This window comes from Chromatiales bacterium (assembly GCA_024234935.1).
In the GTDB taxonomy this organism is placed as follows: Bacteria; Pseudomonadota; Gammaproteobacteria; order Steroidobacterales.
In genome coordinates this window covers 1-97,500 of the sequence record JACKNI010000005.1, presented here as the reverse complement: position 1 = coordinate 97,500, position 97,500 = coordinate 1, and the positions used below count along the sequence as shown (strand labels likewise).

The 97,500-nt window shown below is 62.8% G+C and carries 88 protein-coding genes and 1 riboswitch (1 of these 89 only partly in view); of the genes, 50 read left to right on the top strand and 38 right to left on the bottom strand.

The genetic code is table 11. The features are described 5' to 3' along the window. Together H6979_11205 and ppk1 are read left to right on the top strand one after the other, a co-directional pair. On the top strand, positions 1-935 hold the 3' portion of the coding sequence (locus H6979_11205; GenBank protein ID MCP5140417.1) for a M23 family metallopeptidase. It extends 94 nt beyond the left edge of the window; 935 of the gene's 1,029 nt are visible here — the last part of the coding sequence; the start codon falls outside the window, past its left edge; it ends in the stop codon at positions 933-935. A gap of 120 nt (positions 936-1,055) precedes the next feature. Then, positions 1,056-3,134 carry a polyphosphate kinase 1 gene (ppk1, locus tag H6979_11200; GenBank protein MCP5140416.1) on the top strand — a complete coding sequence of 693 codons (2,079 nt, stop codon included), beginning with the start codon at positions 1,056-1,058 and terminating at the stop codon, positions 3,132-3,134. A 4-nt stretch (positions 3,135-3,138) separates the two neighbouring features. On the opposite strand, the gene H6979_11195 is transcribed toward ppk1, so the two are convergent. Next, a complete protein-coding gene (locus H6979_11195; protein ID MCP5140415.1) occupies positions 3,139-4,644 on the bottom strand; it encodes a Ppx/GppA family phosphatase in 1,506 nt (501 codons plus the stop codon). Further along, complete coding sequence (locus H6979_11190) at positions 4,637-5,176, bottom strand: RNA pyrophosphohydrolase (protein MCP5140414.1); 540 nt, start codon at positions 5,174-5,176, stop codon at positions 4,637-4,639. The genes H6979_11195 and H6979_11190 overlap by 8 nt, the downstream gene beginning before the upstream one ends. Positions 5,177-5,299: 123 nt before the next feature. Here H6979_11190 and H6979_11185 point away from each other — a divergent pair, with 123 nt between their 5' ends. After that, on the top strand, positions 5,300-6,283 hold the full coding sequence (locus H6979_11185; protein ID MCP5140413.1) for an iron ABC transporter permease: 984 nt from the start codon (positions 5,300-5,302) through the stop codon (positions 6,281-6,283). An 18-nt stretch (positions 6,284-6,301) separates the two neighbouring features. Here the strand turns inward: H6979_11185 and H6979_11180 are convergent, their stop codons facing one another. Further along, positions 6,302-7,390 (bottom strand): prephenate dehydrogenase/arogenate dehydrogenase family protein, encoded by a 1,089-nt coding sequence (locus H6979_11180; GenBank protein MCP5140412.1) that lies wholly within the window; start codon positions 7,388-7,390, stop codon positions 6,302-6,304. Between the two features lie 635 nt (positions 7,391-8,025). On the opposite strand from H6979_11180, the gene H6979_11175 reads away from it, so the two are divergent. From H6979_11175 to ubiB, 7 genes are all read left to right on the top strand, one after another. Next, a complete protein-coding gene (locus H6979_11175; GenBank protein MCP5140411.1) occupies positions 8,026-8,787 on the top strand; it encodes an ABC transporter ATP-binding protein in 762 nt (253 codons plus the stop codon). 44 nt (positions 8,788-8,831) lie between these two features. Then, a riboswitch (cobalamin riboswitch) is annotated at positions 8,832-9,079 on the top strand. 181 nt (positions 9,080-9,260) lie between these two features. Beyond that, positions 9,261-11,198, top strand: a complete 1,938-nt coding sequence (locus tag H6979_11170) for a TonB-dependent receptor (protein MCP5140410.1) — start codon at positions 9,261-9,263, stop codon at positions 11,196-11,198. A gap of 54 nt (positions 11,199-11,252) precedes the next feature. Further along, positions 11,253-11,804: a cob(I)yrinic acid a,c-diamide adenosyltransferase gene (locus H6979_11165; GenBank protein ID MCP5140409.1), complete on the top strand. Its 552-nt coding sequence runs from the start codon at positions 11,253-11,255 to the stop codon at positions 11,802-11,804. A gap of 24 nt (positions 11,805-11,828) precedes the next feature. Beyond that, positions 11,829-12,620 carry an RNA methyltransferase gene (locus tag H6979_11160; GenBank protein MCP5140408.1) on the top strand — a complete coding sequence of 264 codons (792 nt, stop codon included), beginning with the start codon at positions 11,829-11,831 and terminating at the stop codon, positions 12,618-12,620. A 32-nt stretch (positions 12,621-12,652) separates the two neighbouring features. Further along, on the top strand, positions 12,653-13,390 hold the full coding sequence (gene ubiE, locus H6979_11155) for a bifunctional demethylmenaquinone methyltransferase/2-methoxy-6-polyprenyl-1,4-benzoquinol methylase UbiE (GenBank protein ID MCP5140407.1): 738 nt from the start codon (positions 12,653-12,655) through the stop codon (positions 13,388-13,390). Between the two features lie 19 nt (positions 13,391-13,409). Continuing rightward, on the top strand, positions 13,410-14,033 hold the full coding sequence (locus tag H6979_11150) for an SCP2 sterol-binding domain-containing protein (protein ID MCP5140406.1): 624 nt from the start codon (positions 13,410-13,412) through the stop codon (positions 14,031-14,033). Next, positions 14,030-15,664 carry a ubiquinone biosynthesis regulatory protein kinase UbiB gene (ubiB, locus tag H6979_11145; GenBank protein MCP5140405.1) on the top strand — a complete coding sequence of 545 codons (1,635 nt, stop codon included), beginning with the start codon at positions 14,030-14,032 and terminating at the stop codon, positions 15,662-15,664. Before H6979_11150 ends, ubiB begins: the two co-directional genes overlap by 4 nt. A gap of 36 nt (positions 15,665-15,700) precedes the next feature. On the opposite strand, the gene H6979_11140 is transcribed toward ubiB, so the two are convergent. The 8 genes from H6979_11140 to H6979_11105 form a co-directional block, all read right to left on the bottom strand. Beyond that, positions 15,701-16,492 carry a tryptophan synthase subunit alpha gene (locus H6979_11140; GenBank protein MCP5140404.1) on the bottom strand — a complete coding sequence of 264 codons (792 nt, stop codon included), beginning with the start codon at positions 16,490-16,492 and terminating at the stop codon, positions 15,701-15,703. Then, entirely contained in the window at positions 16,485-17,759 is a 1,275-nt protein-coding gene (trpB, locus tag H6979_11135; protein MCP5140403.1) for a tryptophan synthase subunit beta, read from the bottom strand. The genes H6979_11140 and trpB overlap by 8 nt, the downstream gene beginning before the upstream one ends. Then, entirely contained in the window at positions 17,743-18,369 is a 627-nt protein-coding gene (locus H6979_11130; protein MCP5140402.1) for a phosphoribosylanthranilate isomerase, read from the bottom strand. Before H6979_11130 ends, trpB begins: the two co-directional genes overlap by 17 nt. Next, positions 18,366-19,229, bottom strand: a complete 864-nt coding sequence (locus H6979_11125; protein MCP5140401.1) for an indole-3-glycerol-phosphate synthase — start codon at positions 19,227-19,229, stop codon at positions 18,366-18,368. Before H6979_11125 ends, H6979_11130 begins: the two co-directional genes overlap by 4 nt. A gap of 8 nt (positions 19,230-19,237) precedes the next feature. After that, positions 19,238-20,272: an anthranilate phosphoribosyltransferase gene (gene trpD / locus H6979_11120; protein MCP5140400.1), complete on the bottom strand. Its 1,035-nt coding sequence runs from the start codon at positions 20,270-20,272 to the stop codon at positions 19,238-19,240. Beyond that, positions 20,269-20,856, bottom strand: coding sequence for an aminodeoxychorismate/anthranilate synthase component II (locus H6979_11115; protein ID MCP5140399.1), 588 nt, complete (start codon positions 20,854-20,856; stop codon positions 20,269-20,271). The genes trpD and H6979_11115 overlap by 4 nt, the downstream gene beginning before the upstream one ends. A 5-nt stretch (positions 20,857-20,861) precedes the next feature. Beyond that, positions 20,862-22,253, bottom strand: coding sequence for an anthranilate synthase component I family protein (locus H6979_11110; GenBank protein ID MCP5140398.1), 1,392 nt, complete (start codon positions 22,251-22,253; stop codon positions 20,862-20,864). A 216-nt stretch (positions 22,254-22,469) separates the two neighbouring features. After that, positions 22,470-24,248: an SLC13 family permease gene (locus tag H6979_11105; protein MCP5140397.1), complete on the bottom strand. Its 1,779-nt coding sequence runs from the start codon at positions 24,246-24,248 to the stop codon at positions 22,470-22,472. 158 nt (positions 24,249-24,406) lie between these two features. Between H6979_11105 and H6979_11100 the strand changes: the two genes are divergently transcribed. The 3 genes from H6979_11100 (at position 24,407) to H6979_11090 (ending at position 28,970) form a co-directional block, all read left to right on the top strand. Continuing rightward, positions 24,407-27,226: a phosphoenolpyruvate carboxylase gene (locus H6979_11100; protein MCP5140396.1), complete on the top strand. Its 2,820-nt coding sequence runs from the start codon at positions 24,407-24,409 to the stop codon at positions 27,224-27,226. Positions 27,227-27,273: 47 nt separating this feature from the next. Then, positions 27,274-28,206 (top strand): D-2-hydroxyacid dehydrogenase, encoded by a 933-nt coding sequence (locus H6979_11095; GenBank protein MCP5140395.1) that lies wholly within the window; start codon positions 27,274-27,276, stop codon positions 28,204-28,206. A 62-nt stretch (positions 28,207-28,268) separates the two neighbouring features. Then, the gene (locus H6979_11090) at positions 28,269-28,970 is read left to right on the top strand and encodes a hypothetical protein (GenBank protein MCP5140394.1); all 702 of its coding nucleotides are present in this window, start codon (positions 28,269-28,271) and stop codon (positions 28,968-28,970) included. Here the strand turns inward: H6979_11090 and htpX are convergent. Beyond that, positions 28,965-29,843: a protease HtpX gene (gene htpX, locus H6979_11085; GenBank protein ID MCP5140393.1), complete on the bottom strand. Its 879-nt coding sequence runs from the start codon at positions 29,841-29,843 to the stop codon at positions 28,965-28,967. The two genes, H6979_11090 and htpX, sit on opposite strands and share 6 nt — an antisense overlap. Before the next feature lie 119 nt (positions 29,844-29,962). On the opposite strand from htpX, the gene lpxL reads away from it, so the two are divergent. Beyond that, complete coding sequence (lpxL, locus tag H6979_11080) at positions 29,963-30,898, top strand: LpxL/LpxP family Kdo(2)-lipid IV(A) lauroyl/palmitoleoyl acyltransferase (GenBank protein MCP5140392.1); 936 nt, start codon at positions 29,963-29,965, stop codon at positions 30,896-30,898. Here lpxL and H6979_11075 read toward each other — a convergent pair. Beyond that, positions 30,889-31,626: a 3-deoxy-D-manno-octulosonic acid kinase gene (locus H6979_11075; protein ID MCP5140391.1), complete on the bottom strand. Its 738-nt coding sequence runs from the start codon at positions 31,624-31,626 to the stop codon at positions 30,889-30,891. The genes lpxL and H6979_11075 overlap by 10 nt on opposite strands. A gap of 5 nt (positions 31,627-31,631) precedes the next feature. Here H6979_11075 and H6979_11070 point away from each other — a divergent pair, with 5 nt between their 5' ends. After that, a complete protein-coding gene (locus H6979_11070) occupies positions 31,632-32,741 on the top strand; it encodes a glycosyltransferase family 9 protein (protein ID MCP5140390.1) in 1,110 nt (369 codons plus the stop codon). A 48-nt stretch (positions 32,742-32,789) separates the two neighbouring features. On the opposite strand, the gene H6979_11065 is transcribed toward H6979_11070, so the two are convergent. The 7 genes from H6979_11065 to H6979_11035 all read right to left on the bottom strand — a co-directional run bounded on the left by H6979_11065 (position 32,790) and on the right by H6979_11035 (position 43,235). Beyond that, positions 32,790-33,752 carry a polyhydroxybutyrate depolymerase gene (locus H6979_11065; GenBank protein MCP5140389.1) on the bottom strand — a complete coding sequence of 321 codons (963 nt, stop codon included), beginning with the start codon at positions 33,750-33,752 and terminating at the stop codon, positions 32,790-32,792. A 19-nt stretch (positions 33,753-33,771) separates the two neighbouring features. Beyond that, complete coding sequence (locus tag H6979_11060) at positions 33,772-36,129, bottom strand: TonB-dependent receptor (GenBank protein MCP5140388.1); 2,358 nt, start codon at positions 36,127-36,129, stop codon at positions 33,772-33,774. A gap of 62 nt (positions 36,130-36,191) precedes the next feature. Further along, on the bottom strand, positions 36,192-37,388 hold the full coding sequence (locus H6979_11055; protein ID MCP5140387.1) for a hydrolase: 1,197 nt from the start codon (positions 37,386-37,388) through the stop codon (positions 36,192-36,194). A gap of 47 nt (positions 37,389-37,435) precedes the next feature. Then, entirely contained in the window at positions 37,436-38,608 is a 1,173-nt protein-coding gene (locus tag H6979_11050; GenBank protein MCP5140386.1) for an MFS transporter, read from the bottom strand. A 9-nt stretch (positions 38,609-38,617) separates the two neighbouring features. Next, positions 38,618-39,427 (bottom strand): SDR family oxidoreductase, encoded by an 810-nt coding sequence (locus tag H6979_11045; GenBank protein MCP5140385.1) that lies wholly within the window; start codon positions 39,425-39,427, stop codon positions 38,618-38,620. A 9-nt stretch (positions 39,428-39,436) separates the two neighbouring features. Beyond that, the gene (locus H6979_11040) at positions 39,437-41,248 is read right to left on the bottom strand and encodes a VCBS repeat-containing protein (protein ID MCP5140384.1); all 1,812 of its coding nucleotides are present in this window, start codon (positions 41,246-41,248) and stop codon (positions 39,437-39,439) included. Between the two features lie 64 nt (positions 41,249-41,312). Beyond that, a complete protein-coding gene (locus H6979_11035) occupies positions 41,313-43,235 on the bottom strand; it encodes a TonB-dependent receptor (GenBank protein ID MCP5140383.1) in 1,923 nt (640 codons plus the stop codon). A 94-nt stretch (positions 43,236-43,329) separates the two neighbouring features. Between H6979_11035 and H6979_11030 the strand changes: the two genes are divergently transcribed. Together H6979_11030 and H6979_11025 are read left to right on the top strand one after the other, a co-directional pair. After that, positions 43,330-44,040, top strand: a complete 711-nt coding sequence (locus H6979_11030) for a hypothetical protein (GenBank protein MCP5140382.1) — start codon at positions 43,330-43,332, stop codon at positions 44,038-44,040. Beyond that, positions 44,037-45,341 (top strand): DUF418 domain-containing protein, encoded by a 1,305-nt coding sequence (locus tag H6979_11025; GenBank protein ID MCP5140381.1) that lies wholly within the window; start codon positions 44,037-44,039, stop codon positions 45,339-45,341. Before H6979_11030 ends, H6979_11025 begins: the two co-directional genes overlap by 4 nt. A gap of 30 nt (positions 45,342-45,371) precedes the next feature. Here the strand turns inward: H6979_11025 and H6979_11020 are convergent, their stop codons facing one another. Next, positions 45,372-45,797, bottom strand: a complete 426-nt coding sequence (locus H6979_11020; protein ID MCP5140380.1) for a nuclear transport factor 2 family protein — start codon at positions 45,795-45,797, stop codon at positions 45,372-45,374. A 265-nt stretch (positions 45,798-46,062) separates the two neighbouring features. On the opposite strand from H6979_11020, the gene H6979_11015 reads away from it, so the two are divergent. Then, a complete protein-coding gene (locus H6979_11015; protein ID MCP5140379.1) occupies positions 46,063-47,127 on the top strand; it encodes a mechanosensitive ion channel family protein in 1,065 nt (354 codons plus the stop codon). Positions 47,128-47,141: 14 nt separating this feature from the next. Here the strand turns inward: H6979_11015 and ggpS are convergent, their stop codons facing one another. Together ggpS and H6979_11005 are read right to left on the bottom strand one after the other, a co-directional pair. Continuing rightward, positions 47,142-49,373, bottom strand: coding sequence for a glucosylglycerol-phosphate synthase (gene ggpS, locus H6979_11010; protein ID MCP5140378.1), 2,232 nt, complete (start codon positions 49,371-49,373; stop codon positions 47,142-47,144). A gap of 23 nt (positions 49,374-49,396) precedes the next feature. Further along, positions 49,397-50,554 (bottom strand): MFS transporter, encoded by a 1,158-nt coding sequence (locus H6979_11005; protein MCP5140377.1) that lies wholly within the window; start codon positions 50,552-50,554, stop codon positions 49,397-49,399. 263 nt (positions 50,555-50,817) lie between these two features. On the opposite strand from H6979_11005, the gene H6979_11000 reads away from it, so the two are divergent. From H6979_11000 to H6979_10990, 3 genes are all read left to right on the top strand, one after another. Further along, positions 50,818-51,993 carry a DUF642 domain-containing protein gene (locus H6979_11000; protein ID MCP5140376.1) on the top strand — a complete coding sequence of 392 codons (1,176 nt, stop codon included), beginning with the start codon at positions 50,818-50,820 and terminating at the stop codon, positions 51,991-51,993. A 66-nt stretch (positions 51,994-52,059) separates the two neighbouring features. Next, positions 52,060-53,046 carry a hypothetical protein gene (locus H6979_10995; protein MCP5140375.1) on the top strand — a complete coding sequence of 329 codons (987 nt, stop codon included), beginning with the start codon at positions 52,060-52,062 and terminating at the stop codon, positions 53,044-53,046. Further along, positions 53,030-53,794, top strand: a complete 765-nt coding sequence (locus tag H6979_10990) for a hypothetical protein (GenBank protein ID MCP5140374.1) — start codon at positions 53,030-53,032, stop codon at positions 53,792-53,794. Before H6979_10995 ends, H6979_10990 begins: the two co-directional genes overlap by 17 nt. Here the strand turns inward: H6979_10990 and rfaD are convergent. Genes rfaD through glnE form a run of 3 tightly spaced genes read right to left on the bottom strand, consistent with a single transcriptional unit; the run spans position 53,784 to position 57,894 of the window. After that, complete coding sequence (gene rfaD, locus H6979_10985; protein MCP5140373.1) at positions 53,784-54,737, bottom strand: ADP-glyceromanno-heptose 6-epimerase; 954 nt, start codon at positions 54,735-54,737, stop codon at positions 53,784-53,786. The two genes, H6979_10990 and rfaD, sit on opposite strands and share 11 nt — an antisense overlap. Before the next feature lie 8 nt (positions 54,738-54,745). Next, a complete protein-coding gene (locus H6979_10980) occupies positions 54,746-54,952 on the bottom strand; it encodes a zinc-finger domain-containing protein (GenBank protein ID MCP5140372.1) in 207 nt (68 codons plus the stop codon). Further along, the gene (glnE, locus tag H6979_10975; protein ID MCP5140371.1) at positions 54,949-57,894 is read right to left on the bottom strand and encodes a bifunctional [glutamate--ammonia ligase]-adenylyl-L-tyrosine phosphorylase/[glutamate--ammonia-ligase] adenylyltransferase; all 2,946 of its coding nucleotides are present in this window, start codon (positions 57,892-57,894) and stop codon (positions 54,949-54,951) included. The genes H6979_10980 and glnE overlap by 4 nt, the downstream gene beginning before the upstream one ends. 26 nt (positions 57,895-57,920) lie before the next feature. Between glnE and H6979_10970 the strand changes: the two genes are divergently transcribed. Beyond that, entirely contained in the window at positions 57,921-58,634 is a 714-nt protein-coding gene (locus H6979_10970; GenBank protein ID MCP5140370.1) for an alpha/beta fold hydrolase, read from the top strand. A gap of 42 nt (positions 58,635-58,676) precedes the next feature. Here the strand turns inward: H6979_10970 and tal are convergent, their stop codons facing one another. The 4 genes from tal to groES form a co-directional block, all read right to left on the bottom strand. Then, on the bottom strand, positions 58,677-59,633 hold the full coding sequence (gene tal / locus H6979_10965) for a transaldolase (protein MCP5140369.1): 957 nt from the start codon (positions 59,631-59,633) through the stop codon (positions 58,677-58,679). A 198-nt stretch (positions 59,634-59,831) separates the two neighbouring features. Beyond that, complete coding sequence (locus tag H6979_10960) at positions 59,832-61,055, bottom strand: PD40 domain-containing protein (GenBank protein ID MCP5140368.1); 1,224 nt, start codon at positions 61,053-61,055, stop codon at positions 59,832-59,834. 302 nt (positions 61,056-61,357) lie between these two features. Next, the gene (gene groL / locus H6979_10955; GenBank protein ID MCP5140367.1) at positions 61,358-62,998 is read right to left on the bottom strand and encodes a chaperonin GroEL; all 1,641 of its coding nucleotides are present in this window, start codon (positions 62,996-62,998) and stop codon (positions 61,358-61,360) included. Positions 62,999-63,034: 36 nt separating this feature from the next. Further along, positions 63,035-63,325 carry a co-chaperone GroES gene (groES, locus tag H6979_10950; GenBank protein ID MCP5140366.1) on the bottom strand — a complete coding sequence of 97 codons (291 nt, stop codon included), beginning with the start codon at positions 63,323-63,325 and terminating at the stop codon, positions 63,035-63,037. Between the two features lie 235 nt (positions 63,326-63,560). Here groES and dsbD point away from each other — a divergent pair, with 235 nt between their 5' ends. The 10 genes from dsbD (at position 63,561) to purD (ending at position 74,689) form a co-directional block, all read left to right on the top strand. Beyond that, entirely contained in the window at positions 63,561-65,867 is a 2,307-nt protein-coding gene (gene dsbD / locus H6979_10945; GenBank protein ID MCP5140365.1) for a protein-disulfide reductase DsbD, read from the top strand. A 3-nt stretch (positions 65,868-65,870) separates the two neighbouring features. Further along, positions 65,871-66,506: a TlpA family protein disulfide reductase gene (locus tag H6979_10940; GenBank protein ID MCP5140364.1), complete on the top strand. Its 636-nt coding sequence runs from the start codon at positions 65,871-65,873 to the stop codon at positions 66,504-66,506. An 81-nt stretch (positions 66,507-66,587) separates the two neighbouring features. After that, positions 66,588-67,040 (top strand): type II 3-dehydroquinate dehydratase, encoded by a 453-nt coding sequence (gene aroQ / locus H6979_10935; GenBank protein MCP5140363.1) that lies wholly within the window; start codon positions 66,588-66,590, stop codon positions 67,038-67,040. 10 nt (positions 67,041-67,050) lie between these two features. Continuing rightward, complete coding sequence (locus tag H6979_10930; GenBank protein MCP5140362.1) at positions 67,051-67,509, top strand: acetyl-CoA carboxylase biotin carboxyl carrier protein; 459 nt, start codon at positions 67,051-67,053, stop codon at positions 67,507-67,509. Positions 67,510-67,560: 51 nt separating this feature from the next. Continuing rightward, complete coding sequence (accC, locus tag H6979_10925) at positions 67,561-68,901, top strand: acetyl-CoA carboxylase biotin carboxylase subunit (protein MCP5140361.1); 1,341 nt, start codon at positions 67,561-67,563, stop codon at positions 68,899-68,901. Positions 68,902-68,919: 18 nt separating this feature from the next. After that, entirely contained in the window at positions 68,920-69,804 is an 885-nt protein-coding gene (prmA, locus tag H6979_10920) for a 50S ribosomal protein L11 methyltransferase (GenBank protein MCP5140360.1), read from the top strand. Positions 69,805-69,807: 3 nt separating this feature from the next. After that, complete coding sequence (locus H6979_10915) at positions 69,808-71,298, top strand: DUF3426 domain-containing protein (GenBank protein MCP5140359.1); 1,491 nt, start codon at positions 69,808-69,810, stop codon at positions 71,296-71,298. Positions 71,299-71,553: 255 nt separating this feature from the next. Next, on the top strand, positions 71,554-71,796 hold the full coding sequence (fis, locus tag H6979_10910; GenBank protein ID MCP5140358.1) for a DNA-binding transcriptional regulator Fis: 243 nt from the start codon (positions 71,554-71,556) through the stop codon (positions 71,794-71,796). A gap of 47 nt (positions 71,797-71,843) precedes the next feature. Further along, entirely contained in the window at positions 71,844-73,397 is a 1,554-nt protein-coding gene (gene purH / locus H6979_10905; protein MCP5140357.1) for a bifunctional phosphoribosylaminoimidazolecarboxamide formyltransferase/IMP cyclohydrolase, read from the top strand. Positions 73,398-73,399: 2 nt separating this feature from the next. Then, a complete protein-coding gene (purD, locus tag H6979_10900) occupies positions 73,400-74,689 on the top strand; it encodes a phosphoribosylamine--glycine ligase (GenBank protein ID MCP5140356.1) in 1,290 nt (429 codons plus the stop codon). 26 nt (positions 74,690-74,715) lie between these two features. On the opposite strand, the gene rho is transcribed toward purD, so the two are convergent. Together rho and trxA are read right to left on the bottom strand one after the other, a co-directional pair. Further along, on the bottom strand, positions 74,716-75,972 hold the full coding sequence (gene rho / locus H6979_10895) for a transcription termination factor Rho (protein MCP5140355.1): 1,257 nt from the start codon (positions 75,970-75,972) through the stop codon (positions 74,716-74,718). Positions 75,973-76,180: 208 nt separating this feature from the next. Beyond that, entirely contained in the window at positions 76,181-76,501 is a 321-nt protein-coding gene (trxA, locus tag H6979_10890) for a thioredoxin TrxA (GenBank protein ID MCP5140354.1), read from the bottom strand. A 449-nt stretch (positions 76,502-76,950) separates the two neighbouring features. Here trxA and H6979_10885 point away from each other — a divergent pair, with 449 nt between their 5' ends. The 4 genes from H6979_10885 (at position 76,951) to H6979_10870 (ending at position 80,121) form a co-directional block, all read left to right on the top strand. Next, positions 76,951-78,267 carry a DEAD/DEAH box helicase gene (locus tag H6979_10885; GenBank protein MCP5140353.1) on the top strand — a complete coding sequence of 439 codons (1,317 nt, stop codon included), beginning with the start codon at positions 76,951-76,953 and terminating at the stop codon, positions 78,265-78,267. 126 nt (positions 78,268-78,393) lie between these two features. Then, complete coding sequence (locus tag H6979_10880; GenBank protein ID MCP5140352.1) at positions 78,394-79,035, top strand: TetR/AcrR family transcriptional regulator; 642 nt, start codon at positions 78,394-78,396, stop codon at positions 79,033-79,035. A 1-nt stretch (position 79,036) separates the two neighbouring features. After that, positions 79,037-79,609, top strand: a complete 573-nt coding sequence (locus H6979_10875) for a hypothetical protein (protein ID MCP5140351.1) — start codon at positions 79,037-79,039, stop codon at positions 79,607-79,609. Further along, positions 79,606-80,121 (top strand): DoxX family protein, encoded by a 516-nt coding sequence (locus tag H6979_10870; GenBank protein MCP5140350.1) that lies wholly within the window; start codon positions 79,606-79,608, stop codon positions 80,119-80,121. The genes H6979_10875 and H6979_10870 overlap by 4 nt, the downstream gene beginning before the upstream one ends. A gap of 6 nt (positions 80,122-80,127) precedes the next feature. Here the strand turns inward: H6979_10870 and yrfG are convergent, their stop codons facing one another. Continuing rightward, a complete protein-coding gene (gene yrfG, locus H6979_10865; protein ID MCP5140349.1) occupies positions 80,128-80,775 on the bottom strand; it encodes a GMP/IMP nucleotidase in 648 nt (215 codons plus the stop codon). A 68-nt stretch (positions 80,776-80,843) separates the two neighbouring features. On the opposite strand from yrfG, the gene cysQ reads away from it, so the two are divergent. From cysQ to glk, 5 genes are all read left to right on the top strand, one after another. Beyond that, complete coding sequence (cysQ, locus tag H6979_10860; protein MCP5140348.1) at positions 80,844-81,650, top strand: 3'(2'),5'-bisphosphate nucleotidase CysQ; 807 nt, start codon at positions 80,844-80,846, stop codon at positions 81,648-81,650. Between the two features lie 30 nt (positions 81,651-81,680). Then, positions 81,681-81,902, top strand: coding sequence for a YdcH family protein (locus H6979_10855; GenBank protein ID MCP5140347.1), 222 nt, complete (start codon positions 81,681-81,683; stop codon positions 81,900-81,902). Positions 81,903-82,451: 549 nt separating this feature from the next. Further along, the gene (gene arsC, locus H6979_10850; protein MCP5140346.1) at positions 82,452-82,865 is read left to right on the top strand and encodes an arsenate reductase (glutaredoxin); all 414 of its coding nucleotides are present in this window, start codon (positions 82,452-82,454) and stop codon (positions 82,863-82,865) included. 50 nt (positions 82,866-82,915) lie between these two features. Next, entirely contained in the window at positions 82,916-83,956 is a 1,041-nt protein-coding gene (arsB, locus tag H6979_10845; GenBank protein MCP5140345.1) for an ACR3 family arsenite efflux transporter, read from the top strand. A gap of 27 nt (positions 83,957-83,983) precedes the next feature. Beyond that, the gene (gene glk / locus H6979_10840) at positions 83,984-84,937 is read left to right on the top strand and encodes a glucokinase (protein ID MCP5140344.1); all 954 of its coding nucleotides are present in this window, start codon (positions 83,984-83,986) and stop codon (positions 84,935-84,937) included. On the opposite strand, the gene H6979_10835 is transcribed toward glk, so the two are convergent. Then, entirely contained in the window at positions 84,934-85,326 is a 393-nt protein-coding gene (locus H6979_10835) for a methylated-DNA--[protein]-cysteine S-methyltransferase (protein ID MCP5140343.1), read from the bottom strand. The genes glk and H6979_10835 overlap by 4 nt on opposite strands. Positions 85,327-85,329: 3 nt before the next feature. Continuing rightward, positions 85,330-86,184 (bottom strand): shikimate dehydrogenase, encoded by an 855-nt coding sequence (aroE, locus tag H6979_10830; protein ID MCP5140342.1) that lies wholly within the window; start codon positions 86,182-86,184, stop codon positions 85,330-85,332. 100 nt (positions 86,185-86,284) lie between these two features. Here aroE and H6979_10825 point away from each other — a divergent pair, with 100 nt between their 5' ends. The 5 genes from H6979_10825 (at position 86,285) to H6979_10805 (ending at position 90,127) form a co-directional block, all read left to right on the top strand. Continuing rightward, entirely contained in the window at positions 86,285-86,578 is a 294-nt protein-coding gene (locus tag H6979_10825; GenBank protein MCP5140341.1) for a hypothetical protein, read from the top strand. A gap of 110 nt (positions 86,579-86,688) precedes the next feature. Then, positions 86,689-86,991 carry a hypothetical protein gene (locus H6979_10820; protein MCP5140340.1) on the top strand — a complete coding sequence of 101 codons (303 nt, stop codon included), beginning with the start codon at positions 86,689-86,691 and terminating at the stop codon, positions 86,989-86,991. 27 nt (positions 86,992-87,018) lie between these two features. Beyond that, positions 87,019-87,930 carry a DUF4437 domain-containing protein gene (locus H6979_10815; GenBank protein MCP5140339.1) on the top strand — a complete coding sequence of 304 codons (912 nt, stop codon included), beginning with the start codon at positions 87,019-87,021 and terminating at the stop codon, positions 87,928-87,930. Between the two features lie 12 nt (positions 87,931-87,942). Then, positions 87,943-89,079, top strand: coding sequence for a hypothetical protein (locus H6979_10810; protein ID MCP5140338.1), 1,137 nt, complete (start codon positions 87,943-87,945; stop codon positions 89,077-89,079). A 34-nt stretch (positions 89,080-89,113) separates the two neighbouring features. Continuing rightward, the gene (locus H6979_10805) at positions 89,114-90,127 is read left to right on the top strand and encodes an LLM class flavin-dependent oxidoreductase (GenBank protein ID MCP5140337.1); all 1,014 of its coding nucleotides are present in this window, start codon (positions 89,114-89,116) and stop codon (positions 90,125-90,127) included. Between the two features lie 297 nt (positions 90,128-90,424). Here H6979_10805 and H6979_10800 read toward each other — a convergent pair whose 3' ends face one another. Then, positions 90,425-91,534 (bottom strand): succinylglutamate desuccinylase/aspartoacylase family protein, encoded by a 1,110-nt coding sequence (locus H6979_10800; protein MCP5140336.1) that lies wholly within the window; start codon positions 91,532-91,534, stop codon positions 90,425-90,427. A gap of 35 nt (positions 91,535-91,569) precedes the next feature. On the opposite strand from H6979_10800, the gene H6979_10795 reads away from it, so the two are divergent. Genes H6979_10795 through H6979_10780 form a run of 4 tightly spaced genes read left to right on the top strand, consistent with a single transcriptional unit; the run spans position 91,570 to position 95,588 of the window. Continuing rightward, on the top strand, positions 91,570-93,342 hold the full coding sequence (locus H6979_10795; GenBank protein MCP5140335.1) for a GNAT family N-acetyltransferase: 1,773 nt from the start codon (positions 91,570-91,572) through the stop codon (positions 93,340-93,342). After that, positions 93,339-93,932 carry a DNA-3-methyladenine glycosylase I gene (locus tag H6979_10790; GenBank protein ID MCP5140334.1) on the top strand — a complete coding sequence of 198 codons (594 nt, stop codon included), beginning with the start codon at positions 93,339-93,341 and terminating at the stop codon, positions 93,930-93,932. The genes H6979_10795 and H6979_10790 overlap by 4 nt, the downstream gene beginning before the upstream one ends. Positions 93,933-93,949: 17 nt before the next feature. Next, a complete protein-coding gene (locus tag H6979_10785) occupies positions 93,950-95,170 on the top strand; it encodes an MFS transporter (protein ID MCP5140333.1) in 1,221 nt (406 codons plus the stop codon). A 1-nt stretch (position 95,171) separates the two neighbouring features. Continuing rightward, the gene (locus H6979_10780) at positions 95,172-95,588 is read left to right on the top strand and encodes a c-type cytochrome (GenBank protein MCP5140332.1); all 417 of its coding nucleotides are present in this window, start codon (positions 95,172-95,174) and stop codon (positions 95,586-95,588) included. Between the two features lie 20 nt (positions 95,589-95,608). Here the strand turns inward: H6979_10780 and H6979_10775 are convergent, their stop codons facing one another. Both H6979_10775 and H6979_10770 read right to left on the bottom strand, forming a co-directional pair. Further along, entirely contained in the window at positions 95,609-96,463 is an 855-nt protein-coding gene (locus H6979_10775; protein ID MCP5140331.1) for an HDOD domain-containing protein, read from the bottom strand. Positions 96,464-96,554: 91 nt separating this feature from the next. Continuing rightward, positions 96,555-97,436: an AEC family transporter gene (locus H6979_10770; protein MCP5140330.1), complete on the bottom strand. Its 882-nt coding sequence runs from the start codon at positions 97,434-97,436 to the stop codon at positions 96,555-96,557. Positions 97,437-97,500: the final 64 nt, after the last annotated feature.

Below are 97,500 nucleotides of genomic sequence, written 5' to 3'. Positions count from 1 at the left end.
GCATTGACCAGACCTTTATCGTCCAGCGAAATGACAATGCCGCCGATCCTGAAGGCACTGCCCCGGTGTTTCGCGCCGAAATTGTCAATTTGCCGCTCGAACGCCGCGTCGTTACCGCTGGCGGCCGTATCTCGACCTCGCTCTTTGAGGCGGCAGCGGATGCCGGCCTTTCCGAAAGGGCAATCATGAAGCTGGCCGATATTTTTGCCTGGGATATCGACTTTGTTCGCGACATCAATACCGGCGACGAATTCACTCTCGTTTATGAGGAACTCTGGCGCAACGGAAAGAAGCTCGGTGAAGGCGACATTCTGGCAGCAGAGTTTACCAACCGCGGTGGACGCTTTACCGCCATCCGCTTCGAAGAAGCCGATGGTCGTGCTGCCTACTACTCGACCGATGGCAGGCCAATGCGGAAGGCTTTTGTGCGTGTCCCCGTCGCTTTTACGCGGATCAGCTCCAAGTTCAATCCCAACCGTCGGCATCCGATCCTGAATACGATTCGCGCTCACCAGGGTGTCGATTACGCGGCACCGACCGGGACGCCTGTGCATGCCTCAGGCGATGGCAAAGTAATCTTCCGCGGCTGGAAAAGCGGTTACGGCAATACGCTGATCCTGCAACATGGTGGAAACATAACCACCCTGTATGCGCATCTGTCCCGTTTTGCCAAGACCAGCGCCTACGGTTCGAAAGTGCGTCAGGGTGAGGTAATCGCCTACGTCGGTGCGACCGGCCTCGCGACCGCAGCGCATCTCCATTACGAATACCGCAAGAACGGCGTTCACCTGAACCCGCAAACGGTGATCCTGCCGCCGGCCGAGCCGTTACGTGGCGCTGAACTGATGGCATTTCAGACGACAGCGCAGCCGCTGCTCGCCCGCATCTCGACCCGCCAGACCGCTCTCGCTGCAAACCGTACAGCCACGCGCTAAGCCCTGCGAGGGGCATCTTCTGCCTCGCATTCCCCGGCAGCTTATGACAAATGTGAGCTGTGCAGCACCGCGGATTTTCCGCCCTGCTATAGTTTTGGCCGGATCTGCGGGTTGCCTCTTTTGGACACGCCAAACCTAAAACTGCCCGAGTACTTCATCAATCGGGAGCTCAGCGCGCTTGAATTCAATCAGCGCGTCCTGCACCAGGTTAAAGACCCGGCGACTCCGCTACTGGAGCGACTGAAGTTTCTCTGCATCGTTTCGACAAATCTCGACGAGTTCTTCGAGATTCGCGTCAGCGGTCTGCGACAACGCAAGGAGCTCGGGCTTCCGCCCCAGGGGCCGGACATGCTCAGTGCCGGCCAGGTGCTGAACGACATCAGTCAACGCGCCCATCAGCTTGTCGATGAACAGTACCGTCTGCTGAACCGGGAATTGATCCCGGCGCTGGAAACTGCCGGTATCCGTTTTGTACGCCGGACGCGATGGCGACCGGCACACCGCGAATGGCTGCGCAGCTATTTTCATCGGGAGATCGAACCGGTACTCAGCCCCATCTCCCTTGATCCGGCGCGGCCATTTCCCAAGATTCTCAACAAGAGCCTGAACTTTTTTGTCGGACTGAAGGGTGTCCACGCCTTTGGCCGCCCCTGCCAGCGCGCGATCGTGCAGGCGCCGCGATCCCTGCCGCGTTTGATCCGGCTTGATCCGTCGCTGCCGGATACCGGCACAAATGACTTCGTGTTCCTGTCTTCGGTAATTCATGCCTTTGTCGACGAACTCTTTGCGGGAATGGAAGTCCAGGGCTGCCATCAGTTCCGCGTAACCCGCAACAGCGACCTTTATGTCGAAAGCGAGGAGGTCGAGGACCTCATGCAGGTGGTCGAGGGCCAGTTGATTGCCACCCGTTACGGCGAAGCAGTACGCCTGGAAGTGGCGCACAACTGCCCCAAGGAACATGTGGACTTTCTGCTGGAGATGTTTGAACTCGACGAGCAGGACCTCTATCGCGTGGATGGTCCAGTCAACCTGAACCGGCTGGTAGCGGTCTACGCGATTCCCGGTCGCGATGACCTGAGGCATCCACCTTTCACTCCCGGACTGCAGAAAGCAATGCTGGCCGCGGACGATATCTTCGCCGCGATCAGCAATGGCGACATCCTGTTGCATCACCCCTACGAGTCATTTTCACCGGTAATCGACTTTTTTGCCCGCGCCTCGGAAGACCCCGATGTACACGCGATAAAGCTGACCCTTTACCGGACCGGTGCAGATTCGCCGATCGTGAACGCGCTGGTCAGGGCTGCCCAGGCCGGCAAGGAAGTAACCGTCAGCATCGAACTGAGGGCCCGCTTCGATGAAGCAGCAAATATTCTGCTCGCAAACCGGCTGCAGGAAGCCGGTGCCCATGTGGTTTACGGTGTGGTTGGTTACAAGACCCACTGCAAACTGGCGCTCGTCGTGCGCCGGGAAAACGGCCGGCTGAAACGCTACGTGCACCTCGGTACCGGTAACTACCACACGGCAACGGCACGCCTATATACCGACTACAGTCTGCTCTCTGCGGACGAAGCGCTGGCCCACGACGTTCATCATGTTTTCCTGCAGCTGACCAGCCTGACGAAGACACCACCCCTGCAGCGGCTTTACCAGGCACCGTTCAATCTGCATGAGCGCATCCTCCACCACATCGATACGGAGGTCCGCAACGTAGAGGCCGGCGGTGCGGGTCATATCATCGCCAAACTGAATGCGCTCGTTGAGCCAGAGGTGATTCAGGCGCTGTACCGGGCTTCATCTGCCGGGGTCATGGTCGACCTGGTCGTGCGCGGCATCTGCTGCCTGCGACCTGGCATACCGGGCATTTCAGACAACATCAGGGTACGGTCAATCGTCGGGCGGTTTCTGGAACATGCGCGTGTCTATTATTTTCACGCCAATGGCGACGAGAATCTCTTCTGTGCGAGTGCAGACTGGATGGACCGCAATTTCTTCCGGCGCATCGAGGTGTGCTTCCCCATTTCAGACGAAAGGCTGAAAGCGCGCATTCTGGCGGACCTGGATGCCAGCCTGTCAGACAATTGCCAGGCATGGGAGCTGCGTGGCGATGGCAGTTATCAACGCGCGAGGCCTTCGCCGGACGCCGAATTGCTCTCGGTACAGAACGAGCTGCTGACGCGGCTTGCAGACAAAGCCTGAGACCTCAGCCGCGGCGCCGGATCGTCAATTTGCAGTCGGCCCCGGCAAGAAATTCCCGCTCGCGCTCAAGGTCGGCGAGCGTCAGTGGATTGTTTGCCAGCCACCCTGCCGGCAACTGCAGATCCATGGATCGCCCATGCACCCGCAGACGCAGATCAGGCAGGGCAGTATCTGTCCGGCTGCGATGAAACAGCGCGGCCAGGCGCAGCAGCAAGGCCAGACGGAGCGCCGGGCGCTGCCAGGCCGGCGGCAGTTCCTGGAAACTTTCGCGCTCAAATCTGCGCCGGTGAGCAAGGACCAGGCGAGCGAGCACCCGCTGCTCCTCGCGCGGGAACCCCGGCATATCCGCATTCTCCAGCACATAGGCGCCGTGCCGATGATAGTGCGCGTGAGCGATATCGAGCCCCAGCTCATGCAGCTGTGCCGCCCAGCCCAGCAGCTGCTCATGCTCGCCGGCAAGATCCCAGTCATCGCAGACCTGCTGAAACAACAGCGAAGCCGTTGCGGCCACACGGCCCGCCTGCAAAGGATCCGCGTGGTAGCGCGCTGCCATCGCGCGCACGGTACGTACCCGTGAATCCTCGTCTGTAAGGCGACCGATCAGGTCATAGAGGATTCCTTCCCGCAGCGCTCCTTCAGCCACACTCATGCGCGGCAGCGCCATGGCGCGCATCACCTCGACCAGAATCGCAACGCCAGCCGGAAAGACCTCCGCACGTTCGGCTGACAGCTCGGGCAGGCGGATTTTTGACACCTGCCCGAATGCGATCATCTCCTCGATCAGGTACTCCAGGCCTTCAACGGTGATTCCCTGCGGCGCACGATCGAGCGCAGTCAGTACCGCATGCGCACTGCGAATGCTGCCGGAAGTGCCCGCGATCTGCGCCGGCTCAAAGCGACGAAACATCAGGCGGACCGGCTCCAGCTCCAGCCGTACCTGGATCCTGGCCTTTGCAAAGCACTTGGCAGAGAGACGTCCGTCCGGGAAAGCAGTTCGCCCAAGACTGACGCACCCGATGGCGAGACTTTCCATCGCTACGGGCTCGAGTCCCCTGCCGACAACGAGCTCCGTACTGCCGCCGCCGATATCCACCACAAACTTCAGACCATCGACGCGCGGCAGATTGTGGCTTGCACCGAGGTAGATCAGCCTGGCTTCCTCGATGCCGGCGATTATTTCCACGGGATGGCCGAGCGCCCTGGCTGCGTGCTGCAGGAAGCGGCCTGTGCCGCGGGCGTGGCGCAGGGTGTTGGTACCAACAACCCGCACCTTGTCCGCCTTTACCGCACGCAACCGCTCACCGAAACGCCGCAGACAGGCCAGAGCCACACTCTGGCTGGCCGCACTCAGACGCTGCCGCTCGTCCAGACCACCGCCCAGACGGACCATTTCCCGCAACCGGTCGATTATCGTCAGCTGCCCATGGTCAAAGCGGGCAAGCAGCATATGAAAGCTGTTTGAACCGAGATCAACGGCGGCAAGAACCTCGGAACCGCCGGGATCAGTCATTTTCCGCACCGCCCCAGCCGGGCTCCCACCAGTCTGGCCGGGGCGGCAAACCGGCCGGGAATACGAGAGGTCCGAGCTCATTCAGCGCCTGTGCGTAAACCCGTCTCTTGAAGAAAATGACTTCTCGCACCGGGTCCCAGAAATTCGTCCATCTCCAGCGATCGAATTCGGGCGTAGCGGTGGTATCGAAACGGAGGCCCGTCTCGGTCCCCGTCAATCTCAGCAGGTACCAGCGCTGTTTCTGGCCGATACACAGGGGATGGACATTCCTGCGTATGAACTGCTCGGGCAGCCTGTAGCGCAACCAGTCGCGCGTACAACCGAGCACATCGACATCATGCGGGCGCAGACCGATTTCTTCGTGGAGCTCGCGGAACATCGCCTGCTCGGCAGATTCACCGGACTTGATTCCGCCTTGGGGAAATTGCCACGCGTTCTGTCCGACTCGCCCGCCGATCAAGAGCAAGCCGCGCTTGTCGCAGACAATGATGCCGACGTTCGACCGAAATCCTTCTCCGTCAATCAGATCCACCGGCACCACCTGCAGCTGTGGCACGATTCTTCCACATGAGCGGCGACAGTGTCACGGCAGGGATATCCGTTCAAGTTACACTGCGGGCACTGCAGATCTCTCAACGACCTTTGCCGGATCATCATGCTGAAATCGGCACGTTTGCTATTGCTGACCCTGGGCGTACTCAGCATCGGGTCGCTGCTGCTTGCCCTGCTGGTTGGTAGCAGCGCGGCCGGACCAGACACTGTGCTGAGCTGGTGGTCAGGAACCACGGATTCCGAAGCGCTCGAGGTCCTGCTCCGTCTGCGCCTGCCGCGGGCACTCGCCGCCTTTGGTACCGGGGCGGCTCTTGCGGTGGCGGGCGCGCTCATGCAGGTCCTGCTGCGCAACCCGCTCGCCGATCCCTACGTGCTCGGCACTTCCAGCGGCGCAGCTGTGACCGCGCTGGGCGCGATGCTGCTCGGGGCATCCGGCCTGACAGTAGACGCCGCCGCCTTCGCCGGTGCGCTAGGCAGTACCTTGCTGGTATTCGGTCTGGCCCGCGGCACCGGCGCGTGGAACGGTAACCGGCTTCTGTTGACCGGTATCGTCGTCGCTGCGGGCTGGAGTGCCGTAGTCAGCCTGATGCTGGCCATAAGCCCCGATACGAAACTTCGCGGCATCATCTTCTGGCTGATGGGTGATTTCGCATTCGTCGAACAGCCAGGCTCGATCCTGATCGTGGCAGCCATCGGTGTTGCCGGCGGACTGTTGCTGGCCAGAACCCTGGACGTACTTGGCACCGGCGACAGCCAGGCGGCCCTGCTGGGCCTGGAGGTCAAACGTACGCGTTCGATCGTTTACGCACTGAGTTCGTTGCTGACCGCAGTAGCCGTCACGACCGCCGGCGTGGTCGGCTTTGTGGGACTGATCGTGCCGCATTTCATACGTCTGGCAGGCGGCACCAGCCATCGCAGCGTGATCCCCGCCTCTGCCCTCGCCGGCGGTACGCTGCTGGTAGTTGCCGACACGCTGGCCCGTACCGTACTCGCGCCTCAGCAACTTCCGGTCGGTGCGATTACCGCAGCAGTCGGCGTACCGGCATTCCTGTTCCTGCTCCGGCGCGACACCAGGGATCGCCGCTGAAGCGGCACCGACGGCACCCTAACGCCGGCTGGCGAGATAGTTTCGGCCCTGCTCCATCAGTTTGACGAACGCGGCTTCATCGCGATTGCGGATGATCGCCGCGATCCGGCCGACAGCCGCCTGCAGCTCCTCGATGACTGCCAGGCCGTAGGGATTCCGGGACTGGATCGAAAAATAGAGCTGCGGGCTTTCCTCGGCGACCCGCCCGGCAACCTCGAGTTGTGCGTCAAAGGTCGTGCTGGAGATGTCGGCAAGCTTCGGTACCGTTTCGCCACTGTCGGCGAGCGCAGTAAAGAAGGCGATATTCAGCGCATGGGACAAGCCGAGGACATAAGCCATCAGCCGGTCGTGCTCATCGATATCCATGCGGATCCGGGCAGCCATCGTGGGGGCAAAGAGCCGGGTCGCCTCAGTGGTCGCTTCGGGACAGCCGGAATCCAGAAAAAGCACATGACGGCCCGACAGGAGTTCGGTATCCGGACCAAACATTGGATGAATCGATGTGACCCTGCTGCCGGAGGCAGCAAGCTCTTTCAGCCTTTCGATGAACGGAGATTTCAGCGAACCGATATCGAAGATCAGGCCACTGCGTTTGCGCACACCGAGTTCATGGAGGATATCGGCCATGCAGTCGATCGGCGCAGAGACGACGGTGATCGCAAAGCTGTCCGGCGTGTCTCGCCAGTCCGGCACATGCTTGAACCCGACGAGAGGGCCAGCCGGATCGGCCACCGTGACATCGAATCCCTGGGAGTGCAGAAACTCGGCAAACCACCGGCCCATCTTGCCACTGCCGCCGATCACCAGCACCGGCTTGCCCGAACCCTGGCCTTCGGCACGCACACGCGCCTGCTCCTGGTTGGTCAGCGATGACCGGATCAGCAGACTGAACAGCGCCTCGGCAAGCCCTGCCGGCACCCCGAGCCCGATGGCTGACAACCTGGCCTTGTCCAACACCTGCTTCTCGCGCGCGAAGTCCCGGGTAGGCCGGCCTGAGGCCCGCTTCCAGGCGCCGATCTCGCCAGAGAGTCGCTGACGCTCGGCTACCAGTTCGAGAATCTGCCGGTCAATCGCCGACAGCTGATCACGCAGTTGCTCAAGGTCCATCGCCTGAAATCCGGGCTCTTTATGAAGGCGCAGAGCCTAACGGGTTCACTGACCGGAGAACAGGCAGACTGGCCTGCGGGCGTTGGAATTCTTTACACCTAGGCCGGCTGACGGAGCCACTAACTCGGTCTTCCAGCCCTTATTGCGAGGCCATGTCGGCCGACTCCTTTGGCCCCGAGCAGGTCGCACCAGCAAGAGTCCAGTGCACACAGTGACTTGCAGGAATGTCTGGGTACCCGTCCTGCAGCAATTATGTCGGGTTGTTTTACAAGCTGGCGCTTATTGATCTGAAATCAGGCCATGAAGTTTTGCTATCTGGCTGAACAGCTAGCCCTTTTCGGGTTACGGCACAGGACTTGCTGATTTATCCCAGCATGGTTTCAGTGATGTACGCGGGGCTCGAGATCTTTAACCAGACATCAGAGCCAGAAGACGCAAACAAGAAGAAGAACAAAAAACAATTAGAAGTAAATGCGGCAAGAAAATCAGAATAATAAAGCCACCACAGACTGACGTGCACATTGAGGCCTGATTCGCGACAACAACAAAAACCCGTATAAGCCCCGCTTCACGCGGGGTTTTTTTTTGCGTCATAGTCCCGCCTTGCCCGGCTCACAGATAGCGGTAGTACCGGAATGCTCAAGTGCGAACAGCTCAGCATCGTCATCGGCGGACGGGCCCTCGTCCGTGAACTTTCACTGGAACTGGGTAAAGGTGAGCTGATCGGCATGCTCGGCCCGAACGGCGTCGGCAAAACGCTGAGCCTGCACACGCTGGCCGGGCTGCTGCCACCGGCGACCGGCACCGTCCTGCTGGACGGCGAGGAAATGAGCCGCCTGAACCGTCGCCAGGTTGCTCGCCGGCTCGGCTTGCTGCTGCAGGATGACACCGAAAGTTTCCCGGCTACCGTCAGCGATACCGTGTTGATGGGTCGTCACCCGCATCTCGGTCCGCTGGCCGGTGAGTCGGCGACCGACTGCGCCCTCGCGGAGCGCGCCATGGCAGCGATGGACCTCAGCGGTTTTTGCCACCGCAGCGTTGCAACGCTGTCTGGCGGAGAGCGCCGGCGCGTGGCTATCGCGCGGCTGCTGACCCAGGATCCGGCCGTGATGCTGCTGGACGAGCCGGTCAACCACCTGGACCCCCGTCACCAGGTAGCGGCCCTGAAATACTTCAGGGAGCGGGCAAATAATGGTGCGGGCATCCTCATGAGCCTGCATGACTCTGCCCTGGCGATGCGCCATACGGACCGCGCCTTACTGCTTTATGCCGATGGCAGCTGGAAGCTGGGCAGCACGCCTGCGGTACTCACGGCCGCCAATCTGGAACGCCTCTTCAATACCCCGTACCAGCAGTTCGACAGCGCAAACGGCGCCTCGGTCCTGTTGCCGGACTGAGACCCCGGCTTCCGCTGATTGACCACCGGCGCTGCGGCGCTTATCGTGCGCACGTTCCTGCCGGTGCCCGAAGGTTTTCCAACCCGAGGGTTCAACGGGAAGTGCGGTGAGTCTGTCTGGACGATACCAGCAGACAAAGCCGCCGCTGCCCCCGCAACGGTAAGCGCAGGATCAGGGCGCATCACATCAGCCACTGTGCGATTTCGCATGGGAAGGCGATGCTCCCCGGAGATTCTGATACGGAATTTCCCCCGCGCGAGCCCGTATACCGGCCGGCAGGTGTCATCGGATCGTCAGGTCTCGGAGGGAGACTGCGTGACGGTACGAGCCCTGTCGGCTGCGCTTTCCGAGCGCTCTGCCTTGGCCTGTCCGTACGATGTCAGCAGTGGCAAGTGCCGCCGGCTGGCCTGTTCCTTCTGCTCCCTGACGTACACAGCAATCGCGCTCGGGTGTGAGCGCGCGGGGAGCTTTTTGTGCGTATTGTCAGCTTCGTTTCGTGCCTGCTTGCCGCCATCGCGGCCACTGCCGCCGCCAAAGCGGCAGACCGCATACCTGAAACCATCGTTGTTACCGCATCCCGCATACCGGTGCCGCTGTCGACGGTCGGCAGTTCCATCACGGTCATCGATCGCGAGCAGATCGAGCATCGCGAGTCGGCATTTGCCATCGACATGCTGCGCGATGTACCAGGCGTTGCGATCAGCCAGTCCGGGAGCATCGGCTCGCAGACACAGATCCGCATGCGCGGGGCCGAAGCAAACCAGATACTCGTGCTCATCGATGGCATCGAAGCCAATGATCCTGCCGGCAACGCGGAGTTTGCCTTTGAAAACCTCGGCACCTGGGATGTCGACCGTATCGAGGTGGTCCGCGGCGCACAAAGCGGGCTCTGGGGCAGCGATGCGCTCGCCGGGGTCATCAACGTCATCACGCGTCAGCCGGATGAAGAGTTGTCCGTCAGCGGCTTTGGCGAAGGCGGCGCATTCAATACATGGTCTGCCGGCACACGCATCAGTGGTGCGGTGCTCGGCGCGCGTGCCGGACTGTCCTTCTCCGCGGTTGACTCAGACGGGTCCAACAGTTCGCGTACCGGCAGCGAGGACGATGGCTACCGGAACAGGACCGCAAGCCTGTCCGTGGACGGCAGCCCTGCCGGAAATCTCGATCTGGAGTTCAACGGGCGATATTCGGACATCCACAAGGAATACGACAGCATCGACTACCTGACGGGACTACCGCATGACACCCTCGATGAGACCGATATGTCACTCGGCTACTTCGGTGCCAAGGGAACGCTCAGGCTTCGGGACGATCGCTGGATTCAGTCCCTGCGCACCGGATGGACACACAGCGATACGGACAACTCGAACGAGTTCGGCGCCAACGGCTCGACCAGCGCTGACCGATATGCGCTGTACTACCAGTCCACGTACCACTTCACGCCAGCCAGCCACGATTCCGCAGGCAACGCCCTCACGGTTGCCGTGGACCATGAGCGCGAAGAATTCAGCCAGCGTGGCACACCAACCGGGTGGGGCGATCCCAACCAGGACCAGAGCGAGCGCAACACGGCGCTCATTGCCGAGACTCTCTTCAGTCCGCTGCCACGGGTCTCCGTATCGCTGAGCGTCCGCCATGACGACAACAGCAGCTTCAAGAACATCAATACCTACCGCGCCACCGCGGCGTGGGCGATCGAGACGACCGGCACCCGCCTGCGCGCAACGATCGGCGAAGGCCAGAAGGCGCCGACTTTCATCGAGCGTTACGGCTATTTTCCCGGCCAGTTCAGCGGCAACCCGGATCTCAAACCGGAGCACTCCACGGCCTGGGAACTCGGCGTCGACCAGGCCTTTGCCAGCATCGCGGCAAGCGTGGGCTTCACCTGGTTTCACGCCAACCTGAGGGACGAAATTTACGGTTACGCCTTCGATCCGGAGAGCTTTCAGACCACGGCAACCAACCTGCCCGGCACCAGCAAGCGCCGTGGTGTCGAGATCACGGGGACGGCGCAGCTGTCAGCGGGCCTGAAAGTCTCGGCCACCTACACCTACACGGATGCGACGGAACCGGACGCGGTTACCGGCGCAGACATACGCGAGATCCGCCGCCCCCGACACGCCGGCAGTCTCGGTGCGGACTGGAATTCGCCGGACGGGCGCGTGGAACTGGATGCCAGGCTGAGCTATACCGGAAGCCGCAACGACGACTACTGGCCGCCCTCTTTCATCAAGGAAGTCGTCGAGCTAGGCGCCTACAAACTGGTCAGCTTCGCCGCGACATATCGTCTGAACGACGCGACCCGTATCTACGCCCGTATCGACAACCTGTTCGACACGTCCTATGAGGACGTGTACGGCTACAACACACCGGGTATCGGTGCGTACGCGGGGCTGCGCTTCGAGTTCTGAGGCTGGGAGGTCGCAGCGCATCCGGTTACACTCGGTCGCGCCAGAGGAGGCGCCATGGGCAACCGGCTGACCAAAATCTATACGCGCACGGGCGATGACGGCACAACCGGACTTGGCACGGGTGAGCGGGTCCGCAAGGACTGTGCCCGCGTCGAGGCCTATGGCACGGTCGATGAACTCAATAGCTGCATCGGCATCGTGCTGGCAAGCCCGGATCTGCCGGCCTCGGTCAGCGACAGCCTGCAAGCCATACAGCACCGGCTGTTCGATCTGGGCGGCGAGCTCGCCGTACCGGGCCGCAACGTGATCCTCGCCGCAGATACCACCGACCTCGAAATCCTGCTGGACACGCTCAACGCGGATCTGCCGCCACTGAAAGATTTCATACTGCCTGGCGGGACAGCCGCCGCCGCCAACTGCCATCTGGCGCGCGCAGTCTGTCGCAGGGCCGAACGGCGACTCCTGAGCCTGCAACAGGCGGAAGCCATCAATGCGGAAGCGCTGCGCTACCTGAACCGGCTGTCCGACCTGCTCTTCGTCATGTCGCGCGTGCTGTGCCGGACCAGCGGCGGCACGGAAGTCATCTGGAAGGCGCGCGGCAAATAGGCCCGCGCATGTCCTGAAGCCGGAATGACGACGATCACCTCAGCGGATAACCCGCGTTTCCGCGAACTTTTCAAACTCCGGCAGTCCGGCCGCGAGCGGCGCAAGTCGGGCCTCGCCCTGCTGGAAGGCGTGCATCTGGTCGAGGCCTGCCACCAGCATCGCGGACCGCCGGAACAGCTGATCATCAACGAAGACCGGCGCGGCGATGCTGAGATCGCCGCGCTGCTCGCCGCCCTCGCACCCATCGAGACCGTGACCTTCAGCGCGAAGCTGTTTGCCAGGCTGTCCTCCGTCGATACCCCCACGGGCATCCTCGCCGTCATCAGGGCGCCGACACGCAGCACGCCCCCCGCACAGCCTGGCCCCTGCGTGATCCTCGAAGACATCCAGGATCCTGGCAATCTCGGCTCGATACTGCGCTCGACGGCTGCTGCCGGCCTGCGCGAGGTGTATCTGTCGCGCGCCTGTGCCGATGTCTGGTCGCAGCGCGTGCTCAGGGCCGGCATGGGTGCTCACTTCCTGCTCGATATACATGACGGGGTTGAGATCCGCGAGCTGGTCGGCAGGTTTCCGGGACGCATCGTCGCAACCCACCTGCACGCACGGCAGTCCCTTTACGATACTGACCTGACCGGCACGATCGGCCTGGTGTTCGGCAACGAGGGGGCCGGGCTGTCGCGGGCAGTGCTCGATGCGGCGAAGGAGATCGTCGCCATCCCCATGCCAGGTGCCACTGAATCGCTGAATATCGCCGCAGCCGCTGCCGTATGCCTGTTCGAGCGCGTCCGGCAGGGTACGATACGCACCCGGGAATAAGGCCACAGGGACCGGGCCAGGAAGCGCGGCGCATGGAACAGACTCACTTCGGCTTTGAGACGGTCGCTACCGCCGAGAAATCGGGACGTGTGCGGGCCGTGTTCGACTCCGTCGCGCCGAAGTACGACATCATGAATGACCTGATGTCAGGCGGCCTGCACCGCTTGTGGAAGCATTTCACGCTGTGCCGCACCGGACTGAGGCCCGGCGACCGGGCACTCGACGTTGCCGGCGGTACCGGCGACCTGTCGGCCGGCATGGCGAAACAGGTGGGTCCGACCGGGCTCGTCCTGCATACGGATATCAATCACGAGATGCTCGAGGCGGGACGACGGCGACTGGTAGACCGCGGTATCGTCGGGAACACCCGTTCGCTGCAGGCCAATGCGGAGTGCCTGCCCTTTCGCGACGGGACTTTTCATTGCGTCACGATCGGCTTCGGCCTGCGCAACTGCACCGACAAGCCGGCTGCGCTGCGCTCCATGGCGCGTGTTACCCGTCCGGGCGGACGAGTCATGGTGCTCGAGTTCTCCAAAGCGCTGAAGGCACTCGAGCCACTTTATGACCTCTATTCCTTCAGGATCCTGCCAAAGCTCGGCGAACTGGTCGCGAAGGATGCAGCGAGCTACCGTTATCTGGCTGAATCCATCCGCATGCACCCGGACCAGGAAACGCTGCGCGACATGATGCTGGAAGCCGGTCTCGAGGACGTGCGCTACCACAACCTCAGTGGCGGCATCGTCGCCCTGCATATCGGTCACCGTTACTGAATCCGGCGCAGGCAAGCACATGGACCGCTTCTCATCACTGGCTCTCCGGCCGCTCGAAGACCTGATCAACCACGGCATCGCAAAGGCGCCCGGGGCGCAGGCGGCAGCTGCAGCACTCGATGACAAGTCGCTCGATGTGCGCATCGATGGGACACCGGTCGCGCTGCGCATGGTGGTCGTGGGCGGGGTCGTTCAGCTAAGTCAGCTGGGCAGGGACGCCGAAGCCCCTGCCGCCAGTGCTGGTCTGTCGGGTCCGCCCATTACGATGCTGCGACTGATGAGCGGCGATCCGCAAACGCTGATCCGTGCCGGCGATATCAATATCTCGGGCTCGGCGGATGTGGCCGACCGCTTCCGCGAGCTGCTGCACCTGGCGAAGCCGGATATCGAGACCGAACTGGCGCGGATTTTCGGCCAGTCTGCGGCGCATCAGCTCGGCAGCTTCGCGCGCGGACTCGGCGATTTCAGCGCACGCGCCGGAGAGAAACTGGCGCAGCGCATGAGTGAATATCTCACCGTCGAGAAACGCAGCGTGCTGACACAGGCCGAACTGGAAAGCTTCCTGGAGGCCGTGGACACACTGGCCAACGATGTCGAGCGCGCCGCCGCACGGGTCGAACGACTGCGGAACAGCGAGGCATGACCCGCCTCCAGCTGCTGCGCCGTCTGGTGTCGATCCAGCGGGTACTGGTCAAATACGGCCTCGACGAACTGATCGGCAGCAGCCATCTGCTGCGCCCGGCGCGCCTGTTGTTCCGCCTTTCGCCTTCAGGCTGGCGCGGCCCGCAGCTGGATCAGCCGCGTGGCGTGCGTATCCGTCTCGCCATCGAAGAGCTCGGCCCGATTTTCGTGAAATTCGGCCAGTCGCTGTCGACACGGCAGGACTTGCTGCCGCCCGATATCGGCCGCGAACTGACCCGGCTTCAGGACGAGGTACCGCCATTTCCCGCCGAACAGGCACTGGCGGAGGTCGAGCGCAGCTTCGGACAGCCGGCCAGCCAGCTGTTCGCGAGCTTCGCCCATGACCCGCTCGCCGCGGCATCGATCGCCCAGGTCCACGCTGCACGCCTGCACAGCGGTGAGGATGTGGTAGTCAAGATCCTGCGCCCCAATGTGCACGAACTGGTGCGCCGTGATCTCGATGTGATGTATGCGCTCGCCAGGCTTGCAGAACGCTGGTGGCCCGAATCCCGGCGCTTGCGTCCGGTGGGCATCGTCGCCGAATACGAAAAAACCATCCTCAACGAGCTGGATTTGCTGCGTGAGGCCGCCAACGCAACCCAGCTGCGGCGCAACTGGCTCGGCTCACCGCTGATCTACGTCCCGCAGGTCTATTTCGACTATTGCCGCAAGTCAGTGATGGTCATGGAACGCATACACGGCATTCCGATCGATGACATGGATGCGTTGAAAGCAGCCGGCGTAAACATTCCGCGACTCGCCGCCAACGGCGTGGAGATCTTTTTCACGCAGGTATTTCGCGACAATTTTTTTCACGCCGACATGCATCCCGGAAATATTTTTGTGGACGCCACCAATCCGGAGTACCCGCGCTACGCCGCCGTGGACTTCGGCATCGTTGGCAGTCTGAGCGAACGCGACAGCCGCTATCTGGCCGGCAACTTCATGGCTTTTTTCGAACGCGACTACTACCGCGTCGCCAAGCTGCATGTGGATTCAGGCTGGGTACCCGCCGGCACCCGCGTCGATGAACTCGAAGCTGCTGTGCGCACCGTCTGCGAGCCGATCTTCAGCAAGCCGCTGAAGGACATTTCTTTTGGCCATGTGTTGCTGCAGCTGCTCAGCATCGCGCAGCGCTTCGACATGGTGGTGCAGACGCAGCTTATCCTGCTGCAGAAGACACTGGTCCAGGTGGAAGGGCTCGGGCGGGTGCTCTACCCCGATCTCGATATCTGGCAGACCGGCAAGCCGGTGCTCAAGGCCTGGATGCGCGACCAGACCGGGCCGCGGGCGACTTTGCGCCGGCTGCGGCGAGACTGGCCTGATCTGCGCTATGCGCTGGAGAAACTGCCGCTGGTGGCCCGCAAGCTCGTGGATGCGGAACTGGAGCGCGAGGTGACCGGACCGGCCAGCCAGGCCGAGAGCGAGATTGAGCCTGCCGTGGCCCTATCGCGTTATCTGGTCGGGGTTGGCGGCACGCTTGTCATCGCAGCAGTGCTCTGGCTGGGACTCGAAACGGAGCCCCGCTGGGTCGCCTGGGCTGGCGGAGCTGCTGGATTGTTAAGTCTTTGGTTTGGAAGGCCAAAAATATAAATACTGTCAATACAGTGTATATATTAGACCAGCCATTCAAGTGGTTTTTGGGCGCAGCGCGCGCAGGAAGGCCACCGGATCTCCCCCGCTCTCCAGTTGCTCGACCAGGGCTGAGCCGACAATCACCCCGTCGGCATGCGGAGCCAAGCCCCGGACTTGTTCCGCGCGCCGCACGCCGAAACCGGCACAGACCGGCAGGCTGCTCAAGCTTCTGACCTGATCCAGGTAGCTACCGACGCTCGCAGGCAGCTCCTTGCCACTGCCGGTAATCCCGGTGGTGGTGACGGCGTAGACAAAACCACGACTCGCCGCGCACAGCAGCTTGAGGCGTTCAGGAGGCGTGGCCGGCGTCACCAGCTGGATCAGCGCCAGCCCCCGGGCCTCCAGGGCCGCCCTGAAATCAGCACTTTCCTCGATCGGCAGGTCCGGGACGATGAAACCGCAAACGCCGGCCGGGACTGCCGCTGCGGCCAGCTGCTCATAACCGAAGCTCAGCAGCGGATTCAGGTAGCTCATCAGCACCAGCGGTGCGTCGAAGGGCGCGGCCTTTCGCAGTTCATCGAGTATCCAGCGCAGGCTGACGCCGGCAGCGATCGCCGCGTGGCTCGCTCGCTGGATGGTCACGCCATCGGCCATCGGATCGCTGAACGGCACACCTACTTCCACCACATCGGCTTCCTTTGCGATCGCGCGCAGCGTGGCGATGAACTGGTCCTTCTGCGGATAGCCCGCCGTGATGTACGGGACAAGCGCCGTGCGACCTGCCGCAGTCGAACAGCGGATTGCCGCGCTGATGCGCTCATGCGCCGGCAGGGGTTGCTCAGACATTGCCGGCCTCCGCGAGGATTTTCTTCGCACCACCGAAGACCTGCGACAGGGTCGGCATGTCCTTGTCGCCACGGCCCGACATGCCGATCAGGATCTTCTTGCCGGGATTGGCGTACGCCCAGCGTTTGCCGCCCGCCAGCGCATGCGACGATTCGATGGCCGGCAGAATGCCCTCGCTGGCACAGCACTCGCGCAAGGCATCGAGCGCCTCATCATCGGTCGCACTGGTGTAGGTCACGCGACCGATCGCCTGCAGCAGCGCGTGCTCCGGGCCAACACCCGGATAGTCGAGCCCGGCCGAGACCGAGTGCGTCTCCTGTACCTGACCATCCGGATCCTGCAACAGCAGCGAATAGGTGCCATGCAAGACGCCGGGACGGCCGGTGGCCAGCGTGGCTGCATTGTCGCCGAGCTTGTTGCTGCGCCCACCCGCCTCGACGCCGATCAATGCAACCGAAGCATCGCCGATCAGCGGATGGAACAAACCAATCGCGTTCGAGCCGCCCCCCACGCAGGCAAAAACGGCATCAGGCAAGCCACCGGTATGCTCGATGAACTGCGCACGCGCTTCGCGGCCGATCACGGCCTGCAGTTCGCGCACGAGCAGCGGATAGGGATGCGGGCCGAGCGCCGAGCCCAGCAGGTAATAACTGCCGGCCGGATCGGCAACCCAGTCGCGGAAGGCCTCGTCGATCGCCGCGCGCAAAGTCTGGTCACCGGTCTTCACCGGCACGACTTCGGCGCCGAACTGCACCATGCGTTCGACATTCGGCGCCTGGCGCAGCACATCGACCGCACCCATATAGACGATGCAGGGAATGCCGACCCGCGCACAGGCAGCGGCTGTCGCCACACCGTGCTGGCCCGCACCGGTCTCGGCAATCACACGCTTCGCACCGAGACGACGCGCAAGCAGCGCCTGGCCAAGCGCATTGTTGATCTTGTGCGCGCCGGTATGGGCCAGATCCTCGCGCTTGAAATACACCTCCGCGCCCCAGCGCTTGCTGAGCGTCGGCGCATGACTCAGCGCAGTCGGCCGGCCCACCCAGCTCTTGAGTTCGGCGACCAGCTCGTCCTGAAAAGCCGGGTCATGCAGGTAACGTTGCACGCCATCGGTGAGCCGCTCGAGCGCAGGCACCAGGGTTTCCGGCGCATATCGGCCGCCGAAGGGGCCGAAGCGGCCGCGCGCATCGGGCAACTCGCCCGCCACAAGACGCCGGAGCAGCTCTGCACGCTCTGCCGGTGCCATTTCAACGCTTGGCATCATTACTCTCCGCTTCCCGTACTGCCGCCATGAAGGCTGCGATGCGGCCTGGGTCTTTCACACCACGGCGCGATTCCACGCCACTGCTTACATCCACGCCATACGGTCGCACGGTGGCGATCGCGGCGCCTACGTTTTCCGGTGTCAGCCCACCGGCCAGCACCAGATGGCGGTCCACCCCCATGCCCGTGACCAGTTGCGCGGCGCGCCGCCAGTCGGCCCGCAAACCCTGTCCGCTTTCAGCTGCCTCGAAGAGCAGCTGCTCTTCGTGTCCCAATACCGTGACGTCCAGATCCGCCGTATCGCGAAATACCGGCAGACGGCTGATGCCCTCGGGAATATCGAGGCGCGAAAAATCGTCCGCATCGGTCTGCAACCAGTCAGGCGCGAACTCCTCGGCCACCTGCCGCCACTCGTCTTGCGTCGGGTGTCTCATCACCGCGACGCGAATGATCGCCGGCGACACATCCCGACACAGCTGCGCCGCACGCCTGGGCGTGACCTGACGCGGCGACTCGGCGAAGACGAAGCCGATCGCGTCAGCACCCGCCTGAATGGCCTCGCTGACCGCACGCGGCGTGGACAGACCGCAGATCTTGACGAAGACCCTCATCGCGCGCGCGCCTCGAAGGCCGAAGCCCGGCCGGCCCGCAACAGCTCCGCGACGAACGCCGCTGGATCCGGCGCACGCATCAGCGCAGTACCGACCAACGCGACGCCATAACCAAGTCCGGCGACGCGCGCTGCCTGGCTGGCCGATTCGACACCACTCTCCGCAACGCGCGGGATGTCGGCGGGCAAACGCGGCGCCAGTGCGGCAAAGCGTCCGAAGTCGACCTTGAGGCTGCGCAGGTCGCGGCAATTCACGCCGAGCAGCGAACGGCAGCGGTCATCGACGACTGCCGGGCCCGCCGCGCGGATGGCCGCCACGCTGCGATCGAGATCAGCGGCATCGAAGATTTCGACCAGCGCGAACAGGCCCAGGCGGTGCGTGTAGCGGAGCATGTCCTGCAGACGCGCGTCGTTCAGCATCGCCGCAATCAGCAGCACGCCGCTGGCACCGGCCGCGCGCGCTTCGAGGACCTGATAGGGCGAGACCAGAAAATCCTTGCGCATGGCCGGTACCGGCGCGGCTGCCGATGCCACCTCGTGCAGGTGTGCAAGCTCGCCGTCGAAGGCCTCCGGCTCGGTCAGCACAGACAGCGCCGCTGCACCACCCTGCGCGTAGTTTCGGGCCTGGTCGGTGATGCGCAGGGCGCGGCGGGCCAGCGCGCCCGCAGAAGGTGAGCGTCGCTTGAGCTCGGCGATGACATCGAAGCCCTGCGAGGAGAGTTTCAGTGGCGGTGGCGCCGGCAGCGTACGCACGCGCGCCTCAAGGATCAGCGCCGGGCAGCGTTCCATGGCGGTGACTGCGCGCAGCGTGCTGCTCACGGCCATGCGCCCGAGAAAAGATCTTCCTGCCCGCTTCTTCATGTGCGCCTTCATGCTGCGGGCGGCCGCCAGGCACGCAGCCGGGCCAGCAGGCTGGCGCCGGCGCCGCCGTCCAGCGCACGTTGCGCAGCTTCGATCCCGCGGCGCAGACCACGTGCACGACCAACCAGGTCCAGCACCAGGCCCGCGCCGAGCACCAGCGCATCACGATGCGGACCCCGATCTTTGCCGAGCAGTACGGCTTCGATCGCCCGGGCATTGGCAGCGGCATCGCCGCCAGCAAGATCGGCCGCCGTGCAGCGGGAAATACCATAGTGAGCCGGATCGCGACGGCCCCTGCGCACGAGACCGGGGCGCACATCGAAAACCACGAACGGCCCCACCGGCGTCGCTTCATCCCAACCGGGCTCGCCGTGCACGACCAGTGCGCGCCGGATTGGCATTCCGGACAAGGCATCAGCCAGCAGGCGGGCAGTCGGCAGGTCGCAGGCACCGATCAGGCCAAAGGGCGGTGCAGCCGGATTGCTGAGCGGCCCGAGCAAATTGAAGACTGTCCGTATACCCAGCGCGCGACGTACCGGCGCAATCGCTTTCATCGCCGGATGAAAGTTCGGCGCGAAAAGAAAGCTGAACTGCGCGGCATCAAACAGCGCCCGGGCATCAGCCGGTGTCTGCGGCAGACGGATACCCAGTGCTTCGAGTACGTCCGCGCTGCCGGACTGCGATGAAACCGAGCGGTTACCGTGCTTGACTATGGGCACTCCTGCTGCGGCCGCCACCAGCGCGGAGCCGGTAGACAGGTTCAGACTGCCCGAAGCATCACCGCCGGTACCGACCACATCCGCCGCAACAGCCGACCCGAGTTCAAAGCGACAAGCGAGTTCACGCATCGCCGTTGCCAGGCCACGCAGTTCGGTGGCCGTCTCGCCCTTCATTCGCAGCGCCACCAGCAAGGCAGCGGCCACTGCCGGCGGCAATTGCTCATCGGTGAGCGTGTGCATGAGCAACGCAGCCTCGGCTTCACCGAGATCCTGCCCGGCAAGCAGTTGCTCGAGAGTGGCGGTAACCGCCTGTACAGGACTCACGGCCGGCCAGCCGTCATGGCGAGAAAATTGCCGAGCAGCCGGTTGCCTTCGGGCGTCAGCACGCTTTCCGGATGGAACTGCACGCCTTCGACCGGAAGCTGCCGGTGCCGCACGCCCATGATCTCGCCACGTTCGCTGCGCGCGGTGATCTCCAGCACTGCCGGCATGGTCTGTTCCTCGGCAGCCAGCGAATGATAACGACCGGCCTGAAACGGGTTGCTCAGTCCGGCATAGACGCCGGCACCATCGTGCCCGATCATCGAGGTCTTGCCGTGCATGAGCCGTGGCGCGGAGATGATCCGCCCGCCGAAATGCTGCACCAGCGACTGATGGCCCAGGCACACGCCCAGTATCGGCACCCGCTGCTCGAAGGCTGCCAGCATCGCCAGAGATACGCCGGCGTCATCGGGCCGGCCGGGACCCGGGGAAATGCACAAGTGACTGGGCTTCAGCTCCAGCGCCTGCGCCACGCTGATCTCATCGTTGCGGTACACGAACACATCGGCACCGAGCACGAGAAAGGCCTGCACCAGGTTATAGGTGAAGGAATCATAGTTATCGACGAGCAACAGCCTCGGCTGCATGGTACTCACAGACCTTCCTCCGCCATCGTCAGCGCATCGCGCAGGATGGCGCTCTTGGCCAGCACCTCGTTGTACTCGCTTTCAGGAACGCTGTCGGCCACGATGCCGGCGCCGGCCTGATAGCTGTACGTATTGCCACGGAACACCAGGGTGCGTATCGCTATCGCCTGGTCCATGTCGCCGTTGCTCGCGAAATAGCCAACCGTTCCGGCGTAAATGCCACGGCGTACCGGCTCCAGCTCATCGATGAGTTCCATGGCCCGTACCTTCGGCGCACCGACCAGCGTGCCGGCCGGAAACGCGGCGGCGAAAAGGTCGAAAGCGTCGCGCCCTTTTGCAATCTCTCCCTGCACACCGCTGACGATATGCATCACGTGGCTGTAACGTTCGATGCTCCGATAAGGCTCCACGTGCACAGTGCCCGCCGCCGCTACCCGGCCCAGGTCATTGCGCGCGAGATCGACGAGCATCACATGCTCCGCGTTCTCCTTTTCGTCGGCGAGCAGGGACTGCTCGTGCGCAACATCCTGCTCCGGCGTCGCACCGCGCGGGCGCGTACCCGCGATCGGGCGCAGCGATGCATGCCCGCGACGCAATTTGACCAGCGCCTCGGGTGAAGAACCGGCTACCTGGATATCGCCCAGGTCGACGAAGAACATGTATGGCGAGGGATTCAGCAAGCGCAGTGCTCGATAGGCCTCGAAGGGCGAGATGCTGTGCGTGCCGGTGAACTGTACGGACAGCACCAGCTGATAGACATCACCCCGGGTAATCGATTCCTTGCTGGCCTCGACTGCCCGAATGAACTGCTCACGCGAGATGCTCTGCCCGGATGCACTCTGCTTGCCGGCAGCAGGTGCCACCGGCAGTGCGCCACGCAGCAGCCGGATGACCTCTGCACGCAACGCCAGCCGCTCAGCCTCACTGCCTGCATGGAGCAAGGCGATCCGGCGCGTCAGATGATCGAAAACCAGCAATGATTCCGCGGCGAGATAGGCGGCTTCCGGCCCCTGCGGATTGTCCGGATGCACCGGTCCATTGGGCAGACGCTCGAAATAACGCACGAGGTCATAGGCGCCGACGCCTACCAGGCCGCCGCTGAACGGCAGGTCGGGCAGTACCGGATTCAGCTGCGGCGTACGGGCCAGCGTGGCCCGCAGGGCATCCAGCAGTTCTTCGCGGCTGGCAGGCCGATGGAGACGCTCTGTTCCGGCGCGCAGCCCGTCGGTATCGAGCCGGAATTCAAGCGCAGCGCCGAAACCGAGAAAGGAATAACGCGCCAGATGCACGCCACCCTCGACGCTCTCCAGCAGGTAGCGCGGTTTGAGCGGCGCCAGCTTGAGCCAGGTCGATACCGGCGTATCCAGGTCGGCAGCGATATCAAATGGTGATTGCATGAAGCTTCTTCAGGTCGCAGAAAACAAAAAACCCACCCCGCTTCCGCGATGGTGGGTCACAGGCAGCTCGGGTTACAACGGGCTAGGCCATGCCCCTCCTCGCGGAGAGATGGACGTGACGCCACCACCAGCCCGGAATCTGATCAACCCTGCTCATGGGTGCGAGTATCCATGTGGGCTTTGGCAGCCGTCAAGGGCGGACGGCGGCTGTCGTCCCTACAGGCCATACCAGGCCGGCAGCAGGAAGCTGAAGGTCAGCCACATCAGGACCGTCAGCGGCACCCCCACCCGCACGAAATCGGCAAACTTGTAGCCACCGGCGCTCATGATCAGCAGATTACCCTGATAACCGATCGGCGTGGCATAACTCATGTTGGCGGCAAAAATGGCCGCCACCACGAAGGGCTCAGCCGGTGCGCCGAGTTGCCCGGCCATGCTCATGGCGATGGGCACACCAATGACAGCCACGGTATTGTTGGTCACGACATTGGTGGCCACGATCAGCAGCAGCATCAGTCCGCTCAGGATGACCGGCACCGACATTCCGCCGAAGCCGGCCACGAAGAGCCGGGCGATGTAATCGATGCCACCGGTCACGGTCAGCGCATCGCCCAGCGACAGGCTGGCAGTTACCAGCAGGATCAGCGGCATGCTGAGCGCAGGCCCGAGGTCGCGCCAGCGCAGGCAGCGGGTCACCAGCATCGCTGCCACACCGACCAGTGCCGACAGGGACATTGGCAGCAGGCCGCCGGCAGCAACCAGCACGACCATCAGCAGAATCACGAGCGCCCATGGCGCCCGGTCAGTATGTGGCAGGTCGATGGTGCCATCGAGCACGAGGATGGAGCCGCTGCGGCGCAGTTCGGTAATCGCATCACGCGCGCCTTGCACCAGCAGCACATCGCCGGCCTGCAGGCGGATATTGCTCAGGTCCTCGCTGAGGTCTGTGCCCGACATCGAACGATGTATGGCCAGCGGCACCAGGTTGTAGAGCTTGCTGAAATGCGCTGCGTTCAGCGTCCGGTTGTGCAGCGGAGAACTGCGCGAAATCACCGCCTCCGCCAGCTGCTGTCCTTCTTCGTCGAGCGGCACGCTGTCGCTCACCGCCCGGCCGATATCGCTGGCGTTGTACAGGGTGGCACCGAGCAGCCGCTCGTATTCCTTCAGGTTGTCTGCCGTATCTCTCACATACAGCCTGTCACCCGCCTGCAGCTGTACGGATGGCTGCTTGACCGGCAGCAGACCTTCGCCGCGGCTGATGCGGTCGATGCGCATGCGGTCTTCAGTGCGCTTGCGCGCCTCGGCGACAGTACGGCCCACCGCAAACCCGCCAGCATGGATATGCAGCACGGCGTTGAACAGCCGTGGCGAACTGTCAGACAACAGCGGCTTGCGCACCGGCAGCAGACGCGGGGCGATCAGCCACAGGTACAGAAGACCAACCATTCCACCGACAGCCGCCGGGACGAAGAAATCAAACATGCCGATCGACAAACCAGCTTTGTTCGCGATACCGACGGCGAGAATATTCGTGCCCGAACCGATGGTGGTCGTCATGCCACCGATCAGGACCGCCATGCCCATCGGCAGCAGCACATTCGACGGCGCCTTGCCTGCGCGGAGCGAACAGGCCACGAGTACCGGAATCAGCATGACGATTTGCGGGGTATCGTTGATGAAGCCACTGGTTGCCCAGGCGGTGAGCAGCGTGACGAAAAGGGCGAAACGCGGCCGCTGTATCCAGGTGCGCGCAAGTACGGTGACAACCGGCTGCATGGCGCCGGTGCGGTCGAGCCCCTGCCCCAGCACCATCAGCGCACAGACCGTGACCAGGCCCTCATGACCGAAGTTGGCAAAAATGTTCGCCGGTCTGAAATCGTGGTACGGAAAGACATAAAAGAGCAGGGCGAGCGTCAGCAGCACCCACAAGCTGGTCGCTTCGGCGCGGATATGCTCGCGCGAGAAGAGGTACAGGGCCGCACAGGTGAGGCCCATCACGACAAAGGCATGCAGATCCGGCAGAGTCGGCAAGGGCTGGTCCCCTGTTCTCGTATATACCGCCTGATTCGCGGCCAGATCGTATAGCACGGCGTATTGCGGACCGGCAATTCGGGCTGCGCATATGCGCCGCACGCCCGGGAATAAGTGCCTGCATGGCGCTTTCAGAGCCCGGTATCTGCGAAAATGCCGCAGTCGGACCGGCCAACAAGGGCGCCCAAGTGACCTCTGAAATACCGCAGCCAGCCGCGACCACTACCGAGAAGCGCGAGGATATCCTGTTCCTGGCCAAGGACGCGGGCCTGCGCCAGGACGTCCATGATCTGGGTGTGATTGTCGGCCAGCTGCTGGAGGAGCAGGGCGGCAGCGAGTTGCTGGCCCGCCTCGAACAGACGCGCCGGGCAGCAATCGATGCCCGCGAAGGCGATCCGGAAGCCGCGCAGCGGCTCGCCTCTCTGCTGGGCGCGCTGTCGGCAACCGAGGCAGAAACCTTCATCCGCGCCTTCTCAACCTACTTCCAGGCGGTCAACAGCGCCGAACTGGTACACCGGATACGGCGCCGACGCGCCTATCTCCGCGAAGGCAAGCACCGTCAGCCGGGTGGCTTCGAAGACACCCTCTTCGACCTGCGCGACATGGGCGTCACCCTCGCCGAGATCGGCGCCGTCCTGGCTGATCTGAAATTCGAGCCGGTACTCACCGCTCATCCAACCGAACCGACCCGTCGCACCATCCTGCGCCGGCAGAACGACATCGTGCGGCGGCTCATCGACATGCAGAATCCGTCGCTGTCACCGCGCGAGATCGCCGCTGATCTCGAAAACATCCGCAACGACATCACCGTCATCTGGCAAACCGACGAACATCCGCCAGGCGTGCGCACTGTCGCCGACGAGCTTGAACATGTGCTGTTTTTTCTCACCGAGACCATCTATCGGGTCATCCCGGTGCTCTATGAAAACATCGAGACGGCGCTGGAAACCGTCTGGGGCCCGGAAGCGCACGCGATAAAGCTGCCGGTGATGGTGCGGCTGGCTTCATGGATTGGCGGCGACATGGTCGGCCGCAACGAGATCACCGCCCGGACCATCCGCGAACTGATCGGCCGGCAGCGTTCGCTGGTACTCGACCTCTATCACCGCGAATGCCGGGAGCTGACCGAAAAGCTCAGCCAGAGCAGAACCCGCATCGGCGTATCTGCCGAAATCGAAGAACGTATTCACCTGTACTCGGGACACTTCCCGAACGCCCTGAGCATGACACCGGTACGCCACCGGGACATGCGCTACCGGGTCATGCTGCGCCTCATGATGGCGCGACTGCAGTCGACTTTTTCAGACGGACTTTTCCCCTACGACTCGTCTGAAGAACTTGCCGGCGACCTGCGCCTGATCATCGACAGCCTGACCCGACACGGCGGACAGCATGCCGGGCTGTTCGCAGTGCGTCGCCTGCTGCGGCGGGTGGAGTCCTTCGGATTTCATTTCATGACGCTGGATATCCGTCAGGAAGCCGGCGTCAACCGCAGAATCATCGGCCGCTGCCTCGACGAAGCGGGCTGGCTGGAACAGACCGCGGAATACCGGACGGAGCGGCTGCGCCAGGCGCTGGCTGAAAACGAGTCTCCGCTCGTTGAATTCGACAACGAAGGCAAGCGCGCCATCGGCGTCTTCCAGACCATCGCCTTCTGTCGGCGGCGCTTTGGCGAGAAGTCGATCGGCCCGTACATCGTCAGCATGGCAGAAGGCGTCGACGACGTGCTGTCGGTGCTGCTGCTGGCGCAATGGAGCGAGAGCCTGAGGCGCAGCGATACCATCGCCCTGGATATCGCACCGGCCTTCGAGACCATCAGCGGTCTGGGCAATGTCGCCACACTGATGAACCAGCTCTATGCGGAGCCCGGCTACCGCGAACATCTGGCCGCCCGCGGACGTCACCAGATCGTCATGCTCGGCGTATCCGACAGCAACGTGGATGCGGACCTCGTGTCAGCGCGCTGGGCCTTGCTCAAGGCGCAGCGGGAATTGCTGACAGCCGCCGAAGCCAAAGACATCGAACTCACCATGTTCCATGGCCGCGGCGGTGCGCTCGGTGCCGGCGGCGGCAAGGCGCATGCCGATATCCTGAGCGCACCACCGGGTACGGTGCAGGGCGGCGTGCGCGCCATCGAGCAGGGTGAACTGGTGGCCAACAAGTACGGGGTGCGCGCCATTGCACTGCGCACGCTGGACCAGGCGCTCGCGGCAGTCACGCGCAGCAAGCTGCGGCCAACCGAGCCGCGCGCCGGCGAGAAGCCGGAATGGGAATCCGTACTCGAGGTCATCGTTGCGGGAGCGCGAAGTCATTATCAGGCGCTGGTTCTGGACTCACCGGGATTTTCGGACTACTACCGGCTGGCAACACCGGCTGATGTCATCGAGCGCATGCGTCGCGGCAGCGGCCCTGAATCGGGTCTCTCGGACGGCCTGCTGGCTGCGGCCGGCACCGCACCCTGGGTTTTTGCCTGGACACAGAGTCGCAACATACTTCCCGGCTGGTACGGCTTCGGTTACGGGCTTGAGCGCGCACTGGAACAGTTTGGCGACGCGCCCCTGCATGAGATGCTCGCCGGCTGGTACTTCTTCCGCACTCTGGTATCGGATGTGGAAACCGCCCTGGCCAAGAGCGACCTCAGCATCGCGAGCCATTACTCCTCGCTCGGCGGCGAGCTCCATGAGCGCTTCTTTCCGCGCATCAAAAACGAATTCCTGCGCAGCGCCGCGAACGTGCTGCGCGTCAAGCAGCAGCAGGTCCTGCTGGAGAATGACAATACGCTGCGCCGCTCGATACGGCTGCGAAACCCCTACGTTGACCCCATGAGCCTGCTGCAAATCGATTTGCTGCGGCGCTGGCGACAGACCAATGATGATGTGCTCTTCAACGCACTGACGGCGAGCGTGAACGGCATCGCGCGGGGCCTGCAGGACTCCGGGTGAAAGCCGTCTTCCCGGATTTCGACTCCCTCGGCCCGACCGATCTGGACATGTCGGGGCTGCGAGCTGCGCTGCCGGAGATCAAACTGTATGCCAGCAGCAGGCCCGACGAAGTGGCCGGGAGGATTGCCGGCTGCGAAATCCTGATCGTCAACAAGGTCCATCTCGATCGCGAACTGCTGACCGCGAATCCCTCCCTGCGGCTGGTCTGCCTGGCTGCGACCGGCAGCGACAATATCGACCTGACCGCGGCCCGCGAACTTGGCATCACGGTATGCAACATCCGCAACTACTGCACCGGGTCGGTCGTACAGCATGTATTTGGCATGCTGCTCAGCCTGAATCTGCACCTCGACGAATACCGGCGGCTGTTGGCAACGGGAGCCTGGCAGAGCAGCCGGCACTTCTGTCTGCTCGACTATCCGTCCCGGGAACTGGCCGGGTTGAACTTCGGTATTGTCGGTTATGGGCAGCTTGGGCGCGCCGTGGCCCGCGTGGCACGGGCCTTCGGGATGCGCGTTCTGGTCAGCCACTCCCTGCGGCCGGGTGCGGATGCTCGCAGCCAGACAGCCGACGACCCCCCAACAGAGCGGATCGACTTGTTCAGGTTATTGGCGAGCAGCGATGTGCTTTCACTGCACTGTCCGCTGACGCCGGCCACCCGGCACCTGATCAACGCAGAGACACTGCAGTTGATGCGCGCAGACGCGGTGCTCATCAATACCGCCCGGGGCGCACTCGTCGACGAACTCGCGCTGCTGGCGGCACTGCGCGACGGCCGCCTGGGTGGTGCGGGTATCGATGTACTGCCGGAAGAGCCACCGGCAAGCGGAAATCCGCTGCTCGATGTCCGCTTGCCTAACCTGCTCGTTACACCGCACATCGCCTGGGCCGCGCGCGAAGCCAGGCAACGGGCGCTGGATGAAGTGGTGGCAAATATCCGTGCCTTCCTGTCTGGCGAAAGCCGCAACACGCTGGCCTGAATTGACGGGCTCCCGTCTGGCGATCAGGTAGGCTGCAACAAACCGCCACCAGGATGTCCGATATGCTGTCCGGCCTCTTTCTCTGCTATGCAGTCATTCACCTGATTATCTGGCTGTGGGGCTGGCGGCTCTGGTCGCAGACCGGTCGGCCGCGCGTGCTGCTCATCGTACTGATCGCCTCGACGCTGCTTTTTTACGATAACTTCCGCATCGGCATCGGGCGATTCATCGGCCAGGGCGACCTGCTCTACGCGCTGAGCGTGCCGGCCTTTGCCTGGCACTGGTCGATGCTGCCGCTGCTGATCATCGCGGCCGGTGCGCTGGCGCGGCTGGCAGGGCTCCGCTGGGCGCAAAGCCGGCTGGTGATGGGCGCTTTCTGTGTGGCGGCGGTGCTGCTCAGCGCGCTGGATATCCCGAGCATCTTCAGCATGCAGCTCTACCCGGCCTGTCTGGCCGATACGCTGCGCTATTCGACGCGCGTCAGTGCCGCCCAGCTCTGCGCCGGATCAGACCTGGTCATCAGCTCGGGGCCGGGACCGCTGGTGGCAATCCTCACCAACGTCGTGGTCCTCGCGGTCGGCATCGCGCTCTGGATACAACGCGGATGGCCGTGGCTGACCGTGGGCGCGGGCCTGATGTTCATCGCCGCAGGCGCCTTTGCCAGTTCGGAATGGTCGCTGCCGATCGCCAACTTCGGCGAGATCTGCTTCACCTTCGGCTACATCATCAGCTGCGCGCACTTCGCGCGGAAAAATCGCCTATAGCGCAGCCGACTTCAGCGCGGCGATCCGTACCGGCAACGGCGGATGGGTCATGAACAGCGCACCGAAACGGGCCGCGCCACCGGAGATGCCAAAGGCCTGCATGCCTTCAGGCAACGGAGCAGGCGAACTCGCCTGCTGCAAGCGCTCCAGGGCGGCAACCATGTTGCCGCGACCGGCGAGGTGGGCACCGCCTGCATCGGCACGAAATTCACGCTGACGCGAGAACCAGGCGACGATGATGCTGGCCAGCAGGCCCAGCACCAGCTGCGCAACGATCACCGTGATGAAAAAGCCGGGGCCGTTGCCGCGCTCACTGCGGAATACCACCTGATCGACGAAGCGTCCGATCAGCCGGGACAGGAAAATCACAAAGGTGTTCACCACCCCCTGGATCAGGGTAAGCGTCACCATGTCGCCATTGGCGACATGCGAAATCTCGTGGCCGAGCACGGCTTCGACCTCATTGCGCTGCATGCGCTGCAGAAGCCCGGTGCTGACCGCGACGAGCGCCGCATCCCGGCGTGCACCGGTGGCGAAGGCATTGGGCTGCGGAGAATCGAAGATCGCCACCTCAGGCATGCCGATACCGGCTTTCTGCGCCAGCTGACGAACCGTTGCGACCAGCCAGGCTTCTTCGGCATTGCGCGGCTCTTCGATGACTCTTGCGCCCACGCTTCGCTTTGCGATGAATTTCGACATCGCCAGCGAGATCAGCGAGCCGCCAAAGCCGAGGATCGCCGCGAACACCAGCAGCGCACCCGGATCCTGCCCGGAAGCCGCCATGTATTGATCGATACCGAGCAGCCGCATCGACACAGTCAACACCGCAAGGATCGCCATATTGGTGGCAAGGAACAGGATGATGCGTTTCACGGAAGGCCTCCACAGGGTCAGGTTTCCATTGTATGGGCATGCCGGGTCCGACTTTCAAGAGCCTCCGGGCTGGTCGCGAGCGCTGTTAGGATGTGCGGCGACGTAGCAGAAACCGCAGCATGAGCAAGCGATCCGGCGACACGATGCGGCCCCTCGCGGGGTTCTGGCAACCACGTTACTGGCCGATCTGGCTGGCACTGGCCGGCATGCGCCTGCTCGCCTTCTGCCCTTACCGGATGCAGCTTGCCGTGGGACGCAAGCTCGGCCGTCTCGCGGGTCTCATGCTCCGCAAGCGGCGACACATTGCGGCGGCAAACCTGTCGTTGTGTTTTCCCGAGCTCGATACAGCCGAACGAAATGCACTGCTGCGCCGCCATTTCGAGTCGCTGGGCATGACGCTGGTCGAACACGGGCTCGGCTGGTGGGCCAGCACCGCGACGGTTGAGCGGCTGGTGGAAGTGCGTGGCGCGGAGCATTTGCGACGGGCCATGGCCGGAGGTCGCGGTGTGGTGCTGGTTGCCGGGCACTTCGCCAGCCTCGAGATCACCGGGCGCGCCTTCAGCGCGATCTTCCCCTCCGTCGCCGCGCTCTACCGTAGCAGTCGCAATCCCTTTGTCGATGAAATACTCAAACGCCTGCGGCACAAATCGGTACCGCTGCTGATTCCAAAGCAGAACATGCGCGGCATGGTACGCGCACTGCGCCAGGGCATACCCGTCTGGTACGCGCCAGACCAGAGTTACCAGGGCGAGATGAGTGCGCTGCTGCCCTTCTGTGGCGAACCGGCCATGACCAATACTGCGCTAAGCAACATCGTGCGCATGGGCAAGGCGGCCGTGGCGCCACTGGTGGCCCGCCGCCTGCCCGATGGGCAGGGCTATGTACTGGAGATTTTCCCGGCACTCGATGATTTCCCCGGCGAGAGTCCCGAAGCCGACGCCCTGCGGGTGAATGCCCTGATCGAAGCGCAGATCCGCGAGATCCCCGAGCAGTATTACTGGATACACCGCCGCTTCAAGAACCGCCCGCCGCCCTTGCCGGATCCCTACCGCTGAGTGCCGGACATCGCCGCGTCATACCCCTCGACCAGCCAGTTCCATTCCCGAGCCGAGAATTTCCTGTTGTCCGCGCTCTTTGCACTGATCTTCAGCAACGAACGATGCAGACGCGCCAGATTCGATTGCTGCCAGCTGCGCGCCGCCGGGCGAATGCGACCACGGTCGAAGTCCAGCAGGAATATCCGCTCAGCCGTATCGATCTGCACATTGTGGGCGTTGAGATCTGCATGCCAGACCCCGGCGCGATGAAAGCGCGCGACGCACTCGCCGATCCGGGCCCATGTTTCTGTCGACACGCGCTCGTGCGCAAGCCGTGCGGCAAGCGACTCGACGTCCGGAAGACGCGTGGTGATCAGATCAGCCCGGTAAATGAGGCCTGAATGTCGGTAACGTGCAGCGACCGGCCGAGGCACAGGCAAAGCCATCTGTGTCAGACGCTCGAGCAGCAGCCATTCACGAAAGCACCGGGTCGTGGACTCGCCCAGCCAGAAGAACTGGTCGCTGATCAGCCGGCCGATGAGCCCGCCGCGGTAATAGTGGCGCAGTACACAGGGCTGGCCCGCGCAATCGATGAAATACGTGGCACCCCGTCCGCCTGAAGAACCGGGTATGCGCGATGACTGCGCCCGTGATGCCGGTTCAAACAATGCCGGCTCTGCGTGGCTGAGGACAGCATCATCGTATAGGATGACTTCCCCACCGTGTCGCGCGATTTTTCTGGACACTGTTGATGCCGTCCGGTCAGAAACCAATATCAGCGCCAGAGAGCATATGCGTCCTGCGCCTGTCTGCAATCGGTGACTGTTGCCACACGCTGCCGGTCGTCCGCACACTGCAGGCGCATTGGCCGACTACGCAAATCACATGGATCGTCGGGCGCACTGAATACGGTCTGCTGAAAGACGCAAGCGGCATCGAGTTTATCACCTTCGACAAGCGCGATTCCCGGGCCAGTATGCGGGAAATACGCCGGCAACTCGCCGGCCGTCACTTTCCCCTGCTCCTGCACATGCATGCCTCGATGCGCGCCAACCTGGTCAGCCGACTGGTGCGGGCCGACATCCGTCTGGGTTTTGACCGGGCACGGGCCCGCGACTGGCAATGGCTGTTCAGCAACCGGAAGATTGCCGCGCAACCCAACCAGCACGTGATGGACGGGCTGTTCGGCTTTGCCGAGCATCTGGGCATCCACGAGCGGGTGCTGCGCTGGGATTTCGCGCTCAGCGCTGCCGACCGGGAAATCGCCGAGGGGCTGCGTGCCGGCCCCCGGCCGATCTGCGTCATCAGTCCCTGCACCAGTCAGCGTTTTCGCAACTACCGCAACTGGCGGGTCGAGAACTATGTTGCCCTCGCCCGCCACCTGATCGACATCCAGGGTGCACAGATCGTGCTGACCGGTGGCCCGACCGAGACCGAGCAGAGTTACGGTACCGCGATCAGCACCGCGCTCGGCGACCAGCCCGAAGGCCGGGTCACAAACCTGGTCGGCAAGACGAATCTCAAGCAGCTGTTTGCCGTCCTGCAGATCGCTGATCTGCTCATCTGTCCGGATTCAGGACCAGCGCACATGGCGACAGCGGCCGGCACGCCGGTGGTCGGTCTTTACGCCACTTCCAACCGTCTTCGCACGGGCCCGTATTTCAGCCAGGAGCTGGTCGTCGATGCCTATCCGGAAGCCGTGCGCCGTGAATTCAACAAGGCGGTTGCCGAATTGCGCTGGGGCGAACGGGTACGCGACCCGGCCGCGATGGATCTCATCAAGGTCAATGCGGTGATCGCGATGTGTGATCAGGCGCTCGCCAATCCGCGCCGGCCGAGTGCGGTGATCGCGTCGACCTGAGAAAAGGTGCCAAGAAAAGGTGCCGGATTTATTTTCCCCGGAACCCGACTACCGGGACTTTCCGTGCGCGGCAAAAAACTCCCAGATCAGGTCAGTCGCATTCAGCGAAGTACTCGGCGTATCACCTCGACGTGAACCTTTCTGCCCGCCCGGCCAGGCATGGCCGTTGTCCTTGAGCAGATAGAGTTCGACGGCTTTGCCGCCCGGGCAGGAATACTGCCAGTGGATATAGGTGCCCTGATCCCGCCGCACCGGTTCCCGTGCACAGCCGTCTGTACTGGCCCAGTATGTACCCTGATCCAGTGCCGGCTTTGCAGGTGCGCCATCCCAGGAATCGCTGAAACGCCCGCCGGGCGGGCCGCCTGCATGGGGTACTGACTTGTCGAGCATGCCATTCAGCATGAGGGCTGATACCGGGTGGGCCGCCTTGCTCTCGTCGCCGAACACGGTGGCCACCACCGGTGCGATCGCTGCGAGCTGGTCGGAGAGTTCCCGCCCCAGCCGGTGCGTCATCATGCCGCCGTTGGACATGCCGGTTACAAAAATCCGCTTCGGGTCGATCGGATAGTCTTTGACGAGACGCGTGATCAACGCTCGCATGAAACCCACGTCATCGACCTGATGCTTCATCGCGTAGCCGCAGCAATGGCCGGCGTTCCAGGTCAGCAGCTTCTGCCTGAAGCGGCTGGTACCTTCGGGATAGACGACGATGAAGCCCTCGCGACGCGCCTTGTCGCTGAAGCCCGTCATGCGCTCGGCATTCTCTGCGTTGCCGCCACCGCCGTGCAGGACCAGTACCAGCGGTACGGCGCCCGCTCGCAGTACCGGCTCCGCCGGCAGACGAATCAGATAGTGCCGCTCGACCCCGGCATGCAGGAGGGTCTGTTGACCATGTGAATCGCCGGACGCGGGAGCGCTCGCCCATGCCGCTACCGTCAGCAGCCCGAAGAGAACAGGAAGGAGGATGGTGAGGTAAACGAGCCGCTGGCGCACGGCGCTGCAAGCAGCCACCGTGGCCAGCGGCACAGGTTCAGAAATTCACGCGTGCGCCCACGCCCCACCAGCGCGGCATGCCTGAAGCCACCTGGTTGAAGCCGAACAGGTTGGTGAAATCAAAAGTGTAAACCTTGTATTCCTCTTCGAACACGTTGTTGACGAAGGCATAAACCTCCCAGCCACCATCGCCGGTGGTGTACGAGGTACGCAGGTTGACGATCGTGTACCCGTCTTCTTTGGAGATCGGGTGGTTCTGGATGTCATACCAGATATTCTTCTGGTAGCTGCCCGACGCCTGCACCGCCACCGTGCCTTCCAGTGCGGGCCACTCGTAGCGCGCCAGTCCGCTGAGGCTGAAGTCAGGCGCGCCGACCATGTTCCGGTCGCGAACCGCGTCGCCGGTGACCGTCGGAATATCCTTGGCCGTCGCATCGAGTACGCCTGCGCCCAGCTGCAGGGTCAGGCCGTCCATGGGCCTGCTCTCGATCTCGAGTTCGGCGCCGTAGACTTCAGCGTCGGCGTTGAAGATCACCTGGTTCAGGATCAGCCACTGGAAAGTCTGGAAGTCCTTGTAGTCGTAGTAGAAGACCGAGGCATTGACCCGCGTGGTGCCGCCGAGAACGGTGGACTTCAGGCCCAGTTCGTAGGCGTCAAGCGTTTCCGACTTGAAGGGAATGGTCTCCAGCGGATTGTCGCCGAAGATCTGCGTGGTATCGAGAAAGCCGTTGTTGAAGCCGGCTGATTTCTTGCCCCGCGAATAGGAGCCGTAGAGCAGCAGGTCATCGTTGGCCTGCCAGTTCACCTGCAGGCGACCGGTGATGTAGTCGTCGCTCTGCTCGGCGAGACTGCCAACCGTCGACTTGTTGAAGAGGATCATGTAATCGGCAGCCGGGCGCCATGCGCTGATCGGCGTGGGCGAAGGATTGAAGCAGCCCTCCGCGGGCGGATCAGGCTCCGTGCTGCAGAATGCGGTGATACCGGAGTTGTCGATGTTCACGAAATCGAGTTCCTTGTCCTCGCTGGTCCATCGCAAACCGCCGATCACGGTCCAGTCCGGCGCAAAATCGTATTCGACCTGGCCGAACAGGTCCCAGGAGTCGGTATCCTGCGTATAGCGGGCATCCATATCCACGAAACCGATGGCGTCGGTGTTCAGTTGATAGTGGCCGTCGACCTGGTTGTTGAAATAGTAGACGCCGGCCAGCCACCGCATGCGCTCGGCTTCGCCGGCCACGCGGAGTTCCTGGCTGAAGGTATCTGTGTCAGCCTCGAAGGTGGGAGCGATAAACGAACGAATTGCCGCCGGGGGCGGTGGATCCATCGAATAAGGCGGCACCAGGAAGGGATTCATGTCGGAATCTTCTTCCTGCAGACGCTTGACGTTGGTGTAGGCGGTGATCGAAGTCACGTCGAGTCCGCCAACTTTCCAGTTGATGTTGGCCTGGAGGCCCTGGTTCTTTACCCGCACCTGGCCCGGCCGGTCGTAGTCGCCGGACCATGGGTCACCGTCGGTATCGACATAACCGAAGGCATCGCAGCCGGGGCAGGTGCCCCAGAAGTCCTCGTCTGCGGGCAGTGGCAGGCTGGTGTTGCCGTCAGGCGCAGGCTTGGTGGACTCATGCTGCCAGGCGCCGACTGCCGCGCTGTTCCGCGAGTAGTTTCCGCTCAGCAGGACACTGAGGTCGTCTGAAGGTTCGAACAGCAGCTGGGCACGACCCGCAATCGAGTCGGCGCCATTGAAGTCCTGCACGCCAGGCGTGCGGTTCTTCGTCCAGCCATCGTGGTGGTTGTAGCCGAGCGACAGGCGGCCCATCACGCCGTCGGCCAGCGGGCCGCCAACCGCACCCTCGGCCTTGATCTGGTCGTAATCGCCGTAGCTTGCGTCAGCATAGGCATCGAACACATCGCTCGGCCGCTTGGTGACGTAGTGGATCACGCCACCCGTGGAGTTGCGCCCGAACAGCGCGCCCTGCGGGCCGCGCAATACCTCGATGCGCTGGATATCGAAGAGCTGCAGCGCGAGACCGCCCATCGCCGGCTTGTAGACATCGTCTACATAGACTGCGACCGGATTTTCCTGGGCATCGGCGAAGTCATTGAGGCCGACACCGCGCAGGAAGAAATTGACCTGGCTGGAATCAGCCTGCGGCGTCGTATAGTTGAGATTGGGCGTCATCTGGGTGACGTCGACGGTGTTCTCGAAGCCCATGTTGCGAACCATTTCTTCGCTGAAGGCCGTGACCGAGATACCGACATCCTGCAGGTTCTGCTCACGCCGCTGGGCGGTTACCACCACCTCCTCGAGCGCTGCCTGGGCAACACCCCCGGTGAAAGCCGCCAGCACACCGAGTGCGGTGGCCAGCGATGGTGCAATGGATCGTTTTGTCGACATGGCATTCTCCCCCTGCAGGTCTTCAAAATGACGCTAACACTATGTAATCAGAGCTCAATTGTCTATTCGTCCAGCCACGGCGCCCACAGCCGCTGCTTCATCTGGTCCCAGGAGATCTCGTCATCACCGGCCGGCTGATAGCGGCAACCCGGATGCTCGACCGCCGGCTTTGTCCATGTGCCGCGGTCGACAAGACGCTGGATATTGGCACGGTAGATCTCATCCACCTCGGCATGGGACTTCGGCTCGTCCTTCAGCCAGAGATTCTTCGGGTGGATGGGTTTTTCATACATGCGACTGAAGAGCTCGGTACGCAAGTCCTTCAGCCAGTTGTTGTTGAGGCTCATGGCGCGGAACTGGCGCAGCGCCTCGATATCCACGGTCGCTGCAACCACGCTGTTGTTGGTCGAGGCGCTGTAGGACACAACCTGCCCGCGGTAGTCGACGATATGGGCGCTGCCGCCGGCGATATCCACCGGATGCTTCGAGGTCGCACCCAGGTAGACCGGACCCGCATTCGGGCAAAGCATGTACACCGAATTGAATTCCGCATGGCCCTGATTCTGGATCATCCAGGTGCCGCCACCGGGATAGCCGGCGGTAGTCATCGGCGTGGCCTCGCTGGGCCGATAGACCACTTCGGCACCGTTGAAAGTCAGCGCGCGGACCGCTTCAGGGTATTCGCCGTCGCTGCAGCAGATGGTACCGATGTTGCCGATGTCGTCGGTCTTCAGTACCGGATAGAAAGCCTCGATACCATCACCGTACAACTCGACCCACCGGTCGTAGACATCGTGCGGCACGCAGGAGCGTTCCCGGCACCAGATGTGGTTCTTGGCGGCCTTGTGCACCACCTTGCCGTTCGGACCAATGACGAACAGCGTGTTGAAGTAGCGGTCGGCCATGACTTCCGGCCAGCGCGCCTTGCACTGGCCGATGATGTAGGTGTTGTAGAGCTTCGCCAGCCGGCCCAGGTGTTCCGTTTCCTCACCGGGGATGTCGATGAACAGGTCACGGGCCGCCATCACGTGCGGCAGGTCGAAGATCTCGTCGGTAAATCCGGTCAGCGCACCTTCGGCGAGGGCGATGATCTTCACCGGCATGTTGATGTTGACCATCGAGACGGCCGCGTGGATGACCTCCTCGATGTTCTCGATGTTGTGCCGGATCTGCTTTCGTTCCGAGATGCCGTAGATGACGGTCGACAGACCGACGGCGAGATACGGGGCGACAGGTCGTGGCGCTTTCGCTTCAGGCACTGGCAAACAGCCTCATCGCTGCATCAGGATGGCCGGGCCGCAGGCCATCAGCCTGTGGCGCGAGCATCAATCTTAGCGCTGCGCCAGACGATAAACAGGAACATCAACGTGCTAAACAGGCAAAGCAGCGCTGCCATCGGCATGATCCGGCTGTAATCCCCGCCCTCCCGGATCAGCGTCGCGGCTAGCGCCGGGCCGAGCGCGCCGCCGAGGCCCTGCGCCGCTGTCATCGTGACCAGATAGCGGCCATGGATATCGAGCTTGGCGACCGCCCCCATCTGGTAAGACACGCCGACGATGAACAGCGCCTGGAAGAGCCCCGTGCTGACGAAGAACGCTGCTGCGCCGAAATCGCCGAGCACCGCGAACAGCGCCGCGGTCTGGCCGATGAACACGATCAGCAGGGGCAGATAGCGGCCGTACCTGTCGCTGGCCCAGGCAGCGGCGAGCGCGCCCACGATGGCCATCACCTGCGAGACGCCCAGCGCCAGCGCAATGGTCTGCGCCGGCAGGCCTCCGGCCTGGCCAACCCGCTCGACAAAAGCCCAGAAGCCGAACACGTTGATGAAAAACACGACACTGGCGGTGAGACCCATCCAGATCAGGCCGGTATGGCTCGCCTGCCGCACATCCCCTGTCGCAACCGCCGCGCGGACCCGCCCCGCGTGAGGGAATCGCGACAGGGTCGGCATCATCAGCAGCGATGCGCCAGCCAGCATGTAGTACATGGCACTGACGCCCCATCTCTGCACCAGCCAGGGGGCGGCCAGGAAACCGCCGAGCATCATCACGCCCTGCACGGCCTGCGCGAGGCCGAAGGCGCGATCCGGCTCGCGGTCATCACCGAGCGCCGCAACCGTTACGGCAAACACGCTGCCGCCGGCGAGCCCTGTCAGGCAACGCAAGACCAGCAGCGGGGGGTAATCCTGGATGTTTGCGCTGACGACGTTGAGCGCGGCATAGGCTGCGAAAGAGACAGTCAGCGCCTTTACCCAGGAAACCCGGCGTATCCAGGCGGCAGCGAGTATCGAGGCGAACACCAGGCCCAGACCTTCGAGTGCCGCGATATTGCCGGCCTGCTGTTCACTGAAACCATGGGTGTCGATCAGGCCACCGACGATCATCGGCATCAGGATGAGGGCTGCCGGACCGACCGGATAGAGCAGACAGGACAGCAGCATGCCGGAGGATCTCGCATCGGGAGCGTGACTTGCAGGCATGAGTGGTTCCTATTGCGCGGTCAGACCGCCATCGACGACGAATTCGGCACCGGTAATGAAGCGTGCCGCATCAGACGCGAGAAACAGCACCATCGCAGCGATGTCTTCCGGCTGGCCGATGTCCGGCAGCACCTGCATGTCCATGTAGAACTTCAGGGCTTCTTCGGTACTCGCCACCACGCCCTTGCGGCGCATGTCCTCGAGTTCCTGGCGGAACATGGGTGTGTCGGTGTTGCCCGGATGGACCGAATTCACGCGGATACCATAACCCGCCCGGCCGCACTCGATGGCCACGCTCTTGGTGAACAGGCGCACACCGCCCTTGGTGGAACAATAGGACGTCAGGCCTTCCGCACCGATGATCCCGCCAACCGAGGACAGGTTGATGATGGAACCGCCGCGACCGCTGCGGCCACCCGGTCGCATCACCTCGACCGCGCACTTGCTGCCCATGAAAACGCTGTCGAGGTTGACGGCATGCACGCGCCGCCATTCTTCCAGGGATGTTTCGAGCAGGGTGTGCACGATCGCGATACCGGCGTTGTTGACCAGTACATCCAGGCCGCCGTAACGGTCAACGATGGTGTCTACCGTTGCCTGCCACTGCGCCTCATCGGTGACGTCGAGAGACATGAACGCGGCCACGCCGCCTTCCTTGACGATCGCATCGACGACAGCACATCCGGCCTGTTCGTCGATATCGGCAACGATCACGCTGGCCCCGTGCCGGGCCAGCGTCGCGGCGCAGGCCGCGCCGATGCCCTTCGCCGCACCGCTGACCAGTGCGACCTTGTTCCTGACGTGAATGAGCGACTCCATGCCCTGCCCTCAGCTCTGGTTCAGCAGGTAAATGATGCTTTCGGCCTTGCCCTTGCGGCCCTGCATGGCCTTGTGATTCGTGATCCAGTCCGGCGGTACCAGCTCGGGGAAGTTGCCGAGACCGAGCACGATATCCTTCTTCCCGTCACCATTGACATCGGCAGCCTCGATCGAACACCAGACACCGAAAAACTCGCGGCTGATCGACTGGGGCTCGAACCGGAATCCGCCCTTGTTCTCGAGGTAGACGAAGGTTTCCGGTTCGTCCTGGTTCCACTGCGGAAACAGCGAGATCGCGGCGATATCCATGTCGCCGTCGCCGTCAAAGTCCTCGACGACGGAGCGGATTGCACCATGCATGCGGTAGTAATAGCTCTTCGTGAATGTCAGGTCACCATTGTTCCTGAACACCCGGATACCGTGCTGGGGACGCGGCGCCGGAATGATGTTGATGATGTGGTTGCCGGCCACGTTGTCACCGTTCAGCACAACCAGATCCATCTTCCCGTCGCCATCGAAGTCGGCAGCCCTCAGGCTGTTGCCGCCATATGAGGGCGTGTTGCGGTCAAGCACATGGCGCGTGAAGGTCTCGTCACCGTTGTTGATGAACAGCAACAGTTCCTGCCGGCCCTGGGCGACAAGTGCAGCAATATCCGGCCGGCCATCGTTGTTGAAATCGGCGATGGTGTTGCCGATCAGACCAGCCGTGCGATCCAGCACGTTTTCACGCAGCGCACCGGCCAGCGGACCGGGCGGAATTTCAGCCGGCGCGTCCTGCCACAGCTTCTGGTACCCGGGCGTCTGGTAAAAAATTGCCAGCACGCTCTTCGCCCCGTCTGCATACCCGTCGCCAAAGGCATTGGCGACGATATCGGGCAGACCGTCGCCGTTCATGTCCACCGTATGGTGCTCGACCAGCCGCTGTTCGCCGTTGATCAGCATACGGGCGCGCGGCGTCTTGCCTTCAAACTCCCAGTCGGTGATTCGCCCGATACCGACTTTGGTCATGGGGAATCGTCCGTGAGTCACGAGCCGCATGCCGGTTTCGGTCAGCTTCATGTCGATCGGATCGCTGGCAACGCGCTGATCAGCGATGCGCTTGCCGGTCGCAAGATTCAGAACCACGACGTCGTCCCACTTGTCAAAGCCTTCGCGGCGCTCACCGCCGCCGACCCAGTCATCGATCACCGTGCGCCCGACATACAGGCGCTGACGCTGCGGATCGACCAGTGTGGAGAGGATCAGTGCATCGGGCTCCAGCTCAAGCTTCGGTTTCACCGGCTTGAACACCTTGGTCAGCGGCGCTTTCGGCGCCTGCATTTCCATTTCCTTCCAGGGTCGCGAATTGCTGACGAAGTAGTCGCGCATGCGCTGGAACTCTTCCTTGCTCATCTCCGGTTGCGGCGGAATGTGCTCCTTGAACGGGTAGAAATCGCGGAAAAAACCATTGTTGTCGTAGAGAAAATAGCGCTTCGTGTAGTCCTGGACGGGCTCCAGCTCGGGCGGAAATGGTTCCACGCGCATGTCATCAAACTCGTCGCCCTTCATGCCCACATAGTTGCCCATGTAGTGCAGCGCATAGGGCCAGTATTCCTTTGCCAGATCTGCCGGATCCGGTGCGAGATGACACCGCACACAATGCAGGTCCACCAGTTGCTTGCCGCTCAGCTCGGCACCCGGGGCAGTAGCTCCAGCGCTTTTCACCTCAGCCTGCGTCGCCTCCGGTTTCGGCCGGTCACAGCCGCCGACCAGGCTGCCGGCGAGCAGCACGGCTGACAGGGTGAACAGTTTCAGGTTCGCATTCTGCAAGTCCGGACTCATGAGCTGACTCTCCCGCACGACAGGTTCATGGGGTCGCAAGTATAGTCCGGCTCTCCTGGTCCGGTCAGAAGTCGCCGCGCAGCTCCACGCGCAGGCGCCGGTCCTGGGCCGGAAAGCCGACGAACTGCTCGTAATCCCTGTCGAACAGGTTATCGATCGCCAGCGATACGCGGAGCGCACCGAAGCGCAACGAGCCGGCGGCATCCACCACCGTGAATGAGGGCATGCGGATGTCACCGGTCGGGTTGGAGCGGTCGAGAAATTCCCCGCTGTAACGCATACCGACAAATGCCGTGTGTCCGCCCGCAAAATCATGGGCGACGCTGGCGGCGGCCGTGCGCTCCGGACGGTTGCGCAGCGGCTGCAGGCCATCGCGCTCATCGATGTTCAGCAGCGAGGCGCTGGCCTGCACGCGCCAGTGCTCATCCATCTGCAGCCTGAGTTCGGGTTCGATGCCCTGCACGACGATGGTGCCGCGATTGATATTCGTGAATGTATCGCTGTCGAAATCCACCAGATCCTCATAGCGGGTGCGAAACAGACTGAGCTGCAGCGCCGACCCGGCGCTGTCGATGCGGCGAACGAGCGTCAGATCCGCATTCCTGCTGCGCTCCGGTTTCAGGTCGGGGTTGGCGCCAAGCGGGAAGCCCAGCGCAAAGAAGCTCGGCGGCTTGAAGCCCTTGTTGAAGTTGGCCTTGAGCGTGGTGGAACCGCCCGGCAGGTCCCAGACCAGGCCGAGGTGCGGCGTGGTCTGGCTGTCGCTGCTCTCGCCCTCGTCAATGCGGTCGTGGCGCACCCCGATCTGCGCGGCAAGACCGGACAGTATCGGAAAGCGTCCCTCCACGAACACTGCGGTGGTCCTGCGATCCAGGCTGAAGTTCAGGGTCTGGAGACTGCCATCGAGAAAGAAGTCGCCGACGCTGTCGAGCTGGCCATCCTCATCGGCAAGTTCGGCACCGGCGACAAAAGTGCCACTGGTCCCGTAACTCTTGCTTAGCGCCATTGCCACATCACGGCGGCGGAAATCCGTATCGGTGACGAATGCCGGAACCGGGAAGCGCACACCCGCATCGATGGCCGCATTGTCGTCGCTGGCTTGCCGCTTGAACTCCGAGGCCTTGAGCGTCAGCTGGAGCCCGCTGATGTCGCCGACGCTCAAGTCTGCCCCGTAGCGCCTGTCTGTCGATGTTCTGGAAGTCAGCTCACGATTGACGGCCAGACGCGGCCCACCGCTGTCATCCGGAAATCCGGTGCTGTCACGCTCGACCTGGGCCGCAAAGATTCCGCCAGTGAACCAGCCGTTGTCCACCAGACGCAGCGAGCCTGAAACAGTGTCGAGATCGAGGGTCGCGTCATCACCCCGCTCGCCACTTTCCGCATGACCGGCATTGAGCTGGGCCTGCAGACTGCCGTTGCCGAGATTGAGGAGCGCGCCGAGGCTGCTTTCATCGTCGCCACCCATGGCGGCGTAGCCGCTGCCCTCGATGCCGTTTACCGCGGTACGCCGGGTGATGAAATGCACCACGCCAGCCAGCGCTTCACCGCCATAGACCGCCGATGCCGGGCCGCGCAGCACCTCGATGCGCTCGATCTGGTTGACGTCGATGGCCGACAGATCGTAGGTACTGCCGCGCGTGGTGGTCGGGTCATTCAGTTTGACGCCGTCCAGCAGGATCAGCAGATGACTGTTCTCGGCCCCGCGCAGGTACATCGACATGAAGCCGCCGGCCGGGCCAGCCTGATCGACATAGATGCCGGTCACGCGCGAAAGCACATCCTCGATACCGGAGGGATGACTGGCCTGGATTTCGGCACGCTCGATGACGGTCACATTCTGCGCCAGGCCGGCACTGGTCATCGGCAGCCGCGTGCCGGTCACCACGATGTCGGCATCATCAGCTCCTGTGACGCCTGCCGCGGACGTGATTGCCGACGCAGTCGCAAATAAAGACACCAGCAGACAGCTGGCACGCCAACGGGCATGCATCGTGAAGCGTCCTCGATCAGGCAATGGCTGCAAATGGCCACGGCACCGAATTATAGATGTCAGCTGCACCATGAATATGCTGGAATGAATCCATATGCTCTCCGCCGCGTATCTGATCATTGCCGTCCTCGACTTCGGTGTGCTGCTCTGGGCCGTACGCGAGTGTCGCCGTTACCGGACCAACGGACTGCTTTTTGCGACCCTGCCGCTGCTCCTGCTTTGGTATGACAACGCGGTGATCGGCATCGGCAGCACGCTGGGAGAGGGTGCGCTGCTGATGAATCTCAACACGGTGCGCTTCCTGGCGCACTACATCAGCCTGCCCATGACCTTTATCGCCATCGGAGCGATGGCGCGAGAAGCGGGTTTTCGGCTGGCCCGGCGAAAATCCGTGATGGCGGCTTTCTGCCTGCTCGCTGTTTACTTCATCGCCCATGACCTGTGGCTGTTTTCGCAGTCCGGCTTTTATCCCTCATGCTTTGCGGACACCCTGCGGTATACGACACATATCGCCGAGTACACCGCATGCGGCCCGGATGCGGAAATCGGCGCAGGCCGGTCCATTCCGCCCATTCCCGCAATCACGCTGACCAATATGCTGATCGTGTTTGGCCTGTTCCTGTGGCGACGGACCGGATGGAAATGGCTGACGCTTGGCTCCATGGGTGCGATGGTCTTCTTTGCAGTGCCTTATGCGCAGACCGGCGGCATATTCGGCAATATCGGCGAGCCGATCATCAGTGCGGTGATCATTGCCACCGCCGTGCATATCGCCAAACACCGGCAATCGGCAGGTCAAACGTGAACGCGGCATCTCCACTGGCGCTCACCGACCGCATCCACGCCCTGGATACGACGCGGGGCTTCGCCGTGCTCGGCATACTGCTGATGAACATCTGGTCCTTTGCGGGGCCACAGGCGATTTACGACTATCCGGTTGCAGCCGCCGACTGGGGCGGAGCGCCGCTGCAGACCTGGGCGGTGATGCATACGCTGTTCGAAGGCAGCCAGCGGGCGCTGTTCTCCATGCTGTTCGGCGCCGGCATGCTGCTCATGGTAAGTCGCCTGGATGAGCGCGCAGCGGATGCGAGTAGTGCGCGGATTTACTACCGGCGTCTCGTATTCCTGATGCTCTTCGGCCTGTTCGACCTGTTCGTGCTGCTGTGGCCTGCCGACATCCTGTTCATCTATGCATTGTGCGGCCTGGTACTGTACCCGCTGCGCAATCTCAAACCCGGCACCCTCCTGCTGCTGGCTCTGATCGTATTCTCCGTTCAGGCCGGATTGCGGGTACAGAACTGGCAGGAGTCGATACAACTGCGACAGGAATACGCGGCGGCACAGGCTGAGCCGGCCCTGCCGAAGAATCCGGATCAGGCAACGACTGAACGCTTGCAGGCATGGGAAGCCATGGAGCAGCGTGCGCATCCTGACCTCGATGCGCCAAGAACCAGAGAACTGATTCGCATCACCGGCAGTGGTGCGTTTGGCGAATTTCTCGCCTCGAAACTGCAAACCAGTCTCATGCTGCTGATCTTCGTCGGCTTGAAATCATTGGTGCTCGATTCACTCGGCGCCATGCTCCTTGGCATGGCCTTGCTGCGGGCCGGTGTATTGACCATGACTGCTGCACCCCGGAGCTACGCCCTCCTCATGTTGATCGGCTACGGCATCGGGCTGCCGCTGGCTGCGTGGGAAACCGCCGCAATGATCGGCAACGACTTCGACCCGATCCTGAAAGCGCGCAACCTGATTCACTACGACTTCAGGCGCATGGCCGTCGGGCTGGGCCATCTGGGTCTTATCCTGCTGTTCTGTCGCCGGTATCCGCGCAGCTGGCTTGCGACACGGATTGCGGCGGCAGGCCGCATGGCGCTCAGCAATTACCTGGGCCAGTCGATACTGTGCGGCTTGCTGTTCTATACCGTCGGTTTCGGCCTGTATGGCCGATTTACCGGCTATTACCTGTATCTGGTGGTCGCCGGCATCTGGATCATGCAGATCGCGTTCAGCAACTGGTGGCTGGCCCGCTATCACTTCGGCCCCTTTGAATGGGTCTGGAAGTCGCTGACCTACAAGGAGCGCCAGCCCCTGCGGCGCGCCTGAGCAACAGGGCCGGCATCACCCCGACCGGACTCATGCTTCGCGGATGCTGTTCCCCACCTTCTGCTTCGTGCCAGGCACCGGCCAGTCTTTCCATTCCTTGATCACGCCATCAGCGATCAGGAAGTGACCGGCGACATGGAACTCCATGCTGAGCCCGCCCGGCGGTGCATTGAAACTGTCGATGCGCTCATTCAGTACCAGCGGGGCTACCGCAAAGGACCGCAGGATGTCCCAGCGTACTGAATCGAGCTTTTTCAGGAACGGGCCCATCTGCTTCGCAAACTGGTCCCTGCCGGTGATCAGCGGCTGCCCGGGCGCAATCTGGTAGAGCAGGTCTTCGGCCAGATAGGGCAGCAGCGCATCGACATCGCGCAGCGACCAGTCACGGCAGAAGTCCCGCACGAGCTGTTCGTTGCGCAGATCCTGCGCGCTCATTTTCGTCTGTTCCACGCTCATCGTTGTGAGTCCTCCACAGGCCGTCATGCCCAGCGCCGCCGCGCCCGTCAGAATTTCTCGCCGGTCCACTATCGTTTGCCCTCGGTCGTTCAGGCCATTCTCGCATGACACCTGTCGATGACCTGCCCGAATCCGGGATGGTGAAGTTTTGGCCACATTCCTTGATACGAGTTTGGCAACTGTGTTTTCATCAAGGCTGCCAGCGGCGTTCAGCCCGCTGCCTGTCCTGAATCACCGACTGTATTGAAGGATCGACACACCCGACATGGAAATACTGTCACTGGAACTATTGGGCAATCCATTGCTGCAGTGGGCCACAGCAACCGGTGCTGCCCTGCTCGCCATTGTCGCGCTGCTCATACTCTCCCGCTTCGTTCGCACACGCCTGACAACATTCGCCCAAAAGACCGACGGCACGCTCGATGATGCCCTTGCTGCCGCGATGCGGGCGACACACTTCTGGTTCATCGCTGCTGTCGCGCTGTTGTGCGGAGCACAGTTTCTGCACCTGCCAGAGCAGGTGAACTCGATAGTCGGCCACGTTTTCACGCTGGCCCTGATCCTTCAGGCCGGGTTGTGGGCGCACGCCGCCATCAGCGGTCTGCTGTCCGGCTATCTGGCCCGGCACCGGCACCTCGATGCCAACGGGGTTACCACCACCTCCATCCTGTGCTTCATCGCACAGGTGGCCCTCTGGTCGCTCGTCGTGCTGATGCTGCTCGACAACCTGGGCTTCGACGTGACGACGCTGGTGGCGAGTCTCGGCATCGGCGGCGTCGCGGTTGCCCTCGCCGCGCAGAACATTCTCGGTGACATGTTCGCGTCGATTGCCATCGCGCTTGACCAGCCGGTCGTCATCGGCGACTTCATCGTCGTCGGCGACTTGACCGGTACCGTGGAACGCGTCGGCCTCAAGACCACCCACCTGCGCAGCCTTTCAGGCGAAACCATCGTGCTGTCAAACAGCGATCTGCTGAACAGCAGGATCCGCAACTACAAGCGGATGTCGGAGCGTCGTGTGCTGTTTGGATTCGGCGTCACCTATGACACGCCGCCGGACAAGCTGCGCAACATCCCGGTCGTCGTGAAAAAAATCATTGAACCGGATCCGCTGACCCACTTCGATCGCGCCCACCTCGCCAAGTTCGGTGCCTCGGCCCTCGAGTTCGAGGTGGTCTACTACGTGAAGAGCCCCGACTACGGGCAATTCATGGATATCCAGCAGCGCATCAACCTGGAGCTGATCGACGCATTCCAGGAATCAGGAATCGAGTTCGCTTTCCCGACCCAGACCATCCATCTGGCAACACCTGCAGATGCCATGCCGTAGGTAACCGGACTTGCTCACTGGCGGACTGCCTGCAGAAAGTCGCGCCCCCAGCGCGCCAGGTCATACTGGGACACGATCTCGAACAGCGTTCGCTGGCGGCTGTCGCGCTCACCATCCGTCATCGTCAGCGCCAGCCTGAGGGTGGCAACGAGATCAGCCTGGTCATGCGGGTTCGTCAGCAGCGCGCCCTTGAGCTCTGCCGCCGCGCCGGCAAACTCGGAGAGCACCAGCACACCGCTTGAACCATGCACGCCGTGCGTGGCCACGAATTCCTTGGCGACAAGATTGAGGCCGTCGCGCAAAGGCGTGATCCACATGATGTCAGCCGCCGCATAGTGCGCCACGACCTCCTCAAACGGCAGGGAACGGGCAAAAAACCGTACCGGGGTCCAGTCCAGACGGGAATATCGGCCGTTGATTCGGCCAACCGCCTGGTCGATCTGCGTCTGCAGCGAGCGATAGACGGTCATCTCCCTGGCAGCCGGAACACAGACCAGCATCAGGGTCAGCGTACCGCGAAGCGCAGGATCAGCGTCCAGCAAGCGCTCGAAGGCCTGCAGTTTCTCCAGGATCCCCTTGCCGTAATCGAGCCGCTCGATGGCCAGCACCAGCTTTCTGTCGCCGATCTCGGCCCGGATTGTCGCGATATCGGCCTGCACCTGCGACAGCTCCATGCACTCGCGAATACGACCGACGTCAGTGCCTGCCGGGTGGGCGCCCAGTCGCACCGTTCGCTCTCCGTAACGTAGACCAGTCGCCATCGTCGCAACACCCACGGCACAGCCAAAGGTCAGGAAGCGCGGCGCACAGGATGCGCTCGATGCGATGTCGACCGGTATCGCGCTGCGGAGTGCGTCGACGAAGTTTTCGACATGACGGGGGATATGAAAGCCGATGTAATCACAGGCGAGCAGACTGCCGAGGATCTCCCGTCGCCAGGGAATGATGTTGAAGATATCGCCGGCCGGGAAGTGCGTGTGGTGAAAGAAGGCGATCTTCAGGTCTGGCCGGAGTTCGCGCAGGGTCGAGGGCACCATCCACAGGTTGTAATCGTGCAACCAGACCACCGCACCCGGCGCTGCTTCGGCGGCCACGACCTCGGCAAAGCGCCGGTTGACCTTCTTGAACAGCTGCCAGTCATCTTCATTGAATCGCGCCCGCTCCCAGAAGGTATTGATGACCGGCCAGAACGCTTCCTTGGAAAAGCGTTTGTAGAATACGTCGACTTCATGCTTGGTCAGCGAAACGCGCGCGGCCGTGAGGTTCGGATAGCGCTCCGCATCGACGGCCGTATGCACCTCGAACTTGCCGCTCCGTTTGTCCTCCACGCTCCACGCGACCCATGATCCGGGATGACCATCGCCAAAAAAGCTGAGCAGACTGGGAATGATGCCGTTTGGTGAACTGTGCCGGTGGCGCACCAGCTTGCCGTCAACGACATTCTCTTCGTAAGGTAGCCGGTGATAGACCATCACCAGCTCGGCCTTGCCGCAGGCGCGATCGGTCCTTGTCCCCGAGACGAGCTTTTCCGCGTCGACCATTGCGAAATGGTCGATTGCTTCAAGAATTCCGCCGCAGCCGGTGGCCCTGGCATGCAGGACGTTGTCCAGACGATCTGTTGCGGCGAGCAGGGCCGGTTCCGAGTCGCCGACACAGACGCCCGGATAGCCTTCCCGGTACATCGACAGGTCATTGAGCGTATCGCCGGCCACCAGCACCTGGGGCGCCTCAATGCCCAGATGGTTGACCAGCATGCGGAGGGTGCTGCCCTTGTCCGTGGAGCGCGGCAGTATGTCGAGGTACTGGTCTGCGGAGTAGAGCACCTCGCAGTCCAGACGACGCGCTTCAGCTTCGATTTCGCCGCGCAGCTCGTTGAGCAGTTCAGGCTGGCACCAGTAAGAGCAGCGCCGCTGCTGCGGCACATTCTGGCGTATCAGCCCCTTGAACCGCGACATCGCCAGCGCGACCGCATGCTCACCAGGCCAGCGCGATTCGATTTCCCATTGCAGCGGCTGTATTGGCTGCATATCGGAAGTGCGGATCAGCGTAGCGCCCACATCGCAGATCACGTAGTCGGGGTCGGGCAGCAGGGGATCGGCGAGCAGCGGCAGGACGTTTTCCAGGCCACGACCGGTGACCCAGGCGAGATTTATTTCCGGGTGCGAGTCGACCAGCCGGTACAACTGCTGGCGCATTCCCGCATCGCCGGCCAGGAAGGTGCCGTCCAGATCGGTGGCAAGAAACATCGATACAGCTGTGGTCGTAGCACTCATGGTGATTGTCCTTCAGGCGGCTGCACCGGAATATCCGGCAACAGCTCCAATGCGGCAGGCGTGGTGCGCAACATGGGATGAAATCGCGCGTGATGGAAAATCTGGCGGGCTCTGAACAGCCGCCGGCCACTGGTGACGACAGCCAGCAGGCCCGCGGCAATGGCAAAAAATGCCGGCAGGCTGTCGGGACCCAGGCGTTGCATGAGAAACCCTGCGGCAACCGGGCCCAGCGCTGCGCCGATGCCGTTCAGCAGCAGCAAGGCACTGCATCCGGCAAGCAAGGCCTCTGCTGGCAGCTGGTCGAGCAGTTGTGCCACGCACAAGGGATAAAGCGCGAAGGCGAGACCGCCGAACAGAAAATACATCACGAACAGCAGCGCACCGGGTCCGGGCGAAAGCACGGCTGCGAGCAGCGCTATTCCCGCGGCTGCCGCGCTGACAGCGGCAAGCGTCGTGCGACGATCACCACGATCGGAGAAACGGCCGATTGGAAATTGCAGAGCAGCGCCCCCGCATATCGTGACCGTCATGAACAGGCCGACGCCCGACCGGTCCAGCCCCGATTCCAGGGCGTACACCGGTCCCATGCCCCAGAACGCACCCAGCAGGAGACCGGACAGCACGGCGCCGATCGCCGCGCTGGGCGCCATCCCGGCGATCTGCCAGATATTCGAGCGGGGCGCAGGCAGCATCGCCGGCTGCGGCAGCAAGGTAAAAGCGACTGGCAGCGCCGCGAGTGAAATCAGGATGGCAACCACGCTGAACAACACGAAACTTTGCGGCGGCTGCAAGTCCAGAAGCAGTTGCCCGGAAGCCAGCGCCAGCAGGCTGACCACCATATAGACGGCAAATATGCGGCTGCGCTGCCCCGGCAATGCCTGCGAGTTCAGCCAGCTCTCGATCACGGTGCAGAGGCCCACGACGGCCAGTCCTGTGACGACGCGCAGCAAGGCCCAGGCGACCGGGCGAACCCACAGCGGGTAGAGCAGAACGGTTATTGCCGCCAGCGCGGCATAGAAGGCAAAGGCACGGATATGCCCGACGCGCCGGATCAGCAGCGGGGCGACAAAGGTGCCAAGAAAAAAACCGACGAAATAGCCTGACATGATCAGGCCGAGGGTCAGCTCATCGAAACCTTCGACACCACCGCGCATCGCCAGCAGGGTGCTGAGCAACCCGCCACCGGCCAGCAGAAACGCAACACTGACAAGGAGGGACAGAATGGGGAAAACAAGACGAAGCACGCGAGCGGGGGAATCTCCTCAAATCAGCGGCGAAGTATAACCCATTGATCATGATGGCTTCCCGGGCCGCCTTGAGACCAGCCTGATACTTGCGTTGCGGCGCGGCCGGCGTATATTCGGATGCGCCGACAGCTTGCTGAACTCCATACAAACAATAGTCACGGAGCGCAATCATGACCATCTCGGTCCCCGCACGCATGGCGGCCTGGTTCCGCTGTATCACCCTGATTACCAGCCTCATCCTCGCAGCTGCCCCGGCCAGTGCACGTGAAAACGCGCTGCAAAAGCTCGGCAAGGCCCTGAACGCGCTCGGCAATGGCCAGCACTCCGGTAACCTCATCGTCAATGGCAGCTTCGAAGAACCGGTGGTCGGCAAGGGCCGCTATCTGACCTTTCCCGCCGGTCAGTCATTTGCAGGCTGGCAGGTGATCGGCTCGGGCAGCGTGTCGCCAATCAGCGGCGAGTACGTCGCTTCCCGCATCACCTTCAACGCGCAGCAGGGCAGCCAGTGGCTGGACATGACCGGGCCAGGATCGAATTCAGCGGCTGGTGTACAGCAAACAGTCCGGACCCAGCCCGGCACCAGGTACGAGCTGGTGTTCTACGTCGGCAATGTGGTCGGCGGATCCTTCGGCACCACCAGCAGCATCGAAGTGCTGGTTGACGGCAAGTCGCTCGGGGTTTCGCGCAATGCCAGCAACAGCCCGGGCGGCCAGTCCTGGGGCCAGGTCAAGCTGCCGATCACGGCGACAGGCAACAGCACAACGATCGCTTTCATCAATCGCGACCCGTCAAACGACAACAGCAACGGCCTGGATAACGTTTCGCTCATGCCAGCCCCGGCGACGGCAGTACTCACCGAGTCCTTTGAGGCACCGGTGACCAGTAACTACACGACATACAATGCAGGCCAGTCCTTCAGAACGGCGACCAACACCTGGACCGTTGCCGCCAGCGGCGTCGATATCTGCAACGTACAGGCCCGGCGCGAAGTAACCGCATTTGAGGGCAATCAGACATTGGATCTGAACGGTTCTCCCGGAGCCGGGGTACTCGCCACCAGCTTTGCAACCAAGGCCGGACAGAAATACAGCCTGAGCTTCCACTACGCCAGAAATAACGGCCTGGGCGCCACACCAGCCCGCGCGAAGGTAGAGGTGCTTGGATCGGCACCACTGTTGCAAGCCGAAATTCGCCACGACAAGACGGTTGGGCCTTTCGGCAGCTACCTGAGCTTCAGCGATGATTTTGTGGCAGACGGCACCACAGCAAGCCTGCGTTTCACCTCGCTCAATTCCGGCAATGCCGGGATCACGCTCGATGGCATCGAAATCAAGGCCGTGGACTAGGACACAGCCACCGTAACACCAGGATTACCCAGGCAGGGTCGGGAAACAAACACTCGGGGGAAGATGATGCGATTCTTGAATTGGACAGGTCTTGTCTTGCTCACGGCCTTGCTCGCGGCGTGCGGCGGCTCAAAGGATTCCGCCAGCGGCGGGGCAGCTTCGGGTGGCTTCGGCAACACGCCAAAATCAGCACCTTCCGGCAACGCCACCGCAGAGGAAGTCGCCGAAGAAGCCCGGGGCGACGTGGATTGCCCGGCAGACATCGGCACACCCGCACGCGCCGCGTCCGCGCCGGTCGATGATGTGGTCGGCGTCCGGCCCGGGATGACTTACGAGGAAGCCGCAAACGTCGTGATGTGTACCGGCGACCTGATGGTCGTCACCGCCGATAACTCCCGCGGTTTCAACATGCAGACCTACGGACAAACGATACGGCAGGGATTCAATGCCCGGCCGGCGAAGCCACGTATCGAAAAGACCTCCAAGCAGATCATGCAGGAGATGCAGGACGACATGATCGCGCGCGGCGGCAATGCTGTCCGGCAGGACATGCAGCCCGGCGAGTCCAAATGGTATGTAGGCACCATGGGCCTGCCCGGCCAGGAACGCGTGATCAACGCAGCACGGGAGGAATGGTTTGCAGAGGGCCGTAACCCGACCATGGCCAGTGTCGAGCAGGCACTGCTGAAGAAGTACGGCACGCCGACCCGTAACCAGAAATCCGGCGGCAACATCTATCTCAGCTGGGCCTACGACCCGCTGTCACGCCCGATAACGGAGACCTCGCCGCTCTTCAACCAGTGTTCCGGCAACGCGAGCCCGGACGGCGGCGTGAACCTGTCACCGGATTGCGGAATCGTCGTCGCGGCACAGGTCGTACCCACAACCGACAATCCCGATCTCGCCAGGTACATGCAGGTAGGCGTCGTCAATCAGGCTGGCGGCTACGAGGCCATCACTGCAACCGAGCAGGCTTTGCAGCAGCAGGACAACGAACGCAAGGCGAAGCAGGTGGAAGAAGCCGGGAAGAACGCCGATGCGCCACAGCTCTAGGACTGAAACGATGCGGGGCTGGCTCGGCCTGGTTGCAGCCCTGCTGCTGGTGCAGGGATGCGGCGGGCCCAAGGCGCCGGACTCCGCATCGGGACAGGCCGCCGGCACGGCATCTGCCGATACTGCGCAAGCGCGCGGCGAAAGTGCGGCAGCCCGCCCCGCTGCCGCAGGCCAGGGCGCCTTCGCCAACCGCACTGGAGAACTGGTCAACCCCGACAACAGCACCATGGTCTTTCTCTACTACGACCTCGCCGGGATTCCGCCGCCGATCGACGACTGGGTCGAGAAAGACAGTCGCGTGCAGTACGTGCCGGCGATCGAAAAGGCCGCAAAGCGCGCTGAAGTGAAGGCCGAGCTGGAGTCCGGGGTTGCTGCCGTACGCGGCATCGGCGCGCTGCGTCTGTCGATGAATGCAAACCTGAGCGACTATGACCCCAGCTACGGTGAATTCATGGTGCGCGCACTGGCACCAAGCTCGGTGGTCGAGTTCCCGGCGATGGGCCAGAAAGTTTCGCTCAAGTTCAGCAATGGGCGAACAGCACAGATCTGGAAGGTTCCCGCGGCGGAGGCACAACAGATCCGCGACAAGATCGGTTATGGCGGCAATGTTTCACTCGATGTCGGGCTGAGGATCACCGGCGTGCTGCCTGCTCCCGGTGGCGGCACGATCAGTACCGAAGTTATCGATTACGAGCTGCGGGACAACCGCAGCGGCGCGATGCTGGGCCGGATACAACTTACACAGTAGCCGTTGCAGCCAGAGCGTCCAGGTAACGAGGCACACCCGCTTCTATCGGGATAAAGGCGGCGGAATATCCCGCCGCGTGCAGGCCGGCGAGGTCCGCCTGCGTATAGCTCTGGTAGCTGCCCTGCAGATGGGCCGGAAACGGAATGTAGCTGACACGCCCCCGGCCGTGCCACTTGAGCACCGCGTTGGCAACGTCGTTGAAACTGCGCGCCTGGCCGGTACCCACGTTGAAGATCCCTGACTTGCCACGCTCCAGCGCCCAGAGATTCACCGCGACGATGTCATCGACGTGGATGAAGTCGCGCAACTGCCCACCATCGGCATAGCCATCGCTGCCGGTGAAGAGCCGCACTTCATCGCCCGTCTTCAGCTGCTCATTGAAGTGATGGATGACACTTGCCATCCTGCCCTTGTGCGCTTCGCCCGGCCCGTAGACATTGAAGTAACGCAGACCGACGACCGGCGCACGGAAGCTGACCGTCACCTTCCGGACGTGGCGGTCAAACATCAGCTTCGAGAAAGCGTAAACATTGATGGGTCGTTCGCACTCCTCGCTGACGCGGAACTCGCGCCCCGCACCGTAGACCGACGCCGATGAGGCGTAGATCAGCGGCACCTTGCGCGCCGTCGCGTACTGGAGCACCTGTTTCGAATACTCGTAATTGGCCTGCATCATCAGCAGGCCATCCCACTCGGTGGTATCGGTGCAGGCGCCCTGATGAAAGATGCCCTCGAGCCTTGGTGCGAGGTCCTGCCCCGCCGTAATGCGGGACAGGAAGTCATGCATGTCGAGATAGTCGGCGATCCGGCAATCGGAGAGATTAAGAACCTTGTGCGCATCGCGCAGATCGTCGACGACGAGGATGTCGCTGCGGCCGGCCGCATTGAGTGCGCGAACGAGATTGCTGCCGATGAAGCCGGCGCCGCCGGTCACGACGAGCATGGCCGTTGCTACTTCACGAGCGTGTAGGTGGCGCCACAGTAGGGGCACTTGGCCCGCTCACCGGGCACCAGCGGCAGATAGACGCGCGGGTGGGAATTCCACAGGTACATGCCCGGCATCGGACAGGACAGCGGCAGATCGTCGGCTGTCACCTTGTAGTGATGCTCGGCGTTGGGCTGTATCAACGCGGATTCTTTCGCCGCTCTGGCCGTCATGAGACTTCATCCTGGTTTGCCGGGACGGCAGTATAAAACACGGACTGCCAGAGGCGGGTCACTGTCGCCGCAAGCCCGGCCACCTCCGCATGCGGTATGAGTCCCGAGCGGCCAGCCAGGTTGCGGTGATGAATGTGCCGCCGGTACTCCCGGTAGGTATCGGCCAGCAATTCGGCGTCGGCAGGGGCCAGAATGCCGTGCGCCGCCAGTGCTTCCAGCTGGCGGATATTGTCCGACCAGCGTACGAGATCCGGATAGCGATGCGCCTCACGCAGCACGAGGTACTGCACGAGAAACTCGATATCAGCCACGCCGCCGGGATCCTGCTTCACGTCGAAGCGCTCGTCCGTACCACTGGAAAGCTCCGTGCGCATGCGCTGGCGCATCTCCACAACTTCGGTGGCCAGCTTGTCGCGACGGACATAGCTGGTCAGCGCCCGCACGCGCAGCGCCTCGAAGGCGGCCTTGACGCCGGCATCGCCGGCCACCGCCCGGCTGCGCAACAGCGCCTGGTGCTCCCAGGTCCATGCATCCTGCTGCTGGTACCGATCGAATGCCGCAAGGCTCGACACCATCAGCCCCGACTGCCCGCTCGGCCGCAGCCGGATGTCCACCTCATAGAGCTTGCCCGACGCGGTATGCATGGTCAGGATACTGATGATGCGACGGGTCAGGCGCGCAAAGAACATCGCGTTATCGAGCGGCTGCGCGCCATCGGTCTGCTCCGCGTCACCGGCGGAGTCGTGCAGAAATACCAGATCGAGGTCCGAACCGTAGCCCAGCTCCAGTCCGCCAAGCTTGCCGTAGGCGATGATCGCAAAGTGCGCAGGACGCCGGTTACCGTTCTCCGTACAGCCCGGCTCGCCGTGTCGGTCGGCGAGTTCCCGCCACGCTATCGACAGCGCAGCCTCGAGTACCAGCTCGGCGATATCGGTGAGCCGGTCACTCACTTTCATCAATGGCAGCGTACCGGCCAGATCGACAATCGCCACGCGGAAAGTCGCTGCCTGCTGAAAGTTCAACAGCGCATTGAGCCGCCCCTCCCCGTCGTCTGCAGCAACACGACTCAGTCGCAGTTTCAGATCGGCAGCGAGTTCTTCGCGGCTGGGTGCCGATTCAAAGACCAGCGGATCCAGCAGCTCGTCCAGCAGCAGCGGGTGGGTCGCGACGAGGCGGGAGAGAAATTCGCTGTTGCCGCACAGGGAGACCAGCTTTTCCAGGGCCAGCGGATTTTCGTTGAGCAGGGCGAAATAGGCTGAACGTCGGCCAATCGCCTCGATGATAAGAACCATGCCATCCAGCGCACGCACCGGCTTCGGCTGCTTGCGCGCGTGCATGAGGATGGCCGGTATGAGGGTGTCGAGCCGCTGGCGACCTGGCGTATCAAGACGCGGCAGCAGGCTGCCCTCGCGCAGCCGGCGCAGCTGCTCGGCAATGCCGGCCGGATCGCCGAAGCCCGCTTCTGCCAGCAGCACTTCCTGTTGCTCAAGTGCGGCCTCATCGTTCCACACTTCATCGAGTACGGAGGATGAGGTGCCGGTCGCCGCATCATTTTCTAACGTACTGCTGCTGCCCGCACCGTTGGCGCCACGGAAAACGATTTCGTGGAAATGGAATGCAACGCGGTCCCGCTGGACATCGAGGGCGGCGAGGAATTCTTCCCAGCTCGCCATACCCATCGCAAAAGCCAGGCGCTGCTGATCGGAAGAATCCGCCGGTATGTCGTGTGTCTGCCGGTCGTGCAGCGCCTGCAGACGGTTCTCGGCGAGGCGCAGAAAGCAGTAAGCCGTCGTCAGCTCGGCAGCATCTTCAGCGGGAAGACAGCCGGCCTGCACCAGCTGTGGCAGCGCAACGAGCAGTTGCCGCTCGCGCAGCCCGATAACCGTCCCGCCGCGTACAAGCTGCAGGGCCTGCACGATGAACTCGATCTCGCGTATACCGCCAGGACCGAGCTTGAGGTTGGCGCGGTATTCCTTCTTCTCGACCTCTGCGGCAATCATCGCCTTCATCTCGCGCAGCGAACTGAACACGCCGTAATCCAGGTAGCGGCGGTAGATAAAGGGACGCAGCACATCACGATAGAGCCCGTCGGCGTCATCCCAGCGGTTGACGACGCGCGCCTTGATGTAAGCGTAGCGCTCCCAGTCACGGCCATGCCGCAGCAGGTAGGCTTCAAGTGCAGCCAGGCTCACCGACAGCGGCCCGGCACTGCCAAAGGGCCGCAGCCGCGCATCCACGCGATAGACGAAACCCTCGGCGGTATTGCGGCTCAACAGGTCGATCAGGCGCTGGGCCAGGAAACGGAAGTACTCCTCGTTGCTGATCGAGCGCGGCCCGGTTGTTTCACCGCTGCCCGAGTGCACGAACACGAGGTCTATATCGGAAGAGAAATTCAGCTCGTGGCCACCCAGCTTGCCCATCGCCAGCACACCGAAGCCGCAAGGAGCGCCCTCCTCGGTGCGCGGTTCGCCATAGCGCGCCTGCAGAGTGGTCCGCGCCCAGTCGAGCGCGACGTTGATCGAGGCATCGGCCAGATTCGACAGGTCGCGCAGGGTTTCAGTAACTCCGGCGCTGCCGGCCAGATCACGCCAGATGATCCGCACCAGTTCACGATGACGAAACAGGCGCAGACGACGCTGCAGCTCTTCTTCGTCGGGATCCGGCGGCAAGGTGGCCTGCAGCAGGCTGAGGTAAGCATCAGCCGTGGTCGTGGATTGCAGGCGTTTACTGCCCAGCAGCTCAGCCAGCATGACCGGGTAGCGCACGAGGATATCGGCTGCATAGGGGCTGGCGGTCAGCACGCGCAGCAGTTGCGTGCGCAGTTCGGGATCGTCCGGAAATGCGGCAAGCTCGGGGCTGGCCAGCAGTTGCCCGGTGAGGGTGACGACGCCATCGCGCAAGGGCGACGGGACGGTTTCGAATTCGAATGAGAGCGGATTCATCCGGGCGATATTAGTAGACTTTCGTCATGACGACTTTTGTTCTTGTACACGGCAGCTGGCATGGCAGCTGGTGCTGGCACCGGGTAGTGCCCGAGCTGGTGGCGCTCGGTCATCAGGTGCTGGCGCCGGACCTGCCCGGACATGGCGATGATGCCACGCCGCTCGCACAGCTCACGCTGGCGGCCTACGCGAAATGTGTCACGGCAACAGTGCGCGCCGCTTCCGGGCCGGTGGTGCTTGTCGGCCACAGTTTTGGTGGCATCGTCATCAGCCAGGCCGCGGAGATCGTTCCGGAACGGATCAGCCGGCTCATCTACCTGAGCGCTTTTCTGCCCGCCAACGGCCAATCCCTGTCGCGGCTGGCCACGGCAGACGCTGATAACCCCGTCGCCACCAGCTCGACCATCTCGGCGGACCAGCAGCTGATCCGCCTGGATCTCTCCCGGGTGCAGGAACTGCTCTATGCCGATTGCCCGGAAAGCGATGTCGCGCTCGCCCGGCAGCGCCTGTGCGCCGAGCCCGTCACGCCGTTCATAACACCCGTAAAGATCACTGCCGGGCGGGCCGGCAGCATCCCGCGTACCTATATCGAGTGCCTGAACGACATCGCCATCCCGCTCTGGTTTCAGCGCCGGATGCAGGCCACCGTGCCCTGCGATCCTGTGTACGCCCTGCCGACAGGGCACTCACCGTTCTTTGCCGCACCGGCAGAACTGGCGCGCTTGCTGGGGAACGCCTGACGGGAGGCTACCCTTTACTCCGGTCGAAGAAAGCAGGGTTCTCTATTCGACCAGCGTACTGGCCCACGCCTCAAGCTTCAGGGCATCCTGGTGAAAGGTGCGAATGCCGGCGGCCAACTTGTCAGTCGCCATCGCGTCCTCGTTGTGTGCCCAGCGGAAAGCCTGCTCGTTCATGGTGACCTTCTGCAGGTCGCTCGCCCGAGCTGCAGCGACATTAAGTCTTGCCTCCAGCACGCCTTCGCGCTTCTGCAGTTCAGCGAGCAGGTCAGGCGCAATGGTCAGCAGATCGCAACCAGCCAGGAGGAGGATCTGTCCGATCTTGCGGAAGCTTGCGCCCATGACTTCGGTCTTGTAGTCGAACTTCTTGTAGTAATTGTAAATCTGCGTCACTGAAGCCACACCCGGATCTTCATCCACCGGGATCTCGGCGCCCTTTTCCTTGCGCCAGTAATCGTAGATACGCCCCACGAAAGGCGAAATAAGTGTGACCTTCGCCTCTGCACAGGCAACCGCCTGGGCAAAAGAAAACAGGAGCGTCAGATTGCAGTGGATGCTTTCGCGCTCAAGCAGCTCGGCCGCCTTGATGCCTTCCCAGGTACTGCCGAGCTTGATCAGCACGCGCTCCCTGGCAATCCCGGCTTTCTCGTACATCGCGATCAGCGCACGGGCTTTTGCCACGGAACCCGCCGTATCAAAAGAATAGGCGGCTGGCACTTCGGTGGACACGCGGCCGGGAATGAGCTTCAGGATCTCGACACCGAAGTTGACCGCAAGCCGGTCGGTGAAAGCGGCGGTGCGCTCAGCTGCAGTACCGCTGATCGACTGCGAGTAACGCAGCGCCTCTTCAACCAGGCCACGGTACTCCTGCTGCTGTGCTGCCTTGAACAACAGTGAAGGGTTGGTCGTGGCATCCTGCGGCTTGTACCGGGCAATCTGGCCGATGTCACCGGTGTCGGCAACGATAACGGTATGCGTCTTGAGGGAATCGAGCATCGACATGAGGCGACGCTACCCTTTTTTTCGGCTCCTCACCACCTTTGAATAACGGACTGCGCTCCCATGGGGTCGCGCCACACCGGCAGAGCGTCGCCGGTTTTAGGCGGTGCAAAAAGAAAAAGCCCCGCCATTTCTGGCGGGGCTTTCGGCGTCGAGTCCCGCAGGAGCGGTTTCAGCCGCAATCGGGATTGTCCGTGATCGTTATTTGCCGAGGCGATCACCGTACTCCAGAAGGCCCGGATCCTCGACCCAGCCGGCGGGCCGCTTCGCCCTGGGCGGAATGCTGCCCTTGAAGTTCTCCGGCCCGACGTTGAGCGAGGAGATATCCATCACGAAGGTGTGGATATTGGACATGAAGCCCGAGCCGAGGCTGCGACCAAACAGCGCCTTCTTGCCATCCCAGGAAATGGACACGAAGCCGTCGAAGCCCTTGTTGTAGGTGATCTGCACCGGCTCACCACCGGCAAGATCGTTCATCACGATTTCCCAGTTGTTGCCTTCGAAGACCCGGTCATAAAAGAAATGCTGGCCATCCGGGGCGATGAACGGCGCCCAGTTCATGTCCTTGGTGAAGGTGCGGGGCTGCACGTCCGTGCCATCCGTCGTCATCGTGAAGATGGTCATCGGCGTCTGCTGGTGCTTGCCCGTTGCCTTGTACTCCTCGTTGATCCGCAGCTTGTCGCTGCGCTTCCAGGCGCGGAAGATCAGGTGCTTGCCATCCGGGGTCGGGTACGGCGCGCCTTCCTGCCAGTCGGCGGTAAAGGTCAGCTGCTGCTCGTCGGTACCGTCGATGCGCATCTTCCAGATGTCGAGCTTGCCGTCGATCTGGCGGCCGAAGAACACCCATTTGCCGTCGAGCGAGGTCGTCACCTCGGCTTCGTAGTACTTGTTGTTGGTCAGGCGCTTGATGTCGCCGCCCTTGAGGTCGGAGGTGTAAAGCTCGGCACCCTGGGGATAGTCGGTCTCTTCGGACCAGTTGCCCGGCGGCATTTCCGGGTGGTCACGTGTCGATGTCCAGATCACCCGCTTCCCGTCCGGAAGGACGAACCAGGAGCAGGCGTCCTGGCCCTTGTCATTGATGCGGGTGAGCTCTTCGCCGGTATCCGTATAGGTAAAGGTCAGCGAGCCACCGACCTTGCCCTTCTCCGGCTGGGCCGCCATCGGGTCCTTGGTCTGGGCGATGACGTGGAAGTTGTCCGGGGCATAGTAGGCCTCCGCCGACTCCGGGATGTTGGGAATCATGCGGACCGGCAGTTCCTTCCCGGCCCACTCGGCAGGCGCGGCTTCATTGGGTGACGAGAGGTTCGCGAGATCGGGTGACGTCGCCCTGGCCGCCGGCTCGGCAGCAAGCAGCGGGCCGGCCAGAATGGTGATGAGAGCCGCAGTCCCGGTGGTTGTCCATCGGCTTATCGGGCGGATTCGCATGACATTGGACTCCTTGGTTTTTGTTGTCCTGAGGTGAATCGACCTTGCGGTTCGATGACCGGAATGTAGCGCATATCCGGTCCCATGGCCAAAAGCCGCGGTATCAGCCCCCAACCCCGCCCGAAGCTTCCTGTCAGGCACCGCAGCTTAAACGGGATGAAATGCGCTGAAACGGGGGGGCTTCAGCAGCAAGCCAAGAAGAAAAAAGCCCCGCCATTTCTGGCGGGGCTTCAAGCGTCGTCTCTTGCAGGAGCGGCTCTTGCCGCGATCCGATCGCGCCTGAAGGCGCTCCCACAGGGTCCTTACATGTCCATACCGCCCATGCCGCCCATGCCGCCACCCGGCATCGGCGAACCGGCATCCTTCTTCGGCGCCTCGGCGATCATCGCCTCGGTCGTCAGCAGGAGTCCGGAAACAGAAGCGGCATTCTGCAGCGCATAACGCACCACCTTGGCCGGATCGATGATGCCCATGGCAACCATGTCACCGTATTCACCGGTCGCAGCGTTGTAACCGAAGTTGCCCTTGCCTTCGACAACCTTGTTCAGCACCACGGCGCCATCTTCACCGGCGTTGATGACGATCTGGCGGAGCGGCTCTTCAAGGGCGCGACGCAGGATGCTGATACCGGCATTCTGGTCTTCATTGAGGCCCTTCAGGTCCTTCAGTGCTTCGCGGGCGCGCAGCAGCGCAACGCCACCACCAGGAACCACGCCTTCTTCGACAGCAGCACGCGTGGCGTGCAGCGCGTCTTCGACGCGGGCCTTCTTCTCCTTCATCTCGACCTCGGTCGCAGCACCGACCTTGATCACGGCAACGCCGCCGGAGAGCTTGGCAACGCGCTCCTGCAGCTTCTCGCGATCGTAGTCGGAAGTCGTGGCCTCGATTTCCTTGTTGATCTGGTCAACGCGGGCCTTGATGTCCTTGGACTTGCCGGCGCCGTCGATGATCGTGGTGTTTTCCTTGTCCACGATGACCTTCTTGCACTTGCCCAGATCTTCCAGGCGGGCCTTCTCGAGCGACAGGCCGACTTCTTCGGCGATGACCTGGCCGCCGGTGAGGATGGCCATGTCCTGCAGCATTGCCTTGCGACGATCACCGAAACCCGGCGCCTTCACGGCGCAGACCTTGACGATGCCGCGGATGGTGTTGACCACTAGGGTGGCCAGTGCTTCGCCTTCGACGTCTTCAGCGACGACGAGCAGCGGCTTGCCGGACTTGGCGACGCTTTCGAGCAGCGGGAGCATCTCGCGGATGTTCGAGATCTTCTTGTCGTACAGCAGGATGTAGGGGGCTTCGAGTTCGGCGTTCTGCTCACCCGCATTGTTGATGAAGTACGGGGACAGGTAGCCGCGATCGAACTGCATGCCCTCGACCACGTCGAGCTGGTTTTCCAGGCCGGAACCGTCCTCGACGGTGATCACGCCCTGCTTACCGACCTTGGCCATCGCTTCGGCCAGCGTGTTGCCGATGGACTCGTCGCCGTTTGCCGAGATCGTGCCGACCTGGGCGATCGCCTTGTCATCCTGGCAGCTCTTGGCCAGTTTGCTCAGGCGCTCGACGACAGCAGCAGAAGCCTTGTCGATACCGCGCTTGAGGTCCATCGGATTCATGCCGGCGGCCACTGACTTGAGGCCTTCCTTCAGAATCGACTGGGCCAGCACGGTGGCAGTGGTGGTGCCGTCACCGGCGACATCGGAGGTGTGGGAAGCGACTTCCTTCACCATCTGCGCGCCCATGTTCTGGAACTTGTCTTCGAGTTCGATCTCCTTCGCGACCGACACGCCGTCCTTGGTGACGGTCGGGGCGCCGAAGCTCTTGTCGAGCACCACGTTGCGACCCTTGGGGCCGAGCGTCACCTTGACGGCATCGGCCAGAATGTTGACGCCGGCAAACATGCGTGAGCGGGCGTCATCACTGAAACGTACTTCTTTGGCAGCCATTGATGTATTCCTCTGAATTCCTGGTTGATTCGACGCTTAGCCTTCGATCACGGCCATGATGTCGTCTTCTTTCATGACGAGCAGGTCTTCGCCATCGACTTTGACTTCGGTGCCGCTGTACTTGCCGAACAGCACCTTGTCACCTGCCTTCAGGTCGAGCGCGCGCACTTCGCCATTCTCGAGGATCCGGCCCTTGCCTACGGCAATGACCTTGCCCCGGATGGGCTTTTCGGTGGCCGAGTCGGGGATCACGATGCCACCGGGAGATTTACGCTCCTCTTCGGTGCGCTTGATGATGACTCGATCGTGTAAGGGACGGATTTTCATGGCAAAACTCTCCTCCAATAAGCCGGTGACACGGTGCACCTAAGTCCTCAAGGGACCCGGGACACCAAATTATTCGAATGGATTAGCACTCTCTCGCGGAGAGTGCCAATCATAGGGGCGGTACCGGGGATTTCAAGGGCTGACATAATTCGCGCCCGTGTCGATGGAATCCGTCGCCACCGGATGAGACCGTATCCCATTGGGCGAACGAGCAGATAAAGCGGGCAACAAGCGGATGAAATACCGGATGCCGGAGATATTCCGGCTGGCAATGCTGAGCCTGATTTTGCTCGTCCCCGCGGCGGCGGCCCGGGCGGCCATCGGCCGTGGCAGCGAGGCAGACATCCTCAAGCCCGAACAGGCCTTCCGCTATGTCGCCAGCGCCACCGCCGACGAGGTCATCGTGCGCTGGACGATTGAACCGGCGCATTACCTGTATCGGGAGCGGATGAGCTATGAGAGCCGAACACCGGGGATCACACTGGGAACGGCGTCGATCCCACCGGGAACACCGCACAACGACGAGTACTTCGGCCAGATGCACATATTCAGGGACAGCCTCGAAGTGCGGCTGCCCCTCAGCACCCGGCCAGCGGGTCCCGTCAAGCTGGCGCTGGCGATCAAATCGCAGGGTTGCGCCGATATCGGGCTGTGTTATCCGCCGCAGGTATGGGTGGCCAATGTGGAACTGCCGGCTGCCAGTAGCGCCACAGCATCGCCCGGCAAACTGGGCGCGCTGCTGAACGGCACCCGGCGCGGCAGCAATGATGAGCCGCTGCCGGTAGCGCAGGCCTTCCCGCTGGACGCCGTGCTCGCCGATGACTTCACCCTGCAGATTCACTGGGACATCACAGCCGGCTATTACCTGTACCGGCACACCCTCAAGGCCAGCACCAGCAGCGACAGCGTGCAACTCGGTCCCCCGTCCCTGCCCGACGGCACGCCGATGAACGACGAAACCTGGGGCGATACTTTCGTGTTCGAGCAGCCGGTGACGATGACCGTGCCGCTGATCCGGCGCGGCCCGGCGGCAGCCAGCCTGCCGCTGACCATCGAATATCAGGGCTGCAAGCTCGACAGCATCTGTTATCCGCCACAACGCGTGTCGATCACGCTCCATCTGCCGGAAGTCAGCACCGATACCAGCGGTGTTGCGGCGGCGGCACCGCGGACGGAAGCGGAACAGGACCGGCTGTTCACGCTGATCCGCGACGGCAATCTGCTGGCGGTGATGGCGATGTTTGCCGGGCTCGGACTGCTGCTCTCCTTCACGCCCTGCTGCCTGCCCATGTATCCGATCCTGTCCGGCATCATCGTCGGGCAGAGCGGACGCGGTGACCAAGGCGCCGCAGGCCAACGGAACAGCAGCACGGCGCGGAGCTTCCTGCTGTCGGTCGCATTCGTGCTGGGCATGGCAGTGACCTATACCGCCCTCGGCGCGGTATTCGCGGCCGCAGGCGCCCAGGTACAGGCCATCATGCAGAAGCCAGCGGTGACGATCGGTGTGGCGCTGCTGTTTGTTGCGCTCGCGCTGTCGATGTTCGGACTCTTTGACCTGCAGATCCCGTCTTCATGGCAAACCCGGCTGAACACGATGTCCGGCCGGCAACAGTCGGGCCGGCTGCTGGGCGCCGGCGTCATGGGCATGATCTCCGCGGCGGTCGTCACCACTTGCGTGACGCCACCGCTGGTGGCGGCCCTTACGGTGATTGCGAGAACCGGTGACCTCACGCGCGGTGCGCTCGCGCTCTTTGCACTCGCGATCGGCATGGGTATCCCGCTGCTCGCAATCGGTGCCTCGGCCGGTCACCTGATGCCGAAGACCGGCGCCTGGATGGCATCGGTCAAGGCTGTCTTCGGCCTGATGATGCTGGGCATGGCCGTCTGGATGATGGACCGCCTGTGGCCGGACACGATAACGCTCGCGCTGTGGGGCGTGCTGCTGGTAACTGCCAGCAATCTGCTCGGTACCTTCACGGCGCTGGACGAAAAAGCGACGCTGGCGCGCAAGCTCGGCAAGGGCCTCGGTATCGTCGTATTGCTTTACGGTGCGGCACTGCTGATCGGTGCCTTTGGCGGCAGCAAAGATGCGCTGCGGCCGCTGCAGTTCCTTGGCGGCAGCACACCGGACAGCACGACCGGCAGGGCGGATGAGACTGAATCCCCGGCCTTCACCCGCATCAAGACCGGTGCGGACCTTGATGCGCAGCTGGCGCAGGCCGTCGCCGCCGGGCGGCCGGTGATGCTGGATTTCTATGCCGACTGGTGCGTGTCCTGCAAGGAGCTGGAGAAATACACCTTCCCGGATCCTGCGGTGCGCGAGGCGTTCAGCAGGGCCATCACGCTGCAGGCGGATGTCACCGCAATGGATGCCGACGACCAGGCACTGATGCAGCGCTTTGGCATCATCGGACCGCCGACCATCGTGTTCTTCGATACCGCTGGCACCGAACAGCCGGCAATGCGCGTGGTGGGTTTCATGAAAGCCGACGCCTTCGCCGTACACCTGCACAAGGCCTTTGCCGCACCGGCTGGAGGCTGAGACGTGAGCCCCTTGCGCAAACTGGCAGTCGCCCTGTGGGCTGCGGTGTTCGTGTTCGGCGGGATACTCGCCGGCCGCTACTGGGGACAATCGAACGTACCTCCCGCGGCCTCAACTGCCACTGAACCCCGACCGGCAGTACCCACACCGACGAGGCTGCCGCCGATCACACTCAAGGATCTGCGCGAGCAAAGCCGTTCGCTGACTGATTGGCCGAACCGCACCCTGCTGATCAATTTCTGGGCCACCTGGTGCGCCCCCTGCCGCGAGGAAATGCCGCTGCTCGAGCAACTGCAGCAGTCGATGGATCCGGCAACACTGCAAGTGATCGGCATCGCACTCGACCGGCCGGAGCCGGTGCTGCGCTTTGTCGGTGAGACCGGCATCAGCTACCCGATCCTGCTCGGCGAGGAAGCGGCGACGCACGCCGCCGAACAATTTGGCGAGGCTTTCGTCGGTTTGCCCTTTTCGGTGCTTGCCGCCGCGGACGGTACAATCCTCGCGATCCATACAGGCCAGGTCAGCGCCCGGGATCTGGCCCAGATCGGTACGGTGGCGCAACAACTGGCGACAGGCGAGCTGACACCGGCCGCTGCCCGCGTCATACTGCAGCGCAATCAACAAGCGCCAGCCCGATGAAGGCCGCGATGTTGCACATAATGTCATTCGGCGCAGAAACTCGCTAAACTCGCAGCCATCTCCAGCGATAAAGAGCCAAACATGGCCAGGCTGCTGCTGCTCAACGGCCCCAACCTCAACCTGCTCGGACGCCGTGAACCGCATCTCTACGGCGCCACCACGCTCGCGGACATCGAAAGAGATGCCGCCGCAGCGGCACGGGCTGCCGGGCACCAGCTGGAGGCTTTTCAGACCAACTCGGAAGCCGATCTGGTCGACCGGATCCAGCAGTCGGCCGGCATCGTGGACTTTTTCCTGCTGAATCCCGGCGCCCTGACCCACACCAGTGTCGCGCTGCGCGATGCACTGCTGGCGGTCGGCATTCCGTTTATCGAGATTCACCTCAGCAATGTGCACGCCCGGGAGGAGTTCCGGCGGCATTCCTATGTATCGGACATCGCAGTCGGCGTCATCACAGGCCTCGGCGCGCTGGGCTACCAGCTTGCGCTGCAGGCGGCCTGTGCGCAGCTCGCACGCCCGCCGCAACCCCAGTAGAGGAACATCCATGGATATCCGCAAGGTCAAAAAGCTCATCGAGCTGCTGGAAGAATCCGGCCTCTCTGAACTCGAGATCACCGAAGGCGAAGAGTCGATACGCATCAGTCGCAGCACCACATCCACAGCGGTGCAGTACACCCTGCCACCACAGCCGCCGCCGGCAGCATCAGCCGCCACACCGGTTGCCGGTCGTGCAGCGGGTACCGCGCCGGCCGGTGAAGAGCCGGACGGTCACCGGGTACTGTCACCCATGGTCGGCACCTACTTCGAGGCACCGTCACCGGGTGCCGATCCCTTCGTCAAGATCGGCGACCAGGTACAGGCCGGCGACACCCTGTGCATCATCGAAGCGATGAAAATGATGAACCAGATCGAAGCCGACGTGGCCGGCAAGGTGGTCGCCGCACTCGCCAGGAACGGCGAACCGGTCGAGTTCGGCCAGCCCCTGTTCATCATCGCACCGTAGCTCCGGCCGCACCGTTTTCCGTCGCGCCGCCTCACCCAGGTCAGCCAGCACATGCTCGACAAGGTCGTCATTGCCAACCGCGCCGAGATCGCACTGCGCATCCAGCGCGCCTGCCGTGAGCTCGGCATCAGGACGGTCGCCGTTCATTCGACCGCCGACACCAGCCTGAAGCACGTACTGCTTGCCGACGAGACCGTCTGCATTGGCCCGCCCGCATCGGCCCAGAGCTACCTGAACATGCCGGCGATCATCAGCGCTGCCGAAGTCACCGATGCCGTGGCCATCCATCCGGGTTATGGCTTCTTGTCGGAAAATGCCGACTTTGCCGAGCGCGTGCAGCGCAGCGGCTTTATCTTCATCGGCCCGCCGCCGGATGTGATTCGCCTGATGGGCGACAAGATTTCCGCGAAGGCGGCCATGAAAGCGGCCGGGGTACCGTGTGTACCCGGCTCGGATGGCCCGCTGTCCGATGACCTCGATGAAGTGCAGGCCATGGCACGCTCGATCGGCTATCCGGTGATCATCAAGGCTGCAGCGGGCGGCGGTGGCCGCGGCATGCGCGTGGTGCACAGCGATGCCGCCCTGCCAAATGCGGTGACACTGACACGCACCGAAGCGGCGGCAGCCTTCGGCGACGGCACGGTGTACATGGAGAAGTACCTGGAACACCCGCGCCATATCGAGTTCCAGGTACTCGCCGATGCGCATGGCAACGTCGTCCACCTTTTTGACCGCGATTGCTCGATGCAGAGACGACACCAGAAGGTCATCGAAGAGGCGCCGGCACCCGGTATTTCCGATGAGCTGCGCATGAAGATGGGCGCGAGAGTCGTGCGCGCCTGCCAGGAGATCGGCTACAGGAGCGCCGGCACTTTCGAGTTCCTGTACGAGCACAACGAGTTCTACTTCATCGAAATGAATACGCGGGTGCAGGTCGAGCACCCGGTCACCGAAATGATTACCGGCGTGGATATCGTCAAGGAACAACTGCGTATCGCGGCTGGTGAGCGTCTGTCTTTCAGCCAGGAGGACCTGGCGATACGCGGACACGCCGTCGAGTGCCGCATCAATGCCGAGGATCCGCGAACCTTCATGCCCTCGCCCGGCAAGGTCGAGTTGTGGCATCCGCCAGGCGGGCCCGGCATCCGCGTCGACAGCCATATCTACAGCGGCTACGTGGTGCCGCCGTTCTACGATTCGCTGATCGCCAAGGTGATCGCCTATGGCGAAAACCGTGACACCGCCATCGCGCGCATGGGCATTGCCCTGTCCGAGATGGTTGTGGAGGGCATCAGGACCAATATCCCCCTGCATGTGGACCTGTGCCAGGATGCTGCATTCCGGGCCGGCGGCACGGATATCCACTATCTGGAAAAACGTCTGCGCCTCTGATGCGCATATACGATGTCCATGCCCGACAGCTGGCTGCAGGCGCAACTCGAGGTTCCGCGCGACGCCATCGCCGGCGCTGAAGCACTGCTGGAAGCGCTGGGCGCACTGGTCAGCTGGACCGAGTCAGCCAATGATGAAGAGATACTGGAGCCTGCGCCCGGTGCGATACCCCTGTGGCCCGAAGTCCGCATTACGGCCTTGTTTCCTCCTGATACATCCCGCACCGGTCTTGCTGCAGCCCTGAAGACCGGTCTCGGCATGGAAACCCGCGAAGTCGGCTTCAGCGTGGTTCAGGACCGCGACTGGGACGCTGACTGGCGCCGGCAGCTCAAACCGCTGCGCTTCGGCAAACAGCTGTGGATATGCCCGGTCGGGCAGGCCTGCCCTGCCACTGATGGCATCAGCGTGATCCTCGAGCCGGGGCTCGCCTTCGGTACCGGCACCCACCCCACCACCGCAATGTGCCTTGCCTGGCTCGACGGCATACCACTCGCCGGCAAGCGGGTGCTCGACTACGGCTGCGGCTCGGGGATTCTGGCCATCGCTGCCCTGGCGCTTGGCGCCGAGCGCTGCGTGGGGATCGATATCGACCCGCAGGCACTGCTGGCAAGCCGCGACAATGCGCTGAGAAACGCCTGCAGCGAACGGCTCACGCTCGGCAAGCCGGCCGACGGCCCGACCGAAACCTGTGCCGTGATCGTGGCCAATATCCTCTCCGGCCCGCTGGTCCGGCTCGCGCCCCGGTTGCGGCATTACGCCGCCCCGGGGACCCGCATCGCATTGAGCGGTATCCTTGGCGCACAGTCCGCCGAAGTCGTGGCCGCCTTCCGGCCGTGGGTGCAGCTGGAACTGACGGCACAACAGGACGACTGGGTACTGCTGACAGGATGCGTGGCTGACTAGCTTATGTTTACCACCTGCAAGGAGTGCGGCACGGTTTTCCGGGTAAGTCCCGCGGAGCTTCGCGTGGCGGAGGGCCAGGTGCGCTGCGGGCATTGTTCCGCCACCTTCAATGCGCTCGCGACACTCACCGACGAGCCGCCACCCACCACCATCCTGCCGCAACTGCAGGTACCGCCACACCTTGTGCGCGAAGCGGCGATTGAACCGGAGTCAGAACTCGAGCCCGAACCAGAACCGGAACCGGAACCGGAACCAGAACCGGAACCGGAACCGGAACCAGAACCAGAACTCGAGCCCGAACCAGAACCAGAACTTGAGCCCGAACTTGAGCCGGAACCGGAATTCGAGGCAGCGACGGGGCCCGCGCCTGAACCTGCACTTGAACCCGAGCCAGAACCTGAACCGGATTCAGAGCCGGAGCCGGACATGTCCGCGCTGGATTCTGTCATCACCAGCGATGCTGTTCTGGAATTCAATGTCCCCGAGGACAACTGGTCGGAGTTTTTTGTCGAGGCCGCCGAGCTGCAGGCGCTGCCGCCCATCGTTGCCATACCGTCGCCAGACCCGGACAACGACGAAGTCGAAGGCGCGCCCGAAGCCGGCGCGGAACCGGCTTCTGCTCAGGTACCCGACACAGGCCCGGACACAGCGTCGATCAATTATGTGCCGGAAGACTGGCAGGAATTGCTTGACGAGGTGCCCGATGAGGCTGACGAAGCCCCCGTGTACCGCATCGATACTGACGCCGCGGACACCGCCCCCCTGCTCACACCGGCGTCCGGACCGGCATCTGTCGCTGATCCATCCATCGAGGCCCTGGACAGCGTGGACGAAAACGAAGGGGATCGTGGTGATTCACCCACCACATCGTCCGACGCAGCGGAGCCGCTGGCTGAACCGCTGCTGATGGGGCGCCCCCTTGAATGGCAGCCCCGCTTTGAACTGCCTGAAACACCGCCTCGCCGTCAGCGGTTTTTCGGGCTGGGCGCGGCCATTCTGGCACTGGCCCTTGTGCTGCAGCTCATTCATTACCAGCGCGATGATCTTGCGGCGCGACCCGCGCTGTACCGGCCCCTCACACGTATCTATGGCGCACTGAATCTGTCGTTGCTGCCCAACTGGAATCTGCATGCCTTTGAAGTGCGGGGTTCAGAGGCGGTAGCCGGCGCAACAAGCCGCGGTGCGCTCGATGTACTCGCGCGTATCGCCATTGTCGGCTCCGAGCCCGTGGGACTGCCGATGGTGCGCATCACGCTGCGTGACCGTTTTTCGAAATCATTGGGCAGTCGCGTGTTCAGTCCCGATGAATATCTCGATGGCATTTCGCCGCCCGCGGAACTGCTCACCCCGGGCTATCTGATTCCGGTCAGGATCAGCCTGCGCGATCCCGGTACAGACGCATTTGGCTACGAGGTGGACGTCTGTGTGCTCTACCGTCGTGAAGGACTGGTCTGTCAACTGGAACGCGATCAGAAAGCACCTTTCACGCGCTAGCGGCGACAGCGACGTGCTATGATCGCTCCCCCCGCGCACCGTCGAAAACATTTTTTATACGCCGTTGCGCCGCGGACTCACCTGATGAAGACCAGGCGTGTGGTGAGCACGCATGAATAATTCAGATGCTTTGGCCACCATGCCCGCGGGCGGTGGCCGAAGACAGTCTCCAGGAGTATTCGAGCGGTGGCCAAGAAGACGCGCGGCAAGAGTCCCGCAAAAAAACATGTCCCGGCCCGTAACGGCGCCACAGTGGTGCGCGTCAAGAACCGGCCGCTGCGTGACCTCACCGAAGAGGCACTGCAGTGTTACTTCAGTGATCTCAACGGTCACCGTCCCGGTGATCTTTACGAGCTGGTACTTGGCGAGATTGAAACGCCACTGTTCAAGACCGTGCTCGACTACACCGGCGGCAACCAGAGTGTCGCAGCGGAAATTCTCGGCATCAACCGCGCGACCTTGCGCAAGAAGCTGCGTCAGTACGAACTGCTGGACTGATTCCACTACTCCACCGCTTTTACTCTTAACCCAGCCCAGGCAGCCTCATGCCCCGTTGCACCAGAGCCCTGATCAGCGTTTCTGACAAAGCTGGCGTCGTGCCACTCGCCACCCGTCTGCACCGACTCGGGATCGAGATCCTTTCCACCGGCGGCACCGCCGTCGCACTGCGGGAGGCCGGGATTCCGGTCACGGATGTCGCTGATATCACTGGCTTTCCCGAGATCATGGACGGGCGCGTCAAGACCCTGCACCCCCTGATCCACGGCGGCCTGCTGAACCGCGGCGAGACCGATGCCACGGTGATGGCGGAGCACGGCATCAAGGGTATCGATCTGCTGGTGGTCAATCTCTACCCCTTCGAGGCCACCACCAGCCGCCCCGGCTGCACACGCGAAGACGCCATCGAGAACATCGACATCGGCGGGCCGGCGATGATTCGCGGTGCAGCCAAGAACCAGGATTTCGTCGCGGTGCTGGTGGATCCCGCCGATTACGAGCGCGTACTTGGCGAACTCGAGACCGGCGGCAGCGTATCGACGACGACCCGGCGTTATCTCGCCCGCAAGGCTTTCGCGCACACCGCCACCTACGATGCGGCGGTGTGGAGCTGGCTGCGTGCGGCCGATGAAGACCGCGAGTTGCCAACGCGCTACCCGATCGGCCTGCGGCTGCGCGAGACCCTGCGCTATGGTGAGAATCCGCATCAGCGCGCCGGTCTCTATACGCTGGCCGGCGGCACTGGCGATACCGTCGTCGGCGCAGAACTGCATCAGGGCAAGGCGCTTTCCTTCAACAATCTCGCCGACGCCGATGCCGCGCTTGAATGTGTACGGCCACTGCCAGTGCCCGCGTGCGTGATCGTGAAGCACGCCAACCCCTGCGGGGTCGGGCTCGGCACTTCGGCCGCCGCAGCCTACGAAAAGGCCTACGTAACCGATCCGACTTCAGCCTTCGGCGGCATCATTGCCTTCAACACTGAAGTCGACGGCGCGCTGGCGACAACCATCATTGAGCGGCAGTTCGTTGAAGTGCTGCTCGCGACCGCTTTCACGCCCGAGGCACTCGCTGCCCTCGCCCGCAAACCGAACATCCGCGTACTCGCCACCGGCACCCTGCACACGAGCCGGCCGCCGGCACTGCGTGTCGAGCAGATCGAGGGCGGCATGCTGGTGCAGGACAACGATGTCGCGACACTGTCAGCCGATGCGCTGCGCGTCGTCAGCAGACGTCAACCGACGGCGGCGGAGCTTGCCGATGCACGTCTCGCCTGGTCGCTGGTGCGCTTCGTGAAGTCCAACGCCATCCTGTTCGTGCGCGATCAGGCGACGATCGGCATCGGTGCCGGGCAGATGAGCCGCGTCATGAGCGTCCGCATCGCGGCCTGGAAGGCCGAGGAGGCTGGCCTCAGGACCGCCGGCTGCGTGATGGCTTCCGACGCCTTCTTTCCGTTCCGCGATGGCATCGACCTCGCCGCCAGCTTCGGCATCCGCACCATCATCCACCCCGGCGGCTCGATGCGCGACGCAGAAGTGATCGCCGCAGCAGATGAACACGACATCGCGATGATCTTCACCGGCATGCGGCACTTCAGGCACTGAGCATGAAGGTCCTCGTGGTCGGTGGCGGCGGACGCGAACATGCGCTGGCATGGAAGCTGGCCCAGTCGAAACTCGTGGAGTCGGTCATCGTCGCACCAGGGAACGCCGGCACCGCACTGGAGCCCGGTGTGCGCAACGTACCCGTTGCAGCTGACGACATTGAGGGACTGCTCAAGCTCGCGCGCGAGGAACACGTGGGCCTCACCGTCGTGGGGCCGGAAGCGCCGCTCGCTGCGGGTATCGCTGATCGCTTCTGGAGCGCCGGCCAGCGCTGCTTCGGGCCGCGTCGCCAGGCGGCACGGCTGGAAAGCTCCAAGAACTTCGCCAAGGAGTTCATGGTCCGCCACGGCATCCCCACCGCGCATCACGCCTCGTTTACCGAACTCGACAAGGCGCTGGCTTACATCGGGAAAGTCGGCGCACCGATCGTCGTGAAGGCGGACGGCCTTGCGGCCGGCAAGGGCGTGGTGGTCGCACACTCGGTCGAAGAGGCCGAACAGGCCGTGAAGGCCATGCTCGGCGAAGGCAGCTTCGGTGATGCCGGCGCCTGCGTGGTGATCGAGGAATTTCTGGAAGGCGAGGAAGCCAGCTTCATCGCCATGGTCGGCGTGGACGGCGCAATACTGCCGCTCGCCACCTCGCAGGACCACAAGGCCCGCGACGATGGCGATCGCGGCCCCAACACCGGTGGCATGGGCGCCTATTCGCCGGCACCGGTCGTCACCGATGAAATCGCCGCGCGCGTGATGAACCAGGTGATCCGGCCGGTGGTCGAGGGCATGCAAAAGGATGGCGTGCGCTACACCGGCTTCCTGTATGCCGGCCTGATGATCAGGCCCGACGGCTCGCTGAAGGTGCTGGAGTTCAACTGCCGCTTCGGCGATCCGGAAACCCAGCCCATCCTGTTCCGGCTCAGATCGGATCTGCTTTCGCTCATCGAAGCTGCACTCGACGGCGATCTCGGCAAAGCCAAAGCCGAGTGGGATCCGCGTCCGACCGTCGGCGTCGTCATGGCTGCCGCCGGCTATCCGGACAAGTATCGAAGCGGCGACCCGATCAGCGGATTGCCGACCACGCCTTCCGCCGATTCCAAGGTCTTTCACGCCGGCACCGGCTTCAACACCGAAAACCGGATCGTCACCCGCGGCGGCCGCGTGCTTTGCGTAGTCGGCACCGGCGACACGGTAAGCGCAGCACAAGAGATCGCCTACGCACTGGTCGACCGGATTCACTGGGACGGCGCCTTCTGCCGCAGGGATATTGCCTACCGCGCCATCGCGCGCGGCTTGTAGACGGCCCGCCCTGTCGCCTGACTCGCCTAGCGCTTCATCGAATCGAAGAAATCCACGTTCTTCTTGGTGTCCTGCATCTTCGAGAGCAGGAATTCCACAGCCGCGAGTTCGTCCATCGGATGCAGGACCTTGCGCAGGATCCACATCTTCTGCAGTTCTTCGGGCTGGGTGAGCAGCTCTTCGCGGCGCGTGCCGGAACGGTTGATGTTGATGGCCGGGAAAATCCGCTTCTCGGCGATACGGCGATCGAGATGGATCTCCATGTTGCCGGTGCCCTTGAATTCCTCGTAGATCACGTCGTCCATCTTGGAGCCGGTGTCGATCAGCGCGGTGGCGAGAATGGTGAGGCTGCCGCCTTCCTCGATGTTGCGCGCCGCACCGAAGAAGCGCTTGGGGCGGTGCAGGGCGTTGGCATCCACGCCGCCGGTCAGCACCTTGCCGGATGAAGGCACCACGGTGTTGTAGGCACGCGCCAGGCGCGTGATCGAATCAAGAAGGATGACGACGTCTTTCTTGTGCTCGACCAGCCGCTTGGCCTTCTCGATCACCATCTCCGCCACCTGGACGTGCCGGCTTGCCGGCTCGTCGAAGGTGCTGGAAACAACCTCGCCACGCACGCTGCGCTCCCACTCCGTGACCTCTTCCGGCCGCTCGTCGATGAGCAGCACGATCAGGTAGGTCTCGGGGTGATTGGAGGTGATGGCGAGGGCGATATTCTGCAGCAGCATGGTCTTGCCGGCTTTCGGCGGCGAGACGATCAGGCCGCGCTGGCCTTTGCCGATCGGTGCGACGAGGTCGATGATGCGCGCGGTCAGGTCCTCGGTACTGCCATTGCCCTGCTCGAGCCCGAGCCGGCTCTTCGGAAACAGCGGCTTGAGGTTCTCGAACAGCACCTTGTTGCGTGCATTCTCGGGCGCATCGAAATTGATCTCGCTGACCTTGAGGAGCGCGAAATAACGCTCACTTTCCTTGGGCGGGCGGATCAGTCCCGAAACGGTATCGCCGGTACGCAGGTTGAAGCGCCGGATCTGGCTGGGCGAGACATAGATATCGTCCGGGCCGGCCAGGTAGGAGCTGTCGGAGGAACGCAGGAAGCCGAAGCCGTCCTGCAGGATTTCGAGTACGCCGGCGGCGAAGATGTTCTCGCCACTCTGGGCATGCGCCTTGAGGACTTCGAAGATGATGTCCTGCTTGCGCGAGCGCGCCATGCCTTCCAGACCCATCGACTCGGCCAGCGCGACGAGTTCGCCGGGCGGCTTGGTCTTGAGCTCGTTGAGGTCCATCAGGTTCTGGCCGGTCTCCAGCTGGCTCTTGGCGATCACCTCGTCTTCCGAGAAGGAGACCACTTCCTCATGCCCCTGACGCCGGCGCGGTGGCATGGAGTGCTTCTTGTTCATGTCGTCGTTACGGTTGCGGGGGCCGTTGTTGCCACCGCCGCCCTTGGGACGATTACGCGCTGAATTACCCAGATAACCTCTCATTTACAAATACTCACAAATTCGCCTGAAGCAGTTTGCTCAACTGCTCTTTGGACAACATGCCCACGTGCTGTGCCTCGACAACACCCCCCTTGAAAAGCATCAGTGTCGGGATGCTCCGTATGCCGTACTTCATGGCCGTACTCTGACTGGCTTCGACATCGACCTTGGCGACCGTCAGGCGATCACCGTATTCGGCAGCGATCTGCTCGAGGATTGGCGCGATCATCTTGCAGGGACCGCACCACTCCGCCCAGAAATCAACCAGGACGGGACGGTCGGACTGCAGAACCTGTGTGGCGAAACTGTCGTCGGAAACGTGCTCTATGCTCATGATCCTCTGGTGCTCGTAGTGTGATGGCGGGATGAAAGAATCCGGAATTGGCTGAATCTGCCTTGCTTGCGCCTGTCGGTCGCCTAGCGTGAATCGAAAGTTGCGGGGTACCCATTGGCGCGATCAGCGCCATCTGTTGCCCAGTACCGGGGTTGTACAGGAGGTCTTCCGGACCTCCGAAAACGCTTCATCGTGAAGCTTCTGTGAAGCGCGGGACCGGATAGGGCACAATCCCGTGTGTAGAAGCGTTCCCGCGAGCTTCCTGCTTATGCCGTCAAAGGGCAGCTCAAAAAGGGGTTTAACGAGTCGCTAATCAGTCGCGGCCCGGGCGGGCGCTTCAACAGGCACGCGGCGACTGGGTCAATTTGAACCTGTCCGGCCGGCTTTTGCAAGTGGCTCCGTCCGGTTCGGGGTCGTTTTTTGAATGAGCTACTCCACTGTAGGACACCATGAGCCAAGAGAAGAACATGACCTTTGCCGAGCTGGGACTGCCAGCCGAAATCCTTGCGGGCATACGTACCGCGGGCTTTCAGCAGTGCACACCCATCCAGGCACAAACCCTGCCAGTCGCACTCAAGGGCAAGGATATTGCCGGACAGGCGCAGACCGGCACCGGCAAGACCGCTGCCTTCCTGATCGCGATGTTCAACCACCTGCTGACCCATCCGGTGCCGCGTCAGAACACATCTTCGCCGCGGGCGCTGATCGTCGCGCCCACGCGCGAGCTGGCTGTGCAGATCCATTCCGACGCCGAAATCCTCGGCAGCAGCACGGGACTGCGCATGGCAGTGGTCTATGGCGGCGCCGATTACGACAAGCAGCGCGAGATTCTCCAGGCCGGCGTCGATGTGCTGATCGGCACGCCCGGCCGGCTGATCGATTACTTCAAGCAGCACGTCTACACGCTGAATCACGCCCAGGTGCTGGTGCTCGACGAAGCCGACCGCATGTTCGATCTCGGCTTCATCAAGGACATCCGCTACCTGCTGCGCCGCCTGCCGCCACCGGAAAAGCGCCTGAACCTGATGTTCTCCGCGACGCTCGGGCACCGCGTGCTCGAACTCGCCTACGAGCACATGAACAACCCCGAAACCGTGCAGATCGAACCGGACAAGAAGACGGTCGATCTGGTCACACAGATCGTGTATTTCCCCAGCAACAAGGAAAAGGGACCGCTGCTGGTCGGCCTGCTGCGGAGCATGGCAGCCAAGCGCACCATGGTGTTCGTCAACACCAAGCGGGCAGCCGAGGAGATCGCGCGACTGCTCGAATTCAATGACCTGCCGGCCGAGGCCATCAACGGCGATGTGCCGCAAAACAAGCGGCTGCGTCTGCTCAAGGCCTTTCAGGAAGGCACCCTGCCCGTTCTGGTCGCCACCGATGTCGCCTCCCGCGGCCTGCATGTGCCGGATGTCAGCCATGTGATCAACTATGACCTGCCGCAGGAAGCTGCCGACTACGTACATCGCATCGGGCGTACCGCACGTGCGGGTACCAGCGGCGACTCGATCAGCTTCGCCTGCGAAACCTATGCGTTTTCGCTGCCGGAGATCGAAGCCTACATCGGCCATCGCATCCCGACCGGTGCTGTAGACAGTGGCCTCCTGGAAGGCGTGAAAACCCCGCCATGGCAGCCCCGCAAATATCCGCCGACCGGCGGACGCCCGCCCCGCCGCGGTGGCGGAACTGGCGGTGGGGGCGGCAGTGGCAGCAGTGGTGGACGCGGCAAGCGACCTGCGGGTGGTCAGCGCGGGCGCGGCCGATAGCGGCCAGCGCCAACCCGGCGGCTCGTCGACGTGGCAATAGATCGGCCCGCGGCGTAACGGGCCGGCAAGTGAAGGGCATCATCATTCGTTGCAGCCCGATGTTACCGCGCGGTAACATCGGCACCCATGCCATCAAACCCGACAACCAGAAACGCAACGCCCAGTAGCCGCAGTACCACCGAAGAAGCCCTCCTCGATGCGCTCGAAACCGTTCTGCAGCGCGACGGTCTGCGACAACTCAGCGTGAATGCCGTGGTCGAAGCCGCTGGCGTCGGCAAGCCGCTTTTGTACCGCTACTTCGGCGACCTGCAGGGACTGGTGCAAGCCTGGGGCAAGCGGCGTGGATTCTGGGCAGAGGTCGGCGAGACCGGCCCGGCCAGCCGCCAGAAACCATATGACCAGAGCTTCAGGCAGCAGATCGCGGACGAACTGGTGGCCAGTGCCGAGCATCTGCGCGCCCATCCGGTCACGCTGGAATTTCTTGCTGAAGAACTGACGGCAACGTCTGACCTTTCGGCCGCCTTTGCCGAAGCACGCGAGAACTGCCGCCGCCCGTTTCTGAAAACCATGCTCGGCGACCGGCGCTATCTGCGCCGGGACAACCACCGCGTGATCGTCATCATTCATGCCGCGCTGATCTATCTCGCCATGCGTTCGCGGCGTTCACCCAATTTCATGGGACTGCGCCTCGATACCGACGCCGGGTGGCGCGACGTGCTCAACATGGCGCGCGAACTGGCGCAGCTGCCGGAAGAACAAGGAAGCTGAAATGGGTATGTGTTTTCTCATGCGCAGACAAACGCTGGTGTGGCTGGCGGCAGGACTGCTGACGGTGCCTCTGTTGCCGGCACATGGGCAGATCAACAACAAGGCCTACACGGATTACTTCCTGGTCGGCCGGTTCGGTGAAGTCTGCACCATGTGCGATGTGATGGTGCTGTGCGAGGCCGGTACTTTGCCGCCTGCACACCAGTCCGTTCCGACAGACGGGAGCTTTACCCTCTACCACATACAGCCACGCACCTTCTGGTCGCAGGTCGCGACGATCCGGGAGTGGTTCATCGCCAATTTCAGTTCCAGGCAACTCGAGAGCGGCCATCGACGTCCGGTCACGATATACACAGTCAACGATGGTGTATGGGCACCACCGGTGGCCGGTGAACTGCATATCGCCATGGACCCACCTTTGCTCGCAATGTCCGACGGACGCGAGATCGAACGCATCCACCGCGGCTGGCAACAGTCCGCGCCGCCGGCGAAGCTCGGCTACTGCCAGCGATTGCCGCTCTGGGATGCGCTGGCCGTGATCGACGCGCACAGCCCCGGAGGGAGCGCGCCATGACCCGGGAAACCGGGAGCGCGCAAAGTGTCTGGACGGCGACACGCTGGCGGGAGCATCCGCTACGGATGGTCGGCATCGTGATGCATCTCGTGCTGCGTGAGCTCTATGGGCTGTTCTGGATCGCCGCCGGCGTGAACAAGCTCCGCAAGGACTGGCTGACCACCGATATCCTCAAACAGGTTTTCGAGGATCGTCTGACAGAGCTGCACCCGGCCAGCCTGCAGGTGATGTTCCTGCAGGACTTTGCGATCCCGCTCTACAAACTGGTCGCGGTGTTCGTCACGGTCAGCGAACTCTACGTCGGCGTCGCACTGCTGCTGGGCCTGACCACGCGCTGGGCTGCGGCGGTCGCGCTCATCAATCTGCTGGGCTTCTCGGCGGGCGGGTACTACGACGCGTCGCTGATTCCGTTTTTTGCGCTCGGCATCATGATGATGAGCTGGCCCTCGGGGCGCTGGCTGGGACTCGATGGCCGGCTGTCACGCAGATACCCCGGCTCACGCTGGTTCTGACCGTCGCTACTCCAGATGACCGAGCGCCTCGACCGAGGCGTGCCCATCGACAGTACGCGCGGGCCGCAGGCTGTCGGGGCGGTTCACGGCCAGGATCCCGCGGATGCCATAGGCACGTGCCGCATCGAGCACCGGCGTACTGTCGTCGATGAACAGCGTCTGTTGTGGATCGAAGCCCAGACGCTCCTGTGCAGATGACCAGAATGCCTGCCGCTCCTTGGGCACGCCGAACTCGTGCGAGGACACGAAGACATCGATGTAACGGCCCAGTCCGGCGACGCTCTTCTTCATGTCCAGCGCATCACCATGCGCATTGGTGACCACGGCGACATGCTTGCCGCTGGCATGAAGCCGGGCCAGAAACTCCTTCGCACCGGGCAGCAAGCGCACCCGATGACTGCTCGCATCCTTGAGTGCGCGCAGATCCAGCGACAGTTCGGCTGACCAGTAATCCAGGCAATACCACTCGAGCCGGCCCTGCATGCTGGCAAAACGCTCAAATAAATCCGGCACGATTTCTTCAGGCGTGGAGCCACGATTGCGCGCCAGGCATCGGGGCACGAGTTCGCGCCAGAAATAGTTGTCATAGGCAAGATCGAGGATCGTGCCATCCATGTCGAGGAGGATCGTGTCGAAGCTTCGCCAGTCGTGCATGCGCCTGTTCCGGCTGATGTCGGCCACGGGGTTGCCCGGGCCGGGGCCGGATTGTACCGTCCGCGCCCATGATCACAGAACTGCAAAGCCTGCTGCCGCGCGTTCAGGCCATCGCCCGGGCGGCTGGCGGCGAAATCAACCGCATTTACGCCACGGCCTTTGGCGTGGAGACCAAGGCGGACAACTCTCCGCTGACCGCTGCCGACCGCGCGGCACATGAGGTTATTGCCGCGGCGCTCGCGCAGCTCACGCCCGGCGTCCCGCTCTGGTCCGAGGAGTCCGGCACGATCCCCTGGGAAACGCGCCGGCACTGGACCAGTTTCTGGCTGGTGGACCCGCTGGACGGCACGCGGGAATTCATCAAGCGGAACGGCGAGTTCACGGTGAACATCGCGCTGGTTGACGACCACCGGGCTGTACTCGGCGTGGTTCATGCGCCCGTTTCCGGTCGCGACTACTGCGGATATGCCGGCGGTCCCGCACTGCGCACTGATCCGGGCGACGCGCCGCGCGAGATCCGCGTGCGTCGCCCGGCCTCGCCCCCGGTCCGCGTGGCCGGGAGCCGTTCGCATCGCGGCGCCAGCCTCGACAGCTTTCTCGGGCAACTGGGCGCACACGAATTCGTGTCGATGGGCAGTTCACTGAAGTTCTGCCTCGTGGCCGAAGGCACCGCGGATGTGTACCCGCGCCTCGGCCCGACCTCCGAATGGGATACCGCAGCGGCCCAGGCCGTGGTCGAGGCAGCCGGAGGCAGTGTGGTGGATCTCGATGGGCGGCCACTCCGCTACAACACGCGACCGGAAGTGCTGAACCCGTACTTCCTTGCCAGTGGCGATCCGGACCGGGACTGGCTGGCCCTGCTGCACTCCCGGTAGACGGTCCGCGACTGCTAGACTGGCAGCACGATGAGCGATGACGACAACATCAACACGAATGTCTTCAGTGACCTCTGGCGACTGAAGGAGTTGCGCGTCGCGCACCGCGATCTCGACGCGGCGATCGCGGCACTCGATCGCTTTGCAGCCGAGGATCAGCTGCGCATCCGGCGCCTGAAGAAAGAGAAACTGCGCCTCAAGGATCTCATCACGCGGCTGGAAAGCGCGCGGATTCCCGACCTCAACGCCTGAGGGCACTTGGGGGCGAAGCCAAAGCGGTGCTACGCGGAGACACTCGCCGTCGGCAAATCTTACACGGGCGGCAAGCCTGTAAGTCTTTGTCCAAGAACGGGTTTATACGGGGAACGTGACGCGGTTCACCTGATCCCCGGCGTCGGGCGTCGCCCTGCTATACAAATCGCCCCGGGAGCGGCGAGCAGCAACCCTACCTCCATCGCCAGGCCAGCGGCAGGGCACCGGTTTCGTGTGACGACAGTCACGGTAAAACGGCTATTTTCCGGATTCTGTCAAGTCGACGGGCGCTCCGCGCGAGGCTGGCACGTTTGCTGCAATTACTTCAGCGAGGACCCCGCTGAACGATCAACCGAGAAAGCACAGCAGCCCACACCCCAAAAACCCAAGCCCAAACCCAATGATCGAACAGCAACCTCAATAAGAAGAAGAAAAACAAAAACAATAAAAAGCTGAATAGCACCATCCCAAGCCCAATCTTGCCGCCCCCTGCCCAGGGGCGGCTTTTTTTTGGGCCTCCGGAAGCGCGCCCGGATAAAATGCGGCGGCATGCAAACCCTGATCTATCACAATCCCGACTGCGGCACTTCGCGCAACACCCTGGCGATGATCAAGGCCTCAGGTGAAGACCCCGAGGTCATCGAGTATCTCCAGACACCGCCCAGCCGCGAACGGCTGCTTGCATTGCTGTCGATGATGGGGATCGCTCCACGCGACCTCCTTCGGCGCAAAGGCACGCCGTACGATGAACTGGGGCTCGACGATCCGGCATTGAGCGATGATCAACTGATCGATGCCATGATGGCGCATCCGATTCTGATCAATCGGCCGATCGTCGTGACGGACAAGGGCGCCCGTCTGTGCAGGCCCTCCGAGCGTGTGCTGGATATCCTCGAAAATCCTGTCGAACACTTCACCAGGGAAGACGGCAAAGTGATTCGCTACCCGGGAGCAGGGCGATAAGCCGGAATACCGCTCGCCCGGAGTCACAGGCTCCAGGCACCTCGGAAGCCATGGGGCTGTTCGAGCGTTTACTCTCTGTCTGGGTGGCCTTGGCCATCGTGGCGGGTGTGCTGCTGGGGCAGTTCGCACCGGCCATACCCGATGCCCTGTCGCGCTTTGAGTATGCCCAGGTATCGATCCCGGTTGCGGTACTGATCTGGGCGATGATTTTTCCCATGATGGTGCAGATCGATTTCACGTCGATCCTCGGTGTACGCCGCCAACCCAGGGGGTTGGTCATCACCACCGCGGTCAACTGGCTGATCAAGCCCTTCACCATGTTCGCGATCGCCTGGTTTTTCCTGACCGTCTTGTTCGCGCCACTGATCCCTGCGGAACGGGCCAGCGAGTATCTGGCCGGGGCGATTCTTCTGGGCGCTGCGCCCTGCACCGCCATGGTCTTCGTGTGGAGCTACCTCACCCGCGGCGACGCCGCCTACACCCTGGTCCAGGTCGCGCTCAACGACCTGATCATGCTGTTTGCCTTTGCGCCCATCGTGGTCTTCCTGCTCGGCGTGTCGAACATCCAGGTCCCCTGGGATACGGTCATCCTGTCGGTGGTGCTCTACATCGTGATTCCGCTGGGCGCCGGCTACCTGACCCGTCGAACCGTCATCAAACAGCGCGGCCTCGAGTGGTTCGACAAGGTCTTCATGAAGCGACTGACACCAGTCACCCCGGTCGGACTGATCATCACCCTGGTGCTGCTGTTTGCCTTCCAGGGCGATGTCATCATCGCCAACCCGCTGGATATCCTGCTGATCGCCATCCCGCTGGTCATCCAGACCTTTTTGATCTTCTTCATTGCCTACGGCTGGGCCAAAGCCTGGAAGGTGCCCCATAACATCGCGGCACCTGCCGGCATGATCGGTGCCAGCAACTTCTTTGAGCTGGCCGTCGCGGTTGCCATCTCGCTGTTCGGCCTGCAGTCCGGTGCGGCACTGGCAACCGTCGTGGGCGTGCTGGTGGAGGTGCCGATCATGCTGACCCTGGTGCGCATCGCCAACGGCACCCGTGACTACTTCCCGGTTGCCCGGGAAACCCGGGGCTGAGTCAGAGCCCATGCAGGATCGTCCCGCGTGTATCCTGCACGCATGCGCTGGCTGATCGCAGATATCGGTGGAACCAATACCCGTTGTGCGGTAGCAAGCCCGGGCGGCGTTCTTCAGTACACGGAAAATTTCCGTAACCGGGATTTCCCGGGCCTCGACCGCCTGCTCGGCGCTTATCTTGGCATGCTGCCGCCGGCTGAAAGGCCGGACGAAGCCGTACTGGCCATCGCCGCACCGATCCAGGGCGATGAAGTCCGGATGATCAACATCAACTGGAGTTTCTCGGTCAGCGCACTGGCTCGCGCGCTGTCACTGCGCCGTGTCACTCCGCTCAACGATTTCGCTGCACAAGCCTACGCCTTGCCGGTACTCGGTCCGGCCGACCTGCTGCAAATCGGCGGCGGCCGGGAAGTCGCCGGCGCGCCGAAGGTGGTGCTCGGTCCGGGCACGGGACTTGGTGCGGCGGGACTCGTGCAGATCGGCGGGCGCTGGCATGCCATCACTGGCGAGGGCGGCCACGTCACCATGGCGCCGAGCGACGAGCGTGAAGCGCGCATCATCGCGCTGGGCCGCGAGCGTTTCGGTCATTGCTCGGCGGAGCGGCTGATCTCCGGCGCCGGCCTCGCTTTTCTTTATATGGCATTGCACGGCGGTGAGCTGCTGACGCCGGATGAAGTCGGCGCGCGGATTGTCGCCGGCGAAGCGGCCGCCCTCGAGGCGCTGGAGGTGTTCTTTCAGCTGCTCGCCACGGCGGCCAGCAATCTCGCCCTCACCTTCGCCGCTTTCGGCGGCGTCTACATCGGTGGCGGCATCACACCGAGATACCTTGAACAGCTGATAACCTCGGGCTTCCGCGCACGTTTCGAGGACAAGGGCCGTTACCGCCCGTTTCTCGCCGACATCCCCACCCGGGTCATCATTGCCGATCAGCCCGCGCTGCGCGGACTCGCCGCCTTCGCCGAAGCCGACAGCCAGGGCTAGTCGCGCAATGGCCTTTCCGGGAGGTCCGGCATCGGCCCCCACAGCAACTCATCCAGACGCGGTGCCCAGCGGTACACGCGCATATTCACGCGACCGGCGTCTACAACGATGCCCTCCGCGCGCAACCGGCTGATCTGGGTACGGTAACCGCGACTCGATACCGGAATGGCGATGCGGCCGTTCACCGCGATCACGCGATGCCACGGCAGGCCCAGTTCAGCGGGCGCATGCCGGAGCGCACGGGCAGTCTGTCGCGCACCGCGCGGCAGTCCGGCCAATGCGGCGATCTGCCCGTAACTGGCAACCCGCCCGGGCGGAATGGCCGCAATGATTCGCCAGATCGCCTGCATCTGCGTTGGTCGCCCGGCATCAGGCCGCGGCAGCGGCATGGCTCAGGCCAGACGTTTTTGCATCGTATCGGTGGCGCCCGGTGAACCCGGCAGTTTCGCGATGATGGGCCTGGTGTCCGGCCGTACCCCGCGCCACAGATAGAAGGACTCAGCTGCCTGCTCCACCAGCATGCCCCAGCCCTGGCTGATGCGGCCGGCACCATGTTCACTGGCCCAGCTCACGAAAGGCGTGTCATGCATCGCGTAGGACAAGTCGTAGCACAGCGTTTCCGGGCCGAGTATCGACGGCGGGAACGGCGGCAACTCGCCGTGCAGGCCCGCCGAAGTCGCGTTGATGACCAGATCGAAGCTCTGTCCGCCGAGTTCCTGGAACTGACAGGCGAGAATCCGCCCCAGCAGGCGAAAATCGCGCGCCAGATCACGTGCCTTTTCGGGCGTCCGGTTGGCGATGACGATTTCGCGTGGTTTGGTCTCGAAAAGGGCGGGAACGATGCCGCGCGTCGCACCGCCGGCACCGAGTATCAGGATGCGGGTACCCGAGAGCCGCAGGCGCAGGTTCTGGCGCAAATCATTGACGAGACCCGCGCCGTCGGTGTTATCGCCCTCGATCGCACCATCAGCGTGCATGATCAGGGTATTCACCGCACCGGCCAGCTCAGCACGGGAGGTCAGCCGGGAGGCGATCCGGGCAACCGCGGTCTTGTGGGGCACCGTCACATTGAGGCCGCGGACGCCCTCGGCAAACAGCTGCCGGACCCGCTCGGCCAGGACTTCCGGAGCGATATCCCAGGCCTCGTATGTGATGTCCTGCCCGGTCGCCTCGGCAAACAGCCGGTGGATAACCGGCGACTTGCTGTGCGCGATCGGATGGCCGATAACTCCGTAACGGTCGGTCATGTCGTCGTTCCCCCTGGGATCCCGCCGGCGATAGTCTGCTATCTTTTTCCATAATGCAGCCTCTGTCGAGGAATAATCCGTCGGGTACAGGCGTTCAACCATGAGCAGCAGCTACGGCCTTGATGCCTACTCACCCGCCGAGATCGCCCAGCGGGTCCATGAAGCCTGCCTCCTGAAAGCACGGCTATCGTTCCTGCAGCTGGCGATGCTCGGCATGCTGGCCGGCGCTTTCATTGGCCTGGGTGCACTTTATTACGTGATCGTGGTGAGCGACCTGCAACTGGGCTTTGCCATGCAGCGGGTACTGGGGGGCGGCAGCGCGCTCGTGTACTACGTGATCTACCGGCGCCCGGTCAATTCTCGCAGCACATCGGGGCCGGACCGAACACCGTAGGTCAGCATGCTCTGGCCGAGGTGCGGTCAACAAGCCGCGGGCCGGACAAGATGCGGTTGATATAGTCGCTATGCTTGCAACAACTCATCCAAGACGCTGGAGCGCGTGCAATGTCAGACAAACCGGTTGATCTGGGCCAGATTCGCGGCGACTGGGATTTTCATTCCCGCTACGTCACCAATGCGATGGAGCAGACACTAAAGCGTGTCAATAAACTCTGGCGCAGCCTGAAGCGGGCTGCACCGAAGTCCGGCCAGGTTCCGGTCAGCGGGCCGGTGATGGATGAATTCATCGAAGCCTGCCGGCAGACACGCGCACTGTGCGACGATTTTCCGCTGCTCGAAGAAGCCCGCCCGCTGAAGCGAAAAAAAGCGGCCAGCAAGAAGCGCAAGCCGGGCCGCAAGGCACGCTAGCAACGGCAGGGCGAAGGGAGAACGACAATGCGTCCTCATGTGGAACTGATCCAGGAAGCCGACCTCGTCTGGCACCCGGCGGAACTTACCCGCGGCAGCGGCAAGGCCCGCCAGCGAAACCTCTCCTACGACGAGGAAAACGGCGGCGCCTCGACACGCGTGGTTTTTGAATCGGCCTGGAGCCGCCCGGCCGGCTACCATCACGGTGACGTCGAGTGGTATGTGATGTCCGGTCAGGTGAAGCTCGGCGATCGCCTGCTCGGCCAGGGCGCCTACTTCCGCGCGCCGGCCGGGCTGTGCGTTCCGGCGATACAGGTAGCCGCCGGCACCGATGTACTGATATTCCGCGAATTCGGCGACTGGGGATTTTCCGTATCCGCAAAGAACCGCAGCCGCTTCGTCGCGCGTGGCGGAAATACCGCTTCCGACAAGCAGGGCGAACTGGTCATCGCCGATACCAACCGCATGGAATGGATGCCCAACGCCTATGAAGGCGATACGCAGCGCTTTCTCAAGCTCAAGCTGCTTTATCACGATCCCGCGCCGCCGGGACAGAACGACAAGGGCTTTGTCACCATGCTCGCCTGGGCACCACCCGGCTGGTCGGATGACCGCATGGTGCATCACCCGGTCTTCGAAGAGGCGTACAGCCTCGACGGTCATCTGGTCTACAACTTCGGCACGCTGGACGCCGGCACTTATTTCTTCAGACCCGCGCGGGTCAAGCACGGCCACTTCGTGGCCGGTGAAGAACGCGGCTGGACCGGCTTCTTCAGGCTCGACGGCACACTGCTCAACTGGATCACGGTCAACGAACGCGTCATCGTCGAAGGTGATGCAATCAACTACGACCCGAAATCAAGGTACGAGGCGCCGGTAATTGCCGGCATTCCGGTCCGCTCGCGCTCAACGGGAGAGTGGGACCTCGACGGCCGATAGGGGCTGATCTCCATGCAACAGAACAATTCGATTCGCCAAGGCGACACCCGTTACTGGATGTTGCTGACCGCAGCCATCAGCATGACCATACCGTTTCTGGCGAACGCGCAGACGGACCATTCGCAGCATGCCGCTCAGGACGAACATGCCGGACACGATGGCGGCCGCGACGAACTCGGCCGGCGCCTCTACGGCATGAAGCACCAGATGTCGCCCGAACTGACGGCCGAGTTGCGCCAGAAGATCCCGCTGTTCGCAAAATATACCGACGCCCAGATGAACCTCTCCATGGAGCAGATGGGTGAGGACTACAGCTGGTACATCAGTCCCGCTGATCTGCATGCCGGTCAGGGTGTGCTGATCCTGTTGCACGGCTTCCGCGAACAGGGCGACAAGCTGTTCCGGGAGCGGGTACAGCCCATCGGCGATGTCCTGCCCACGGCACTCGGCGTCGGCATGGCAATGATGATGTCCGAGCATATACAGCTCGCGCTTGATGACCTGCAGGCCGCGGGCGCGAAGGAGGTCGTGGTCGTACCGATCGTGTCGTCCACCCACGACGAGATGTACCGGCAATGGGAATACGTGCTCGGCCGGCGTGCAGAAGCTTCATATGCGACGGTTGGCCAGGTGGAGACCGATACTGTTCTGCATCTGGTCCCGCCGCCGGGCACTGATCCGCTGATCGCGGAAATCCTGCTCGACTACGCGATGGAAATCAGCACGGATCCGAAGAACGAGGTGGTGATCATCGCCTCCCACGGACCAGCCGGCGCGGCAGACAATGCCCAGACGCTCCGGAATCTGGAAACCATGGCGAAGTACGTGAAGGAAGACGGCGGCTTCGCAGCGGTGCGGGCCGGCACCTTGCAGGATGACGCCGTGCCGGAAGTGCGGGCCGCCAACGTACAGAAACTGCGGGCCATGGTGGAGAGCGCCACAAAGGACGGCAAAAAGGTGCTGATCGTAACCAACCTGGTCGGCGCCCGGACCATCCAGGCAAAACTGCGCCGTGATCTCAAGGGACTCGACTACGCCTTCAATGCCAAGGGTATCGTGCAGCACGACAACTTCATCAAGTGGATCAGCGAAAGCGTCCACTCCGCGCTGGAGAAGTCAGCCTACAAACCGGTCTCGGCAACGCACTGACAACTGGCACTGCTGCGAGCCTTCCGGAGCCGTCATGCGCATCGATGTCATTCTCGAGGCCAACAATCCGCCTGAAACCATACTGAAGCTCGGCCGTCTGGCCGAAGAGCAGGGTCTCGGCGGTGTCTGGGTGTCAAACATGAATGACGCCCGCGATCCCTTCATCAACTTCGTGCCGCTGGCGATGCAGACAGAGCGCATTCGCCTTGGCCCCATCGCCGTAAGCCCCTTCGAACTGCATCCGCTGAAGATGGCCAGCTCACTGTTGACGCTCAACGAAGTGGCTAAGGGTCGCGCGCAGATCGTTGTCGGGGCTGGCGGCGGTACCGCAACCGCGATGGGTGCAAAACCGCTGCGGGTGGTGCGCGCCGTGCGGGAATGCGTGGAAATCCTCAAGGCTGCTGCAACCGGCAAGCCAGTCAGGTATCGGGGGGAGATCTACGAGATCAAATGGTACAACCCGGCCTGGGTGCACAGCCCGCCGCCTGCCATATATGTGGGCGCCGGTGGCCCGCAGATGCTGCGCGCCGCGGCGCGCTACGCAGACGGCATCATGGTCAGCGATTTCGTGGTCGAACAGGTGCGCAAGGCGCGGACGATCGTCGATGCCTCCCTCACCGAGGCGGGCCGCGATACCACGACTTTTCCGATGAACAATTTCTGGGCCTGGCACGTGAAGGAAAGCCGGGAAGAAGCGGAGCGCGAAGCGCGCATCTGGCTCACCGTACGCGGCACGCTCTATCCGCCGCATATCGACGCAGTGCTGGAGCCGGACGAGGCAGCCATCGTCAACCGGAACATCAACAACTTCATCCGCGCCTACAACAGGAAGAGCGATGTCATCGAAGGCGTGCCGGACTCGATCGTCCACAAGCTCACGCAGCGCTGCACATCAGCCTGCTCGCTCAGGGATCTGGACCAGGAAATCGACCGCCTGCGCCGGTTTCAGGCGGCGGGTCTTACCGAAATCGCGCTGCGGATCTACGAGAACCCGGCCGAGACGATCAGGGTTCTGGGCGAACGGGTCGTACCGGCACTGCGCAACTGAGGCTGTTGCCTGCTCAGCGTACTGGCCCAGGTTTTCGTATACGCGCCGACCCTGGTAATCGTGACGCGGATAGACGAGTAACTCGTCAGACAGGGTAAAGAGCTTGCCCCACGAGACCTCAAACGCACTCCGTAGTGCCGCGGTCGCGGTTCGGAAAGTCTTGCTGCTACCGTGAGTACACGGTGAGCGCTTGCAAGACTTTCCCGCCCACGCCCGCTGTGGGCGTGGGCATTCCGCAACCGGAATCATTTCCGTTGCAACGGTCGGCGGCGGGAGAGGCTGACCTGACCCAGGCGGTCATTCAGGCCGGAACGCTCTGGCTTCGCTGACCGGTGCCGATGCAACATGCACCAGCGCGTAGCCCGAGAACACGATCTGCGGAACCGCCATGCCGATGATCTGGCCCTCCAGCGGTGAGGGCAGATCGAAGCGTTCATCGGTGAAGGGATCAAAGATGCGGGCGATGAAATCTCCCTTGCGCACACTGTCACCGAGTTTGCGCACAGGGTAGAACACCCCGCCATTGCCGAGCGGCACACGCACCCAGTTCGCCCTGCTGAAAATGCGCGCCTCCGGCGTCGGGGCCGTTGCCTGGCCGTTGCTCATGCCCAGCCCGATCATGATGTTGCGCACCCCCTGCACGCCATGCTCGATTTCCATCGGTTCAAAGCGCAGTGGCAATCCGGCCTCGTAGATGATCGACGGTATCCCCGCATCCATCATTTCCCGACGCAGGCTGCCCTTCGGACCCGCACCACCCAGCACGACGGTGGCACCAAAACGCCGCGCCAGTTCGAGTGCCTTCGCATTGGCAAGATCCACGCGCACCTGTGGCAGGTTGGCCCGATCGAAGGATCCGGTATGCAGATCGATCAGTGCATCACAATGCTCGCTGAGCGTGCTGTACAGGATACCGGCGATGAGCGCCGTATTGTCGCTGCCGGCTTTGCCAGGAAACGCGCGGTTGAGGTCGCGTCGATCCGGCATGTAGCGACTGCCGGTACGAAAGCCGTTCGCATTGGCCGCCGGTACGGCGATGAGCGTACCGGAGAGGCGAGCCGGATCGAGGCGGGCGAAGCTTTCACGAACGATTTCAAAACCATTGCGCTCATCACCATGAATCAGCGCGGTCAGGCACAGCGTGGGGCCGGGTTTCGCGCCACGGGCAACGAATACCACCGTATCGAGGAACGAACCCTCGAAGGTCTGTGTGAGCTGGTAGCGAAACTTCCGTTTCTGGCCCGCCGGGATCTCGCGATCGAGAAGCTGCAGGGGCCCCCAGGCAGTTGAGCTTGAGGGTGCGGGTGCGGCTGCGCCCTGGCCGTGAACCTGGATCGAAGCGAACAGGGCAACGGCCATCACCAGCAGGGCGATCACACGCATGGGCAGTACTCTTTTCACGGTCACGCCATTGTCCCTTATTGGTTCATACTAAGGCGCATATGTTCATCATCCGGCGCGTCTTTGACGACACCACGGAGACCAGTCGGCGTCTCCTCGCCCAGGCGCAGGATATCCTGCGCAAGCAGTTTCAGCTGCTCAGCGAAGCCGAAATCAGCAAGCTCGCGGAGCAGTTGCGCGATCCCCTCAAGCACCGCTTCCGCGCCATTCTGTTCGTGGCCGAGCGCCGTGAACAGGTGGTGGGATTCGCCCTCCTGCTGCATGCCCCCGACCTGCGCTTCTGCTATCTGGACTTCATCGCCACTGGAGCCGATGAGATGGGCCAGGGACTCGGCGGTGCCCTCTATGAACGCGTACGCGAAGAGGCGCTGCGCCTGAAGGCGCGCGGCATCTTCCTGGAATGCCTGCCGGATGATCCGGCCCTGAGCCCTGACCCGGCCATCCGCAGTGCGAATGCTGCCCGCCTCAAGTTCTACGAGCGCTATGGCGCGACCCCGATAATCAATACCCGCTACGAAACGCCGCTGAAGGCCGGCGATACAGACCCGCCGTACCTCGTATTCGACAACCTAGGCCAGAACGAAGCGCTGGCGAGGCGCGATGCCCGGCGAGTCGTTCGCGCCATTCTTGAACGCAAATATGGTGACTATTGCCCGCCGGCATACATCAAGGATGTGGTCGCCTCGATCCGCGACAATCCGGTGCGCCTGCGCGAACCCCGCTACGTCAAGACGCCGGAACGCCAGGCCGCACCGCGCGCCGCACCACGTCAGCGGCGCATCGCCGTAGTCATCAACGACCGCCACCAGATCCATCACATCCGCGAAAGCGGCTATGTGGAAGCACCAGCGAGGGTACGGGTTATTCGCCGCGAGCTGGCCAAGGTCGATCTGTTTGACGATCTGCGGCCACGCCGTTACAGCGAAGACTGGATTACCACCGTACACGACCCGGGGCTGGTGGATTTCATCAAGCGGGCCAGTGCGGCGGTCAAGCCCGGCCAGTCCGTTTACCCCTACGTATTCCCCCTGCGCAACAAGGCGCGGCCGCCACGGGAATACCCGCTGCGCGCCGGCTACTACTGCATGGACACCTTCACGCCGATCAACGAGAATGCCTACCGGGCAGCGCGCCGCGCGGTCGACTGCACCCTGACGGCCGCCGATGCCGTACTCGACGGACATACCGCAGGCTATGCGCTGGTGCGGCCGCCCGGCCACCACGCCGAACGCGAGGCCTTTGGCGGCTTCTGCTATTTCAACTCCGCCGCGATCGCCGCCAACTACCTGAGTCGTTATGGCAAGGTCGCGCTGCTCGATGTGGACTACCACCACGGCAACGGTTCGCAGGACATCTTCTACAAGCGCAGCGATGTCCTGACCGTTTCGATACACGGCCACCCCCGTGACACCTATCCCTACTTTTCCGGATTTGAAGACGAGACCGGGAGCGGTGACGGCGAGGGCTTCAATCTGAATATTCCGCTGCCGGAAAAGATCGGCGGCGAGCGCTACCGGCAATCGCTGGCGCAGGCGCTCTCGCGCATCAGCCGCTTCAAGCCTCACATACTGGTGGTATCTCTCGGTCTCGACACCGCCCGCAACGACCCGACCGGCTCCTGGTCGCTGGGTGCAAAGGACTTTGACCAGAACGGCGCGTTGATCGGGGCGCTTGGGCTGCCGACCCTGATCGTCCAGGAAGGCGGCTACAACACGCGCACGCTCGGCGTGAACGCCAGGCACTTTTTTATCGGCCTGTGGCGCGGACTCACTGTCGGGCCCGAGAGCCAGGCCGACGGCACGGGAGCGCCGTGAAACGCGCCGCGGATTCAGCACCGCGCAAACTTCGCTGCCCATGGTCCGAAGGGGTCAGCGCCGCATACCTTGACTACCACGACACCGAATGGGGCGTACCGGTACACGATGACCGCAAGCAATTTGAATTCCTGATTCTCGAAGGGGCACAGGCCGGATTGTCCTGGTCAACAGTTCTGCACCGGCGCGCCGGCTACCGGCGTGCCTTCGCGGATTTCGATCCACACAAGGTCGCGCGCTTCACGCCAGCACGCATCGAAAAGCTGCTGCTGGATCCCGGCATCATCCGCAACCGGCTCAAGGTCAGCGCCGCAGTGAGCAATGCGCGGGCATTTCTGGAACTGCAGGACGAGTTCGGCAGCTTCGATCGCTACATCTGGGGTTTCGTGGATGGCAGGCCGGTCGTAAACCGCTGGCGCGATCAGTCCGAGGTGCCGGCAACCAGCCCGATCTCGGACGCACTCAGCAAGGACATGAAGAAACGCGGCTTCCGCTTCGTCGGCAGCACGATTCTCTATGCACACCTGCAGGCGACCGGACTCATCAACGACCATCTGCTCGGTTGTTTTCGGCATACGCAGTGCCGATAGCACCTGATCCGGAACTGATGGCACAGGCGCGCCGTCGACTGCCTGGCGGTGTCATCGCCCTGGGTTTGGTGTCCCTGTGCATGGACGCCTCTTCCGAACTGGTGCACAGCCTGTTGCCCGTATTCATGTCGTCGGTGCTCGGCGCAAGCCTGTTGAGCATCGGCATCATCGAAGGCATTGCCGAAGCCACCGCTGCCATCACCAAGGTATTTTCCGGGGTATTGAGCGATCGCTGGCAGCGGCGCAAGGGCCTGGTGGTTCTCGGTTACAGTCTTGCGGCATTGACCAAGCCGATATTCCCGTTGGCGGAGTCTCTGGCCGCAGTCCTCAGTGCCCGTTTCCTGGACCGTATCGGCAAAGGCATCCGGGGTGCACCCCGGGATGCGCTGGTTGCCGATATCACACCGCCAGCACTCCGCAATGCCGCCTATGGCTTGCGACAGTCGATGGACTCCATGGGCGCCTTCATCGGCCCGCTGCTTGCCGTGAGCCTGATGCTGCTCTGGCACGACGATATCCGTGCCGTGTTGTGGGTCGCGGTGGTGCCGGCGGTACTCGCAGTCGTACTGCTCATGGCCGGTGTGCAGGAGCCTGACCGGGCAGCGTTAACCGAGAAGGCGCATGGACGGCCAGGCCGCAGTCCGCTGACACCGGGCGAACTGCGCCGCCTCGGGACACGTTACTGGTTGATCGTGCTTTTCGGCGGCGTACTGACGCTGGCGAGGTTCAGTGAAGCATTTCTGGTATTGCGCGCCCAGGACCTCGGCGTGACGCTTGCCTGGATCCCCGCCGTGCTGGTGGTGATGAACGTGGTCTACGCCGCTTCATCCTATCCGGCGGGTCTGGCCGCCAGCCGTTGGTCGCGGCGCACGCTGCTCGGGATCGGGGTCGCGATGCTGCTGGTCGCGGATCTGGTCCTCGCCCTGGCGACTTCCCCTGGCCTCGTATTTCTCGGTACCGCACTCTGGGGCCTGCACATGGGTCTGACCCAGGGCCTGATCGCCGCACTGATTGCCGACACCATCCCGGCCGATCAGCGTGGCACGGCATTCGGCTTCTTCAACCTGATAACCGGCATCCTGATGCTGGTCGCCAGTGTCGTTGCGGGTGGACTGTGGGACGGCTTCGGTGCTGCAGCGACCTTCCTCGCCGGCGCGGTGTTTTCAGCGCTTGCTCTGTGCGGCTATCTCGCGTGTGCCAGAATGTTCAGGTCGGCAAACAAATCGGGGAGTCACTGAAATGATTGCATTGGCTGGCTCAAGCCTTGTTCTCCTGCTGGCAGCTGCCGATATTCCTCCGGCGACAATCCAGGCCATCGATGCGAAGTACCGGGGAAGCGTCGAACAGGCTTTCCAGGCGCACTGTGCAGACTGCCACGGCAGTATCCCCGCCGGACTTCAGGACCCGGCCCGTTCAACCGCCGGCAAGAAGAGCAGGAAGGCCCACAAGAAGTGGAGCATGGATGACGGCTTTCCTTTCCCGAGCAAGTGGGACCTGCCGAAACTCATGACCGAGATCCGCAAGGCAACGGCCGATGACGATATGCCGCCGCCGAAGTACGAGAAGCAGAAGGGCTCGACCATGTCCGATGCCGAGCGCAAAGCCATCGTCAAGTGGGCCACGGACGCCGAGGCCTTGCTGAAAGTCGCACCATAGCTTGCTGGTGCACCAGGTGATCAGTTGGCCAGCGCCTGTTGCATGGTCTCGATGTCCTCCTGACTGCTGAGCATCAGGTCCGTGAAGAAGCCCTTGCCGAGATTGACGCTGCCGAGCATGAATTCCGCGTCGGGGTGTCGGGTCAGCAACTCCGGTTCGGCACCAAGACGATGTTTCAGTTTCGCAGCGGACAGCAGCCGGGTCAGCGGTTCGAGTTCGGCCGAGCCGCCGTTGAGCAGGTAGTCCTGGTTTTCCACCGCCGCACAGATGCGTACCGGCAAACCCCAGGCTTCGAGTATGGCTTTGCCGATCACCGGTTGCCAGGTCTCGAGGATTTCGCTGAACTCGGGATCCGCGCGCATCGTCGGATCTTTCTGGTGCGCGTGCATGACGATGTAGAGCCTCCCGATCGAGTGCAGCAGGCCGGCAAGCATGGCTTCATCGGGCTGACGGCCGAAAGCCTGCTTGGCAACGGCAAAGCAAATCGCCGCGACGTTGTTGCTGGTGGCCCAGATCTGTTCGAGGTCCGGTCGAATCGAACCGAGCGCCTCGTTGCGGCTGAGCTGGCGCAGGGCAAAGGCAGTTGAAACCGTACGCACGTGATTGAAGCCGAGGCGGTTGACCGCGTTGTTCAAGCTTGCCACCGGGGAGCCGGCGGGATTCATCGCAGCAGAGTTTGCCATCTGCATCAGCCGGGCACTCAGTACCGGCTCCGAACCGATGATGTTGACGATGTCCTTGATGGTGGTCCGGTCGCTGATCAGCGCGACCTGCAGACGGCGCACGACATCCGGAAATGCCGGCAGGTCGAGTTCCGGGCGCAGATTCACTGCCAGTTGCTGAACGAATTCGAATGCCCTGGAATTGACTGTCATGCAAGTCACCCTGTGTCCCAAATCCCGCGGCAAGTATGGGCAGACAGGCGCGGCAATGGCATGAACACCGTCGCGCTTTTGCCCAGCCAATTCAGGACGGCAGCGCCACGAGCAGCAGCAGGGGTAAGGTGACAAAGGAGACCAGCGTCGAAATCACGATGGCACCGGCGATCTCGTCAGGGTGCCGGTCATAACGGGCTGCCAGCAGATAATTGAAGACCGCAACCGGCATGGCGCTTTCGATCAGTACGACGCCACGCTCAGTCCCTTCGAGCCCGAAGAACCACACGAGGCCCAGGCCAACAGCCAGGCCGAGACCCAGGCGCGCCAGCGCCAGCGCCGCGGCGACCGGCAGGCGTTTCACCGCAAAACTGCCGAGTGCATGACCGAGCGCCACCAGCATCAGCGGAATCGCCATGCCGGCCAGCAACTGCACGGTATTGCCGAGCCACGCAGGCAGCGTCGTCTCCGTGGCCAGCAGCGTAACGCCCAGCACGGCGGCATAGTTCACCGGCGTGGTCAGCAAGGTACGCCAGACCGGCCGCCGCCCCTGGAACAGCGGCCCGACCAGGAACTGCGAGACCGATCCGACCAGGTAGAAGCCGATGGCAAGGCCCAGCCCCCGCGGCCCGAAAGCAAACAGACACAGCGGCAGACCCAGGTTGCCGGCATTGCCGAAAGCCACGGGTGGCAGATAGCTGCGCAGTGGCTGGCCCAGCGCGCGCAGGACAACACCACCCACCGTGGCACAGACGATCAGTGCCAGCACCGCGTAGCCGATCATCGACATGAACAAGGGCACGTCGGCCTCAAGCCCGGCGGTGCCCTGCAGGATCAGGCAGGGCACACCGACATTCATCACGATGCCGGTCACGAACTCGCGATTGAATGGCGCAGCGAGTCGCGCCCAGCCATAGCCGAGCAGGGCGACGATGAATACCGGGGCAATGATCGGGATGAGCTGGCTGTACATCGGGGCGGTATGCTAGCCGAAGCGGACCAGCTGTTCGTGACAGGATTCAGCCCGGCAATGCTTC

Bases quoted from the DNA above. Each gene is read 5' to 3' on its own strand.
- H6979_11195 (MCP5140415.1), bottom strand. From the start codon at position 4,644: ATGACTGATCCCGGCGGTTCCGAGGTTCTTGCCGCCGTTGATCTCGGT.
- H6979_11185 (MCP5140413.1), top strand. From the start codon at position 5,300: ATGCTGAAATCGGCACGTTTGCTATTGCTGACCCTGGGCGTACTCAGC.
- H6979_11180 (MCP5140412.1), bottom strand. From the start codon at position 7,390: ATGGACCTTGAGCAACTGCGTGATCAGCTGTCGGCGATTGACCGGCAG.
- H6979_11175 (MCP5140411.1), top strand. From the start codon at position 8,026: ATGCTCAAGTGCGAACAGCTCAGCATCGTCATCGGCGGACGGGCCCTC.
- H6979_11165 (MCP5140409.1), top strand. From the start codon at position 11,253: ATGGGCAACCGGCTGACCAAAATCTATACGCGCACGGGCGATGACGGC.
- H6979_11160 (MCP5140408.1), top strand. From the start codon at position 11,829: ATGACGACGATCACCTCAGCGGATAACCCGCGTTTCCGCGAACTTTTC.
- ubiE (MCP5140407.1), top strand. From the start codon at position 12,653: ATGGAACAGACTCACTTCGGCTTTGAGACGGTCGCTACCGCCGAGAAA.
- H6979_11150 (MCP5140406.1), top strand. From the start codon at position 13,410: ATGGACCGCTTCTCATCACTGGCTCTCCGGCCGCTCGAAGACCTGATC.
- ubiB (MCP5140405.1), top strand. From the start codon at position 14,030: ATGACCCGCCTCCAGCTGCTGCGCCGTCTGGTGTCGATCCAGCGGGTA.
- H6979_11140 (MCP5140404.1), bottom strand. From the start codon at position 16,492: ATGTCTGAGCAACCCCTGCCGGCGCATGAGCGCATCAGCGCGGCAATC.
- trpB (MCP5140403.1), bottom strand. From the start codon at position 17,759: ATGATGCCAAGCGTTGAAATGGCACCGGCAGAGCGTGCAGAGCTGCTC.
- H6979_11130 (MCP5140402.1), bottom strand. From the start codon at position 18,369: ATGAGGGTCTTCGTCAAGATCTGCGGTCTGTCCACGCCGCGTGCGGTC.
- H6979_11125 (MCP5140401.1), bottom strand. From the start codon at position 19,229: ATGAAGAAGCGGGCAGGAAGATCTTTTCTCGGGCGCATGGCCGTGAGC.
- H6979_11115 (MCP5140399.1), bottom strand. From the start codon at position 20,856: ATGCAGCCGAGGCTGTTGCTCGTCGATAACTATGATTCCTTCACCTAT.
- H6979_11110 (MCP5140398.1), bottom strand. From the start codon at position 22,253: ATGCAATCACCATTTGATATCGCTGCCGACCTGGATACGCCGGTATCG.
- H6979_11105 (MCP5140397.1), bottom strand. From the start codon at position 24,248: ATGGGCCTCACCTGTGCGGCCCTGTACCTCTTCTCGCGCGAGCATATC.
- H6979_11100 (MCP5140396.1), top strand. From the start codon at position 24,407: ATGGCGCTTTCAGAGCCCGGTATCTGCGAAAATGCCGCAGTCGGACCG.
- H6979_11095 (MCP5140395.1), top strand. From the start codon at position 27,274: ATGTCGGGGCTGCGAGCTGCGCTGCCGGAGATCAAACTGTATGCCAGC.
- H6979_11090 (MCP5140394.1), top strand. From the start codon at position 28,269: ATGCTGTCCGGCCTCTTTCTCTGCTATGCAGTCATTCACCTGATTATC.
- lpxL (MCP5140392.1), top strand. From the start codon at position 29,963: ATGAGCAAGCGATCCGGCGACACGATGCGGCCCCTCGCGGGGTTCTGG.
- H6979_11070 (MCP5140390.1), top strand. From the start codon at position 31,632: ATGCCGTCCGGTCAGAAACCAATATCAGCGCCAGAGAGCATATGCGTC.
- H6979_11060 (MCP5140388.1), bottom strand. From the start codon at position 36,129: ATGTCGACAAAACGATCCATTGCACCATCGCTGGCCACCGCACTCGGT.
- H6979_11050 (MCP5140386.1), bottom strand. From the start codon at position 38,608: ATGCCTGCAAGTCACGCTCCCGATGCGAGATCCTCCGGCATGCTGCTG.
- H6979_11045 (MCP5140385.1), bottom strand. From the start codon at position 39,427: ATGGAGTCGCTCATTCACGTCAGGAACAAGGTCGCACTGGTCAGCGGT.
- H6979_11040 (MCP5140384.1), bottom strand. From the start codon at position 41,248: ATGAGTCCGGACTTGCAGAATGCGAACCTGAAACTGTTCACCCTGTCA.
- H6979_11035 (MCP5140383.1), bottom strand. From the start codon at position 43,235: ATGCATGCCCGTTGGCGTGCCAGCTGTCTGCTGGTGTCTTTATTTGCG.
- H6979_11030 (MCP5140382.1), top strand. From the start codon at position 43,330: ATGCTCTCCGCCGCGTATCTGATCATTGCCGTCCTCGACTTCGGTGTG.
- H6979_11020 (MCP5140380.1), bottom strand. From the start codon at position 45,797: ATGAGCGTGGAACAGACGAAAATGAGCGCGCAGGATCTGCGCAACGAA.
- H6979_11015 (MCP5140379.1), top strand. From the start codon at position 46,063: ATGGAAATACTGTCACTGGAACTATTGGGCAATCCATTGCTGCAGTGG.
- ggpS (MCP5140378.1), bottom strand. From the start codon at position 49,373: ATGTTTCTTGCCACCGATCTGGACGGCACCTTCCTGGCCGGCGATGCG.
- H6979_11005 (MCP5140377.1), bottom strand. From the start codon at position 50,554: ATGCGCGGTGGTGTCGAAGGTTTCGATGAGCTGACCCTCGGCCTGATC.
- H6979_11000 (MCP5140376.1), top strand. From the start codon at position 50,818: ATGACCATCTCGGTCCCCGCACGCATGGCGGCCTGGTTCCGCTGTATC.
- H6979_10995 (MCP5140375.1), top strand. From the start codon at position 52,060: ATGCGATTCTTGAATTGGACAGGTCTTGTCTTGCTCACGGCCTTGCTC.
- H6979_10990 (MCP5140374.1), top strand. From the start codon at position 53,030: ATGCGCCACAGCTCTAGGACTGAAACGATGCGGGGCTGGCTCGGCCTG.
- rfaD (MCP5140373.1), bottom strand. From the start codon at position 54,737: ATGCTCGTCGTGACCGGCGGCGCCGGCTTCATCGGCAGCAATCTCGTT.
- H6979_10980 (MCP5140372.1), bottom strand. From the start codon at position 54,952: ATGACGGCCAGAGCGGCGAAAGAATCCGCGTTGATACAGCCCAACGCC.
- glnE (MCP5140371.1), bottom strand. From the start codon at position 57,894: ATGAATCCGCTCTCATTCGAATTCGAAACCGTCCCGTCGCCCTTGCGC.
- H6979_10970 (MCP5140370.1), top strand. From the start codon at position 57,921: ATGACGACTTTTGTTCTTGTACACGGCAGCTGGCATGGCAGCTGGTGC.
- tal (MCP5140369.1), bottom strand. From the start codon at position 59,633: ATGTCGATGCTCGATTCCCTCAAGACGCATACCGTTATCGTTGCCGAC.
- H6979_10960 (MCP5140368.1), bottom strand. From the start codon at position 61,055: ATGCGAATCCGCCCGATAAGCCGATGGACAACCACCGGGACTGCGGCT.
- groL (MCP5140367.1), bottom strand. From the start codon at position 62,998: ATGGCTGCCAAAGAAGTACGTTTCAGTGATGACGCCCGCTCACGCATG.
- groES (MCP5140366.1), bottom strand. From the start codon at position 63,325: ATGAAAATCCGTCCCTTACACGATCGAGTCATCATCAAGCGCACCGAA.
- dsbD (MCP5140365.1), top strand. From the start codon at position 63,561: ATGAAATACCGGATGCCGGAGATATTCCGGCTGGCAATGCTGAGCCTG.
- aroQ (MCP5140363.1), top strand. From the start codon at position 66,588: ATGGCCAGGCTGCTGCTGCTCAACGGCCCCAACCTCAACCTGCTCGGA.
- H6979_10930 (MCP5140362.1), top strand. From the start codon at position 67,051: ATGGATATCCGCAAGGTCAAAAAGCTCATCGAGCTGCTGGAAGAATCC.
- accC (MCP5140361.1), top strand. From the start codon at position 67,561: ATGCTCGACAAGGTCGTCATTGCCAACCGCGCCGAGATCGCACTGCGC.
- prmA (MCP5140360.1), top strand. From the start codon at position 68,920: ATGCCCGACAGCTGGCTGCAGGCGCAACTCGAGGTTCCGCGCGACGCC.
- H6979_10915 (MCP5140359.1), top strand. From the start codon at position 69,808: ATGTTTACCACCTGCAAGGAGTGCGGCACGGTTTTCCGGGTAAGTCCC.
- purH (MCP5140357.1), top strand. From the start codon at position 71,844: ATGCCCCGTTGCACCAGAGCCCTGATCAGCGTTTCTGACAAAGCTGGC.
- purD (MCP5140356.1), top strand. From the start codon at position 73,400: ATGAAGGTCCTCGTGGTCGGTGGCGGCGGACGCGAACATGCGCTGGCA.
- rho (MCP5140355.1), bottom strand. From the start codon at position 75,972: ATGGACCTCAACGAGCTCAAGACCAAGCCGCCCGGCGAACTCGTCGCG.
- trxA (MCP5140354.1), bottom strand. From the start codon at position 76,501: ATGAGCATAGAGCACGTTTCCGACGACAGTTTCGCCACACAGGTTCTG.
- H6979_10885 (MCP5140353.1), top strand. From the start codon at position 76,951: ATGAGCCAAGAGAAGAACATGACCTTTGCCGAGCTGGGACTGCCAGCC.
- H6979_10880 (MCP5140352.1), top strand. From the start codon at position 78,394: ATGCCATCAAACCCGACAACCAGAAACGCAACGCCCAGTAGCCGCAGT.
- H6979_10875 (MCP5140351.1), top strand. From the start codon at position 79,037: ATGGGTATGTGTTTTCTCATGCGCAGACAAACGCTGGTGTGGCTGGCG.
- H6979_10870 (MCP5140350.1), top strand. From the start codon at position 79,606: ATGACCCGGGAAACCGGGAGCGCGCAAAGTGTCTGGACGGCGACACGC.
- yrfG (MCP5140349.1), bottom strand. From the start codon at position 80,775: ATGCACGACTGGCGAAGCTTCGACACGATCCTCCTCGACATGGATGGC.
- cysQ (MCP5140348.1), top strand. From the start codon at position 80,844: ATGATCACAGAACTGCAAAGCCTGCTGCCGCGCGTTCAGGCCATCGCC.
- H6979_10855 (MCP5140347.1), top strand. From the start codon at position 81,681: ATGAGCGATGACGACAACATCAACACGAATGTCTTCAGTGACCTCTGG.
- arsC (MCP5140346.1), top strand. From the start codon at position 82,452: ATGCAAACCCTGATCTATCACAATCCCGACTGCGGCACTTCGCGCAAC.
- arsB (MCP5140345.1), top strand. From the start codon at position 82,916: ATGGGGCTGTTCGAGCGTTTACTCTCTGTCTGGGTGGCCTTGGCCATC.
- H6979_10835 (MCP5140343.1), bottom strand. From the start codon at position 85,326: ATGCCGCTGCCGCGGCCTGATGCCGGGCGACCAACGCAGATGCAGGCG.
- aroE (MCP5140342.1), bottom strand. From the start codon at position 86,184: ATGACCGACCGTTACGGAGTTATCGGCCATCCGATCGCGCACAGCAAG.
- H6979_10825 (MCP5140341.1), top strand. From the start codon at position 86,285: ATGAGCAGCAGCTACGGCCTTGATGCCTACTCACCCGCCGAGATCGCC.
- H6979_10820 (MCP5140340.1), top strand. From the start codon at position 86,689: ATGTCAGACAAACCGGTTGATCTGGGCCAGATTCGCGGCGACTGGGAT.
- H6979_10815 (MCP5140339.1), top strand. From the start codon at position 87,019: ATGCGTCCTCATGTGGAACTGATCCAGGAAGCCGACCTCGTCTGGCAC.
- H6979_10810 (MCP5140338.1), top strand. From the start codon at position 87,943: ATGCAACAGAACAATTCGATTCGCCAAGGCGACACCCGTTACTGGATG.
- H6979_10805 (MCP5140337.1), top strand. From the start codon at position 89,114: ATGCGCATCGATGTCATTCTCGAGGCCAACAATCCGCCTGAAACCATA.
- H6979_10795 (MCP5140335.1), top strand. From the start codon at position 91,570: ATGTTCATCATCCGGCGCGTCTTTGACGACACCACGGAGACCAGTCGG.
- H6979_10785 (MCP5140333.1), top strand. From the start codon at position 93,950: ATGGCACAGGCGCGCCGTCGACTGCCTGGCGGTGTCATCGCCCTGGGT.
- H6979_10780 (MCP5140332.1), top strand. From the start codon at position 95,172: ATGATTGCATTGGCTGGCTCAAGCCTTGTTCTCCTGCTGGCAGCTGCC.
- H6979_10775 (MCP5140331.1), bottom strand. From the start codon at position 96,463: ATGACAGTCAATTCCAGGGCATTCGAATTCGTTCAGCAACTGGCAGTG.
- H6979_10770 (MCP5140330.1), bottom strand. From the start codon at position 97,436: ATGTACAGCCAGCTCATCCCGATCATTGCCCCGGTATTCATCGTCGCC.